Source organism: Ruegeria lacuscaerulensis, from assembly GCF_013033355.1.
Lineage (GTDB): Bacteria > Pseudomonadota > Alphaproteobacteria > Rhodobacterales > Rhodobacteraceae > Ruegeria > Ruegeria lacuscaerulensis_A.
The window spans coordinates 54551-158761 of record NZ_WQDY01000012.1; the positions used below are offsets into that span (position 1 = coordinate 54551).

Here is a 104211-nt window from a genome sequence, read left to right on the forward strand (position 1 = left end):
TGGTTCTGCCCAGACAACCACCTCCTGACAGTTCGGATATTTTTTCCAGTCCAGTCTTCAATAAGAGACTGCGTGAGTTTTCTGCTCTTTAGTGTTTCTTTTAGCAGCTTGTGGTCGAGTGCCATACATTGTCCTTTGCTTACTATTGGGCACATATTGCAGGGCATGTTTTGGTGTATCAAGATGGCACTATTTTGCCCTGTTTTACCAGTAAGACCGCTTTATTCGCATTATGTTAGAGAAAATAGGACGCAAAATAGGGCAAGAATTGATTGCGCGGTGCTGCCAGCATTCTTAAGCAGAGAATCGATACCAAGCTTGCATCCGATGATCCGCTTTGCATAAAGTTTTGCTGGCAGATAGTTTCAATAGCTCATGTTCTGAGCCGATTGCTCTTCCTCATACTGCTTCCAAAGCCCCAGGTGTCCGTTTTGTCGCGCGTTTGCGAGCCAGAGCTGTTTTCGAGCATCAGGCAATTCCATTGATCGATGTTTCCCGCCAGAGAGCTTCGGCCAATCTATAGCGAGGCCATGATCAGCCCCACCTGAACGGACCAATCTGATTTTTGATGCATAACTGGCCTCTGGTCGATCTGGACACTGTTTTTCAGAGGCGATGGTTACCATGCTGCCGAGTTTGCACGCCAGTAGGCGGCGTGCAAAAAGGCTCGGAATCCCTGAATTTTTGGCAACCCTTCAATCTCCACCTGCCATACGATCCACCCAGGATTTTTTTGCAGTTCCACGGTGGTCCGCGCGGCGATGAAACGCAAGCTCCGAGGTGAGTGTCATTTCTTTGTGCATTCTCGGAGAAATATCACGGTCTACGTGCCGCGCGAGTACTTTTAGGCCACGCACCAGTTCCCGGCTTCCCGGCAATTCGCGAACATATGCCTCAAAATACCGTAACTCTCTTTCAACGTAGTTGGCCGCGTCTCGAAACGCTCGGTCTCGGTTCATTTGCCCCGCGCGGTTCAATACGTGGGCCTGCCAATGTGTTGCTACTATCGACGCAAGTTCCGATGATTTTGGACACCTTGCGTTTTCTCCTCTTTCGGCAGCCGTAAGTAGGGCAGTACTGTATTGCGGTTGAAATGGCTCGCCGCCTTCCACTGAGCTGGCAGAAACGCTCGCTGTGAATTCAAATCGCTGTTTATGAGCGGACGTCGGACAAGTGACCTTTGCTACCACCGCGCGTTCCACTTCGTTTTGAATGGGCCCCAAATCGACATTTAAGCGTCCCGCGTGTCCAAGAGATGGGGATTTGCCGAGGATTTCTACGTGAAACCCAGCTGGATACTGAATTGAAACTTCGACGTTGTCGGCCACGGTAGAGAAGATGTCTTCTAGCTCACCGAGCAAAACCGATGAAATTTCGGTGTCAAATTCGGCATCATGCAGTCTTCCACCTCCATCTTCAGAGATGCCCCGCAGCAGTTGTTCATCATATCCATTTCCAATACCGAGTGCTGAAGTTGTTACGCCTCTTTTGCGCAATTCGCTCGCATGCCGGCGGAGTTCAAGAGGATCCGTAACGCCTTCGTTGGCGTGCCCATCGCTTAGGATAATGACCCGTGGCGGCAGTCTGGAGTCCGCCTCGTAAACGGCGGCGGCACGGTCAACAGCTTGGAACCACCCACCGCTCAAGTTTGTACATCCACGCGTCCGCAAGCGCGAAATCTCAAACTGGATTTCTGGCAAGTTTTTGTCGTCGACCGAAACAGCATCCAGGTGAGTAACAACGTCCGAACCAAAAGAAACAAGCGTCAAACGATCTTGGCTTGATAGCTTCGGCACGAGGCCCAACGCTGCCTGCTTTGCTGCCTCAAGCTTTCCACCTGACATCGAGCCACTGACGTCAATTGCCAAAGCAATGTTCAATGGTTCCCGGTCGCGTCTAGAAGACGAGTTGCAATCCGAGGCTCTTACCTTGGCCACCAAGTAGCGAACGGAGTCGCCGCGCTCCCAAAACAGCTCACGGTCAAATTGGCACTTCAGTTCAATGTTAATATCAGTCACGTTTCTTGCCTCCTATTAGTATTGCGCGGAGCTGGTCCGCGAGTTGTTCGAATAATGCGCGCTCCCGTGGTTCAAGTTTGCCTCTGATGGAAAGCTCCAGGTCTGGAGTGATGGAGATCCGGTTCCAGATCATGCCTCGTGCACGCCGAGGTGCTGGGCCCTCAAAAAGCTCTTCCAAACTGACGATCAGCTGCTCGATACTGGCAAGGCTCTCTTCTCTCTCAAGGCGCTTTGCTTCCCGTCGTTCAACAAAACGCGGTTTCTTGTCACCGAGCAATTCGCGCCTTTCTTCGCTGTGTCGGCCTTCAGATCTGGCACGCGGCATCGGAGCCATTTTGTATGCGAGCGGCACCTCTCTTTGTGTGTCAATGTTTCTGAGATATTCCCGCGCCGAACCTCGCGATCTGGGTGTGGTTAGTAGCTCCTCAGCCCATTCTTCTATCTGTTCTTCCGTTGCAGTCATGAACCGGCGTCCAATGTCTGCCAGCGTCATGCCGTATGCATTTTTTAACGTCAGAACCGCCTTGGCCCGCCCTACATTTGTTTTAGGGTAGGTTGCTCCTCTCCCCGATTTGCTTGGCGGGGAAAGTAGTCCTTCGCTAATCCATGAGCGCAATGTTCGAGGTTCCACCCCGGTTCTTTCGCTCAGCTCTTCAAGTGTGATTCCATCCTTCATAGCGAATCGAATAATATCGACATCTCGACATGTCAAGTTGTCGATATCATGGCTTGTAGTAAGTTCAGTACTTACGTCGCCTCTCATTTATTGATTGGCGAGCTAAAATGATGGCATGCGAAGAGGCGGCTGCTGTGAGTATTTTCTTAGGTACTATATGATAAGAAATGACGATTATTTGTCGGGCGATAGGTACGTCGACCACACTGCGCAGGTTATGCCGCAGGTTTGAGAAAGAATTGTTGTCATCCCCACATTAGTTTTGGCGAAACTTCCAAAATTTTTGGCGGCTGCACGCAAGTAAAACCTTCCCGGTGACGTTACGTGCGCTTCGATGTAAATCCTGCAAATAGATGATTATTTATTGTTGCATTGCGATAATGAGTTCGGAGCACGAGTTAGACATGACGGAGAATAGGGATCGACTGACGGCCGAAGAAGCAAAAGGTCTGCGGACGGCCAAGGAACTCGAAAGTCATTTAGCCTGGCTGGACACGTTTACACCCGCGGCTTTAGGCGTTCTCGCAATAGCTTCCGGGATTTACACTTATCTTGGTGTTTCCTCTCTTTTGGAAGATAACGGTGCAGTCTCTTTCTTTGCCGCCGTCGCATACTCAATCGCCGTTTCTGTCGGGATCTTTGTTTTTTGGAGCTACATGCTTCGGTTGCTGCCTTCAATGCGAACGGCGAGTGGATTCATTGGTCTAACGATCTCCACAATTGTAGGGTCTGTCGCAATAATTGCTATGTCCAGCTGGCTAAATGCAGCGGCTCTCGCTGGCTCCGCAGCAGTCGAACAACACCTGGAAAACACTGTCCGAGACTACCAAGCCGCTCTTGAGCAAGCCCATGACATAGCCCTAAGTGGCCAAGCGTTGGGCCGCGAAGTGGAGCGCGCTCGCCAGAGTTTTGAAGAAAACGCTGAACTCGAGCAGTCCGGAGTCCTCTCAGGCACCGCCGGTCGAGGTGCTGTCTTTCGTGTCCTGAAACAAAAGGCCGAGGAGTTGCGAAACCTAGAGGAACAGATTGCGGCACAGCAAGAACCTATCGAGGAAGCCTTCCAGAAGGGCAACGAAATCCTTGCAAAAATGCGCGAGCTTACTGTTGCGCCCGGTCCAGTAGATCGCCGCTCGGTTCAGTTCTCCGAGGAAAGCGTGAAGCTGGCGGGTGTTATCTCGCGCCTCAACCAGTACAGCGTGGCACCACTTGTTGCTCGTGCTGCTGAGGACTTGCCATCCTCGGTCGTACTGCCAGAGCTTGATGGGCGCAGCTCCGACGTACGAGACGCCCAATCGTCCACAATCAACTCTGTTTTGAACGCCTTGGACCAACGCAGCAAGACACTCAAGAACGCTGCTGACGAGGTATTGGACATGGAACCGCCCATCGAGACGGCATATAACCCGATTTCCAGCGCCGATGCGGTGATCAAGTACGCCCACAACTTCGTCCCTTCCTGGGCCGGAGCTATAGCCATCGACTTGTTGCCCGCCGTGTTGGTGTTTGTGCTGGCTATCACACAAGCCGCAATCCGCAGTGGTAAAGACGGCATGAGCATTGAGGATACTCTGACGCTTTCTGACCTTAGAGCCGCAATGAATGCCATGAAGGACGTAGAGGCGACTATGGGCGTCGCAGACGCAGCTATCCTGAACCGCGCCACTCCACAAAAAGATGAAACGTGATGAGCCTGTTAAGCCGTCTCGATCCTCGTTCAGGGCTACGCTACGTACTGATCCTTCAGCTCGCGATTGCCGGCGTTCTAATAGCGTCGGACGTTCTTGGTGTAATGCCAAGTCCGTTCAAGGAGCGTGTTCAACTCCCGACTGGTCCGATATCCCCCGGCGATCAACGTCGAGAGTATCGCACTGATCGTAGCGATCCGTCGCTTTTGCTGAAGGATGGACCTTTGGACGTACCCGTGCCAGAGGCTTTTCCAAACCGATTGGACTTCTCAGTTCAGGAAGTCGAAGGACTGGGGAGAATACTTCTTCTTAGCGGCCAGATAGAGGTGGACGACTCGGCCCGCTTCGCTTCGTACCTGTCTGACATGCAGGAGAAGCCCGACCTTGTAGCTCTCCACAGCCCGGGAGGAGTGGTTTCCGAGGCACTGTCCATTGGTAAGCAGGTGAGAGGTGCTGAGCTTCCTACAGCCGTTCTTGCTGGCTCGATGTGCGTATCGTCATGTCCTTACGTCCTTGCAGGCGGTTTGGAACGCATCGTCTCTCTTCGCAGCATTGTAGGTATGCATCAGCACTACTACGACCAGCCTCGCTTAATACCTGTCGTCTTCGCGGTAGAGGGCATCCAGAAGGGGCAAGGAGAGACGATGCAGCACCTGATTGACCTGGGTGTGGACCCGTCATTGATGCTGTTTTCACTGAACACCCCACCCGAAGAAATTTATGCGCTTATCGAGGAAGAACTCGTGGATACCCGCATAGCAACCCAAATTATCGATTGACACGAGACATCGAGGACTTCGCCTTGTTCAAGAAGCTAACAATTGCCTTGGCATTTTTTGCCACTACTGCTGCCGCTGGTGGCCTCCAGGTGCGCGACGCGGACACGATCGTTGTCGATGGCACTCCGGTCCGTTTGAACGGCGTGGATGCGCCGGAGCTTGGTACTCGTTCTGGTCAGGATGCCAAGCGCTGGATGGTGAACTTCCTACGAGGCAAGAACATAGAGTGCAAACTGAACGGTGAGCGCACCCATGATCGTTGGGTTGGCGTTTGTTATGCCGACGGACAAGACATAGGCGCCGCTGTTATTGCCGCCGGCTTCGCTCTGGACTGTGCGCGATACAGTGGAGGTCGTTATCGAAAATTCGAGACGCCTTCCGCCAAATCGCGACTGCGACGTGCTTCCTATTGTTGAGCGCGTGATCAAACTAAGTGCTGATTTCATCGCTAAATTCACCAGAGCCTGACATACTATGGTTGCGTTAGTGAGATCACTGTTTGAATTGTCGCGTGTTGGGCGATTCTACATAATTTGACAATGCACGCCTCGCGTGTCTTGTTTTGGCTCGAGTCAGAACCAAACGAACGACGTCCCAGCGCAGAACTTCTAAAGAGAAAATATGAGTATTAATAGCGAACAGTCGCAAAAAGTGGTGCAAGTCTTTGGTACAAAAGAGTTCACGCATTCACATGAAAATCTTTACAAGCTGGGCGGAAACCGCAGAAATATTTTCAAAAAACTCAACGACATAATAGCAGTGGTGGGTATCGAGGGAGCAAACGCCTTCAAGTCATTCAAAACGACAAAGCACGGGGAAAGCAGAATAAGAGGCTGCGTAAAGTACGATTTAGGGGACGCGTTTCGATTGATAACTGTCCAGTCTAATCGGATAATCTGGTTGTTGTTCTGCGGGTCTCATGACGAATGCGACAAATGGCTGAATAAGAACTCAGGGTTGACCCCCGCACTACTTGAAGGAGAAGTTAAATTTACCCGAGAAAACAGTGCAGGGTCTAAGCCAGAGCTAAGACGGGATGCGGTTCCATCTGGTAGCCTTCTTATCGATAGACTGGATGAGAACCACTTGGACGAATTCTTGGATGAATTTTCCGGTTCCGTGAGTCGAAAAATTAGTATTCTTAAGTGTGTGGCGGACCCTAGTGAGATCTATGACGTTTCCGGGAGGGTTGAGGATCCAAGCCTTGCTAGCCTCGCCCAAGATGTTCTCTTGGCTTTATTGGAAGACGACAGAGAAGGGGCGGCGATGCGGCTCGATCTGCATTTTGGCCGTGCAAAGACTGAAAATGCTTGGAGTGATGCGGAAATTGTAACAATAAAAGTGGGCTCCAACGTTTACGACGTCGCCTTTGGGAGTGACGACTATCTGCAAAAAATCAATGAATTTGCACGGAATGGTAAATCACTTGATTGGCTGCTGTTTATGCATCCCGAGCAGAAGACCATCGTTGATCGCGACTACACTGGAGCAGCACAGCTCTCTGGCGTTTCAGGCGCCGGAAAAACCTGTATTGCTTTGAGAAGGGCCATTCGACTTGCTGGGAACGCAGATAAGCCAGAAGTTTTGATCGTGACGTTGAACCAAAGTTTGGCCGGATTGATCAAGCATCTGGCCAGACTGTCCTGCGATGAACCTGATGTCCTGAGGCGAATTACAGTTGTTTCGATGTTCGAGTTGTGTCAGCGATTGCTTGAGGAGCTCGAGCCTGATCGCGTTCGCTATTACGGTGAAGTCTCTGACAAGCTCGGCGACAATATCGATGAAGTATTTCGGGAATACTACCGCCAGTGGCAAAACAATAAGGATGCATCGGTACTTTCGCGCTTACATCGCAATCTGACAGCCCAGGGAATTGATGCTGAAGCGTATCTGCGGGAGGAATTCGACTGGATCCGTAGTGCGCTCCCCACTCCGGACAGGACCAACTACTTAGAAATCGAACGGAGTGGTCGCCGCCATCCGCTAAGCGAAGGCGCAAGAAAAGCAGTCTTAGAAGGATTACTCGGCTGGGAGACGAAAATGGAGGCAGTGGGTATCACTGACTACCTTGGTTTAACCAAAGCTGTGAGCAAACATCTTGCTGATCTATCGGTCCACTATGACCATATCATTGTTGACGAAGCTCAGGATTTTGGGACAACGGAATTGGCAATATTGCGGCACCTGGTCGCTGAGGGAGCGAACGATATTTTCCTTTGTGGAGATATTGCACAGCACGTCCTGCCTAAACACCGGGTCCTTAAAAATGCCGGAATATCAGTAAGTGGTCGTTCTGAAAAAATCACCCGGAACTATCGAAATACGCGCCAGATCCTGGAAGTTGCTTACGCTGTGCTATTGAACAACCTAGCAGAGGAAATGCTGGATACCGCAAAAGATGACTTGGAAATTCTTGATCCCAAATACGCCAACAGATCTTTGAATGCCCCAGTTCTTTTGAAAGCCAGCAGTCTTGAAGAGGAACTGACCTACGCGGTAACTCATTTGAGAGAATTTATTCAAAAAAGTCCTGACAGCACTGCGTGTATTGTCATATCCGGTTACAAACACACCGAAGTTCAAGCGTATGCTGACTATTTGGGGTTACCTGCATTAGACGGCACATTGGATCCCTTCAATGAGCCTTTGGTGATATCTGATCTCGAGCAGACCAAAGGTTACGAATTTGATACGGTTGTGATCTTGAATTGTGAGGACGGCATACTCCCCCCTGCGGGCGTCCCTAAAGACGAGCTTTATCGGTTCAGTTGCCAATTATATGTAGCGATGACACGCGCGAAGAACGATTTATACCTTTCATATCATTCACAGAAAAGCCGTTGGCTGTCGGATATCGGTGACCAGCTCACAGAATTTGAGTGGAGTGATATCGAAAGTCTTCCTGCTGAACAGCTGCTCTCGAAACCAGAGAGGCTGCCAGATGTTGAATGGTCAGAAACAAATGAGAACGACCTGTTTGGACTAAGTGGCCACCAATTTTGCTTTACGAAACATGCTATGGGGCTCTCCAACGAGACGATAGATAAGCTGATTGAATTGGTCGACGGTAAAGGATTGAGGGCCGCAGGTGGCCGTGGAAGCTTAAAGTGGCGATCCGTCAGGAATGCGATTATGGCGGTTGAAAGCGAAGCAAATGCGAGGAGGGTGTTTGGTCCTCAGGTTTCCAAGGAGTTGCGCGAGAAATTCAGCCAGGAACTGGGGTTGGTATCGACGACTGGAACGACACCAAGTGGAGCGAGGCCAGGTCGGCGAATTTTAACTCTCAACAGTAAGTTATTATAAGTGAGTTGGCAGCTTGGATTTTGACGCTGGTATGAGGACGTTCAGGCAATGTCGCCGAGGGTCAGTTTGTTGCCGGCAAGCGACGCAGAAGCACCAGATCTCGCCTGAACAGGACGCCTGACGTAGAGTCGCGCCTGCGACGGTCCTGATCAACTTATTTGTTAGGTAGCGCCCGTATCTTTGTTGGGATAATCCTTCTGTCGTGACACCAGTTTCACAGACCAGAACAAGATTCTAAATCTTCAGTCGGTCGCTCCGAACCACGGCGACTCGCTCGGACTTATGATCCTAAGGCTTTTTCCAGTCGAACGACTGTTTCTTCAAGTTTCCTTACACGCTCTGAAAGCGTTGGCCTGGTCTGAGCCATTGGTGCGTCATCTTGAGCCACTTGCGCTTCATTTGATGCAGGCACCCAGAACCCAGTTTCTTTTAAGTATGATTCGACGGCGCCTGCGATCACACCGTTTCTGGTCTCGTCAGGGTTCTCCGAAAGGTAGTGCTCCAGCGCTTGCAATCTTCGAGCTCCGAGGCGTATCGATATTGGTTTGTCTTCCATTTCAACCCTTTAGCGTGATTATTACACTTTTGTGTACACGTATTACATTTTTACTTGCAATACGTATTACGTAATACTATATGTTTTTCATCCAGGCAATGATGCTAAAGCGTCTGGCGGTGCAATGTGGTGCAACGGCCTGGTGATCCAAATGAACAGCTTTGCGGGATCTCTCGTGATCTAATTGCGCGTTAGCAATCAAGATTAGATTGGGGTGATCGCTAAAGACGAATTGGAACCCGGACGCGGGTTCTTAGGCCGTGCGCCGAACAACCGTTTGCATGGGACGGTAAGGCGGATGCAGAGCTATAGTGGCTCGTTGGGGGTCGTGTAAGGCGGTTTCCAAGTGTCGGGGTAACTCTAACCCGGCTGCAGGTTCCCTCGCTGGCACGAGGGTTGTGGGTAATCCTTAATCCCACCGGTCGCAAGTATTGGGCGAGGATAGCAAAATGAGACTTGAAAGCCTGGAGCAATTCAAAAAACGGCGTAGTCGCGTCGCGAAACCTAACCGGTCAATGATGTCAACGGCATACTTTAACAGACGAAGGAAACGGTTGGGGAGAATTCGGGCTCGCAATTCAATGTGTCGACTAAATGCATTCTGCAATGGTCGACTGGGATACCGTCCGCTGCGACAACGCAAGTTGGAACGTGATGCGGAATATCTTCTTTTGAAATTGCTTATGCAGGTCGAGAAAGAAGGAGCAAAGAACAAACCGAGGGACTGATCCTCTCCCGGTTGCGGTGCATCGAACGATGGCATGCCAGTGCCATAAGATGGCTGTGGGTCGTCGTGACCCTGTCGACGTAGTTAATCACTATGGCGACAAGCCCGTGGGTAACTCCATGGAACAGGCTCCGGGTACGCGAGGCAAAGGACCAGCGCCCGGTTGAGGGTAACCACCCCCTCCCGCATTCAATCAAACGAAATAGAGTAATTTAAGGAGTGAAAACATGTCGATCGATAGCCCAAAAGGACTGGCGGCGATTATTATCATGGGTGATGGAAAAAGAGCCGAGGCCGTCGAAGCAATCATTCAAGCGTTTCCCAACCTTTCGGAGGACGAAGCTCATAATGCAGTGTCCATGGCCCAGAGAGATTTTCTGGGTCAGTTGAGAATAACTGAAGTCTCTGGCTACACCGTTTTCAATGGGGCTAAATCAGGAGACTGCCCATTTGAATAAACCGGTGCAAAATACGCAGCACTCGGCATTTCGTCTTCGTGTTCTAACGGTCGCGGATGCGAACTTCGAAGTGACAAAAACAACTCGAATTCAAGAATTTCGCCTAGATTGCGCCCTCTCGCCAACCAGACTGCAAACCTCAAAAGGCAAATTGCGTTCTATGGCGAACAGGAAAAACAAACTGTCAGTTTTTCGAAAACATGCGGCCGAAATTCTGCCCACTTTTTCTTCAACGGTAACCGGAAATTACTGCATATTCCAATGCTTGGGGGTCAACAGCAATGAGCATCTCTATGAATGAAAGTGACAAGACACGGCTGGAACGCGAAATAGGCGGTTTCAGTATCCGACCGGCTGGCCAGCGTGTACTGGAAGGGCAGGACGTTTCGGGAACAAAAGGGCAAGCAATCTGCGACGTTTTTGACGTCGCATACAAGTCGACCAAAATCGAAGTGCTCGACTGCAAATGGCCCTCAGGCGCACGCGATTTTCGTCCAGCCGCGGTATTTTCCGGCCCCCGATCAATCCAGCATCTGCAGCGTGGTCGTCTCAGAATGGGCATTTCGGATGCGGAGAACCCGGTAGGTGCCTCATGGTGTGAACTTCGGCTTGCTAAAATTAAACCCGAAAGTGACGGATGGTCTAACTTGTGTTCGGCTGGACCCGAACAGCTGAAAGCCGCCTCAGGTATCGATTTGTTTGAAGTCTTAAGAACAGAGACCGGTGTATTTGCGATCGGAACCAAAGAAGACGTACTGAACCGGACAGACAAAACCCGCGGGCGTCTTTGCATGACCTTTCCAAAAGGTGATCAGCTATCGCCGCTAGTTGCTTTTGTAGCGACGCGCATCATGCCCCTCGAAAATGCGGAAACGAAATCCCCGGTCGTAATTCAGACCGCTGACTGAACAGAAAAAACCGTCCGTGGTTTGACGGAATGCCGATACAGGAGACAGATTTATGAGCCAGACTGCCTTGAAATTCATTCCAAACGTCGCCGGCGAAGTTGAAGGGCTCGGCCACGCTGGAATCGAGACATTCCGCGACACTCCTTACACCAGCTGTGCTAGAGAAGCTGGCCAGAACTCGCTTGATGCTGCGGAAGGGAAGCCGGTGCAGCTCAGGTTTCGAAAAAAGCTGATTGAAGCAAAAAAAATTCCCGACCTGAAAAAACTTCAGTCAACAATCGACCAGTGTTACGCCGCCGCGAACAGCCAAGGTGACGACAAAGATAAGGATTTTTTCAAGCAAGCCAAAAAAGTCGCGGCTCAAAGCCAGATCCCGGTACTTGAAATAGCTGATTTCAGTACGACCGGCCTGGAAGGACCTCCTAATGATGTAGGTTCAAAATTTCACGCTCTGGTCAAAAGCAGTGGAAAAAGCAACAAGAGTTCTGAGACTTCTGGTGGTTCTTTCGGTATCGGAAAGAATGCGACTTTTGCCGTCTCCGACCTTCGTACTGTCTTTTATTCGACCCTCTACGGACCGGAAACTGATCTGAAAACCGCAGTGCAGGGGAAAGTCCAACTCGTTTCTCACAAAGATGAAAACCTGAACGATATGACTGCCAAAGGCTATTGGGGTCTCAAAGATGACTTTGCGGCAGTTGAGGATCCCTATCTGGTTGAAGACTGGCTGCGCCGGGAGAAGAAGGGTGCATCCGTACTTTCCATTGGGTTCCGATCCCAGAAGGACTGGGTAGACCGCATGGTTGTGGCACTGGTTTCGAACTTCTTCTGCGCGATCGCCGACAGCGAAATAGTCTTTAACGTTGGTGATGACGAAACGGGCGAAGAAAGAGAAGTAAACGCTTCCACTCTTCCGAATCTTCTTGAAGACGACGCAGTCAAAGCGGCAGCCGAAGAGGCCTCGCACAGCGATGATCTCGACATTGCAAGGCATCTGTACGATTGCCGCACTTCCGGCGAGTCAGTTGAAACCAATTTTGAAATTCAGGGGTTGGGGAAATTTGCGGCACGTATCCTCGTTCGGGAGGGAATGCCAAGACGTGTCGGATTTGTCAGAAACGGAATGCTCATCACACAGTCTCTTGAGCACTTCGGGGATAAGTTTTTAAGATTCCCAGGAAAAAAAGACTTCGTAATGCTTGTTGAGCCTGCTGATAACGCTGCAGGTCGGGTTCTCAAGTCAATCGAAAACCCACAGCACAATGCCTTTTCTGCCGGTCGTCTTGATGACCCGGTAAAAGAGCGGCGCGTTAAACTGGCCATGCAGCAACTCATTGGAAAGATCCGTGAAACCATCGCGCTGAATGCCGAAGCTATGATCGGAGACACTGTTAAGCTTGATGAGCTCGGCGAGTTTTTTGCCGATGCTGGTGATGAAGATACGAAAATCAGCTCTGATGAAAAGGACCCGCAGACTCTAGTTTATTCTGCAGTAAAAAAGCGCAGGCCAAAAACTCCAAAACAACCAGCACCGGGCTCAATAGGTGATCTGGGTGGTGCTGGAAATCTGGGAGGCGCCGGCGGCGCAGGCACTAGTGGTAAAGGAACCGGCAAAGGTACAGGGAGCGGGGGTAGTGGAACTACAGGGAACATCATTCCTGTTGCACTACAGGAGATCCGCAACGTCGATCGCGGCCCAAGAGAGAGAGCTGTATTCTTCACACCAGATGCCTCAGGTCGACTGGAGCTGATACTTCGCGCGACGGGAGTTTACGATAGCTCTGAGCTGAATGTCGCTCAGGTTTCCGGACCTGACGAGGCTGAGGTTCGGAATGGAAGACTGCTTCTCACTGCTGCTGAAGGTGAACGTATCTCCCTACATGTGGCTTTTGACCAGGATTACACGGGACCAATTGAGATGCTCGCAACAAAAGGAGATGAAAAATGAAAATTGATGCATCTTCTCATTTCCCTCACCCAGTTCTGTGCGACGGAAACGGAGACTTCAGAAATGGTGAATTCGAAATTGAGATCCAAGTTCACGAAACCATCGGGGCCGAGATTGAGCTAGAATATGAAATCAAGCTCACCGAGAAGGATCTCAATAGTCTTAGGGAGCAGGGCATAGTAAAGGCTGGAGCTTTTATTCGCTGCCGTGACACTTTTTACTCAGAGCTAAAAGAGGCGGAGAACCTCAAGGGGACCTGGCATTTAGATAACTCCCTTCTGTTTGGCGAAGTCGAAATTAAACCTCTGATTTGGCTTGAGAAAGATCTCCGCGACTGGTCGAGTTCCGGCTTCAATGAGGAGTTCGGAGAAACAATCAGCGTAGCAAGATCTGAAGTCATAGGAATTGGTGCGGATGCTTCTTTCAATATCGGTAAGGACAAGCTCAAACGGTTTGAAAGCATCTTTGAACTGGTTGAAGCTCAGGACGTCGAAAAGGGCACTGTAAAAATTGATCTGAGCACCGACGCAATCCAGATCAGAGTTGCGCCAGAACTGTTCAGAACCGTTCACCAGATGCGGAACAGAAAAATGTTTGAACCCGTTCTTCTGAACGGAATATATCTGCCTGTCATTATGGAAGTTCTCGATAATCTAAACGACTCATCGAGTTTTGAGGATAAGTCCTGGCATCGGGTGTTCATCGCCAAGTGTCAGCACCTTGGCATCAATACCGAAGACCCAGTTCTGCTTGAAAATGCGCAGAAACTCCTCGCTTCACCAATTGGAAAGCTTGAGCAGTCATTTGAGGAAATGAATCGTCATGCCTAAACTAGTTTATTTTTCAGAATCTGTTCTTGCAGAACTAAAGCTAAACGCAAGAAAGAACCTCGACAGGTATTTTGATACCGGGTTTCAGGATCTGGCTGGTCACAACGGTTGGTCGATTGCTCTGGACGCCATCGAATACGATCCGATGCTGCCAGAAAGTCTCGACGGTACCCCCGGACAGGGATCAGAAATCCAGAATTCGCTCACAGTTTTTAATCTGATCTCTGGGATGACGCCGGCAGTTGCCACGGAGGAACGCGTGTGGGCACGGTTGACCCATGTTGAGTGTTTTGGGTACGCGAGCAAACGCTGGCCTCTCAAAGAGCAGAAGCAGATTTCCGCCATAGGTAAACTGATTTCTGGTCGCCAAAAGGTGGCCGAGGCAGCCAAAGATATCGAAGGGTTCAACCTCCGTCAGGTAAATAAGCATTATTTTGCAAAGGGCCGGACGGGTGTCCGTGACGACAATGCACTGTCTCGACTCTGGTGGAACGCCTACATTGCGAGTCGAGTTGAACCGGAACAGCCAGAAGAGGCATTAAAAGTCATTCTGAAGACTGCGGATATACGACAGGCTCTGATTGAACGCCCAATGCTAAGCAACCGCATGCAGCTAATGAGAGGTATCGTTCGCACCATGCGAAACCACCCAGAACTGACCGCGTCCGAAGCAGTCTTCCGGCGGTTCATGGTATCGCTGAATGTTCGTGGAGGAGGTGTACTTTTTGAAGCGATGGACGATGGGAGCGTCGAAGAAGTTCTGAAGTATTGTTTCGATGATGCCATCGAAGGTGGAAAATCTGGCACACAGGCTGCTTAAGCGCTTACGTAGCTATTTCACCGTCTGCGAGGTCACTCAGTTGTATCACGGGAGTCAGTTTGCGGGCTCCCGCGATGCAAAGTCAGTTCGTATGGTTGGGGCAGTTTCAGCTGTTCGAAAAATCGTCTGAAATAGGTAAAGGGAACCGTCCTGCACAAGCCCGCCTATTAAGTGGCAATTGGTCCATTTGCATAGCTGGTGAAATGACCGTCTGGCTGGAAGATCAGCACAGGCCATCTTTCAAACTGTCGTCGGATACAATTTCGTTGTTCGCAAACAGATCCATGTGTTGAGCGTGAATAAAGTTGGTCTCAGAGATCTGATGGTTCTGCACGATGCTCAAATCCGCCCCTCTGGGGAGAAAGCGGGGATTGGCGAAGATGACTATGCCTCGCTCGAATTGACTGGCAAAGTGTTTGCAGACCCAAAATGTCTATGACCTACGCGCTCATTTACCTGTCCGAAGTTAGCCAGTGTAAACTAAAAGGGTCCGGAGCTGGGCTCGAACTCACGCACCAGCTTGGATTTGATAAGCCGACGGGATGTCTTTTTGGTCGTTCGCTCGGAACTCCATGCTCTCTGGGTCGACTTCGCCGAGCGCAATTCGGGCGTTCAGAGTTTGAGCACCAACTCCGGCGTTCAGCCACGCCTCAGCTTCATGCATGTCGAAACGAGCCTTCCGACGACCCGTAGTTACAATTGTCACGATAGCCTGAGCAACTTCGGTGATGCGATAATAACCAGCTACGGCCGGCGGAGGCATTTCACGGCGCTTCTGAAGAGCCTGACGCTTTACATCCAGCTTCTTTGCTACGTCGGCGAGACTTACAAGGTCCGGCCGAACCTCACGGAGAGCGCTCCCTTTCGGCAGTTGCTGCAGAATTTCACGCGCAGCGCTCACGATGACACTCTCAGCGTCCTCACCTTCCATTTCGAGTGCTACAGCAAGAAGGCCCGACGTACCGGTGCCAACGACTGCTTCTTCGAAGCCAGCCTCGAATACGGCGTTCGACAGGTCAAGCGCATCGTGCTCACCATCAGGGATGGCGAAGATGATGTCGAATTCGAATTTAGTCATCGTTTGAACCCTCTTGATTCAGTTTGATGCAATTCAGAGCTTTATTGCGTAAGTTCTTCGCCCAATTTCCGGGGTTCTTGGGAGTTGACCAGATTGACATCTGGCAAAATTCTCCACACCGGCACTCTTTGTCGTTGTGCTCACACAACAACAAGCCCCATGCGTGACCTTTTTTACGCACCTTTACAGTCCATCCGAGCTCCTCAAGCTCAGACAGCACTACTTCGATTTCCTTCTTAGAATGCCTCTCACGTGCCAAAAAACTTAGTCTCCGCCTCCAAAGTTGTCAACAGACAACATAATAGATTTTTACGCAATGCCGTTTCCGCTGAGGACAAATAGCTTATTCGATATCACTTTGAATCCTGAGATTAAGCCTTTGCTAGTAATAGAAGAAAATATATTTCTTATATGTGTTACTTAATGATGCCAGCACCTAATTGGCACCTCGCAGTAGCTCCGGATTTGAGCACAAATGTCACAATTCAAGGTGAGAAAATTACTGTCAAACCGCTCTCTCTGATAACTAGTCCACGACTAGTGTCCTAGAATTCACCGCAGATTTTCACCAGTGACGGACGCACTCATTCGACCATAGAAGCGTAAAGCCTTAAAGGAATCCGTCTCGTGGTGCCGGTTTGAAAAAACTGTCAGAGTAGTCGACCTTGTTGCCCTCTGAAGCCTCGCACCAGGTCAAGAAAGTTTCTGACGTTCAATAGCCAGTCTCTTTGCTCAGGCAGATAGGTATCGTGAAGAGAATCCGGCAGAACCAGCTGTAGTTTTTGAGATCGCATCTCTGACGTCTGAGCGGTTGAAATAGCGGGTTCGAGCGTTAGAAGGTGCTTAACCGAAATCCGGTCAGCCTCTGCAAGTACCTGCCGCCATCGATCTTTACAGCTGGTTTTGATTGCGAGAAAAGCGAGCCTGTCGACAGGGTACTTCGTGTCAGCGTATTCGTCTTCACCGGGGAACAAAAAATCAGCAGCGGCTCGCTTTTCTGTGGTCGCTTCTCTGGTGTAGTGAATGTTGTTTAGCTCAAGGAGCTTTTCGACGTGGTGTCCGAATGCAAGTCCTGCCCGAGACTTTCTTCGGTTTTGAACGCTCAGTGAAAAACTCAGAAATCCGTCGACGTCGGCACCGCTATTCGCGAGGAAACCCTGCTGCAGTCGTTCAGACACAATTTCGCGTTCAAGATGCCGGAACAGCGCCTCCTCGTGTTCCATCCAGGTCAAAAGCGCAGAATCCGGGTCATCGAGAGGATCAGGTGCCGCGGCAGTCTCACGGGCAAACGCTGATAGCTCCCTAGTTCCAGGAAAAACGCGACCAAACCTGCCAATTAGTCTGTCAAAAGCGTCGGGCTCTGGCTCTAGAACCTCAACACCGATGTCAGACAGCACGGACCTGGCCGCCAAACCGAGCTCGACCGGATTACCGTGTTTGAATGACGTCGAAACAGAACGACCTGAGATGATATCAAGCCCAAAAAGCCACAACAGTTGCTGACCAATCGTGGAGCCGGCTGGTGAAAGGATAGCAATGAGTTCGCCGTCACTTTTTCGTGCCAGTACGAGCTGGTCGCCGGCTCGGGCTTTGTTAACAACAGTTTCAGAAGCTGCCGCGTAATAGAGGTGATACTCGGGGCTCCGACCTGCCTTGGAGCGTCGCACATCACTCCAGGTGCAAAAAGACTTTACTTTAACGGGCTCTAAGTTGGGTTCGTCTGTCAGCCAGTAAAAAGTAGTTGTGTACTCCTTCTTTTCCTCGGGCGTTCCGAGAAACCTCCTGAAACTGCTGACACCCTGGAACTCGTGTTGGTTTGAACTGTTTCGGTTTACCTCGACCTCTGACAGCACTTTCGCTCCCGCGCCCTCAAAAAAATCCGAAAGCACACCAAACTTCAAACTTCTGACCCCTCTATTTCTTGGAGATGCAATCCCGAGAGTTCCAGCGAAGTCTGACCACCACCCAACCACTGTGCGACGGTTTCAATGACACTTCTTTCGTTCAATTTGTACTTACCTCTTAATACACACTCCCACACAATGCCGACCCGCCATCCAGCACTGCGAAGCGCTTCTGTACGTATGGCATCCCTCTGGCGATTTTCTCTGATCTTTTTTTTCCAGAACTCTTCACGTGTTCTGGGCCATTTGAACAGGTGGCAATTGTGCCCATGCCAGAAGCACCCGTGAACGAATAGTACTGCGCGATGTTTCGGGAACACCAGGTCAGGTTTTCCCGGGAGGCATTTTTCGTGCAACCGATAGCGGAAACCGAGCCGGTGTAATCCGCGCCGAACAATCATTTCCGGCTTCGTGTCGCTGCTGCGAATTGCAGCCATATTTCTACTGCGGGTTTCTTTGTCGTGGACATCAGCCAAGGTTAGCAAACAACTCTTTGTTTTTCCCAGACAGTTCAAGAATATGTGGACGCATGATACGAGCCACCTCCGCAAAAACAGGTACAGCCACAGAATTCCCAAATTGTTTATAAGCCTGTGTGTCGGATACAGGAATGCGAAAACTGTCATCATAACCCATCAGACGTGCACATTCGCGTGGCGTCAGGCGGCGTGGATTACGACCTGCGCCGCGATCGACGAGTATCTCTGATCCATCTTTGTAGTAACGAGCCGACAACGTTCGCGCGACACTATCTTTGTTCACAAGCCCGAAACCAAATCCGTTTCCTTTTGCCCTGTGTTTAGCAGCATAATTCTGAAGGTAGTTCCAAAGCTTGTCTGAAAGCGTGTATTTTGGGCTAACTTCAGCCTCGTCGCCGGTCGTATAGTGCCCCTCTGCCTGCTCAGTCCCGTCCTCGGGATGAAGTATATCACGCATAACTCTTTGACCGCGTTCCGGTATTTCCATCTCGTCAAACGAAAACGCTACCTCTTCGCGAAAACCAACGATAACTATCCGCTCACGATGCTGAGGGACGAAATGCGCTGCATCGATGACCCTAGTGTGAAGCGTGTAGCCGAGCTCTTCCTCCAGTTTGCGCCGAATGACTTCGAACGTTCGTCCTCCGTCATGGCTTTTCAGGTTCTTCACGTTTTCGAGTAGGAAAGCAGCTGGCCTGTGGGCCTGGAGAATGCGAAGAACGTCAAAAAACAGTGTTCCCTGAGTTTCGTCGTCAAAGCCGTGGAGGCGCCCAAGAGCATTTTTCTTGGAAACGCCCGCAATGGAAAATGGCTGGCATGGGAAACCTGCTACCAGCACATCGTGATCCGGAATTGAGTACTCATCCACCTCCCGAATGTCGCCTGCAATAGGCCGGTTGTCAGGGAAGTTGGCAAGATAAGTCTGTTGGGCGAACTTATCCCATTCTGACGTCATAACACATCGCCCACCTGCTTCTTCCATTGCTTTTCTGAGGCCTCCGATGCCTGCAAAAAGGTCAATAAAAGTGAAGCTCTCGTCAGATTGATAGAGGGGTCGAATCCGATCAATTTCCAGTTTCAGCAGTCTTAGAATTGCTTCGCGCGGTTTTTCTTCACCTCTTATCCAGCGATAGATGTGACCTTCAGAGTAGTCGAGGTGCTGCGCAGCCTGAGGTACGGTGTAGCCTGCCTTCCGAAGAAGAATTTCAAAGTCATTCACTGCTGCTCTTCCCTGGGTATTTTTCTGACACTATGAATGTCTTAAACCCTGTGGGCAAGAACAATTTGTGTACATCTGGTAGTCCTTTTATGGACTATCGCATGATCCAGGCTCAATTTTGCAAGACGGAAGCTGCCGGTCCGCAGGTTTTTCTGTGACAAACTTGCTGGAGTATTTGCTCTGCTCAGGTTTCGGCTACACCAATCTGACACGAACACCAAACAAATTGGCGACAATTCCAAACAACTCGATGAGTAGACTGCCCATATGTTTGAGGGGTGCACGATACGGGTCCAAATTCAGTCTGGTTTCGGGCCGTCCAAGGCCGCCATGTAGTAGTGCAAGGCGCAGTCTTGAAGTCGCTCAAGAAGCAGATCTACCGAGAAGGAGAATTTCAATTGGGTGCGTTACAGTCTGAAAACAGAAAGGCATTAGAACTCGCCAGAAAAATTCTGACGCTAAAAGTTGGTGACAACGAAAAAGAGCATATCCTTGCCTTCATCAAGTCGTTGAACAACCCCACGCAACCGAGGTTGCACCCTGAATGTAACGGCTCAACTGACCCGTTGTTTGAGATACCCGGATACCCAAGCTACGCTGTGAGCAGGCAGGGTGGCGTCTGGAGTGTGAAGAGTAAAAAATTTCTGAAACCATGGCGGGAAACGAGCGGTTTGCGAGTTGAGCTGCAGACCAGCAGATCTGATAAAAACGATAGGCCGCGCCGCCCTTATGTTCATCAATTGGTGTTGTGGGCTTTCGTCGGGCCCACGCCCTTCGGACTGCAACCGATTCATGTGAACGGAGATGATTCAGACAATCGTCTGCAGAATTTGAAGTACGGGCTTCAGAGCGAAAAACGGTCCAAACAGAGAGTTTTGAAGACAGTCGATATTGAGGCGATCAAGGCCCTTCATTCTGCCGGTGTGACGTTAAGTGAGCTCGCCGCTGACTATGGTGTTTCTCAGAAGACTATAAGCAAAGCTATTCACGGATTTTACGAATAAACACTGTAGTTACAGATTAAGGCGTTCCTGGGCGTGTTTCCGAGAAGGTCGACATCTTCTCTGAGGTTCACTGACGTCACCGGGTCTTACACTGTCGCGCGTTCTTTAGCTTGAAACCCTGACTTCTTTTCTTAGAGAACTTGGGGGTTCACCCGTCCATCTTTTGAATGCTGTGGAGAAGCTGCTTAAGTTAGCATAGCCTAGGAGATACGCAATTTCAGACTGGGGAATATCGCTGTCCTTCAAATACCTTAGCGCGAGCGATTTTCTTAGTTCGTCCATGATTTCATGGAACGAAGTGCCCATATCTGCCAGTCTTCTGGAGAGTGTTCTGCTACTCAAGCCCAGAGCGGCCGCAATAGCGTCCTGCTGAGCGTTACTGGATGCGAGACGGTCCACGATCTCTCTCTCAACTTGTGTCACAAGGTTCGGTTTTGTTGATTTGTGTGAAGCAAGCACAATCTCGCAGTGCCTTATGAGAACCTTCAGCAGATGATCGTCAGAAGTGTGCAGTGGCAAAGAGAGATGCGCCGGTTTGAACTGCACCATGTTGTTTCTGGCTGCGAACTTTATGGGACAGCCGAAAAATCTTTCAAGGTCCCTTGTGTTGGCATTTCGCGGATGTCTGAATTCAAGCCGAAGGGGTGTTATATCCCGATTTGTCATTCTCCGCAGATCTTTGATAGTGGCTGCAGCACCGAATTCGTTGTATTGGCGACGGTTTACAGTTTCTGGAACACTGTATCTCCAGTACATTTTTCCTTCCGCATCAAGTTCCGTAACATCAATTTCCGCGGCAAAACTGAAGACCCGGCGGAACCGCGCAATGTTCTTTATGTAGTCAGCAACCGTTGGCGAAGATAATCCAACATAGGCCAGAAGGCCGGCCCGCTTTGCCTCTCTGCACTGTCCCCGTTTGAATCCAATAAGATCATCGGATTTAAGTTCAGCCGCATTTTCGAAAAGCCTTGCGATTTTGTCAAAGGCCAGCACCCGGTCTTCGCCCAAAAAGGATTGCCTGTTCAATCCGGTGTCTCTCAGAATTTCGTTTTCGCGAAATCCTTCAGCTTTGAGATCTTCAAAAAGGCGTGCCGCCCAGATCGCGCCATGTCCAGGAATTTCAGTCTTCATCGTCGTTCCGAATTTTCCCATTTGGCCTAAACTCGAAAGCAGCTGGCGGCTTCAGTCAAGTTGATGAACAAGATTTATCGTATTTGAGGCTGTGTAGTCACAAAGGCGAATTGGAGCAGATATGAAAGACCAAGCGCCTGAGGAAACGCATTTCATTTCCATGCCGGGCGCTGCGAATAATTTCATCTGTGGACGAAACGGGGAATACAGAGCAACGGTTCGGGTGGAGAAAGTAGACTGTAAAGACTGTCTCTGTGCGATTTCGGAAATTCTTGCGGGTCAGCGAACCAGGCAATTGAAAGAGCAGGTGCGAGGTGCAAAAAAAGACGGGTAGGCTGAGGGTAGAACGATAGAGGTATTGGACGAATTTGGTGGTGAGATTGCATGCTATTAGGAGGGATAACCATTTTCGGGACATCCAGTTTCGGAGGAGATGATCCCGGGTCTGCAATTCCTGGTTGTCTTATCTTGGTCGCTGAGGCATCACTTTGATACCAGTGTTCAGCTCATTGAGAGCGCGTTAAATTTGGTGGAGCACTAACGGCGCCGCTGCCGGCCAAAAAAACAAAAAGAAGAACCGTATGAGGCTTGAAGAAATAAAATCCGGGTGTCGGATTGAAGGCATCTCTTCCGCACAATCCGCGGAGGTCTTGTCTGTCGATTGGATTGGCGATCAGGCAGTCAATGTTGTGTTCCGAACAAATGACGGTAAGGTCGCAGAGAGCACGGTGTTTCGTGACGATGAGCACAGACTCTCGTTGGTAAAGCAAGGGCGGAACTGGTCTTTCAACGCCGATGGAGCAATGCTCCGGCTAGTCACTGAGGCAAACCGAATTCGACTAGCGCATTTCTTTGATCCATATCTCGCTATTCATACCAGTCTGGTGGATCCGCTGCCTCATCAGATCTCTGCTGTCTACGGGGAAATGCTTCCACGGCAGCCACTGAGATTTTTGCTCGCCGATGACCCCGGGGCTGGGAAGACAATTATGGCTGGCTTGTTGATAAAGGAGCTGATTGCACGGAGTGACCTCGAACGCTGTCTTATTGTTGCGCCGGGCAGTCTTGTCGAACAATGGCAGGATGAACTTGGAGAAAAGTTTGGCCTCGAATTTGACATTCTGACACGCGACATGATCGAAAGCTCGCGATCTGGCAACCCGTTCAATGACTACAACAGGCTGATTGCACGTCTGGATGTTCTAGCCCGTAACGAGGACCTGCAGGAAAAGCTACAGTCTTCGACCGAATGGGATCTGGTCATTTCTGACGAAGCTCACAGAATGTCAGCGACATTTTTCGGAAATGAGGCCAGGTACACAAAGCGATATCAGCTCGGTCAGAAGCTTGGACACATCTGCCGACACTTTCTCCTGATGTCAGCAACGCCGCACAACGGAAAAGAAAAAGATTTCCAGTTGTTTATGGCATTGCTTGACGGTGATCGATTTGAAGGAAAGTTCCGCGACGGGGTTCATGTCGCGGATGTTGAAGACATGATGAGGCGTCTCACCAAAGAGGAACTCCTGCGGTTTGATGGTAGACCTCTCTTTCCTGAACGGCGCGCTTATACAGCGAAATATGATCTCTCTCCACCGGAGGCAGAATTATATGCTGCGGTCACTGAATATGTTCGCAACGAAATGAATCGTGTTCAGCGATTTGCAGAGGAAGACGGAAAGAAGCGAAACAATGTAGGGTTTGCACTTCAGATCCTGCAGCGCCGGCTCGCTTCCAGCCCTGCAGCAATTTACCAGTCACTCAAGCGTCGCCGAGATCGTCTGGAGAGCGAGCTGGCAGAATCCCGTCTGGTTGCAAAGGGAAAGTCTTTTTCCTTTAGCCAACCGGATTTGGAAGACGAAAAGCTGCGTAACCTTGAGGAGTACGAGCAGGAAGAAATCGACCAACTCGAAGAGCTCGTTACAACAAGCGCCACGACGGCTGAGACGATTGAACAGCTTGAGCTTGAAGTCGGGACGCTGAAGGGCCTTGAGCATATGGCGTTAAAGGTGCTCGGGACGGGTGAAGATACGAAATGGAAGCAGCTGGACCGCATCCTCGACGATGACCTTATGGTTGACCCGGAAGGTCACCGGCGAAAACTGATTATTTTCACCGAACCAAAAGACACACTGGAATATCTGCGGCAGAAAGTTTCAGCACGACTGGGGCGTCCTGAAGCCGTCGAGGTAATTCATGGCGGCGTACCACGTGAAGAACGTCGCAAGGTCGTTGAGCGATTTATGCAGGATCGCGACCTCCTTGTTCTGATCGCAAACGACGCTGCTGGCGAAGGTGTCAACCTGCAGCGCGGGCATCTCATGGTGAACTACGATCTTCCGTGGAACCCCAACAAAATCGAACAGCGTTTTGGCAGAATACACCGAATTGGACAGACAGAGGTATGCCATCTCTGGAATCTGGTTGCCAACGATACTCGGGAAGGGGAGGTCTATGCCCGGCTTCTGGATAAACTGGAAGCGGCCCGTCAGGCACTCGGCGGCCGAGTTTACGACGTTCTCGGAGAGCTTTTCGAAGATCGTGCCCTGAAAGATCTCCTGTTCGAAGCGATTCAGTACGGCGAGAAGGACGAAGTAAAGGCCAGGCTTTTTGAAACCGTGGATGGTGCGGTTGATCAGGGCCACTTACTTCAGCTGCTGCAGAAACGCCAGCTCACGAATGACACCATGCCAGAAGCGCGTGTACAGGAACTTCGTCTGGAGATGGAACGTGCTGACGCACAGCGGTTACAGCCACATCACATTCAGAGCTTCTTCGTCGAGGCGTTTCGGCAGCTTGGGGGTAAGATAAAAGCCAGGGAAGAGGGGCGCTGGGAAATTACTTATGTTCCGTTTTCCGTAAGAGAACGTGATCGTCAGAAAGGGACGGGCGCGCCACTCCAGAAAAAATACGAACGCATATGCTTTGAAAAAGACAAAATCAATCAGCAGCCCGTTGCAGCATTTGTATTTCCGGGCCACCCACTACTGGAAGCTGTAATCAGCCTTATAAGAGAGCAGCACGAACATCTCATGAAACAAGGCGCTGTACTTGTTGACGACAGTGATGACGGCAATGAGCTTTCAGCTCTCTTCCTTCTGGAGCACAGTGTCCGGGACGGTCGGCCAGTGAGCTCAGGCAACTCCAACATCCTCTCACAAAATCTTCAGTTTGCATCAGTCGGAGAGAAGGGAATTGTGACCAGTGCCGGTATCGCGCCTCACCTGAACCTGAGACCTGCTACGTCGCAGGAAATTAGCGAGCTTTCCGACTGTCTTGACGCTGAATGGCTGGCTAGCGACCTTGAAAAGCGAGTTGTCCAGTTCGCCACAATCCAGCTGGCTCAGGCACACCTGGCAGAGGTCAGAAGGCGGCGCGAACCGGAAATCGATAAAGTTGAGCGCGAAGTAAAAGCGCGCCTGAAAAGAGAAATCAACTATTGGGATTCCCGAGCCTTTGAGCTCAGAGAAGAGGAAAGAGCCGGCAAAAAGACTCGTGTGAACTGGCAGAATGCGCAGCGCAGGGCCGAGGATCTCGCTGAGCGGTTGAAGCGCCGGCTCCATTTGCTTGAGCAGGAGCGCTTTATCTCGTCACTGCCTCCGCGCATTCGAGGTGGGATGATCGTCGTCCCGAAAGGTCTGCTTGAGAAGGAGAGCAATGGTACTGCGGCCGACGGAGTAAATGGATTTTCGGAAGATCCGCTTGCAAGGCGAGAGATTGAACTCAAAGCAATGGAAGCAGTAATTTCGACCGAAAAAGCACTGGGTAACACGCCCGAGGATGTGTCTTCTCAGAAGATCGGCTACGATATTGCCTCTTATGATCCGAAAGCAGGCAGCATGCGCTTCATTGAGGTCAAAGGCAGAATCGATAGCGCCGACAGCATAATGATAACGCGTCAGGAACTGGTTACTTCACTGAACAAACCAGACCAGTTCATTTTGGCGATTGTTCAGGTTGGAGAAGGGTTTGTCAGTGAACCGCGGTACATCCCCGGCGCCCTTGATACGCGTGAACCGCCCTTCGAACAGAGTGCAATTCAGTTCAGTATCAAAAGACTGCTGGAAAAGGCAGTTACGCCGCAATGACGATCGGATCAGGAGTAGAATTGGCAAATCTTCATCGCACTGCGCCAGGCCGGGCAATTGGTGTAGTGGAGTTTTGGCGGGACTTCTTATCGAATTGGCGGGAATTAAAAAGTAGCGTTAGGGGTAGAATTCTTACCTGTAACCTGAGACGAGATGCTCAGCGAGACCGATGCCGGTCGCACAAAAACGGTGACTGTCAAATCAACCTCACTCAGTGTTAAAACGAGCGAATAACAAATGAACCAGACCTACAGAAAAAAGCTGATTGAGGTTGCAATACCACTGGCAGCAATAAACGAAGCTTCCGCGCGCGAGAAATCGATCCGGCATGGTCACCCCTCGACATTGCATCTCTGGTGGGCGCGCCGGCCACTGGCGGCCTGCAGGGCAGTTTTGTTTGCCCAGTTGGTGGATGATCCTTCTGAATATGTTGATGAACTTCTGGCCGATCCGGAAACACGTGAAATAGCTGAAAAACAGTTAGAAACCGATCTCGCGAAACACCAAAAGACACTCGAAAATCTTCCTGAGAACGCGTCGGAGCCTGAGGAACCAACGCTTGAGCACAGTGCTGCTGAAGTCGAACGACAGCGGCTTTTCCGCATTATCGAAGACCTCGTGAAATGGGAAAACTCGACAAACGAGGAGGTGCTGGAGCGCGCCCGCGCTGAAATCCGACGCTGCTGCGGGGATGAACTGCCTCCCGTATATGATCCATTTTCGGGCGGTGGATCTATTCCACTCGAGGCGCAGAGGCTTGGGCTGCCCGCCTACGGCTCCGACCTGAACCCAGTGGCGGTCATGATCGGCAAGGCGATGATCGAGATCCCGCCGAAGTTCAAGGATATGGAACCGATCCATCTGGGCATCAAAGATCGGTCATTCTATCGCAATGCGGAAGGCCTGGCCGAGGATGTGAAATACTACGGCGAATGGATACGCGAAAAGGCGTATGAACGCATCGGGCATCTTTACCCTAAGGTGGACTTGCCGCAAGAGCAGGGTGGTGGTCAGGCGACCGTTATTGCATGGATCTGGGCTCGCACAGTCCCCAGCCCCGACCCCGCCTTTGAGGATGTGCAAGTGCCAATCGCCTCAAGTTTCTTGTTGAGCTCGAGAAAAGGAAAAGAAGCGTGGATCGAACCGATTGTCGATCGCGCTTCGAAAACCATCGCCTATGAAATCCGCACTGGGGGCAGCCAAGAAAATTGGGCAAAGGCGAAGGAAGGAACCAAGCAAGGCCGTGGTGCTCATTTTCGTTGCCTAATGTCGGACACAGCGATCACTCCTGACTATGTTAAAGCTATTGGAAAAGCCGGGGGCATGAAACAGACATTGATGGCGGTCGTAGCCGAAAGCAACCGAGGGCGAATTTACGTCGCTCCGACCTCGGCACATTCCGAGATTGCTCTTTCGGAACAACCTGATTGGAAACCTGAAACGAGCCTTCCCAATGACCCACGAAACTTTTGGACAGTTGACTATGGGCTGACCACCTTTGGCGATCTGTTCACAGATCGTCAATTGATTTCACTCAATACGTTCAGCAGTCTAGTGCATGAGGCGCGTGCCCAAATCGAAACTGACGCTGCGGCGGGCGGCATGCCTTCCGATCCGACGCCTCTTCGTGAGGGTGGTAAAGGTGCGAGAGCGTACGCGGAGGCTGTGGGGGTATATCTTGGCTTTGCTGTAGACAGGTCAGCCAATACGCTCTGCCAAATTGCGCGCTGGACACCCGGAAGGGAGCAAACGGTGACAGCCTTCGCACGTCAAGCTCTGCCAATGAGTTGGGATTTTCCTGAGGTAAACCCGTTCAGTGGAGCCGCAGGAGACTACGGTGTCTCGATTGGCGGAGTTGTAAAGGGGATATTTGGCCTTGGGCTAGAGCCAGAAGGCCGACTAAATCAGGTGGATGCACAAACAGTTGTTTATCCATCAAAAGCTGTGATTTCATCAGATCCGCCTTACTACGACAATATTGGGTATGCTGATCTATCAGATTTTTTCTTCTGCTGGATGAGGCCCGCAATCAAGCCAGTGTATCCAGAATTATTTGGTGTTTTGGCAACGCCAAAATCTGAGGAATTGATCGCTGCGCCCTATCGCCACGGTGGGAAGGATGCTGCGGAAACCCACTTTTTAGAGGGTATGAGCCGGGCTATTGCCAATATGGCTCAGCAGTCTTCTGACGAAGTTCCAGCGACCATCTACTATGCGTTCAAACAAAGCGAGATCAAAGACGAAGGGATCAGCTCAACAGGCTGGGCGACGTTCTTACAGGCTGTTGTTGAAGCAGGCTATTCTGTCGTCGGCACATGGCCTTTGCGAACAGAGATGGCCAACCGCATGATTGCCGCTGGCACAAATGCATTGGCAAATTCGGTGGTCCTCGTTTGCCGCAAAAAGGAAAACACGGCGAAAACAGTTACACGAGCAGAGTTTATTCGTGCCCTGAAACGCGAGTTGCCACCAGCTATTGCCGAACTGCAGGCCGCCAACGTCTCCCCAGCCGATATTCCTCAGTCGGCAATTGGACCCGGTATGGGTATTTTCTCTCGGTATCAGGCTGTGCTTGAAGCCGATGACAACCCGATGACAGTCAAGAAGGCGTTGCAGCTAATTAACGCGGAACTTGACGAGTTTCTTGGAGGTCTCCAAGGCGAGTTCGACATTGAAACAAGGTTCTCTGTCAGCTGGTTTGAACTCTCTGGTATGAGTAAAGGAGATTTCGGTGTTGCAGATAATATTGCCAGGGCTCGAGGCACGTCTGTAGACAGTGTTAAGCATGCCGGGATTGTCGAAAGTGCGGACGGACAGGTTCGACTGCTGAAACGTGGAGAAATGGATCCGGATTGGGATCCGGAAACCGACGATCGTCTAACAGTATGGGAATGCTGCCAGTACATAGTAAACGCCTATGAAAGTAGCGAATACGCTGCCGCAGAAATGATCCGTCGGATAGGCTTCGATATGTCCGAAAAAGCCAAAGACCTCGCCTATGTTCTTTATGAGATAGCAGCCAACAAGCGCAATGAGGCAGCCGAAGCCCGCGCCTACAACGCTCTGGTTACCGTCTGGCCTGACCTGTTGCAGCAGGCCGCATCCATCAACCTGGCTGACCGAGATCGCCAGTCATCATTCAACATCTAAGGTAGTTCAAGATGGCAAAGACCACACGCCAGTATGTATTCGACGGCATGGAACACATGCAGGCAGGCCTGCAGCCATACATCCTCCGCACGCTCTCAGCAGAGATGGGAGAAGACTGGCCGAAACAGGTTGTCGACAGGTTTTCGAACTGGCACCACGAGAAGAACGGTAAGATCAACCTGGACACTCAGAAACTTCTCCAGATAATGGAGCGGTTTTGGAATGATGCTTTCCGAAATACGCTGGATAAAACGCACCGGTCAATCGTCAACGAGTTGGTTGAAGTGCGCAACAAGCTCGCCCATGATCGCAAGTTCTCCTACGATGACGCCGAACGGGCCCTGGACAGTATGCGACGCCTGCTGGAAGCTGTGAGCGCCTCTGAGGCCGCTGAAAAGATTTCTAAATCACGCGATCAGATCCTGCGAACTAAGTTCGATGAAATGCGCCGCAACGAGGAACGTAAACAAACAACCGGACCGGCACTATCCACTGAAATTGGTGCTGGTTTGAAGTCGTGGCGACAGGTGGTCGAACCTCATCCTGACGTTGCTACTGGCGATTTCCAACAGGCTGAGTTTGCGGCAGATCTTGCCAAAGTTCACAATGGCAGTGCTCCTCCGGAATACAGCGACCCAAAAGAATTCTTTGGACGAACCTACCTAACACAGGGTTTGAGTGATCTTTTGGTTCGGACGGCGAAACGTCTTGGAGACCACGGTGGTGATCCCGTCGTCGAACTGCAGACTAATTTTGGTGGCGGCAAGACCCATTCTATGCTTGCCCTCTACCATATGGCAGGGGGAACACCTTCTGCGGACTTGCCCGGCCTCGATCAGCTCTTTAGCGATGCGGGGCTGGCAGTGCCGGGTGGTGTAAAACGCGCAGTACTTGTCGGCACATCGCGCGGACCGCAGGACCCCGATCCGGTAGCTCTGGCGGCTGGCAGAGAAATTTACACCACCTGGGGCGAACTTGCCTGGCAGCTGGGGGGCGAAGAGGCGTTCAAGCTGGTTGAAGAGAACGAAAAGTCAAAAACTGCGCCGGGCTCTGCGCTGTTGGAAAAGCTCTTCAGAATGTGCTCACCTTCGCTGATTTTGATCGATGAGTGGGTGGCTTACCTTCGTCAGATTTATCGCGTCGACGGACTTCCGGCCGGTACCTTCGATGCCAACCTGACGTTCGTACAGGCGCTCACCGAAGCTGTAAAAGCAAGCCCGGGTACTTTGCTTGTCGCCTCGCTACCGCAATCGCAGATCGAAGTTGGCGGCGACGGAGGTCAGGAAGCGCTTAAAATTCTTAAACAGACCTTTTCAAGGGTTGAGACCGGTTGGAGGCCTGCCACGCAGGAAGAAAGCTACGAAATCGTAAGGAGGCGCCTCTTTAAGGAGATCCCCGCGGACAATGCTCATCATCGTGACAACACGCTGAAGCAATTCGCAAAGCTGTATCGCGAAAATCCGGACTATTTTCCACAGGGATGCTCGGAAGAAGAATACCGTCGAAAACTCGAGAAGGCTTATCCAATCCATCCGGAACTCTTTGATCAGCTCTACCAGTCGTGGGGGGCGCTTGAAAAGTTTCAGAGGACGAGGGGTGTGCTGCGCCTGATGGCGCAGGTCATCCACGAACTCTGGATGGGTCAGGATCCTTCCGTGGTGATTATGCCCGGAAGTGTGACAGTCAATTCAGCGCGGGTTCAGCCCGAATTGCTGCACTATTTGGATGTCGTCTGGCAGGGCATCATTGCAAACGACATTGACGGAACGAACTCAACACCATTCAAAATTGACCAGAATGTTCCGAACCTGAACAGAGTCTCCGCGACACGCCGTGTAGCTCGAACGATATTTTTGGCAACAGCGCCAATGCAGTCGGTTCAGAACAAGGGACTGGACGACAAGCAGATCAACCTTGGTATTGTGCAGCCGGGAGAGAAACCAACTGTCTTCGGAGACGCATTGCGCAGGCTTTCCAACAGCGCGCAATTCATGCACAGCGACATGGGGCGTCACTGGTATTCTGTTTCTCCAAGCATGAACAGAATGGCAGCCGATCGGGCAGAACAGATCGAAGAACCTGCAGTTCTGCTTGAGATTGACAAGGCGCTATCAACCTACATGAGTGGTTTGACAGACCGGGGCCACTTTGAAGCAGTTCAGGTTGCGCCGGACGGTTCTGCAGAAGTTCCTGATGAGCCAGGCGGCGTCAGGGCCGTCGTGCTGGGAGTAAAATACACTCATAGCGCTGGAAAAGGATCAGAGAGCCTTAAGGAATGTAAAGATATACTTTTGCATAGGGGAAACGCACCAAGGGTATATCGGAACGTGCTGGTTTTCATCGCTCCTGAAGGCCGCCAGATTGATCAGTTGAAGCTGTCAGTTCGTCGCGCTCTGGGGTGGGAGGGGATCGTCCGTGAGGCGGATCGTCTGAATCTGACCCAGAGGGATCTGAAGCTGGCTGAAGCTCAGGCCAAAGAGTCGCGCGCATCGATGAAGGCGGCGCTGATATCTGCATGGAACCATGTGATCTATCCGCACCAGAATTCGCCTCAGGAGGAGGTGGAGTGGTCTGCTTCGAAAATCGCGCCTCAAGACGGTGTGCTGGCGAGCGCGAGCAAGAAACTGGTTAGTGAAGAAGGCTTGATGCCCGAGTTCGGTCCGAACCGGTTGGAGCGGTCGCTGCGAAATCACATCTGGCATGAAAAACCACATCTAAGTTTGCGTGACATTTGGGAGTACACAAACCGATTTGTTTATTTACCGCGTCTCAAAAACCGTTCAGTTCTCTCAAACACAGTTCAGTCAGCAATAGGAGGAATGCTGCCAGGTGCATTCGCATACGCAGAGGCTTTCGATGAAAATGATGATGTTTATCGCGGCCTCGCAATCTGTAAGTCAGGATCAGTTCACGTAGTAGTCGACAATGACAGCCTGATTGTAGATGCCGATGTTGCGGAGCGTTACAGGCAGAAACAGGAGCCTGTGCCAGAACCCGTGATCAGTCCAGAAGATGCAGGAGAAGGAGCTGAAGGGGTACCAAAAGGCCCATCCCCGGAAAGTGAGCCCAAGCCACCTGAGCAACTTTTGCCGACGAGATTTCGCGGTACGGTAATAATAGACGCTGACCGTCCAGCAAAGAGCATGAGCCACATCGTCGAGGCGATAATAGAACAGCTGACGATGTCGCCGGATAGTGAGGTTAAGCTCCTTCTTGAGATTGACGCAGAAGTACCGTCCGGTCTGGATAAGTCAAGGGTCCGAACCCTTCTTGAAAACTCAAATACGCTCGGGTTCACCGACAGAAAAATAGAGTAAAATTATATATTTGTGTTGTAAATTGCGCCGTTAGTCCGGCGCAATTGAAACGAGATGTTACGAGGTAAATATGCCGACTCTTGGCTGGCGCTTAGAAGACGATACCGATGCAGTGCTACATGCGCTTGATGTCACACCTGACCCGTCGTCGCATGGACGCGCGACAGCGGTATGCCCATTCTGCGCAGCCTCGTTTGATGGGCAGCGCGAGCTTCTAGACCATGTACACGAGGCACATCGCGTTGAACGCCCCAGTTTGCTTATTCGCGGAGGAGAGGCTCCTTCGAAAATTTCAATTCGGAGCGAGCAAACCCCCTCGAAATTTGTTTTTCTGAACACTGATCAAGTCAGGTTTCATAGGGACGGAACTTCATTGGGGGTAATGGGGCCTGCTGAGGCGGCAGACGTCATTTCTTCTGCAAAAAATGCTGAACTCGAGTTAGAACTCTTAAACATCTCGGAACCCAATGCAGCTGCCGTAACTACACGGATCAGGATTTCAGCCAGAGTTGCTGACGAACAAAGTCTGCAATCTGTCGAGCAGGCCTTTACTGAAAATCTGCTGTCACTTGATCTATCGCGCGCGCAGATAAGGCTGTTTCTGGCAGACAGGCGGACAAAGGGCCAGGGAGAAGAGTATGCGTCTGCGCTCGCTGCCTACTGCCTCGGAATTCTGCTTAAGGAGCGTCCCGAAACCGAAAGCCTTACGACAGCAATCGAGAGATACAGAGAACAGTTTGGCGCAGCACTAAATGTCCTAAAGGACTTTGATCGTCCTCTGGCGAAAGTTGTATCTGGTATTATCCGATTTTCGTTGAACGACTTTGAAAGCGGCCCAATATCAACTGGCTTTGGCGAACTTGACTATACGAGACATCTGATTGCAGATCCGAGGACTGCCAGGTTCGAATTGAAGTTGTCTTCAGCAAAAAGAGTACCCGCCTGTCTACTTGATCATGGAACTGGGAGAATCCTCGAACTCGCGGTTTTTCTTTCGCAGCAGGACCGCTGGAGCCCGATTCTTGAGGAAGAATGTCGAATGGTTGCGAAGTCAGAAAAGCTTGATGCCGCTGATCGCGAAAAAGCTCTGGCTGTCTGGGCCGCGTTGGCATTGAGACTGGGAACAGAAAAAAAGGCTGTTGAACCGCTACAGCAGATCGCGGGCGTTTATCCTTTCAGCAGGTGGGCAGGCTCGTTTCTTGAAGAGGTATCACTATGACCGACGAAAAATCCGACCGTCGCACGCAAGTCGATGAAAAGAACTCTGGTCCGTCAAAAAGGTCGCCTAAGGCAACAGTGAGCAAGAAAAAGGGAGCAGATGATGACGTTCTGACGCTCAGAGAATTTTTCGAAAAGTCTGATGTCAGGGTGTCAGCATTTGTGAAAGCTCTGAACAGAAATAAAATTGAAAGGTTCAAAAGCGAAGACGTCTCTAGTGCGACCGAAATAGCGGATCGTCTGGACCCCGATGCCGCGAGGTTATTGAGTCTGGTCGTGCAACCTGTCCAATCGCCTGCAGTTAAAAAATGGATCAACGACGAAGTTGCCCGCAGGCTGAAGGCACAGTTTCCGGATTGTTTCGAGCTTTCTGATCCACGTGCGTACAGAACATTTAAGGCAGTGGTTTCGAAGCTGGATCCCCAAAAAAAGTCAGACGAGAACTGGTTGGGATTAGTGGTTAACTGGGCTGTGAACGGTAAGGGACTCACCGAAGAGGAAGTCCTCAAAGCATGTCACAAGTACCTGTTCCCGGAGGCGAATGATGAAAGTTCTCAGAAAAAGAAACCCGCACAGTATGTGAGAAGTCAAATTCTCAGTGGCCGGGTCAATGTTCTGAAACTTGCTGCGGCAACTGCCGATCTCTTAGATCACCGGATTGAGAAAGCGAGGGATGAACAGTTCCACGCTCAGCGCAAGTCAGTTGAACTTCAGGAAAAGCTGGAGAATGCAAACCGCAGAATCGCCGAATTGGAAGCGCAGTTCAAAACAGCTCAGTCCGAAGCTGAACGAGCCGCGGACGAAATTGGGGCACTGAACCAAAAAATGGAAGAAGAAAGATTGCACACAGGGCACAACCTGTCCGAGGTCCAGGCAGTGCAGCAAACGCTGATTGGGGAACGTCTCCGACCGCTGATTGAAGATGCTGTTGACGCTCTGGAGATGACGCCACCTGTGCCGGGTACAGCCCTGCGGCGCATCAAGTCTTCGCTAAAACTGATCAACGAGGTTCTGAAATGAGTGAAGTAATTTTCGGTATCGATTTTGGAACGACTAACAGCCTCGCATCTGTAGCAATTGGAGGCAAAGTTCTACCGCTTGTTGATCAGAAAAACGGTCGCCCTCACCCATCTGTGATCTGGTACAGAGGTGCGGAGGTAGTGGTAGGTCGTGACGCTCGTGAAAACATGAACGTAACTGAAGGTGGTGCTCCGCCCGGCTTTGTTAGGTCACCAAAAATGGCATTGAGGCGCGAGGGTCCGCTCTTTGTTGACGGCAGACCTGTAGAGGCTACCGATGCAGTCGCTGAAGTTTTGGGTCACCTCAGGTCGGACGCGGAAAATGCGCGCGGCGGTGCATCGGGTATGCATCTTGAACGCGCAGTATTCACTATTCCTGTCGACTTCGGTGGGCCTGAAAGACGCGCTTTGAGGGACGCTGCCCGTAAAGCTGGCATTGGTGTTGTACAATTCGTGCACGAACCTGCAGCAGCTCTGTACGCGTATCTGCGTTCTCAGCCAGATCTTGGTTTTGAGCTTGCGCGTCTCGAGGGAAGATCTGTTCTGGTGTTTGACTGGGGTGGGGGCACTCTCGACGTAACGCTATGCAGAATTCAGGGCGGTTCCATCCTTCAGATCCGAAACCTCGGCGACAACGAAATTGGTGGCGACAAATTTGATGAACGACTTCGAAATTTTATCCGTGAAAAGCACGCCGCTGCACATGGAATCGAAAACCTGACTGCACTTGAGCAGCCCGGCATGGCAGCAAAGCTGCTTCACCAGTGCGAAATTCTGAAGATTCAGCTTTCCGACACGGAAGTAGAAGACGAGGACGTCATTGTAAGAAACTACCTCAGAACGGATGGGCCGGGCGGAAACCTGGTTGCCACTGTCTCTCGTGAAGAGCTCAACTCTCTTAGTTCCGGGATAGTTGCCCGCGGTCTTTCACGCATCGATGAAATTCTTGAGCAGGCCGGTCTTACTTATCAGGATATTGACCTTTGTCTGGCAACCGGTGGTATGGTCAATATGCCTGCAATCCGGGATGGTCTGACAGAACGGTTTGTTGGCCGTGTTCCAGATATTTCAAATGGGGACCGGATCATTTCTGAAGGCGCAGCTTGGATTGCAAACGACGGCCTCAGGCTAAAGCTTTCTAAGCCAATTGAGGTACTGGTGGCTGATACTTCGGGGCGAGGAACTTATCATCCCCTGGTTGACGCCGGATGGTCGCTGCCTCTGGAAAATGAAACGCAAAACGTTGCAAATACCCGGCTCTTCTGTGTTGATCCTCGGGAAGGCGTTGCGGTCGTTGAGATTGCTAAACCGGTCAAGTTGGGTCGCGCAATGCCATCGGATCCACGTCGGCCACTCTGCGTCGCGCAGGTCAATGTCGACCCAAATGCACAGCCCCTGATCGAACGCATCGAATGCCAAATGCAAATTGATCACGACTACGTCGCCCGCGTCATTCTTCGGTCTACGGGAAGAGGCGCCGTTTCAGAGCAAGAGTTTCACGATCTCGAATTTGGTCTGTCACTGTCCGACGTTTTCTCGCCTGACAGAGAATCTAAGGATATTGACGAAATGGTCAGTTCCGAACCGGCAGGCGAGATCCGGTCGCTTGCTAGCAGCAGCCTGTTCTTGCGATCAAATGTTGCCCGATCAGACGACGAGCGTTTCCGCACAAAAGATGAGATGTGGAAACTTGTTCCCGGCGATCTGGTTGAGAAGTGGAAGCCGACTTATTTTGATACCAGAAATCGTATGGCAACCCCACGTCAGTTGGAAGAACGAATCTTTTATGTGCCCTGCTCGAGATGCAGGCGCACCGCCTCTCAGATTGCTGCAGAGGGGCCGGTTTCGGTCTGCAGGGCGACCTGCGGTTTTGACCTGGTAGCAAAAGGGGCACCGCAAGGCCTCGATTCACCGACTGCCTGATGCGAAGTCGTTCAGAGGACCGACATCGCATCAGCTCAAGAGCCAGTACCTTTCAGGCGACCCCAACTGGGGATCAGAGAAGCTCCTGCAGCCGGTGGTGCAGTTTCTCGCATTTCCAGTCTCTTTAAATCACGCCGCAGAGCGTCCAGTAAGTCAACAGCTCTGAGTTCCGCATGGCCCGATAGCAGGTCGGAAAATGCCTTCGCATCCTCCAGGCAGACATCACCTGCCGCCGCCGCCTGCACGATGTGTTCTGAAGTCGCCAAAATCCCCGCTCCAGAGTTCAGGTCTGGTTTGCTTTCAGATGTTATATAGCCTGAACGGGCAGGTGGTCGCACACGATCAATCAGCCAGCGCGCCACTTGCTGGTTTCCAGAGATGAGTTCTTTTTCGATCACATCGGTCGCGCGGCCAACCAGCGCTTCAAGGCGTTCGCCTGCCAGTTTTGCTGCACGAGCGTTGATACCGTTGGGTCCCTTCGGGCGACCGGGTGATTTTGGAGGAACATGTCCCGGAAGGAAACGACCGTCGGAACCGCGCAGCTCAGGATCTGGCTGTCCAGTCGTTTCGCTCCTCTTTTTCGTCATTTTCGCCACTTTCCTGCGCGGAAGTTTCAAAGGGCTTGCCGTATTCACGACATTCTCCCGTGGGACAATTTAGTGCGCTGCGGAGCCGTGTGAGCGCCATTGTCCTTGTGAGAAAATATATTGAAATCAATATTCTGTCCAGATTTCTATTTCAGGTGGTCCGAGCCTCTGGGCCCGAGTTTTGGGTTCTCAGGAACGTAGAGAACGTCGTCTGTTTCTGTTCCTCACATGCTATGCTTCGGACCGGAGTGCTACACACATACCTTTTAGTATGTGTGTGTGCCACTACCGGGGCTCACCGGATTTCAGAAACAGACCATGCACGAAACCACCCGAGCCAGATCGCTTTTTCGGACGCCCTTCTTTTCCATCAAGGTAGCGTTTCTCAACCTTCCCAGATTTAATAAGCTCTGCCAGCGCGAGATCGATTTCGTTCTGTGAATAGCGAGCCGCCCGACGGTAGATGCCGTCGTCCGCGCGCGGCTGCGTTGTACAGGGTCTCTCACTGCCCTGATATGTCCGAATGACACCACAGATCTGGTTCATCGTCTCAGCCATTCTCATGGCCTGCATCGCCTGCATATCTTCTTCCATTGCTTCCGTTGGGTAGCCGCCCTCCCATGTAAGGACGATGTCCTCTGCAGTCTCCGCATACTGCGACTTGGCATGTTCGATCATCAGGAAGCCGTCAGTGTGAGACATCCAGAGACGGGAACGCGTCTTACTGTCCCACGCGGTCGAACCTGAGTACTGGCTTTCAGTTGCCTTTGATGGGTGAGCCACCAATACAATTGCGCAGTCCTGCCTGTTTGCAGTCCCGGTGAGCTCAGTCATAAACCGGGCCACTTTGGCGCGGTTGTTTTCATCTTCCTGATAGATATCAGAAAGCGGATCGAGAATCACCAGGTCAGGCGCGGCCTGCTGGATTGCGTTTTCAACTTTTCTGCCGAACTGGGAAAGAACCATGTGCCCGTCGGGTGTAAACGAAGTCATTCCCATGTTTTCGGTCATAAGATCTGGCATCAGCAGGTTTTCCTCGAGAATTCCCATGTCTTCCTCATCAGCGCCGATGCCTCTCAGAATTGTACGCAACCTGTGAACAACTTCCCGCATCGGATCTTCTCCGGTTAGAAAAAGAACCTTTATTGGCTCTTTCGGCAGGTGGCCCATTGCGGGCCTGCCGAGCGCGAGGCGTGTGGCTACGGAGAGTAGATAGTAAGACTTTCCGGTTCCACCTCGGGCGTAAAAGCTGCTGATCACGCCTCGCGGAAAGAAAGGGAAAACGACAAAGTCAGTCGGCGTTTCGTATTGCTTCATCCGGTTGACCCAGTCAGGTGTAAGATCCAGACCGAATGCACGGTCTGATGCGATCTCCGTTGGTCGCTGAGCCTGTTCTTCAACCTCCTTAAGGTCGGTCCAGCGACCGTTCAGTTTTCGAAATGGAAATTCGATCCCACTGTGCATCACGTAGGCCTCTCCGCCGGCAACAACCACATCCGGGTCGTTGCTTCCAAGGCAGTGGTCTCTCAGCTTGGTATCAGCAGCACGCCACAATTCATTTGATGCATTTCGCCATGTCAGTTCATTGTCGTCTTCTTTGGAATTAGCGTCGGTCATTTCGGATTACCCCTTGAAAGGTTTTGCCAGTCGCGGTGGGAAAACTCGCGCTTCTGCTGGGCGAACAGACCGCTATTTGTGTTTTTGGACACCGTTTTGCGTTTCAAAACCCCGCCTCTTCGGACGGCCTTGAGTGCGGCGTCCACTGGCCATGTGTTCTGGCCTGCAATGCGTGTAGGACGTACATCGAGCTGCTCCGCGAAGCGCGGACCTACGGTCACACCAAGCTCATGTCTCAGGATTGCAGCGAGGGTTATACGGTTTGCGCGCCTTGGAAGTGGTGATCCGGGGGACCAGGTGACTTCGAGAGGGGCCGTCATCACGTATCTCTTTCAGCCGGGGTCATGGAGACGAAACCTCCGTGAGGCGGGCGGGATTTCAGCCATCTGTCAATCGAAGACAGATAGAAGCCCGGGAGCCCCGGATATCTCTCGATCGGGGGATCGAAAACCCCGTCCTGTACAAGCAGCCAGAGTTGCCGTTCATCCAGTCCGGTAAGACGCGCAGTATCTCCAGGGGTGAAAATAGGATCGAGGGTTGAGCAGGAAATTTCCGACCACGGCCAGTCGGAAACTCGGGTTGCCGTGCTATGTCTGGTTTTCGGCATTTTACACTCCTTTTCAGGTGTGCCTATTCATGTAGCGGTGCGCGCTCGGGGACAGGAACCCATCGTATGGATTCCGTCCCCTGATTTTTTTGTGTGATCGCCGAATACGAACTTTGGTGAACCAGAAAAAATCCAGCCTGCACGGTGTGTTTTGGCAGAAACAAAAAGCTACTTGGCGGCGATTGGTAAATCTCTAGCCAAGCCCATTCCCAAATCATTCCCGAAAGGTGATGGAGGCAAATTATGAACAAACAACTTTTTTCAATTGTATCCGTAGTCCTGTTGTCTGTTTCTTCAGTAGCGGCAAAAGACACCACTGACTGGAAACGCGTCGGCAACTGGGATGTGGCAATTGATCATACACTTGGCAATGGCTGCTTTATGGTAGGATCGTATGAAGGCGGTACGCACCTTCGTATTGGAGTTGATCGCAGAGAAAATAGTGCGTACCTGATGTTTGGAAACGAGGAATGGCGGTCTCTGGAAGCCGGCAAAGAGTATCCGATAGAGATCCATTTTGGAAACAGATCCAGCTGGGATGCTGACGCGAGAGTGTTGCAGTTTCCTGATGGTTCCAAAGTGCTATCTACATATGTAGATGCGGAATTCATCGAAACATTCATGCGGCAGACAAGCATGTCCGTGCACTACCGTGGCAGACAGATTGACAGTCTGAAACTTCCCGGGACTTTTGCGGCGTTTATTGAGGTCATGGAATGTCAGGATGAGGTTGATCAGTACCTGAACAAAAATGGTTCTGATCCTTTCGTCGGAAACGTATCTTCGCAGACTGACCCGTTTCTATGACTGAAGGGATAGTAAACTGATGCGCGGTCGGTCTTCTGTCCGCAGAGAACTTTTTCTCACTTGATGCTTGCCAGAGCAATCCTGCGCGGAAGATCCGCGAGCAACTGGATGTTGCTCTGGCAAATTCTGGATTTGTCAGTTGCCAGTTTCACGAAGCCGCTTTTCAGCTCGTTTGAAGGCCTTCTTCAGTGTATCGTCCGGGGACGCCCCCCATTCAGCGCAAAGGGCTGCGTCGGTGGCAACGGCTCTCCGCAGTGCCTCCATTTTTGATATTCCTGTCAGCATCAGTTGCGTAGCGATAAAAAAGAGCCGTTCTGTTACTTCTTTTGGTCTCGCTCCGGCTCTGCCTGGCATGCGGGAAAGACGTATCATTTTGCGGGGGTCCGTGTTCGCCGACAGCGCGCTGATCCAGTGACCCTGCGCCTGACGTAAATGGAAGCCAGCCTTATCCGTGTCTTCGGCGTCCAAAGCGGCTTTCGCCATCAGGGCGTGATGGCGAGCGGCCATTGCAGGCATGCGTCCGGACGCCTTGTCACAGTTCATACGTGCATTAAGATTCTTTTCGGACAAGGGACCGAGAGCGGAAAAGCTCCGTTCGGTCACCACACCTTCAGTTAAGTCAATCAGGGATTTAATGTCGTTTCTCACCATCTCAATCCTATTACATTGTCGTCGTAGTCAGAATTTTCCCGCGGCCAGCGCCCGGTGGTAACTGCGTGATCCACGAGCCTTGCCCATGCCTCCATAACTTCGATTTTCTTTCTGCGCCGCCGCGCCTGAAGATACGCAGCACGGACACCGCTGCGGGTTTCCGACTGTCGGTGGTTCAATAGGGAATCCGCCAGATCAGGATCACCAATGTCATGTTCCGCAAGCTCAGAGAGGAAGAGTTTCCGCAGCGAGTGAAAATGAAAGCGTTCCACCCCACTCAGCTTTCTGAAACGGCCGACAACGGATTTTCTGGCATTGAAATCTCCTTTGACCGCCAGCTGAAACACGCGCGTTTCGTTATCTGGCTCAAACAGGCTCAAATAACCGGATGGAACTGGGATAGAGAAGTCGTCTCCATTCTTAGTACGCTTGCCGTGCAGAACAATATGACCATTTTCCACCTCGCGGGGCGACAACTGCGCCATCTCATTTAAGCGCAGCGGCACAAGCGTCATGGCTTTGAAAAATCTCTCCCGACTTCCCCCGATTTCGCCCGCTGCCTGCCACAGTTCACAGAGTTCACTGGCCGTAGGCTTCCAGGTGCGAGGCGGAGGCGGAGGAGGGAGCGTATCGATTGAGCTGCAGGGGTTTACGGATACGAGGTCCCGGGCCAGAAGCCATTTATACAAACGGTTCATGGCCCCGTACCGCTGCCTTGCTGTCGCGGGTCGGAAGCGATGACGCTCTATCAGGTCCAGCACGTGATGCTTGGTGATATCGTCAATTCGCGGATCCTGAATCCCAGTCTCCGCGGTGCCGAGTTTCAGCTGACGTCTCTCGGTGTCGACATGAACCGAAGTCTGTCTCTTCTGATCTATATACCTTTCAATCGCCTCGCCTAACGCCATGTTTCTGGCCGCTTCAGCCTCCTGCATTTTTCTTTCAGCACGTTCCGCTCTGCGCCTTTCTTCTAGAGGATCGCCACCTTCGGCGACACGTTCTTTTATGCGTCGCACGATACCGCGTGCCTCTTCAATATCCATTGAGTGAACACCACCGACTCTGACCCATTTCTGGGGATGCCTGCGGCCGTCGCTTCGACGACCCCGCGGACGATAGGCGTAGCTCCAACGCCCGGCTCCTGTCGGGCCGATGATCAGAGTGAGACCGGGTTCTGGTGCGTCTCTCTGCCCGCTGCCGTCGACATCACGAAGAGTGACCCGAATTTTGTTCTGACGGGCCTGGTTAAGAGCGGAATCAATATCGTTTCTGGTGATACCCATTGATCAAACCTATGTGAAGGATCGGGAGTTCAGCTGGCTGAACACTTTCTTGCGGAAGAGACGCAGGCGAGACAAATTTGCCCGAAATTGTGACATTAAGCAACAGGCTGCTGCAGAGTTTTGCGCCGTGATGCAGTGAGTAAGTAAATAATAATAATAGACTTTATTGATAGCTCAGGGAAATTTCAGCGATTTCAATGGAGTGAAAAAGACGGCCAGTTGAAACTACGAATCAAGGGGTCGGGGGTTCGAATCCTCCTCGGTCCGCCATTGGTATCATTGTAAGGCGACACATAGTTCTGCCACCAGCGACAGAACCTTTCCATTTTCGCCTCACTTCCTTCGTCCAGCACCCAGACCGATTTCAATGATCCTGACTTCCCTTTTTGGAAAATCAGGGCTGATTTGCAGATCAGACGCCGAAGGCGCCTGTTCCTGCTGATCTGCCGTGTGGCGAACGCGGATGGGGGCGAGGCAATGCTATTCGACAATAGTGGTGCGGCCCGCAGGCGCAGCCGAGGACACGGTTTTGTCTAATAGCATTGCCCGAGGGGGAAGGCAGCGCCTTACCCCTGATGGCCAGAGGCGTCCGGTTTGTCCAATTCCCGCTGGCTCACGAAACAGAATCGGCGGGGCGTCAGTCCTGCCACCTGAAACTTGATAGTTTTTTTGGTCTTTCCCTCCTTACAATTTTTTTCAGGGATGGATGCCGGATAGCCGTGACCATTACGGGAGGCTCGCCTCTACCGGGACCTGACAACTCTGCTGCGGCATGTTGAAGCTGGCAACCTGAAATAGATCAAAAAGCTCGCTATTCCCTTTTTCAGAGTCTCTCATGATGATACTATGGCCTCAAGAAAAAATGAGGTTTTGCATGCGCTTACACAGCATTTCTGTAAGAAACTTTCGCCGTCTCAAGAGCATTGATCTAGATTTCGAAGAAAAGGAGACGGTGTTTGTTGGTCCAAACAACAGTGGAAAAACTTCGGCAACCGCAGTCATGCGGAGTTTCCTTGGAAATCGTGATTTTAAGATACACGACTTCTCGGTAAGCAGTATTTCGGCGATTGATGCTTACTTAAATGGCGAAGGGGAAAACTTGCCACCGATCGAGCTCGATCTGTGGTTCAAAGTTGATCCAGAGGCAGTATCGTTCGGGCGGGTATTCGCTCTTGCCACAACTCTATCGACTGATTTTACTGAAATCGGAATTCGGTGCGCCCTGGCAGTTGATGATGCCAACGAACTCTGGAGGCACTATAATATTGCTTTTCCGGTGGATCAGAACGGTGAACGCAAACGCTCGCTAAGCCATTTTCTGGATTTAGAGGGCAATTTGAAAAAGCACTATAGTGTTCAGTTTTCATCGCTGGAACGTACGCAAAACGACTCCAGCGCAACGCCACTAGACCCGAAAGATGGAAAGAAAATTCTTAGCTCTCTAATACGCGTCGATTTTGTGGATGCGCAGCGAAACATCGACGACGAGAATGCTGCGAGAAGTAACAGGCTTTCCGAAGCCTTTGCGACCTACTACAGGCGCAATCTTGAGCAAGCGGAACTTGCAGATGAAGCCATAGCTGTCATCGAGCAAAACAATGAAAACCTGACCAGCCATTACCGTCAACGCTTTGAACCCTTGATGACGATGATTGGAGGGCTTGGGCTTCCCTCTGACAATGATCGCGCAATGAAAGTTGTTTCGACGCTGAGTTCAGAAGATGCATTGCGCGGAAACACAGAGCTATTCTACGTAGACGCCAACACGAGCCATGAGCTTCCTGAAGCTTACAACGGGTTAGGGTTCAAGAACCTTGTCTTCATGGCAATTCAAATTGATCATTTCTACAGGCAATGGCTTGCGACCGAGGAAGACCGCCCCTTATGTCAGGTCATCTTTGTTGAAGAACCTGAAGTTCACCTTCACGCTCAAGTTCAGCAGACGTTTATTCGGCAAATGTGGGACGTGTTGACAGAAGGCAGACCAGACGGCGAAAGCACCCCTCAGCTCGCAATCACAACACACTCTTCACACATTCTGGATACTGTCGATTTTTCCAAAATTCGGTACTTCCGCCGCAAGCCTGTTAATGATGCTCAAAATGGAGAAGCATTCCATGGAACCACTGTGCACAGCCTCGGTCAGTTTCAACCGGAGCCAATCGATTTGGGTGGCGAAATTGTTTCACCAGAAGCAGCTCTTTCCTTTTTGAAGAAGTATCTACGCCTCACCCATTGCGACCTATTCTTTTCAGACGCAGCCATTCTTGTAGAAGGGTCAGTTGAAAAGCTCTTGTTGCCTCGAATGATTGATTTCGCAGCCGAGAACCTAAACAAAAAATATTTGACCGTTCTCGAAGTGGGCGGTGCATACGGAATGCGTTTTGCCGGACTACTGGAGTTTCTGGAGATACCCTACCTTGTCATCACAGACATCGATTCTGTTGATCCTGCAAATAATCGCAAAAACTGCATTGCGACCGCTGAAAACGCGGTGTCTTCGAATGCGACACTTGGATACTTCTTCGGGGAAAACAGCGTGAAAGCACTCGCCGCCAAAACGGAAACCGAACGTGAACAAGCGGACGGAATGCGTTTCATCAGCTATCAAGTGCCTGTCTCGCTAAACGTAGAAGAACAAGCACACAATTTCCACGGGAGGACACTTGAAGAGGCCTTTGTCTATGAGAACCTCGACCTCTTTCGCAACGGTGCATTGAGTATCGGAATTGATCTGCCGGATGATCCTATCGAACTACACCAAGATGTCTGGAAGCGTATCAAAAGCTCCACATTCAAAAAAACCGAATTTGCGATGAATGTACTGGCATACGAGCCGCCTCAGCAACAGGATGAAGAGGAAACTGACAACGACGGCAACGCGTTGCTTCCTTGGCGCGTACCGCAATACATCGCTGAGGGTCTGGTCTGGCTGGATGGACAACTCTCCCAGAACATAGTGGAGGAGTGAATGGAAATCGCATTGAAGCCAACAGAGGCAGACAAAAAAATTGTGGAGTGCATCACTGAAGAAAGATCGTTTTCAGTAATTGCCGGCGCAGGTTCTGGAAAAACCACATCACTTGTCGAAGCTCTCAAAAACATCCGTGAAGAACACGGAAAAGAGCTCCGTAAAAATGGACAACGCGTCGTGTGCATAACTTATACGAACCGAGCCGTTGATGTGATTTCTTCCAAACTCGGGTTTGACGACCTTTTTCTTGTGACCACACTTCATGGGTTCTTGTGGGGCGAGATTTTTCGATTTCAAGATGCGATGCGGGAAGCACTTTGCGATGATGTAATTCCCAGACATATCGAAAAAGCGCTGAACGATGACAACGGTGGTAACTCCCAAAAAGCCAGAAATGCACGGGAAAAGGTTCAACGACTTTCCCAAGAGTTGGATGCTCTCAAGGCGGAACCTCCGGTCAGATACGAGGAAACGACAATAAGTGACTACGCCAAGTGCGTTCTGAACCACGACGACGTTATCGATGTTGCTTCCTTCCTGATCTCCAACAAACCGATCCTGCGAAAAGGTCTTGGGTTTAAATTCCCTTACTTCTTTGTCGATGAAGCGCAGGACACTTTCCCCCAAGTAATGACCGCGTTGAACGCAATCTGCGCAAAGGAAGGTCTTCCGATAATTGGGTACTTTGGCGACCCGATGCAGCAAATCTACGACAAACGTGCGGGAAGTTTCGCGGGACCCGAGGGCTCACAAGTCATACCCAAGGAAGAAAATTTTAGGTGCTCGACATCGGTAATCGATCTGCTCAACAACTTCAGATCGGACCTGCAGCAGGTAGCGGGCGGGCAGAACGCGGATATCGAAGGCAGTGTTCAAATTACGGTTGTTCAAGCCCCTGACCCCGCAGGACCAAGAAACACATATACAGCTGAACAGCTTGATATTGTTACTTCCAAGTACAGCGACGCCGTCGCGCAATGGGGCTGGAAAGATCTGCCGTCAGTGAAGAACCTGTTTTTAGCCAGGCGGATGATTGCACGTAGATTGAGTTTTGTAGAAATACACTCTCTATTTACCGGCACTTATTCGTCTTCGCGTTCGCAATCGGACTACGAGGATGGCACCCACTATCTTTTCAAGCCTTTTGTGGATGGTGTTTTTGAACTCGTTGAGGCCTCGCGAACGGGCGATGCAAAGAGGATCATAGAAACGCTGCGTAGGATCAGCCCCGCATTTTCCAACGATGGAAGTAACAAGACCAAATCGCTTAAGGCGATGCTAGATCACGCTGTGCAGCACACACAAAAACTGAATGAGCTATGGGACACTCGGACTGTGAAGGAGGTTCTTCAATACTGCCGAGACAATGATCTGTGCTCAATATCCGAGCGGCTTGCGTATCAAATGGACCGTAAATCTCGGGAAGAATTTGATCGGGAAAACGAAGATCATCAACGTGAAAAGGGGGACTGGCTGGCTGATCAGTTTTTTACGCTAGAGACCGAAGAGCTAGAGCGCTACTTCAAGTTTCTTGATGAGAGTTCTCCATTTAGTACGCAGCATGGTGCAAAAGGAGAAGAGTACGAGAACGTCCTTGTTATGATTGATGATATAGAAGCGAACTGGAACACGTATAGCTTCTCGAAATTCCTCACGCCGAAGGTCGCTGGTGACCCAACGGATCGGCAACGAGAGCTAACAGAAAAACTCGCCTACGTTTGCTTCTCTCGCGCTGAAGTGAATTTGAGAGTTTTGTTTTTCTCCAAAGATGCCAAGGCGGCGGGAGCGGAGCTGATCGATGCAGGCTTATTTGAAGTAGAACAGGTTTCGTATTTGTAGCTGTTGTGTCGTCCGCTCGCATTCTCCGGGTTAATTGACGACACGCTCAATTCCAAAGGCAAACTCGATATCTTCTTCGCTTGTGACGCACTCTCGCTTCAATAATTCGACCTGATTCAACTGCGGCGATCTCTTGTTTTCTCTTGTGTTGCTTTAACCGCGAACTCGCGCAACTGTTCGGAAAGGCCACTGTATGAAAACAATGACTTACTCGACCGGTACATGGTGTGCTCGCTTAGCCGCTGCATTGCAGTGTTTGGAAAAAGTTCAACGCCCGTTCCTCGAAAAGTACTGGCAAACGAACTCTTATCCCGAACAGATTTCGTTCAATGGAAAAGATGAAACACCGTTTCCCAAGGATGACTTATGCGAAGTGTATGATCTTGCGCGTAGAGCAATACAGTCAAGTGAGATCAAGTTTTACGAACCCCTCCGTTCTGCATTAGACCCAGTTCGGGGGATATTAAGATCCCATCCTGCTCTTGGACGAGCTTTGGGTCCAGTGATCGGCAACGACGAATTTCGCACCACAATCTTGAACGGTTCTTCTCTGACTTGGTTGTCCCGTTTGATTTGTGGCTTGATGGAACGAGCAAATGAAGAACACATAAGTGGCTTTGAAACCGCTTCAGCAGAACTTGGTGCGCTCCTTGATCTGAGCACGCACACTTTAAAAACAAATATTCCCAATAATTTAAATATTGGGTTTGATCTACTCCTCTTTCACGGTCCAAGAATCGACGCTGAAATCGATCTACAAGATGGCCTTTTCATCAAGCCCGCCGCAGATCTCCGTAATTTTCTCGAGGTTGAGTGGCTAAGGGACTTCGTTCCTGAAAATATCGATCACCGAGATTGGCGTCAGATAGGGGCTGTAGTCCGGCCTTTTCGTTGGCGTCCAGCATTCGAACGAAAAACCGACTTCTACGACAGGCCTCCAATTTGGCCGGTTGAATTTGAGGCTGACGCTTTTGAGTTTATTGATCTGTTAGCGGTGGCCAATCAAACGCCAATAATCCCGTTTGTACTATTACGCGGTTGTATACATCGCACAGCATGCAATTTGCTTGGCGTGCGGCAAAGTCATGGTGGAATCCATCCTTGTCGTTTAGTTGGGAAGCGGTACGACCCGTTCAGAAGCCCACCTAAGCTTCATAAGTCAGCAGTTCACCAAGCTATGAAAGTTTACAAAAGTCGGGAAAATGTTGATCAGATTAGGCTTTCTGCAGTAGTTCGCAGGCTCTCTGAAGCTCTTGCAAGGGACGGGCGGTTTGGCGCTGATGATCGGATATTGGATGTGTCTCAATCCATAGAGCTAATGTTTGAGATAAAGGGAACTGGTATAGGGAAGAAGCTGCAGAAAGCGATGGTGGACTTGCTTGCTCTCGATGAGGAACACGCCGAAGAAGTCCGCAACGCGGTAAAACACTTCTATGATGTAAGATCCGCAATTGTGCATGGAGCAAGCGATGCGTATCGGAAGCGATTGCTGGAAGGCCGGCAGCGCGCTTTCAGAAGTGGTTTTAATCTAGCGAAACAAGCCTATTTCAAATTGGTACTTGAGGGCGTGACGAAAGAGTGAGCGCGTCGAACTTTCAGCTTCCAATCTACTTGAAGAGCTCTGGCCTTATCCTGACTAGAATTTGATGCCACCTAAGCTGTTGGAGCCTCGTCTGAACAGTGAAGTCTGTCTAACTTGAACCGAACCAAGATGTGCATTTATTGAAGTTCTGATAATTTTGAGTATCCCAGTTTGCTACGCTCGCGCACTCTTTGAGTAGGACTCAAGGTGGTCAGGACCCAACCAAATAATTTCTTGGTTTGACTTTGTATCCCACGATTAGCTTTTCGTCCTCAAGCAGATGCAGCGCCGTTTTCCAATGGATTTTGAATTCTCGCGCCACCCTGTTGATTATCTGGGTTTCTATCCAGATGCGGCGCAGCTTTTGTTTTGGCACTTTGGGTTTACGAACCCCGCGCTGCACTTCGAAGCCGCGTTCCCTAAAGAGCCTGGAAAGCGTTGCTGGCTTAATTCCGTTTGCGTTGGCAATATCTGAACAGTTCTTTCCTCTTTCATATTGCCTGTAGAGGCGTTGAACATAGTCGACGCCAAGCAAATCCAAGAGCCGTCGCACAACCAACGGGCTAACTCCTAGCCGCTGAGCAAAGTCCCTATGGGTTTTACTTTGTTTCAGCAAAGCGAGGATGTTGCGACGCAGGTACGGCTGCCACGCATTTGGCGTTTCTCTCAAGAAAATAGTCGGAACTCTCCCGCACCTTATTTCGACTACTGTTTTCAAGCTTTGCCCAGTTCCTTCAACGTCAGATACCTCAATTTGCGTGACTTGACGCAAAGCCGTCGGCGTTTCAGCAGCTTAGCTGATTGTCTTCCGACATGGCATTGATACTTTGAGGCATGAATGTGTAACTTATTGCTATTAAACAATATAAATGACATCAGCAAGGTCATTTGCTAGGTTTCGTTAACTGGAATCAGTCGGAATCTTTGACATGACAGCGAATTTGATTGTCGATCTCGCCAAACATGAGCAGATCAAGTGTGATCTTCGGCTCAAGGGTAGTTCACTGGCTAAGCTGAGCCGAGATATCGGCCGTTCCATCAGCTCAGTGTCTACTGTGTCACAAGGATATAGGCGCTCTGACTACGTCCAGAAAGCCATAGCAGAGAAGCTTGGGACCACTCCCGAGGCTCTGTGGCCGGAACGTTATGGATAACGGAGGTACCCAAATATGAGCTAGTAAAAATTTCATAGGAAGAAAGGAAAAAGGCCTCGCAAGCCACTACACCGCGAGACCCTTTATTCCGTATCGATTGAGAACCGATACACCTTCTTCCCCCGCCAACATCGCAAAGTCAACTGTTTCGTCGTCTGTGTTGGCGATGAGATGGCTTGGCATTGCCCGAGGAACACCAAAAGAGGGTGGAGTGGCACGATCGGCCCAAGCTGGTCGGCGCTCCAAATCGCAGACATGAATGATGAAGAGTTCACGTTGACGGGCGAGATGTCGCCTGAGCCTAGCCGTGCGACACGGGGTATTTCGCGACGATCCAAGCACAGCTCCAGGGGCGGGATAGTCGTTGACTTGCCGGGCAATAAGCGCCCGAGGGTCGTGCAGTTTGAGAGCAAGCTGGAACAGCGCGTCCTGTTTCTTTACTTGGCCAATCATGATGTCGTCGACATTTGGGAACAGCCGCCGTTCATCAGATATCGTGATGAAGCTGGAAAGCGAAAGCACCACTTTTTCGATTTCTTGGTAGTACTTAAAGATGGTCGTCGCCTGGCGCTTGCCGTAAAGCCATGGAAAATTGTACAGAAAAGCGACTTCCCCCGCGAGTTGAGGCGAATTCGTGCAGCAACACCCAAGGAATTTGCCCACGAAGTTGTACTTGTGACCGATAGGCACTTTACCCGTGCCGAAGCACTCAACGCGCAGCGTTTTGTTGAATTTTCGAGATCACGAAATCCCGACCATCAGAAACGACTTGAAGCCCTTGTCAGAGATAACGAATTTCCGAGGACAGTTGGTGAGCTGTCGCAGTTGCTAAATTTAGGTGGTCACGGTTTCCGTGCCGTTGTGATCGCTATCTATGAGGGTTTGCTCAAAACCGACAAGAGACACTTGATCGATCTCGATACTTTGGTGTGCAGCGGAGGTTTGAAATGAAACTTCCTCTCAGAGTGACTGTGAATGACCGATTGTCCGTTGATGGCCGCGAGCACCGTCTCACCGAAAAAACCGAACTGGGATGTCATTTTGAAGCCGTTGATGAGACCGCTCATGTTCTTTCTCTCACCTTCGATGAGCTGCATGACTTGTTAAAAAAGCCGAATGTAGAGTTCGAGCCTGGATATTTCCTTTTGGAAAGTAAGAAAGCTCGGATGAGTGCTGGTTTGGACACCCTTGCGAGTATGCCTGAGCACTTATGTGAAATTGTTGGTTGGCGAAGCGCTTGGGTTGATGCCTTTTTGCAGTTCCAGTCATCTGGCGAATTGAAGCGCACAGACGAATCCATAGCGCGTGCGATGCCCTCGCTTGAGGTGCATGTGAACAGGCAAATGCGCGCAGCTCAGAGAAAGTGGCGCAAGCCACGGGCTGGGAACGAAAGCAAACTCAAAGATCCACCGAGTCCCAGAACACTCCGTGAATGGGTCAAGAGATTTGAGAATGCTGGGTATTCGCCATTTGGATTGGTTCCTCAGACCCATAGGTGCGGCAATCGGAGCCCAAGATTCTGCTTAGAAGCCACTCGACTGATGGGTGAGTGTATTGAGGGCTATTTGACTCGAGATCAAGCAAAAAGGGGCAACGTAGTAGAGGACTGCATCAGGCGTTTCACCGAAGTAAATGCTGAAAGGTTAGTTGAGGGAAAACATGAGCTTAGAACTCCTAGCAGCCGGAAAGTTGAGCGAGACATCGCAAAACTGGATCCCTATTTTACATGCGTCCAAAGAGAAGGTGTTGATGCCGCGAACCGGGCATTTGCGCTTTATGAAGAAGGGATTGACGCAAGCTATCCGATGGAGCGGATTGAGATCGACGAATGGTGCGTTGATCTGATCACGATTCTGGCCGAACGTGGCGCGCTGGATCATCTGAGCCCGGAGGCACTCGCTAAGCTGGATCGTGGGCGCCGCTGGCTCTATCTCGCAATCGATTGCGCCACTCGCTGCGTCGTCGGAATGCGCCTCTCAGCAAAACCTAACCTGACCGATGCGGTATTATTGTTGTCTGATGTCACGCGCGACAAAACAGATATGGCAATTGCTGCAGGCTGCAAATCGACTTGGCATCATTATGGCGGACTAAGCTCTGTCGTCACAGACTTGGGTGTTGCGTTTGTAGACTCTGGTTTTCGCCAGGCCGTCTTCGAAGCTCATGGAATTGTTGAGACTCCACGTGGCGGCCTACCTCACCTGCGCGCGCGGGTGGAACGTATTTTTCGAACTTTCGGGACGTTGTTAATGCCGCGTCTAGCTGGACGAACGTTTTCCAACACCAGGGAACGTGGCGACTATCCTTCGGAAGAAATGGCGTCTCTCACTGACGATGTCTTAATGGAATTGCTCATTAGGTTTGTTGTGGATAGGTATCACAACCTGCCGCATCGTGGCTTGAACGGCGAGACACCGAACAATTGCTGGAAACGTCTCGCTGACAAGGTAGGCATTGTTCCGATCCTCGCAGAAACGACCCGACGCAGGGCATTCGGTGTGAAACAGAACCGGAGTGTTAACGGCAAAGGTGTCCGCGTGTTCGGTATCGACTATACTTGTGCTGAATTGCGCAACTTCCACCTGCATAGCCGCGAAACGCACGTGGATATCAAAGTTGATCTCAATGACCTTGGTTGGATCATGGTCCAGGTCGGTGACAATTGGGTTGTCGCACAAGCTCTGCAAAAACGGTTTGAAGGCGTGTCCTACGAACAATGGGAAGCGGCGGCGCGTGAATTGCGCCAAAAACACAAAGCTGAGGCCGCTTTACATGCGCAGACAGTGTCCGATGCCTTGGATGCCATTATCCAACGAGATGCTGAAGAGCGGCGTAGATTTGGCGCAGTATTAAAGCGTCAGACGCCTGCGGGATTAAAACGAGCGCGAGAAGACTTGTTCGTGGGATTGAGCATCAAGTCAGGTGATCCCGAAGGCTTTGAATTACCACCAGAGCCGGACCTATTTGGGTACTTGATCCCGTTTTCAGACGAGCACCGAGAAGTTTCAGAAACTGCGGTAGATGACATCCAAAACTCTTCTGAGGAGCAACCCAGAACTTCTACTTGGAGGTTCGAAGATGACTGATCAACACAAAACTAACTGCGACGATATTGACCTTCAAATTGCTGAGTTGCGTAGCGCTTTTGTGTCTCACCAAGCGTTTCAAAATCTCGAAATGATCTTCGACCGTCATCTCCGTCGACGGAGGGCGGCCATCCGATTGGGAAACCGCAGTGAAGCTCGGGGCATTGCGCTTATTGGGGCCTCTGGTAGTGGGAAATCCACGGCTGCGGAGCGTTTGTTCGACAACCACCCAAGCCTGATCCTGCCGACTGAAGGGCAAGATGTGGCAGAAGTGATCCGGCTTCAGGTGCCATCGCCAGCCACTCTAAAGAATGTTGGCGCAACGATTCTGTCTGGTCTGGGTTATCCGCTCGCTCGGGACAAATCTGCTGCAATCATCTGGACGCAAGTCCGCCAGTTTCTCCAGTTACGTCGTACAATGTTTGTGCATCTGGACGAGGCACAGGATCTTTACATCAGCAAGGGGATCAAAGCCCGCAATGACGTAGTGAACACCCTGAAGTCGCTGATGAACGATAAGGATTGGCCGGTTGGTCTTGTTCTGTCTGGCACGCCTGATCTGATCAAGATGATCAATTCGGATGTTCAGCTTAAAAGGCGCATAGATGTTGTGCATCTGGGTGCAGTGAGCTGGATTTCGCATGAAGCGGATGTCAAAGGTCTTTTTGCGGGGTTTGTTTCAAAGTCTGGTTTAGGGAATGACGTTGAACTGGGCGAGGATGCGTTTTTGAAACGTTTAGTTCACGCCGGTGGAAACGAGTTCGGTCTGATCATCGATATGATCCTCTGTGGTATTGAAGAAGCGCTCTACGTGGAGTCCGATCAACTCAAGCTGGCGCACTTTGCCGAGGCATTCCGGCGAAAGTCAGGCTGTATCCCGGCGTTCAATCCGTTTCTTGCCGAAGACTACCGCACTATCGACGTCAAAGCCGTGATGGGGTGGTTGGAATTGAATGATCCCTCGAGTAGCGGAGCGAGAATATGAAAGCACAGCTTGCTCTGACTCTGCCTCATCATCACATGGAGACGCCCGCTTCCTATGTCGCCCGGCTGTCACGTCGCAATCTTAGTGTTACGAGGGAGTTCTGTTCAGATCTGGGTCTGAGATGGCCCCATATCTGCTCGGCCCATCCGGATCAGCTTGAGCGGCTGTCACAACTGGCTGGAGTGTCATTTGAAGCGTTGGAGTTGGCGGCGGCCAGATTGGTTGGCCCCTGTCGGTACCGCGTCGGGCATTCCTTTGCCACCTCCGGTTCGTTCCGCCGGGCTACCACCCGTATTTGTCCGAGATGTATTGTGGAGGCCAAGGAGGCTTCTGGTCCTGAGAACGCGTTCCAACCTCTTGAATGGTTGGTGCTGCCGATCAAGACCTGTGCCAAACATGGCGTACCGTTGCTCCAGCTTCCCAATGCGTCGCATGCGCATCTCACCTACGACGTGGTTGAGCAAGTGACGCGTCACCAGGATCTGATCTTTGAGGCCGCTCAAGACGCAACAAATCTTGGGCGATCTTCGTTTGAAACCTACCTGAGCCGCCGAATTGAGTTTGGGGTCGCTGATGACTGGTTAGACTCGCTGGAACTGACGCATCTTCATCAGGCCGCTCTGACATTAGGTATGGCGATTGCTATGGACCGGGGCGTCTACCGTTCGGACTTGGACTTCGAACAAGAGCGTGCTTGCATGTCGGCTGGTTTCGAGGTTTTGAAGAGTGGGCCGGAAGCCCTGAAATCTGAGTTGGAGCGTGCCAGGCGCCAGTCTCCCTCCAAGCGGTCATATTTCACAACAGATATGGGCGAGTTCTATACCTGGCTGAAAGACACTGAAGAAGACCCGGCGACAGCAGTCCTCAGGGCTTGTGTGCAGGGTTTTGTTCGGGAGAATTATCCGCTGCAGACCGGCGCAAGAGTCCTCGGCACGAAGATCACAGCACCCAAACTTATCACGCTTGAACGCGCGCGGGAGCTACATGGGGTCGGCGAGGTTCGGGTGCGAGGCATTCTCGCCCATCTTCGAAGTCAAAACGCGAGCGACCTTTCAAATATGAAAGATGTCAGCCATGAAGATCTGGTCGCCGTGCTCGACTTTTGGTCTGGATTGCAGAATATCAAAGCCACCGCGACTCAGTTGAATATCCATCCGGTCCAGGTGAAGGCGCTGATCCGGCATAACGTTCTGGAATCCTATCGTTTTGGAACGTCTCTGCGCTATGTGCCATCGTCCTCGGTACAGACCCTGCTGACTAGGCTTGAAGGTCTACGCATTGCCGCTCGGGCACGTCATAGGTTGCGTCTCTCGGAGTACAGCCGACAGAGCAAGGTGGCCCTGGCTCGCGTTGTCGCTGATTGGGTAGCAGGCCGACTGACCGGCGTATGGAGAGATCCGGACGTGGAAGGGTTAGCTGGAATTCTTATCGACTGCGCTGAGATCTTGGAGAAATCGGAGCGCGTGTTTTCCGGCGATCTGTCTCTGATGGATGCGGCGGCGCGCTTGAGAATTAGTGTCGGGTCGATCCGGCGGTTGCGGGATGGTGGATACCTAAAGCAGAAAAAAATGCGAAACCCGGACACGCAGCACTACCGTTGCTACATCACTGAAGAGAGTATTCAGGCTTTTGAAGAACATTATGTGACGTTGGGCCAAATGGCGCGGCAGTTTGAGATAGCAGCGGTCCATTTGGGTCCGGCATTGGATCGTAGAGAAGTTGAAACAATCCCCTGCGAGGCTGGGTTTGTTCGTGCCTACCCGAACGAGACAAGAGATGTGGTTCGGGAACTGACGATTGGGGGGTAAATCGTCAGTCTAAACTGACTGTTTGAGTCAACAAAAGCTGGTGGCGGAGCTAAGTTGATACTCCGCCGCTCATGCTCATCAGTTTTAGTGGCGGTCTCTCGATTGGGCCAACTACGTTGAATTGCTGAACTGCGAGGTGAAGAAACATGACTAGCAGTCGAAGAAATCTTACTGAACAGCTTCAACCAATATGGGAGGCTGTAGGCAAGCTGGGCGCGAACAGTCCCGAGCTAAATCTAAAGGCCTATCTCGATGAGATGTGGAGCGAAGACGAAACAACTACTGCCTCTTTGGGGGCTGGAAAGGGTCTCGATCGACAAGACGAAAAAATTGCGGAAGATCTTGAGGTCCAATTCAAGATGATTGCAGTCGCCTATGCCACTGGAGAATTGGATGAGATCGACCGCGTAGTTAACTACCTAGCGTTCATACGTCGCATGAAAAAGCAAGGCGTCTATGAGATTGGACACTGGAGTGATGAGGACAAAGATGGGTGACGACATAACCAGTCAGTGGTTCACTTAACACCCGTTTAGCAATGTCCAAGGGCTTCTATCTAAGGCCTTGGGAAAAGTCGCTGAAGCGCGTTGCGAAAAATGCCAGTAGTTAGTCCATTTTGCCCGATGCCGCGGCGGGCATCGAATTCCGCATTGGACATTCTTTGAACTAATTCGCTTCGACTACCTTCAGCACAGAGACGCGGAGTGCATCGAGCAGTTGTACCAAGTGCTTTCTGTTTTTCGCCGTGTATTTTGCCGCCGTCGCAGTGCGTTGAATAAAATCTGCATACTGGTCCACAGACAGATCCGCAGCCCTAAGGTCATCCGAGAATGGCTCTAGAACTCGGGCAATAATCTCAGTGTTCCGTTGAGCACCTGCTTCAAGCTCCTTCTGTGAAGAAGCGGTTACGCCAGCAATGATGTCTTCGGCATTCGGCGAGGATTGAAGTACATCGTAGTGCTCAATCACGGTGTGCTGGAAGATTACATCCAATTGCGCACTGAGTCCCGTCGTCTTCATCAGCCCGGCCTCAATGTCCACCACAACCTTGTCCGCCATGGATCGGATCGTGGCCTGTAACACTTCATCTTTATTGGCGAATGCTTTGTAGAGCGTCTGTCGCGATAACCCTGCTTCTTCCGCAATGTCGTTCATGCTTGTCCGTTTAACCCCGAACCGAAGAAAGAGACGGACTGCTGCTTCTAGGATGTGGGCGTCGCGATTTTTCATAAAGGGCATATTGACATTACGTGGGTGACTGTCAATATTTACAATCAGTCATCAAATGTAAACTTTGTGGAGCCTTTCATGACCGCCACTTCCCAAAAAATTGCCATCGTCACTGGTGCCAACAACGGCATTGGGTTTGAAACCACAATCGGCATCGCCGAAGCTGGGTTCCACGTAGTGATGGCCTGCCGCAATCTCGAAAAGGCAAAAACCGCTCGGGACGACGTGCTGGCACGCGTGCCGTCAGCCTCGCTTGATGTGATGCCGCTAGACCTGGGCGATTTTGCCTCCGTCAGAAGCTTTGCCGAGGCGTTCCGCGCGCGCTATTCGAAGCTCGACGTGCTGATCAACAATGCAGGCATACTGCTTTACACCGCTGAGACGAATGGCGATGGGATCGAACTGCAATTCGCGACCAATCACCTCGGTCATTTTCTTTTGACGGCGTTGCTGATTGACCTCGTGCCAGACGATCCGGCATCCCGGATCGTGGCGCTTTCAAGCCTCGGGCACAAGGGTGCCACCATCCAGTTTGATGATCTGACCTGTGGCCAGGATGGCGGCATTGCTTATGGTCAGTCGAAACTCGCGAACCTTTTGTTTGGGGACGAGCTAAACCGTCGCCTACGGGCTTCTGGGCGTAGGCTAAAAGCACTGTCCGTCCATCCCGGCGGTTCTGAGTCCGGTCTGTTCCATAACGTTGCCCCGGATCAGCTCGCGCAGATGAAAGCGCAAGTTGAACAATTCCTTCATTCTCCAGAAGAAGCCGCGAAACCCACCCTGTACGCCGCCCTGTCCACGGATGTCCAAGGAGGCGATTACTACGGCCCCACCGGCCCGCAGGAAATGAGCGGGGAAGTCGGCGTGGCCACCCGCGATCCGATAACCGCGAATATCGAGATTGCTACCCGGTTATGGACCCTGTCCGAAGTGCTTACCGGCCAATCCTTCAAAATCTGATCCCGCCATTCATTCCAGAAGCGACAGTGCTGACCTCCTAAAAGGAAAGATCATGCAAGATTTTGAAAGCAAGACCGTTGTCATCACCGGCTCCGCGACGGGGATCGGTAAAGAACTCGCCCTCCAGATGGGGCTGGAAGGCGCAAAGGTTGTCATCTGCGGTCGCCGTTTGGACCGCGTTCAGGAGGCAGTGTCAGAACTGAAAGCCGAAGGGATCAAGGCGGCGGGAACTGCCTGCGATGTCGCGGATCGCGAACAAGTAGAAGCGCTGGCAGACTTTGCCGAGGCTGAGTTTGGTCCGGTTGATGTGCTCATCAACAATGCTGGTATCGGCCAGGACCCCAAGCCGCTGATCGACATGGATCTGGATGTGTTCCGGCGTGTCTATGAGATCAACATATTCGGAACGCTCAACGGAATTCAGGTCTTTGGGCGCAAAATGCTCGACCGCGGAACACCATGCGCGATCTACAACATTGGCTCCGAAAACAGTGTCTTCACCGCCGTACCATCGTCACATGCCTATGTCTCGTCCAAGCATGCCCTTTTAGCCATCACCGAACTTCTGGCCGAAGAGACGCCGGACTTTATGGACGTGGCCTTGATCATGCCTGGCTTGGTAGTTTCCGAGATGAGCCAGGGCCTGGGCATGCCGACGGATCAGTTTGTGAAGCGGGTGCTTAATCAGCTGAAAGCCGGTGAATTTTTCGCGGTCAGTCATGCCTACAACAAGGTTCGGATTGATGACCGCTATGGAAAACTCGCGCGCGCTTATGACACCTACGCCCCGCGATACGACGGCGACATCGAATACGACATCCGCAATTTTCTAGAGATGTCGGCGGCGGGGCTTAGGCCCTGCTAGGTAGCCTTCCAAACCACATCGATCATTTGGGAGCCGTATCTCCAAAGGCGGTAGATCATGCAAAAGTTACTTTCACATATCTTCAGTTTATTCTTGATCCTCGCCGCACTGATCATGCTCAGCTGGGGACTTCTAGGCTTTCTGGAATACTTCTGGGGACTTGCCCCGCTGATGCCGCTACAAAACGAGACATTTCCAATTGGCATGCAGACCCTCCATTGGATTTTGATCACTGTGTCGGGGGCCACGTTCCTTGCCGGTTACGCCGTGCGCTGGCGCTACACGCCCATCGCAATGCTTGTGATGTTCACTGCACTTGCCACGATGTGCGCGGTCCAAACCTTCGACATGCTGCAAAACCCAGATCGCTACCGCAACTTCCTGGTTGAGTGCATCAACTACACCCTTATTTCCGTCTACCTCTTCCGGGCGCAGCGCATGCGCGAGCGGTTCGGGCGGATCACCGTTGAGATGGCGCACCGCGCCTCTAAAGGCTTGAACCGATCAAAAAGGGAAGATCATGGAAACTGGTAGAACTGAGAAGGTCAGCTTCTCTCATCATAAAATCCACACCGACATCATCATCAACACGGCGCCCGAAGCCGTTTGGGCGGTTCTGACCGATACTGCCAACTACAGCTCCTGGGCTGCGTTCCTTGTGGGAATCGAGGGCCAGATCGCGGACGGTGAAAGCATCAATGTTGCCTTCCAGCTGGACCCCAACAAGGACAAGCTCACACGGATTGATCACACGATCACTGTGGTAGACGGCCACGAGTTCTACCGGGCTGAAAGAGGACCCGGCGGCATCCGCGATAACCACCATTTCAAGGTCGAGGCCGCCGCAGATGGAAAGACCCGGTTCGTACAATCGGACGAGATCATCGGTGGCATGACTCTCCTGATGGGTGGACGGTTGGCGAAATTGTATCTGGAGGGCTACCAGGTTTTCAATCGCAGCCTGAAGGCGGAAGCGGAGCGACGCGGTAATGTCGGATGAACCCACCGCACGAGCTCTCGGGCGCGTTCTGCTTACTGGGGCAACCGGCATGGTCGGGTCATCTGTTCTGGCTGCATTGCTGGAGGAGGAGAGCGTAACAGAGGTTGTTTCCCTTGGGCGGAGGTCTTCGGGTCGAACTCACGCCAAGCTGACCGACATCAGCTTTACGGATTTCGGGAACTCAGCCTCATATACCCAGTATCTGATCGGTATCGACACGGTGTTTCATTGTCTTGCGACCTACTCAGCCCGCGTCAGTAGGGAGACTTATTCAGAGGTCACCGTCAATTGGTTGATCAACCTTGTACGGGCTTGTGAGGAAACAGTGCCGGAAGCAACATTCTGCCTCTTCTCGGCCCAAGGTGCGCGAACAGACGGGGGTGGCATGTCATTTGCTTTGAAAGTCAAAGGTGAAGCCGAGACTGTTCTTTTCGCCTCCCATATCAAACGCAAGTTTGCCTTTCGCCCCGGCTATATCGCCCCATCTGAACGAAGCAGGTGGAAACCATTAGACTATCTGTTCGCGCCGCTTCATACGCTAGTACCTTCTATAGGTGTGGCATCCGATGAACTAGCACAGGCTATGATCAGAACGGTGATCAACAACGAAAGTTCGTCTGCCGTTTTGGAAAACACTGAAATGCGGGCATTACTGCTGTGAGCGTAGATTGCCCCCGAGCTTCGACGTTTTCTGCTGACAATACGTCCTAAATTATCCATTTCAAAACCCGCCTGCGTCCTACGTTAGCGGAGGTTTGGAGGAAAGTAGAATGGCGACGCGCGGGTATTGTCTTTGTAAAAAAACAAGCTGGGCCTACCAAGGAGATCAAACATGGGCATGTTATTGCCACTGCGATGACTGCCGTCGGAATTGTGCCGCGCCGATGGTTGCGTGGCTCGGTGCGCCAATAGAAAACTTTGAGTGGACCGGTGATAAACCCCGCACTTATGAAAGTTCCAAAGGCGTTTTCAGGCATTTTTGCGGTACGTGCGGATCACCCATTGGATTTGAAGCCGATCACTATCCGGGTGGTATGCACCTCTATGCTGCATCGCTCGAAAACCCGGAAGATTTCAAACCGACTTTTCACGTCAACAAGCAAAGCAAGTTACCTTGGCTGCAAATGACTGATGATCTCGACGCGTTTGAAGGTATCCTATTACAAACTCCTAACGACCCAGACGGATATAAGTAGATTGGGAAGCCTCCTGATTTTTCATACGGCAGCTTTGCCTACGAGGCAGCCTTTCGTGCTTGTTCCATTGAACGGCCACCACTCAGCCAGAGATCGCTTCACATAACACCGCTTCAGTGAGATGTGCGGTTTATTACGACGCTGTCAATCATCCGTTGGTTGCGAAAATCTGCCTTTCGAGGTCCGGATCGACAAAGACTGCAACGCGGACAAAGCAGACATTGGAAGATTGCTCTCGCGACCCACAAGTCAACTATTGTCGGAGTTCATCTTGCGATAGTCAGAGGGCGTCAGTCCCGTCACCTTCCTAAATGCGCGGCTGAAATTATTTGCGGTTTCATATCCTAGCATGGAGGAGATACTGGAGACTGTCTCGCGCGTATCTGTGAGGAGTTCCTCGGCCCTTGCTACCCTGACATCGTTGACGATTTCGCGAAAACGAACCCCTTCGGTTGCTAACTTCCGTTGTAGTGTGCGAACGCCAAGATCGAGCGAACGCGCGGTGGCATCAATCGACATTTCCTCCCGATGAAGTTGTTGCCAAACCACTTCCTCGACTTGTCCTCTAAGTGTTTGAGGTGGGCCGCCCAATCGTTCGCGAGAAATATCTCCGACGGTTGTCGAGCCGCCGGTAAGTTTTTTGGGCGTGGTTTCGGCTCGCAAAGCCGATGCATCAAAATCAACCCCAAGCCGGGAGGCGTTCCAGATTACAGGACAAGCGTAGGTGTCTTCTGCCTCGACAAATCCAGGAACCTTCGGGAAGTCCAAGAGCACGGCAGATGGCTTCCAGTCGCTTCCTAAATACGCGCGGAATATGCTCAAAAAAACCCCAACGGCCGAGAAGCCGATGTCCGGATACGCGAAATGCGAGCGAAGTCCAAAACGATAACAGTAGCGCGCGCTTGTGCCCGAAGTTTCAAGCCACGCGCGATCCGTAGACGAATGAAATGGCATGACGGCAGAAGCTCGTATTAGCGCTGCCCCCAGCGTTGGAGCAGAAAGAACGTAACTCCCCCAGGCGCCGTAGTCAGCGACAGTGAGATACGGTGACCACAACAATCCGATGTTTTGTTGTCCCGTGGATCGTGCGGCTTCGTGCACAAAGGTCGCCAAGGCATGCTCCGAGATGTAACCGCCTCTTTCCTCAATGAAGTGAACAGGAAGATCGGCAGAGTCAAAAGCACGCAACAAGCGTCTTTCCCCAGCGGCCTCAAGCACAAACTGGGGCATCGCGCCCAAGGCCTTAGCCGAAATCATCGGTGGTAGGTTCAATCCGTCAACCCGCTTGTTCGCCCGCGTGTCGTGAAATGATACGCATCGGCTGAACGGATGTGCAAGCTTTCCCTAAACAGCAGGGAGCATTGCAATATGAAAATACTTCGGCCATTACACGGCGGTTTTTCGATGCATTTTTTGGGAATGGTGCTCGGCGCAGGTATTTCTGCTTCACCAGTTTTCTCCCAGTCCTTCAACGACACGGGCGACATCCTTGCACGATCAGCCGAGGTCGAGGACATCGAGTACAAGATTATGGTGCAGCGTGCCACCCAGACGGCCATCTGGGGAATGCCTGCCGCCGGTATGATCGATTTCCTCAAGGGCATTCGCCGCGACCTCGGTGGCGACTACAATGACATCATTTATCTCAACAAGCCGTTCGACTCCAAACATGGGTTTCTTACGGCCAACGATGTTACGGCCTATGCTTGGGCTTCAATGACCTCCGAACCCGGTCCCCTTGTCATTGAAGTGCCCGCTGCCACCGACAAGGTGAACTACTTCGGTACAATCGTGAATGCTTGGGATGTTCCTATTGTGGACGTAGGTCCCGATGGTTTCGATGAAGGTGCCGGCGGCAAGTACCTCATGCTACCCCCAGGCTACGAAGGGGAAATGTCGCTGGAGGAATTAACTGAAGCGGGATACCTTCCCTTTGAAACAGATACCTACGAATATGGTTTTTCGTTCCGGCCAAAACTGACGAATGGCGGAACGGACACCGATGCGGCCGAGTACGCTCAGACGATCAAAGTGTACTACCTGTCTGAGGCTGACAATCCACCACCCAACAACTATCTCGAAGCGTCAGAAGTGCCGTACGACTCGCTTCCATACTACAACGAGACCTTCTTTCAGGACTTGAATGATTACGTTCAAAACAACCCCGTCAGACAACAAGACAAGGTCATGGTAAATTTCCTGAAGGATCTCGGGATCGAAAAGGGAAAACCTTTCGAACCATCGGAAATTCAGTTGAAAGCAATGAATGAGGGTTTGTTGTTGGCGTATGCCTCTATGCAGAACTACTTTGTTACGCCCGGCAAAGCCATGATACCGCTCTGGGTCGACGATAGCGGCGAGATGAAAAGCCAGTGGCTGATATGGGACTTTGCCGAAGGTCAACCCGAGGCAGGCTTCCCGTATGAGACTGAGACAGAGGTACTTGTGGATGCGCGTGCGGGCGGCAGCTACTTCTGGATCACGTACCTGCCGAAACAACTCGGTGGCGGTACCTTTTATCTGACGGGCCTTCGCGACAGCGACGGCGACATGTACGACCACAATCAGACTTACAGACTTAACGTGCCAGCAGACACACCTGCCGACGATTTCTGGTCCGTGATTGTTTATTCGATGGAGACCAAGAGCTTCATCCGGAACGTTGATCCAGTGGGTCTGTCCGAGCGCGACACAGACTCTATGCAAGCCGATGAAGACGGTTCTTACGACATCTTTTTTGGACCGGAGGCACCGGAAGGCAAGGAAAGCAACTGGATACCAACCACAGAGCCGTACTTCCTTTTGTTCCGTCTATATGGGCCGCAAGACGGATGGTTGGAAAGTGGCTGGATGCTGGGCGATCTAGAAAAAGTAAACTGATCAAAACAAACAAAAATTCCCAATGGAGTGAACAATGAAAACAAAGTCGTTAGCCGCGCTGACCGCCCTGGTACTCGCATCGCAATCTCCAGCCCAAGAGTACAAGGCTGAAGTTCCGGATAGCATAATCGTACCGGATCAGGTGGAGACACGATTTGGAACGTTGGAATATTTTGACGGCTTGCCGACGCCGGATACAGCTAAGCTGTCGTATAACGCATTAAATTTCATGCGTGGCATGCAGGTATTCATGGATGGAATGCCTGCAGCCTCAACATATGCAATGTGTCACGGGCTCGAAGAGGGCGCTGGCGTTGATCCGATGAAGATCGGGATCTTTGAAGACCTGTATAACGCCCGTTCGCTTCTTCTCACGCCGAACACCACGACAATCTACATTCTTAACTGTACGGACCTGTCCGAAGGGCCAGTGGTTTACGACGTGCCGCCGGGCATGCTGGGGTTCGTGAACGATGCCTATATGCGTTATGTCACTGACATCGGGAACGCTGGGCCTGACGCTGGCGAGGGTGGGAAGTTCTTGATCGTTCCGCCCGACTATGAAGGTGAGTTGCCGGACGACGGTTACTATATTGTGAAGCCGCCAAGCTATCGGAACTGGTTTCTGTTGCGTGCGTTTTATGGGGAAGACGGCGTTGGAGCCGCAGTGGATCGTGTGAAGGAAACTCTTCGTGTTTACCGGTGGGAAGACCGCGACGCGCCGCCCGATCAGGAATTTGTGAACCTGACTGATCTTCAGTTCAACACGATACACGCCAATGACTTTTCCTTCTTTGAAGAGATGAAGGCCGTTGTAGACAACGAAGCGGAAGGAGCACTTCCCGATGAATTGATGGGAGCAATGTTCTCGCTGGGTATCCGAAAAGGTGAACCATTTGAACCCGATGACGAACTGAGGCTGCTGCTCACAGAGGCAGTCGCATTGGGCACGGCGGCGGCTAAGTCGTTGAATTTTGCTCCTCGCTCGCGTGCGCCATTCTACTATGACGAAGGGTATTGGAAGACGGCGTTCGTCGGTGGCAATCATGAGTTCCAGGCGGGGGACGTGAAAATCCTCGATGCGCGGACCCTGTTCCACTACTACGCGACTGGCATTACGCCTGCCATGGTTGCACAAAAGGTTGGTGTCGGGTCGCAATATGCGCTGGCAAACCGGGACAGTGACGGGAACTACTTCGATGGGAGCAACACCTATTCCGTCACCATCCCGCCAAATCCGCCCGCGCAGGATTACTGGTCTTTCGTCGTTTACGACACCCAAACCCGTTCACTGCTCGAAACTGATCAGAAACTCGCAGGGGTCGACAGCAACCAAGCTACATTGGAAGCGAATGAAGACGGAAGTTACACTGTCTGGTTCGCGCCTGAAGCGCCTGAAGGCAAAGAGGGCAACTGGATACAGACGATGCCGGGCAAATCTTGGTCGACCGTACTGCGATTGTATGGCCCTCTCGAGCCTTGGTTCGACGGATCGTGGCGCCCGGGCGAGATCGAACTTATGGAGTGATAGACTGTCAATTTAGCGCCCTAACAGTTCGCTATCGAGAACGAGATGTCGTGCCATGTGAGTGCGCATCCCGAACAACGCGACAACAACCAGGGGAGGGCGGCAACTACCTCGTAGTGCCGCCCTTCTGTTTGTCTGCTATCGCGCTAAATTGTAGCGTGTCATCGACATTGTGGTTGCATCGATCATGCTCATGAATCGTTCAGCAGCGGGTGCTGATGCAAAGCTATCCATGGACGCTTGGGCGTCTTCGGCACTTTCCCAGTTAACTACCACTGCCCATTTGCCATCTGTGAATGCAGCTTGGCGCGAGACAAAGCCTGGTTGTTTGCTGACATGCTCATCTTCGATGACTTTATCAACAGGTTCGAACTCTTGCGGTGTAACGCCTTCAGCAAGGTCCATCGTCACAATTTCAATGACGCCGACGTCTTGTGCCATTGCGTTACCTCCTACGAGCATTATCAGGGTGATCAAGAACGCTTTCATGATGGCACCCGATCAAAACTTTCCATTGTCGTGGGCCATCTCGGACGGGATGTCCGCGATTACGTCCCAATGCTCAACGATCTTGCCGTCTTCGACGCGGAACAGGTCATAGAAGGCAGTCGGCTTGTCGGCAAACGTGCCCTCGGAGGCGGTGAAGACAAAGTTGCCCTCGGCCACAACAATGTGGACGTCCGTGTAGATCATCTGGATGCCTTGCTCGGCCATGCCTGCAAGAGCCGCACCCAAACCGTCCAGACCGTCGGCAATGTTGCTGTTGTGCTGTATGTAGGTCTCCGTCGACAGAAATTCGGTTATCCGGTCAACGTCGCCATCCTTCAGGATGGTGTGCACAAAGTCTGTGACCAGCGCCTTGTTCTCAGCGGTCTTATCCAGATCGGTTATCTCAGTTGGACCATCGGTCTGAGTATGACCCGACGGGTTCGGCGGTGTGATTGGTGTCAGGTTGTCCCAGTGTTCTGCAACCTTTCCGTCCTCGACGCGGAAGACATCAAAGCCAACCAAGGTGTCTGCACCAAACGCCTGGGCGTTGTTGTAGGTGGTATGCAGGACGACGATATCGCCCTCCGTGATGACCCGGTGGATGTCCACCTCGATCCCGCTTTCCTTAAGACCGGGGATAAACCCCAGGATTGGAGCGGCACCTGTGGGTACAGCAGGGTTGTGCTGAATGTAGTCATTTGCCAGCAGTTGTTCGGCTGCGGTTGCGTCGAAGTTGACGAAAATGGCGGCTACAGCCTCCAATACGAGCTCTTTAGGTGTCATTGTTGTTGTCCTCTCTTGGTTTGATTTGACGATATTCACGCGGCGCAGGCTTGCGCCGAGTTGATCGTGAATTCAGTGCCCCACGGGTCGACCTTGCGGCCGGGCGTGAGAGTTTTGGGGTCTGCCAACAGCTCAACACTTGTGAGACCAGTGGCCCCAGCAGAGCGCGAGCCTGCTCCCTTGGATTGCCAAGCGTTTGTAGCTAGGTGGTGATGGTAGCCACCGGACCCGAACCAGCGGGCTGAGGGCAGCTCAAAGGTCTGAACCATACTCAGTTCGTCAGTAACGAATTTCGCTGCTTTGCTGACATCACCGACACGTAAATGAACGTGTCCGATGACTGTGCCTTGTGGTGCGCCTTGCCACTGTGTGGCATCTTCTGTGAGTGATTTCAGATCGAGCGGGTGCGTTGTCATGTGGACGGTGTCGCCCTCGCGTTTCCACATTTTGCGAGGCAGGTCACGATAGATTTCGATGCCGTTTCCTTCGGGATCGTTCAGATAAAGCGCCTCGCTGACACCGTGGTGGGATGCCCCGTCCAGGCGAACACCGCGCTCATCCGCGTAGATCAGCCATGCGCCGAGGTCTTGTTTGGAAGGCAACAGAAATGCCGTGTGAAACAGCCCCGCCTCTTTAGGAAAGGGTTTGGCGTTTCGGTCCTGGCGCAGCTCGATCAGCGTTCCAGCCTCGGTGCCGAGGTAGGCGCTTTCACCGTCGCGTTCGATCAGGCCGAGGCCAATCACGTCTTCATAGAAGGTGGCGGTCTTATCCAGATCGCGCACCGTCAGGGCGACCTGACCTATTGAGATGGGGGCGTCTGACGCTGCCATGTTCTTTTCTCCTGCGATTAAGCTTGAGAGGAACTTAGCGATGGTCTTTTCTCCATAAAATGGCGATAAGAGCGAGTGTGTATCGCGCAAATGGAGACAATTCTATGGACCGGATCGACGGGATGCAGAGCTTCGTGGCTGTTGTGGAATCCGGTTCTTTTGCCGCCGCCGGACAACGGCTTGGCATTTCAAACAAGCTGGTCAGCAAGCGTGTCGCACAGCTCGAAAACATGGTTGGGCTGAATCTTCTCCATCGCACCACCAGGTCTATGTCGCTGACCCACGAGGGGGAGCGATATCTGGAAGGAGCGCGACGAGTGCTGGCTGAGATGGAGCAGTTGGAGACTGAGTTTGACGCTTCAGAGGGCTTGAAGGGCATCGTTCGTGTGGCCGCGCCCCTTACCTATGGCGACACGGCGGTGGCTAAAGCAGCAAGCCGCTTCGTAGAGCAACACCCGAACGTCACGGTCGAATTGGACTTGTCGGATCATTATGCCGATCTGGCCAAGGGCGGTTTCGATATCGCAATACGGATCGGCGCGCTCAGTGACTCCAGTTTGGTCGTTCGCAAGCTTGGTGAAACGCATATGAAAGTCGTCGCGACCCCTTCCTACCTTGAAGAACATGGCGCACCTTCACATCCTGCGGAACTCTCGGACCACATTTGCATTCGAGATGCGAACAACCCGGATCCAAACCGCTGGCCCTTCCAGATCGAAGGGCAAACCGTGCAGGTGCCTGTCTCTGGCCCATTTCTCGCAAACAGTCCTCCCGCCTGCCTCGTTCCGACGCGCGCAGGGAGCGGCATCTTCATATGCCCAGATGTGTTTTTGGGGGACGACCTTGAAACCGGACGTCTTGTGCAACTCTTTCCGGAGTTCCATTCCCGCACTTTGCCGATCCAAAGCGTGCAGTTGCCTTCGGCCTTTCGAAAGCCGCGTGTTAAGTCCTTTGTCGAGTTTATGCGTGAAGAGATTCGAGCGTAGGAAGTCCAAAGCAGTCACTCGCGCTATGCGCAGCATTTGGTAGGTATGGGCTCAGTGTTGCCGTTCTCCGCAGCAAGCATGATTGGCTGGTCCCAGCCTGAAGCAGGCATTCACAATCACGCTTTTCAGTTTTGCACCAAGCCATTGACTAGGACATGCGCGACGTTCAGGAAATCATGTTGTCTGCTGTAAACGACTGAATTGGGCTCGGTGCCATCGTTGTCTGCTGTTAGCATGATTGGCCGCACGCAGCCCGAAGCGGACCTTCGCAACCAAGCTTTGCTAACTCCGAAATACACAACGAAACGGCCAGTTGCAGAGGTTGTATCGGCGGTGGCAACCAACCATTCATGTCGTCGACTAACCTGTTCAACGTCGCACTACAACTTCTCCGAACTGATCCCACGAGGACCTAATCTTCGAAGCGTTCATTTGGCTCGACCACATTTACTTGCTTCGGAACTTGGTCGGTGTCATTCCGGTCTGACCTCGGAAAAAGCGAGTGAAATGGGACTTGTCAGAATAGCCGAGCATCAGTCCGATCTCTGCAATTGTCATCTGGTTTTGTTTGAGGTGCTCCTTGGCGACATCGATACGCAGCCGTTTGATTTCGCGCGGTAACGTTGTGCCTTGTTGATGAAGCGCTTTCAGGAACCGTTCCGGCTGTATTCCCAGCAACTCGGCCACCATCTCCGGCCCCAAATCGGGTTCATCCAGTTTGCCGCGCAACACAGAGCGCAAAGCAGCCACCACAGTTACTTCTTCATCTTGTCGCGGTGAGGCCATCGGCTTGGCAGAGCCGTCAGAGACATGGTGCAAAAACAACCATTCCACAGGAAAACTAATTTGCATTCCGGGATCGGTTCCAAGGCCAACCTCGATCCCTTTGTAGTCGATAGGCAGCCCATTGATGTATCTGCTTTCCCATCGCACACGGGAAGAGTCCCAGGACTCTCCGACGACGGTCTGCAATAGGCGTACATAGATTGCGGCACCAAAACCGGTCACCTGAATGGGTGGGACGGTTGGTTCCTGTTGCCTCTCGATACGATAAGTCGCTTTGTCTGCTTCAATGACAAGGCTGTGCCGCACAGAATTGGACTCCTGCGGCACGAGCTCAACAAAGCGGGTAAAAAACTCGAACAGCGTTTTTGTAGATTGCAAGGCTTGAGCGAAGGGCGGCCACTCTTGCAGGTCAAACGCTTCCCCTACATTCAGTCCTAGGTATCGATCCCCTGATACTTCTGAGAAAGCATTTACCAAGCCGTAAACCAACTCGGAGTGAACGAACACGGATGGGTTAGTCATCAGTTCAGCTTTCAAGCCGACCTGATCCAATGCTGGTTGCGGATTGATCTTACGTTCGGTGAGATATTGCAGAAAGGGAGCGGCTAAAGAGAGGCGAACAAAGCCCTCGCTATGCTCTCGGGAGGTGGAGTTGAAAGGCAAGCTCATAACCCTTGTTGGATTAGCTTTAAGAAGTGGCCATTTTTGCAGTCACATTCGTACATCTTAATTCAAAAGGGGCAACCGAGCCAATGAATTCCAGACTATAGTTGGCAAAACATGAATATGAAGGGAGTACTTATGTCCGGCTTACGAATGTCTCTTTGCTCGACGGCAATTGTCGCGGCAGTTCTTTCTTTTTCGGCGACCGCGCAGGCTCAGGATCAAGAAGAACCCCAAACGCTGTTTACCAACGTGCATGTCTTCGACGGTGTGAATGAGCAACGCATTGAAAATGCCAGTGTTCTGGTCGAGGGCAATCTGATCAAGTCCGTCTCAACCGATGCCATTGATGCGCCGAGCGCGACGGTTATCGACGGCGGTGGGCGCACTCTGACACCGGGCTTTATAGAGAATCACGCGCACCTGATGCTCATGGGGCCATCGATTGCCGAGATGGAAACCAACTCGACCTGGGAGGATTTCGCCATCCACGGGACCCGGATGGCCGAAATGTACCTGATGCAGGGCTTCACGACCGTTCGCGATGCCGGGGGCGCTGGGGGCGGGCTGCGGCGCGCAATTGACGCCGGCCAGATCGTCGGCCCCCGCTTTTATCCTTCCGGGGCATTTCTCGGAACACGTGGTGGTCACGCCGATTTCGCATCCTTCACATCTCCGCCGGGTGGGGTGACCAACTTTGGGACTCTGAATATGGCCCAACAGGTCAACGGTGTTGACGAAATTTACATGTATGGCCGCAACAACCTGCGCATGGGTGCCACGCAATTGAAGTTCATGCAATCAGGTGGGGTGATTTCGGCATTCGATCCATGGCAGTTGCTCGCCGGTTCGAAAGAAGAGATCGAGGCCGCTGTTCAGGTTGCCAACGAGTACGGCACCTATGTCATGGCACATTCCTACCGCAAAGAAGCGATCATCAATGCCCTGAATGCAGGGGTCAGAACCATTGAACACGGATTTCACTTTGACTGCGAGATTTCTGCTTTGATGAAAGAAAAAGGAGCGTACATCACGACGAACATCACAGCATTTGATCCAGGCCTACTTGATGTTCCTTCCGTGAAAAACAACCCCAACAGTTTGAGGAAGGCCAAATCGGCCTCGGCGACCTTCGAAGCCTACATTCCAAGTATGAAGGAATGCCCGGCGCCGCGCGGTTTCCAAACCGATTGCGTCGGCTCGGTCGAAGCGTGCAACATCCAGATCGCCTACGAGAAACATCTGAATAACCATTTCTTCGGCCCCTATGCGTCGATGGTAACCCTAACTTCGGTAGGTGGCGAGATCGCGGCACTTAGCGGTGATTTCATGAACCCCTATCCGGAAGGCAAACTGGGTGTGATCGAAGAAGGCGCCTATGCCGACATCCTGCTGATAGACGGCAACCCCCTCGAAGACTTCTCTGTCGTTGGAACAGGCGATCAGTGGTTCGGTGCGGACCCGAGGCCGGACAGCCCGGAAACAATCCGCCTGATCATGAAGGACGGTGTGATCTACAAAAACACACTGGATTGACCAGATAAAGCAGCCGGAGAGCATTCATGCGAAATTGGTTTTGCTCCGCAGTATTCGCAGGGTTGGTTTTGTGCGGTTATGATGCTGCGGCGACGCCTGGAACCGCGTTGGACTGGTCAGACCTGCCTGACCCGTCTGCGCAGGTCTTTGAAGACCCCTATCGCGAACTTAGCGCCGAACAATTCGACGATGTCCTTTACGTCGTACGGCTGCGCGGCAGGCTACAGCAGGATAGTGGCAGCGAAGAAGAGAGACAAAAATGGCAGGAGCTTCTGACCGAGACTGAGGATGCCTTGGCGGCTGATGGGATTGATGTCGACTGGCTACTCGATCAGCGAGAGGTCGTGACGGAACGGCGAAGAAAGGCTGGAACAAACGGAAATCTGCAATTCGATGGTCAAACAATCACACTCGCGGGCTTTGCCATTCCTGCTCCGAGTGATCCGGATGGACGGCCTGTGGCGTATTTGGTGCCAGAAAGAGGGATGTGCAGTCACATGCCTCCACCTCCGCCCAACCAAATGATCCGTGTACGGCTGAATGGCGACTGGACGCCCAGCTATTTCCACGAACCCGTTCGGCTGACGGGCACGCTGACTATTGACCCTTCTGTTCAGAATATGATGGTTGTGGACGGCCTCATGCCTATGAATGCGACATTCCAGTTGGAGACGGAACGTGTCGAAACTCTGGAAACCGAGGCAGACAGGTTGGAATGGAAGCAGCGGGCCGCTGATCGGATCCGGGCGGCGGGAGATCGCAAGACCGGCGGGGCAAAGGCGTCTGAATGATAAGACTTCTGGTTGTCGCATCGAGTATTGCCTTTGCTGGCGCAGCGTCGGCTCAGGGACTATCCGGGCCATCTTCGGTTGAAGCTGATCTAGAGCCCGGCGATGGGCTAACCGACCCACAGTATCGTTCCGATTTTCCACGCAACATCGCACCGGGTTGGTTTCAGTGGAAAGACCGACTGGCTGAGGGTGGTTTTCGGTTCAACATTGACTACCTGGCATTGGGCCAAACCACGGATGCTGATCTGGGAACCGGCGAAGCAGCCAGCGGAATTGCGCGGTTCTACGGCAGTTGGCAGGCAACTGAACGGGGGTCTCTGACATTCAAGATCGAAGACAGGCACAGTTATACTGACGTTGCTCCGCAATTTCTCGGGCTGGATGGCGGAGCCCTTTCAATCACGGGAACAGCCTTCAATGACAACGGTTTGCTTCTGACCAATTTGTTCTGGACCCAAAGGGCTGAGAATGGGTCGTGGGCGCTGCAAGTCGGCCAGATTGATGTAACGGACTTTGTGGATATCTACGGGTTGGTAAGCCCCTACAGTGGTTTTCAAAACCTGTCTTTCAATACCAACCCGACAATCAACACGCCCAACCAAGGCCTTGGTATTGCCGGTGGGGTAAAGCTGAGCGAGAACCTCTACGCCGTTGCCAGCGTATCAGACGCAAACGCCGACCCGTCCGATCCAAACTTTGATGTGTTTAGCGACGGCAATCTCTTCAAGTCGCTCGAACTTGGGTACACGTCCGGCTTTGATCTCATCTACTTCGACAATATCCATCTGACCCTCTGGCATGCGGATGCGGCTGACGATGGCAGTCGAGCAGAAGATTACGGCGCAGCGTTTTCCGCCGCATGGTTTGTTGACAATAAATGGATGCCGTTCTTCCGTGCAGGGGCCTCGAAGGGAACCGCAGCGCTTTATGAACGGTCGATTTCTGCCGGTCTCGGTTACTATGGTCGCAACACCGATTTGGCCGGTCTGGGCCTAAACTGGGCCGAAGCAAGAGGCATAGATGGCGATCAGTTCACGCTTGAAGCTTTCTACCGCTTTTCAATCTCACCCGGACTGCAGATCACGCCATCGGTACAATTCATTTCCGACCCGCTTCTAAATCCCGATCAGGACCGGATTACCCTGTTCGGTCTAAGAACCCGGATCGTTTTCTAATGCGGGGTGAAGGCAGTCACTAAGGGGTGTGCCAAAGGGCAACTAAGAGAGATCAAGCGCGTGCCGGAATTTTCAACGCCGGTCGAATGAAGTTGGGAAGCAAAGGAACAATCTATGAAGATTGCATACGGAATTCTTGCAGCCTTAGCAGTTGTGTTTTTCATCCTTGGAGGCAGCGATGCCCATGCCAAAGACAACAAGGGTAAAAAGCCGAACAAGGGGGGCAAGAACGGTGATGTCAGCATTCAGATAGAAGACAAACCCGGCAAAGGCCCAAAAGCTGTACCACCTGGACAGATCAAGCGCTACACGCGCGGTGCCAAGCTCCCATCTGACCTGGAGTTCGAGGATATTGGGGACCTTTCCAAATGGAAGCTTGGGGAGCCGGGCAAAGGAAACCGCTACATTCTGGTCGATGACGAAGTCCTCGAAGTTACGAATGACCTGTCTACCGTGGTCGATGCCGTCGGCATCGTCGGTGATCTTCTAAATTAGGCGAAAGTACGATGTTTCAGGGCAAGAACTACCTCGTTTGCCCTGACGCTGGCCGGGGCGATCATTTGTGAACCCCGGCCCAAGTTCAAAACCCGGATCCGAGGCGCTACGATGATAAAGGCCCTTCTTGTTCTTTTTGCGCTTGCTACCTTTTCGTCAGCACGCGCCCTACTCGCTCAGGAAAACGGTGCAACTGAAGTCCCGCAAACAATACGCTTTGAGGGCTATGTATAGCCCAGTCGCGAAGCAGAACTGTCGCCTTTGGTGGACAATGTGGTCAACCGGACTTTGCAAAGTCTGCTTTCTGCGCATCGCTGACCTTAAAGCGCGTTGAAGCATTTTGTATTTTGGGCTCGAGACGGCCGATCTCTGCAATTGGGATCAACGTCTGCTGCTAGACAGATCTAAGTAAAGGTGCGTTGGGTCCGCTGGGGCGATGATCACTCAACCAATGATCGCTTCACATAAAACCGCTTCAACGACGTTCGCGGTTTGTTGTGGTGGTGCAAAGCAACCCTTGGCTGCAGAAGCTTGGCGTTCTCATCTTCGTTTATTCGGCTGCCTGATGCAGCGGGGTTGGGATGTTGAATAATAAACTTACGAAATTCATCTGGTAAGCACAGAAATTAAGCTTGCCTATCAGGCCCCGTGTCGCTGATCCAGGTGATGGTGATAGGCAGAAACAACAGCGAGCTACATAGCTTCAAGCGTATGTGAGAGACCGTTTCGGATGTGATCTTCCAACAGTTTCTTGGCCGTGTCGGCGTCTCTGGCCAGCGCGGCATCGAACATGCCCTTGTGCTCCTTGACGGCCTCTTCACCGCGATAAGTCAACACTAGCATCTGATACCGCAGGTACTTGTCGTAGATGATCGAGTGCAGAGACAGAAGGTTCTTGGAGTTGCAGGCTGCGATCATCGCCTGGTGAAACTCCCAATCATATCGTTTCCAGGTTTCTTTCTCGGATTCGTCGCCCTTCAGAAGCTGCTGTTCCATCAGGTGCAGCTTGTGGTGTGCGGCAACGAGGTTGCCTTCCCAGTCCGTGTCGCCATTCGCAATGGACAACTCCAATGCGTGGCATTCCAACAGGACGCGCAGCTCAGAAATCTCGGTCAGGTCTTCTCGTGAAACCGGCGTAACCAGGAAACCCCGTTGCTCGGGAGCTTCGACAAATCCATCGCTGGCGAGCCTGTTCAGCGTTTCACGAAGTGTCGAAAGGCTTGCCGAGTAGCGTTCCTTCAAGGCGTCCAGCTTCAGTTTGGAGCCGGGCTGCAGCTCCCCGAAGATGATGTCCCGCTTGATGCGCTGATAGGTGCTTGCACCTACCGTAGACGGCTGTTTCGCCATGCGTTTCACCCGATATTATCAGTTTCCTCGTTCAATTAGCATTTTTCAGAGACATCAGCAATCCAAACTGATGTATGGTAAAAATAAAAATATCATACATTATTGCGGAATCGCGAAAACCCCAATACGGTCGTGGCCAAGTTGGGCAAAGCAGCCCGATCGCAATCATCGGTTTCGGGATTTTCCGGACCCTCCGGAAGGAAGCAAAGTGTCTAAGAACTTTCGCATTGCCATTGTCGGCATTGGCCTTGTTGGACGCCGCCACGCAGACGCTATCCGAGCGTTGCGCCATGTTGATCTCGTCGCGGTGGTCGACCCCAGCGATGAAGGCCGTGCTTACGCCGTTGAGCATGGGGTCGCATGTTACGAAACCCTCGAGGAAATGTTAGCAAACAAGACGCCAGACGGAGCTGTTCTGGCGACTCCGACTACGCTTCATGTCGAGCAAGGCCTCACGTGTGTTCGACATGGTTGTCCCGTTCTTGTCGAAAAGCCGATCGCCGTGGAAGCCACCGCTGCACTCGAGCTTGTTCAAGCAGCGGAGAAGGCCAATGTGCCACTGATGGTCGGACATCATCGTCGACACAATCCTCTGATCCGGTCGGCTAAGGAAGCCATTGTCGATGGGAAGATTGGAAATGTGCGCGCTGTCCATGCGAATTGCTGGTTCTATAAGCCAAACGAGTATTTTGATGCTGCGCCTTGGAGAAAGAAACCCGGTGCAGGGCCCATCTCGGTCAATCTTGTCCACGATGTTGATCTGCTTCGGTACCTGGCCGGAGAAGTCATGACCGTACAGGCGCAGTCGGCTTCATCGCAGCGGGGTTACGACAACGAAGATGTCGCCGGCGCGCTGTTGACGTTTGAAAGCGGGGCGATCGGGACCATAAGTGTGTCCGACAGCATCGTCGCTCCGTGGAGCTGGGAGATGACGTCTCAGGAATATCCAATCTATCCGTCGACCACTGAGAGTAGTTACATGATCGGTGGCTCTCATGGTTCGTTGTCCGTTCCCGATCTTCGATTGTGGAGTTACCAGAGTGAGCAAAGGGACTGGTGGACACCTATTTCATCGACCGCGCTGAAGAAGGGTGCGTCTGACCCTCTGGTCAATCAGCTCAGGCACTTTGTTGAAGTAGCTCGGCACGAAGCAGTGCCGATTGTGTCTGGATGGGAAGGGTTCAGAACGCTTCAAGTTATTGAAGCTATTCAGAATTCTTGCAGAACTGGCGAGACTGTCAGGATAAGAAACCTTCAGGAAACGCAGCATCAGAGATTGCAGGTAATGAAAAATATCTGATATTTTGTAAAACATCTTGCAAAAAGTCCAAAATAGGTCAAAACTCTGAATCGCAAAAAAGAAGCATCATGATGTCTCAGGGAGGAGCAAAGTGATTACCAAACTTACCCGCCGGGCTGCTGTATCAGCCCTGGTTGCAACCGGTGTTCTGTTTAGCGCAACAAGTGGTGCGCTGGCGGAAGACAAAGTTCAACTTCGCCTCGCAACATCAGGATCGGAGACCGATCAGCGCTCGGTCGCAATGGCCGAGGTTTTCGCACCCATGGTCGCTGAATTTGCGGCGTATGAGCCCAGCTATAACGGCACAATCTTCGCCCAAGGTACGGAGTTGGACGCCATCAGCCGGGGCAACCTGGAAATGTCGATCACCTCGGCGCAGGAGCTGGCACAGTTCTTCCCCGAGTTTTCGATCTTTACAGCAGGCTATGTCCACCAGGACGCCGCGCATCAGGTGGCTGTCTTCAACGATCCCTTGATGGATGCCTTCAAACAAAAGGCCGAAGAAGAACTGGGCGTCAAACTGCTGTCGGTCATGTATCTGGGCCGTCGTCAGGTGAACCTGCGCCAACCCAAGGATGAACTGACCGTCAGCACTCCGGCTGATCTGGAGGGTGTGAACCTGCGGATGCCGGGCACAGATGCGTGGCAGTTCCTTGGAAAAGCACTGGGTGCCGCCCCGACACCAATGGCGTTCTCAGAGGTTTACACAGCTCTGTCGACCGGTGCCGTTGACGGCCAGGACAACCCATTACCGACCGTGGTTGATGCCAAATTCTACGAAGTGACCAATCAGATCATCCTGACATCGCACTTGGTTGACTTGAACTATATCGCGATCGGCAAAGAAGTTTGGGATGGATTGACACCCGAGCAACAGGCCAAGGTTCAGGAGGCTGCAGACGCAGCGGCTGAAGCTGGTCGCCAGAAGCAGCTTCAGAAAGAAGAGGACCTTGTCAGCTTCCTGAAAGAGCAGGGCATGGAGGTCTATGAGCCCGATCTCGCGGCGTTCCGCGATCAGGTACAGTCGATGTATCTGGAAAGCGAGTTCGCCGGATCATGGCCGGACGGTGTTCTGGAGCAGATCAACGCTCTGGGCAACTAAGCTCATCTGAATAAGGGAGGGAGAACCACAATGAAAGGCTTCATAAAGGGGTTCTCCCGACTGACCGAAGCGATTGCCGGCGGGATGCTGGCGGCAATCTTCCTGATCTTCCTTCTCCAAATTCTTTTGCGGTACTTCTTCACCCCCGCTGGATGGACGCTTGAACTCATCGGCATTCTTTGGGTCTGGGTGATCTTCTTCAGCTGCGCGTTTATCGTGCGCGAGAGAGATCACGTGAAGTTCGACATCATCTACCTGTCGGTACCCCGACGTGTCCGTCAGGTCTTTGCGATGCTCGCAGCCGCCGCCATCGTCATTGGGATGCTCTACAGCTTCCTGCCGACATGGGACTACATCGACTGGATGAAAATCCGAAAGACCGCGACCGTGCGCAACCCGTTCTCGGGCGAGAAGGTACCGCTGCGCACCGTGTTTTCGATCTACGCCGTGTTCATGCTGGTCGTGGCCGCGCGCTATGGCTGGCTGTTCTTCGACATCATGCGCAACGGTCCACCTAAAACCGAACTTGAAATGGTCGTGGGATTTAACGTGGTCGACGATCATCCCCGCGTTGATGTTGAAGACGACGAGGACGCAAGCAAATGAGTTTTGAACTTCTTTCCTGCCTGCTCGCTCTCTTTCTTCTGGCAGGCATCGGGACACCTATCGGCTATTCCATCCTCTTGGCCTCATTAGTGTACTTGGGCACAGCCGGACTGGACGTCGCCCTCGCGGGTGAGAAGATCCTGCAAGGCTTTTACAAAAGCACGATCCTGCTTGCCGTGCCTTTGTTCATCGTCGCCGCGAATATCATGAACGCTGGGTCGATCACGGACCGTCTGTTGAACTTCTGTGTCGCTGCGGTCGGGCGGTTCAAGGGCGGCCTAGGGCACGTCAACGTGGTAGCGTCGTTGATTTTCTCCGGCATGTCCGGCTCGGCAGTCGCGGATGCCGCGGGGATCGGCAAGATCATCATTGAGATGATGACCAAGGATGGCCGCTACAGCCGAGGTTATGCTGCCGCAATCACCGCAGCGTCGGCGACGATCGGCCCGATCATTCCGCCCTCGATCCCAATGGTTCTGTATGCGCTGGTCTCAAAGGCGTCTATCGGGTCGCTGTTCCTTGCTGGCATTCTGCCGGGTCTGATCATGGGCATCGTCCTGATGGCGATGAACTACTATCTGGCCGGCAAGCGGAACTTTGCATTGGAAGAACCTGTTCCGCTGCGCGAGTTGCCGGCTAAAACCGCTAACGCGTTCCCGGCACTGCTGATGCCCGCAATTCTGCTCTACGGCATATATGGCGGCGTCACCACTCCGACCGAGGCTGCAGCCGTGGCTGCATTCTACGCTCTGCTACTGGCAGCGTTGTTCTACCGCGCGCTGACCTTCCGTGGCCTTTATCAAGTGTTCGTCGACAGCGCGCGCTCCTCCGCCGCCGTCGGGGTGGTCATTGGTGGCGCGTTCATTCTGAACTTCATCGTCATTCAGGAACAGATTCCACAGTCGATCTCGGCACTGCTGGAGGGTTCGGATGTTAGCCCGATTGTATTCCTGATCCTCGTAAACCTGCTGATCCTCGCGCTGGGTTGCGTGTTGGACGCGACAACGATCATTCTTGTGATTGTGCCCCTGTTCATTCCAACTTGCGAAGCGCTTGGGATTGATCTGGTGCATTTCGGAGTGCTTGTCGTCGTGAACTCGATGATTGGTCTGATTACGCCGCCCTATGGAATTCTGCTCTTTGTGATCAACGCCGTGACGGACATTCCGCTGCGTGAAATCATCTCGGAGATTTGGGCCTTCCTGGCGGTGCTCATCTTCGCCCTCGTGATCATGATGCTGATGCCTGATCTGGTCCTGTGGTTGCCGCGTATGTTTGGATATCAGGGATAATGTGCCTCTCGGTTTCGACAACGTCGATCCCCGGTGATCTGGCCGAAAAACTGAGTGCTATCGCCGACGCGGGGTTCGGAGGTGTCGAATTACACGAACCGGATTTGACCGCTTTTGACGGGCCGCCATCGCAAATTCGGAACATTGCATCAGATTTCGGCCTGAAGATTTGCCTGCTACAACCTTTCCATAACCTTGAAGGCCAGGCCGACGCCGGACGGGAGCGCGCCTTTGATCGACTGAAGCGCAAACTCGATCTGATGAGCGAGTTGGGAACGGACTTACTGCTTATCGGGTCCGCATTCGAGGTCGATGCCGCTGCGACCGAAGAACAGGTCATCGCAGATCTTGGCGAGGCGGCCAAGATCGCGAAAGAGATGGGGTTGCGTCTGGCCTATATGGGCTTGCCATGGTCGGATCTTGTTCACTCAGATGAGCAGGCTTTACGCGTCGTTGAAGCAATCGACAGCCCTCATTTGGGGCTGGCCTTGAATTCCTTCTTCTCGCTTGCCGACGGGTCCAAACCCGCCCGCCTTCGGGACATTCCCGGCGATCGGTTGTTCCATGTGCAACTGTCCGATGCACCCCGGCTTGAGATGGATATCCGCAGGCTCAAGCGGCATTTCGGGCTTTTGCCGGGGCTTGGGTCGCTGAACCTCGCGGGCTTCGTGCGGGTGTTGTCGCGCGCCGGTTACAAGGGGCCTTGGTCCATTGCGCGCGTCAACGAAGCAGCTCCTCAACCCGGTGGCCGAACACTGGCCCGAGACAGCTACAGGTCGCTGGTGAACCTGTTAGATGAGGTATCCCGGACCGAGCCGGGAACCGATTTCGGCATCCCGGACCTGCCGGAGCGCGTCTATGCGTCAGGCTTTGAGTTCGTCGAATTTACAGCCGATGAAACAAGCGGCGCGCAGCTGGCAGATATGCTGTCGGCAATGTGTTTTCGAATGGAGCGAAAGCACGTCACCAAGTCCGTCGAGCTGTGGCGGCAGGGTGCCATAAACATCGTTGTGAATACCGAAAAGGAAGGGTTTGCCCATTCGGCGTTCCTGGGTCACGGCCCCTCCGTTTGTGATATGGGGTTGCGTGTCAAAGATGCGGATCAAACGGTTCAGCGGGCGACCGCGTTGGGCGCTCCGAATTTCTCGCAGCCAGTGGGAACGGGAGAGCTGGATATCCCGGCCATTCGTGGTGTTGGCGGCAATGTTGTTCATTTCATCGATGAGAGATCCGATCTGCATCGGGTGTGGGACATCGAGTTCGAGCCGGTCGCGAAAACCAAAGCGACCCAGCCTGCCGGTCTGCGCCGTATCGACCATCTGGCCCAGACCATGCGCCACGATGAGATGCAAAGCTGGCTGCTCTACTACATTTCGACCTTTGAGATGGCAAAGTCTCCTATCGTGAACGTCGCCGACCCTTCTGGTGTCGTGCAAAGCCAGGCTATCGAAAGTCCCGAAGGCGAAGTGCGCCTGAACCTGAATGGGGTTGTTGGGCGTAGAACACTGGCAGCGTCATTCCTTGAAGATGGGTTTGGGGCCGGTGTTCAGCACATCGCCTTCCAGTCGGACGATATTTTTGAAACGTCGGATCAGTTGCGCAAAACAGGCTTTCCCAGTTTGACGATCCCAAAGAACTACTACGCCGATCTGCAGGCGACCTTCGGATTGGATGACGATCTGATCACCCAAATGCGCCGGGGCAACATCCTTTACGATCGGGCAGCGGGTTCCGAGTATTTTCAGATATACAGCCGCCCCATCTTTAACGGCTTTTTCTTCGAAATTGTTGAACGCCGCATGGGCTATGCCGGTTACGGTGCGCGTAATGCGCCCATTCGCCTTGCCGCACAAAGCAAAACCCAAGCGGTGAAAGAGGTACACACTCAATGACCGCGCAGATGACCAGCGATGAGAAAGCCGTGCGCCAATGGTGGCGCACCTCGATCATCGACATGAAGCCCGGCCAGATCGTGTTTCGCGGCAACGCCATAGAGGACCTGATCGGGAACGTCTCTTTCCCGCAGATGATCTGGTTGATGGTGCGGGGCGATCTGCCCAGCGACGCGCAAGCGCGCCTGTTTGAGGCCGCTTTGGTCGCGGGCGTGGATCATGGCCCGCAGGCCCCCTCGATCGCGGCCGCGCGTATGGCTGCCACCTGCGGGGTAGGTCTCAACAATGCGATGGCAACCGCGGTGAACATGCTGGGCGACGTGCATGGTGGGGCAGGAGAGCAGTGCGCAGAGCTGTACTATGATATCGCAGTCCGCATGGATGCAGGAGCTTCGCTGACTGACGCTGTTCGGGATGGCTTGGACAGTTGGCGCGAGACCTACGGCAAGATCGTATCGGGCTTTGGTCACAGGTTTCACAAACCTGTCGATCCACGCGCACCCCGATTGATGCAACTTGTTAGAGATGCGGCGGCAGAAGGCACAGTTTCTGGCCGGTTTGCCGATATCGGAGAAGAGGTTCAAGCCGAACTCGGTCGTCAACGAGGCGGTCTGCCAATTGCCATGAATATTGACGGCGCGACAGCTGTGATCTTCTGCGAACTTGGCTTTCCTGCGCCCTTGTCGCGAGGGCTGTTCTGCCTGTCCCGCTCGGTCGGAATACTTGCCCACGCTTGGGAACAGATGAACCAGGGTGGCCGCAACAAAGGGCCGATGCCCGCTAATTACTTACCCCTCTACGAAGACAGGAATGATGACACGTGAGACATCGAAATCCTTCCGGGTCGGCCTTATCGGCTGTGGTCGTATCAGCGATATTTATCTAAAAACACTATCCAAATTCTCAAACGTTGAGGTCGTGGCTTGCGCAAGCCTTGACCCTTCGGAAAGCCGCACCAAGGCAGATCAATACGGTATCGCCAAGGCCTGTGCGCCAGATGGGGTGTTTGACGATCCGACGATTGACTGCGTTCTGAATCTGACAATTCCGGCGGCGCATGCCGAAATCAGCCTGCGTGCGTTGGAGGCGGGCAAGCACGTCTATTCCGAGAAGCCGCTGGTTATGGATCGAACGGATGGTAAGACGATTCTGCACATGGCCTCTGAAAAGGGGCTACTGGTCGGTTGCGCACCCGACACATTTCTGGGCGGCCGTTGGCAAACCGTTCGGCGCTTGATCGATGAGGGTGCCATTGGCAAACCGACAGGGGTTTTTGCCCATGTCGGTACCCACGGGACGGAACGCCACCATCCCAACCCGGATTTCTACTATAAGGCGGGTGGTGGGCCATTGCTGGACCTTGGGCCGTACTACCTGACCGCCATGATCTTCTGCCTTGGTCCCGTTGACCGGGTCGCCGGAATGGCTCGGCGCACTTTCGACAATAGGATGATCGAAAACGGCCCTCGCAACGGCGATTGGATAGATGTCGAGGTCGACACGCATTCCCTAAGCCTGCTTCAGTTCTCATCCGGAGCTATAGGGTCGATGACCATGAGCTTCGACGTCTGGGACAGCGAAACTCCGCGGTTCGAGATCTACGGTGAAAACGGCACCATCAGCATTCCTGATCCTGACCCGGTTCATGGTGCCAATATCTTTCAAGGGGATGTCTGGCTGAAAACGCGGGAGACCTCGCGCTGGTCTCATCAGCCTCGTCCAACCGGTCGTGAAGACTGGCAGGTGGTCGAAAACAAACACGGGTTCAATGAGGACAGCCGCGGGCTCGGCCTTTTGGATCTGGCACTGGCGGCACAAGAAGGACGCCAACCCCGTGCAAGTGGAGCGCTTGCCTACCACGTCTTCGAGGTCATGAACGCGATCGAACGGGCACCGAAATTTGGCGCCTATCAGACGATAGAAAGCCGTTGCGCGGCTCCGGAGCCTTTGCCGGTCGATTTCCTTAACGATGAGAGGAAGGAGTTGGCGCATGCCGATTGAGACACTCGACTTTGCCCAGCCATTCTTTCGCGTCCAGCACATCACCGATGAAGACAGAGTATCTGTTGAGGGTCGTGCAATTGTTCTGAACCTTGGGGGACGCGACCTTTCGGTCGAGGATCAGACCGTTGCACCACTCTCCTCCGTTATCTTGCAAGATAGCTCTCTCAAAGGCGTGGAACGCGCAGTAATTGTCCATGGATTCGACGCCCATGCCGACGAGAACGAGTTGTTCGCATGGGTGAAAGATACATGGCCATCTGCTTTTGATGTTCGCCAAGAAGAACGCCTGCGCGGTGTCAGCCACTACATGTCGCCAAAGGTCTTCGTGGGTGACGTTGGACTGACCATGTACCATTCCGGTTCGGTCCCTTTGAATGTCGGATTGCACAAGGATCATCCGTTCTGCCCGGTACCAGGGTTTCGCGAAGTGCATACGCAAATCGTAGGCTTTGGCAAAATGCAGCAATGCCGTGAGCGGGATGTTGAAACCCTTTACCTCGAAGAATTCATGGCCCCCGGCACGACGCACAAACCGATGTATGACGCTGAAGGCAACTATCCCTGGCATCAGTACGAGACGATTACCCCCAGCATTTTCATGGCGGTGGAAATGCTGCCGGAAGGCGTACGGGTCCCGGAAATGGAGATGCAAAATGGCTGAGAGACTTTTACCCGAAGACCTGAACTTTGACGGACCTTTCCCCCGGTTGTCTCGCCGTTTGCGGCTGGGCGTTGTTGGCGGCGGACGGATCTCTGTCACGCAGGCAACGGCCGCGCGGATGACTGACCGGTGGGAGGTCACCGCAGGCGCGCTCAGTTCTGACGCCGCGCGAAGCAAGGCGCGCGGGGCCGAGTGGTTCCTGCCGGCAGACAGGTGCTATGCGTCGTTCGACGAGATGGCGCAGGCCGAGGCGGCGCGCCCGGATGGCGTAGATGCCGTCATGATCACGACCCCGAACCACGTTCATTTCGAAGCTGCCAAAGCGTTTCTTGAGGCGGGCATTGACGTGCTGTGCGACAAGCCCCTGACCAACGAAGTTGCCGAGGCCGAGGGGCTTGAGGAGATCGCCGCGCGCACGGGAAACATCTTTGCTGTCGGATATGCGATGTCATGTTTTCCAGTAATCCGTCAGGCCAAACAAATCGTGGCGGAAGGCGGCATCGGTAAAATCAACCAAATCCACGTCGAGTTCATGCAAGACTGGATGACGCCCGATGATGTGGCTGATGCGCCCCACGTCAAATGGCGGCTGGACCCAAAGATTTCTGGTCCGACCAGCTGTGTCGGCGATATCGGCACCCATGCCGCGCATCTCGCCAGTTTTGTCTCGGGCCTGCCCTTGACCGACCTGAGGGCCGAGTTCCATGTCTGCGGCGCGCCAAAGCCTTTGGAAGACACAGCATTCATGTTCACCCGCTATCAAAACGAGGTTCCGGGCACCCTGATGGCGACGCGCCTTGCCCCTGGAAATCGAGGCGGTTTGCGCTTACGGATATTCGGGAGCGAAGGAGGCCTCGAGTGGGACTTGGAGAATTCGGAACAGCTGAAGTTCAATCGGTTCGGTGAGCCGGATCGTACCATCAGCCGAGGTCACGGGCATGGTATCGGACCCGGCGCAGAACGTCTGATCCGTACCGCGCGGGGCTTCCCTGAGGGGATTATCGAAGCCTGGGCTAATCTTTATACTGAGTTCGCAATGGCAGTGGCCGCGCGCCGGGATGGCGTCGCGATTCCGGCCCATTGGCTGACCTATCCCAGTGTCAATCAAGGAGCAGATGGTGTCCGATTCATTGATGCCTCCGTGCGCTCTCACCAGTCCGGAGGTGATTGGGTCACTCTCTAAGGCTTTGCCAACACAAATGTAAAACACGCCCGGGCAGTTGCCCGGGCGCTTTCATTTCCTGCTTAGCATTAAAAGTTGATATTTTAAAAAATATCAGATATTTTTTACTACGTGTGATGAATTTAAGATTCGCAGACACGTGGAGCTGTCGTTCATGGTGAAACCCGAAGAGGCTGGCGCAAGCCCCTCTCTCTATTCCTTGGCGCATCTGACGCTGATTGGCTGTACGCCGCCCGAGTTGGTCTATATCGCCGCGCGGGCCGGTTACGATGCCGTCAGTCCCCGGTTCATTCCGATGCATGTGCCCGGAGAGTTCACTCAATCCCCGATCGACAAGGCGCAGGTGCTGGCCACCAAAACTGCTCTCTCTACCACCGGCTTGAAAGTCCTTGATGTCGAACTTGCGCGCATCACGGAAGATATCGATCCGCGCAGCTTTGAGCCCTCGTTAGAGATTGGAGGGGAACTCGGCGCCAAACGCATGATCATGAGCGCGTGGACCAACACCCGCGATGATCGTGACTTTCTGATCGACGTCTATTCCGAGACTTGCGAACTGGCAGCGCCCTATGGGCTGACGGTGGATCTGGAGTTCCCAAGCTTTTCCCGCCTTCGTACTCTGGATGAGGCGCTGGACATTGTCCGCGCCTCTGATCAGCCGAATGGCGGTATTCTGGTCGACACGCTCTACCTGCATCTCAGCCGTGTCGATCTGGGAGAGCTTTTGCACGTCCCCTCGGACCTGTTTCACTTCCTGCATATCTCTGATTGTCTGCCCGGCATCGCTGATACGCGCGAGGGCATGATCCAACTGGCCCGCGATGCGCGGCTCTATCCCGGCGAAGGCTGGATTGATTTCACGGGCATCATCGAACGGATGCCGCCAGTCGACTACTCCATCGAACTGCCCAACCAAAGCCGTGTTGCCGAGTTGGGATATGAAGAACACGCGCGTCGCTGTCTCAGCCACGCCAAGCAAACATTCGGCGAGGCGCGGTCACAGCGCCGTATGCCCGATGCTACAATTCTAAAACACCAAGAGGATCATCATGGGCAAAGAGCTCACTGAAAACGACCGCAACATGGCGGCCGATATGCTGGCACGCGCCCGTGCTGCCATGGCCGAGATCGAGGATTGGGATCAGGGCAGGCTGGACCGCCTGTCTCAAGCCATCGCGTGGTATGCTGGGAACGAGAAAACCTTCACGCGTCTAGCCCAGCAAGGCGTGGACGAAAGCGGTATCGGAGATCGCGAAGGGCGTCCTGCGAAGCGGTTCAAGATTCACATGGTTTTGCGCGATGTCTTGCGCACGCCTTCGACCGGGATCGTCGAGGTGGATGAGGAAAAGGGCTTGGTGAAATACGCCAAACCTGCCGGTGTGATCGCCTCCCTGATCCCGATGACTAACCCGGCAATGACACCGCCGGTGACCGGTGTTTCCGCCGCCAACGCCCGGAATGCGGTCATATTCAGTCCGCATCCCCGGAGCGCACATACAACATTCGAGATGGTCGAGGTTATGCGCGCAGCGTGTCGAGCAGCGGGTGCGCCCGAAGATCTGTTTCAATCAATTCGCAAACCGTCGATCCCGCTCACCCAGCATCTCATGGAAATCTGTGATCTGACGCTGGCGACGGGTGGCAAGCCCATGGTCAAAGCGGCCTACAGTTCGGGTCGTCCGGCTTACGGCGTTGGCGCGGGTAATTCTTCCATCGTCATTGATGAGACCGCAGATCTGGACATCGCCGCTCAGAACACACGCATTTCCAAAACCTCTGACTTTGGGTCTGGGTGTTCAGCTGATGGAAATATCATCATCCAGCGCTCGGTTTACAACGACATGGTCAAGGCTCTGGAAGCCGAAGGCGGATACCTTTGTTCGGACGAAGAAAAGGCGATGCTCGAAGCGGCCATGTGGGACGAAAAGGGCAACCGCACCTTCCCGACCATTGCCTGTCCGCCGCAGCAAACGGCCAAGGTCGCCGGATTTAGCATCCCCGAAGATCGCAAGTTTCTGATGGTTGAAAACCAGGGACAAATCGGGCCGCAGCACAAGTTCTCCAAGGAGAAACTGACCACGCTGATGGCGCTTTATCACTTCGACACGTTCGATGACGCGCTGGAAACGGTCAGCCAGATCTACAACACCGGGGGCAAGGGCCATTCCTGCGGGATTTATAGCCACAATGACGATCATATCGATCGGCTGGCGCGACTGGCTCCGGTCAGCCGTATGATGGTGCGGCAGCCGCAGTCCAAGGCCAATGCGGGTGCCTGGACCAATGGTATGCCCATGACCAGCAGCTTGGGCTGCGGCATCTGGGGCGGCAACATCACCAACGACAACGTCACTATGAAACATATGATGAACTACACCTGGGTCAGCCGTCCGATCCCCGAGGATCGCCCCTCGGAGCCGGACCTGTTCGGTGAGTTCTACGGGCAGGAGGTCGCGTGATGGACGGGGCAAAACTGGACGGCAAAACAGTCGCCGAACATATCGTCGACTTTCTCGAACGCCGTGACGTTAAGCATGTGTTCGGGCTTTGTGGCCATACAAACATCGCAGTTCTGGCCGCGTTGGCCGAAAGCCCAATTGATTTCGTCACGGTGCGGCACGAACAAATCGCCAGCCACGCGGCAGACGCTTACGCCCGCGTGACAGGCAAGGCCTCGGTGGTGTTGTCCCATCTCTCCCCGGGGCTGACCAATTGTGCCACCGGGGTCGCCAACGCCGCACTGGACTGTATCCCGATGGTCGTGATCGCGGGCGATATTCCTACACACTACTACGGCAAACATCCACATCAGGAAGTGAACCTCCATGCCGACGCCGCCCAGTGGGAGATCTATCGACCCTTCGTAAAACGCGCCTGGCGGGTCGACCGCGCAGATTTAATGGCCGAGATTCTTGAAAAGGCGTTCCATCTGGCTGAAAGCGGCCAGCCCGGGCCGGTACTGGTCAATGTTCCCATGGACATCTTTTCAGAGGTGATCCCCTCGGACAGTTTCGACCGTATTCGCGACAACACGCGCGCTCTCAAGAAACCGTCGATTGACGACGAGACAGCGGGCGAGATTGTCGAAGCGTTGGCTAAAGCCGAAAGCCCAGTCGCTTATGTCGGAGGCGGTATTCTTCTGGCACAGGCCAGCGAGGAGCTGCGCGCGTTCGTTGAACATATGGGCCTGCCCGTCGCGCATTCCCTGATGGGTAAAGGTGCCCTGCGGGATGACCATCCGCTCGTGCTGGGAATGACCGGGTTTTGGGGCACAGAACTGGTCAATCAGTCCTGCCTGAATGCGGACTACATCTTTGCGGTGGGCACCCGGTTCAAAGAGGCTGATTGTTCAAGTTGGTATCCCGGCTACACGTTCAACATTCCCGGCTCGAAGGTCATTCATATCGACATCGAACCGCAGGAGATCGGTCGGAACTATCCCACCGAGATCGGAGTCGTTGCTGACGCCAAGGCCGCATTGCGCGTCCTCAACCGGGTCGCCCGCGAGATGTATCCGGGCGGCTTCAAGCGCCTTGCGCTGGAGCAGAAGATCGCTGGCTTCCGGACGGACTTCAAAGCGCGCAACGTGGAAATGGCGACCTCATCGGCCTTTCCAATGATGCCCGAACGTATTCTGGCAGATACCCGCAAGGCACTGCCCGAGGATGCCATCATCACCACGGACGTTGGGTGGAACAAGAACGGTGTCGGGCAACAGTTCGACATTTTGACGCCGGGTTCAATCCTGACCCCGGGCGGGTTCGCGACGATGGGTTTCGGTCCTCCGGGCGCGATCGGCGCAAAACTGGCGGCACCTGATCGAGTCGTACTAAGTTTGGTTGGTGATGGTGGATTCGGTCAAAATCCGTCGATGCTGGCAACAGCAGTCGAACTTGATCTGGGTATCATCTGGCTGGTCATGAATAACAACGCCTTCGGAACGATCGCCGGCCTTCAAAAAGCGCATTACGGTCTGACTTATGGAACCACGTTCCCGGGATCAGCCGCCGCACCCGCAAACGGACCGGGCTATGCGGACATTGCGCGAGCTTATGGTGCGGAAGGGCACAGGCTCAGCGCCGCTGACGAGTTGTTGCCTGCATTGGACGCGGCAATTGCCAGCGGCAAACCAACTGTTCTTGATGTCCCAATGATCAACAATCCAACACCAACAACCGGGCATTGGAATATTCTCGACATCTATTCGCCAGACAGGGATGTTTCGCACGTTGCAACCTAAAGCAATTTAGAGTGTGCGATCCGCCTATGCATACGGCTTTTGCCCGTATCTGTTAAACAGAAGGGCAATTTCCGCTATGCGATGGTTTCAGCTTGATGGAAAATCTTTGAGTCGCAAATGGCAAAACCCGTGCGCCCATCAAAAATCGAATGACTCAAAATCAATGGCTTAGCTGTCGATGAATGGCAATACTATGTGTCGCCCGACAATCATCTCTAGCCCCGATTTCGGAGGTGCAGTTTTGACCTATCCTGGATTGACCCAGACACTTTGCGTTTTCTCCGCGATGCTAACGGTATTGCGAAATCGCTCGCAATTCTAATCTGCTTGGGATTGCCATCCGTTTAAAGCGGTCAAAGTGATTCATTGAATTTGAGACTGCTGCCTTGGGGCTCAAATCAAATGATCTTTGCACCCAAGCCTTTTAGCCAAGCGTTCCTGTCGATCTATCTGATCATGAGAAGTAAAATACTGGGGCTTCAAATGACTTGGCCCCGGTAAACTGTGGGTTGCGACGAAGCGACGAAAACACAATGCTCGCTTCGCCGTACACTGTAGTTACTTTAGGTAGGTGTTGAACCAATCAATAGTGCGGTCCCAGGCTAGGTTTGCCATTTCCTCGTCATAACGAGGCGTGCTGTCGTTATGGAAACCGTGGTTGGCATTTTCGTAGATGTAGGCTTCGTATACCTTTCCGTTGGATTGCAGAGCGGCTTCAAAATCCGGCCAACCTGCGTTGATGCGCTCATCAAGCTCTCCCATCTGAATCAGCAACGGTGCCTGAATTTTGGCTACATCCTCAACTGCTGGCTGGCGACCATAGAATGGCACGCCCGCGGCCAATTCGGGGTAGGCCACGGCAATTGCGCTGACCACACCGCCGCCGTAGCAGAAACCCACAGCACCGACCTTTCCAGTACAATCATCTCGGTTCAATAGGTATTCAAATCCGTTGAAGAAATCGTTCATCAATTCGACCCGGTCCACTGTCTTTTGCAGCTCGCGCCCATCCGCGTCGTTGCCTGGGTATCCTCCCACTGACGTCAGACCGTCGGGGGCCAGTGCCATAAACCCGGCTTTTGCCAACCTGCGTGCCACATCCTCGATGTAAGGATTCAGGCCGCGGTTTTCGTGGATCACCAGCACCCCGGGCAGGGGCTCTTCAACGCCGGCAGGTCGGACAAGGTATCCGCGAACATCACCGGTTCCATTCGGTGAAGGATAGGTGATGTAGTCCGCGTGGATATCGGGATCGTTGAACGACACTTGCTGAGCCATCGCGTAGTTCGGGCTGAGCATGTTCAGCAGCGCGACCGCTGTCACGCCGCCGACCGCGAACTTGCCTGCGCGGTCCAGGAATTGGCGCTTGGTGATCTTGCCGTGCGCGTAAAAGTCATACAGATCCAGAAGTTCCTGGTCGAAGTCTTTTGCCGTCATGCGAGTCATTGTGGATCTCCTGATGAGTTTGGCAGTTTGAAATGTGGGTAGTATACGATCTGAAGGTCTTGATTTGATTGAGCCTCTGGATGGGCTTCCTAAGATAACGCCGATGACAGTTCCTTGTTCGCATACCGTTCGCGCATCGCGTTCTTTTGAACTTTTCCCATAGTGTTTCGCGGCAACTCCTGGACGAGTTCGTAGCGGCGAGGATGTTTGAATCGCGACAGTTTGTTTCTGATGATCGAGTCGATCTGTTCCACCTGAAGCTGTGCTCCGGGCTCTGCAACCAGAGCGGCAATGATTGCTTCACCGAAGTCTTTGTCGGGGACGCCGAAAACCGCCGATTCCTGAACACCATCGACATCGTTCAAAACGTCTTCAATTTCTTTAGGGTAGACGTTGTAGCCACCCGTGATGATCAGGTCTTTTGACCGACCTACAATCGACAGATAGCCATCCTCGCTGTATTGGCCCAGATCTCCGGTGACGAAAAAACCATTTTCTCGAAGCTCTTCAGCCGTTTTTTCGGGCATTTGCCAATAGCCCCGAAAAACATTGGGGCCACGTACTTCGATCATTCCGATCTCGCCCTGGGGCAGCGGTTCTCCAGTTTCAGGGTTGGTTACGATCACCTCAGTGCCGGGTATGGCCATACCAACAGTTCCCGCGCGACGCTCACCGCCATAAGGGTTAGAGGTGTTCATGTTCGTTTCGGTCATACCGTAGCGCTCAAGGATACGGTGGCCGGTGCGTGTTTCGAACGCCACATGGGTCTCTGCCAGCAACGGGGCTGAGCCGGAAACAAACAGACGCATGTTCTCTGTGATCTCATCGGTGAAACCGTCATCCGCCAGCAATCGGGTATAAAAAGTGGGGACTCCCATTAGAAGGGTCGAGTGGGGCAATTCCTCCAAGATCATACCAGTGTCGAATTTTTTCATCAGCCGCACTTTGGAACCGGCGAGTAGTGATGTGTTCATCGCCACGAAAAGCCCGTGCGTGTGAAAGATGGGCAACGCGTGAATCAAACGATCAGCGTTGGTGATAGCCCACAAATCCACAAGGGCTTGGGCATTGGACAGCAGGTTTCGGTGGCTGAGCATCGCGCCCTTGGACCGGCCCGTGGTACCTGATGTGTAAAGAAGCGCCGCGAGGTCGTCCGGCGCGCGATCCACAGTTTCGAATACACAAGGCTGTGCGTCCGCTTCGCGGCTCAAGCTTGGATTTTCGCCACCCAAGGTCAGCAGCTTTGCACCAGACCGGGTCGCCAATCGTTCGAATTCAACTTTGTCGTGGCTGTCGCAAACGATTAACGCAGGTTGCGCATCAGAGATGAAATAGTCCAACTCTGCCATGGTATAGGCAGTGTTTAGGGGCAGGTAGACAGCACCTGCCTGAACCGAAGCGGCATAGAGCGCAATCGTGTCGGCCTGCTTGGGCGCTTGCACAACGATGCGACTGCCAGGGGAAACTCCGCTGTTCTGCAAGACATGCGCGATTTGCGCGGTGCGCTGCAGAAACTCATCATAAGTGACCACCTGGCCATTATCGAGTTGCAGGAATGGAGCCGTGTTGCCCTCGTGGCGGGCAAACAAACTGTCGTAAAGTGTATTAGTCACGCTGTATTTTCCCTAGGCTTTACCGCAAGCGTCGCAGTTGAAGCCGCGCGAATTGAACGCGAGGCTTGGATCGTGGCACGTGTCGCGAATTCTTCGTGGTAACGTTCTGTTTTGTTCAAATCGTAAAGGTAATTGACCATCGCACCTCCGGACTGGGCGCGTCCGTTTGGCGACTGATCTGCCTGGGCATGCAGTTCATGAAGCTCGGCACCATTTCCCAAGTGAAAGCGCGCCACAGGGTCAAGCGGCATTCCATCTTCGCGCTTGGCGAACATCAAGTACCGGGCGGCCATCGCGCGTACGTCCTGCGGTGTTGCTGTTCCTGCAAGCACGGCCTCGGCGGCATGCCCGTGTTCCGGGCTGTCTGTTTCACCAGCCAGCCACCGGTTTAGCCCCGGTATCGGCGATAATGTCACAAAGGTATCAAGCCCGCGAAGCTCTCGCGAAAGCTCGGTCACAACCTGCTTTATCAATAGATTCCCAAAGCTGATGCCCGCCAAACCCTTTTGGCAGTTTGAAATGGAATAGAACGCCGCGACCTTTGCCTGCTCGGCTTCGATCGGTTCTGGTGCTTCGGATAGAAGCGTATCTATTGCATCCGGGATTTCGGCGGTCAGAGCGACCTCAACAAAAATCAGTGGCTCATCTGGCATCGAAGGATGGAAGAACGCAAAACAACGACGGTCTGGCGGGTAGAGCCTTCGCCGTAAATCGTCCAGATCGTTGATTTGGTGCACCGCTTCATAGGCGACGATCTTATCCAGAACGCGGGCAGGGGTGTCCCAGCTGATTTGCTTGAGGACAAGAAAGCCCCGGTTGAACCAGCTGCGCAATAAATGGACGAAATCGATATCTGTTCGCTTGAGTTCCGGTTTGGATTTGAGGAAGCGCAGCAGATCAACGCGCATGGCTACAAGTTCCTGCGTCGCACCAGACGGCTGGTTCAGCCGTCGCAATAACTCTTGCCGCCGTGGCTCTGAAACTTCACTAAGTCTTTCATAAAGGTTGACACTTTGGTCACTGGCGTAGAAGCGGGCTGCTTCAGAAAGCTGATTTGCGTCCAACTCCAGCTTGTCATTCAAATAGACAAAAAAGTCTAGTTTCTCCGCATCTTTCAGGGTGTGGTAGCGCTCAAGGATCGTAGACGCGAGCGTGAGTCCTGAAACTTCACCTTCCGCAGACAAAAGTGCCTCACATAGTTCGGCAATGGACCGTTTGTCATCCTTGCCACGCCTTTTGTCGGGACGGTCCAGCAATTGGTTTAGTAGATCACCCAGAAACCAATTCCGTTGCATTTCAGGGCTCCATCTGGCTGCTAAGGTACTCACCTGTTCGGCGGTAGTGATCGATTAGGTGCCGAGTTGCGCTGTCTGCGTCGTGATTTAATGCGGCGTCCAGGATTTGCTGATGTTCGGCGGCGATGTCTCGCTTTTTGTAGCTCGACCCGCCAGCCGCCAGATAGCGGTAGCGAATGTTCAGGTCATAAAGCTGCGAGCAATACCGCAGCAGCAACGGCAGTTTCGAATTATCCAACAAGGCCATATGAAACGCCTTGTGAGCGTCCTCAAAGTCCCGCGCCCCGTTCTGGCTGGCCTTTTTCATATGATGGTGACGTAAGACAAGCCGATCTTCCCAGGGCGCATCCGCATTGGTGATGGAAGCGCGCAACGCGGTTTCCTCAAGGTTGCAGCGCAACAGAAGTATTTCCTCAAAGTTACACTTGCTGACTGGCGCTGCCCGAAATCCGCGTTGATCAATCCGCTCGACCAACATGTCCGAAGTCAAAAGGCTTAGCGCTTCACGAACCGGACTAGCGCCAGTGTCCAAAATCCCGCGAAGCTGTTCGATCTTGAGTTTTTGACCCGGAGGTAATTCTCCGGTCAGGATCATTTCGCGCAGCCTTCGATACGCTCCATGAGTGGCTGATGTCTCTTTGCCCTCAGTGTCAAGCATGGCGTCCATATCCGACTGTTCCTATTTCGCGGCTAATACTCTTGAGTGCACTTAACTGAAGGCACTTGTTCCAGTGGATAGACCAACTGAAAGGTTCAGCGAGCCTTCGTTGATCAACCAGCGCCGAAGTACAAAACTACGTGCCCCACTTTTGTGCATAGGGTCGTCTTCGGCCAGCTTCCGGGCGGATTCAAGGCTGTCGGCGCGATAGATGATCAGGCCCATTCCTTGCATATGCTCGCCGGTTTCATCCGACATGGGGCCCGCAAAAGCCAGCTGCCCCGAACGTTCCAACTGCGCCTGATACGCCAAGTGATCTGGCAGTGACGCCTTTACATCTTCGGCCGCTTTGGCTGGCGTGCTCAGCGCGACGTAAAGCTCCAAAGCAAGCGCACCGCGGCTTTTTGCTTCCGATTTGTAGTCTGCCCAAGCAACCATTTGCTGTCTCCAAAAATATCGATATTATTTGACATATGGCAAAATAGTCGGCAAAAATCAAGCGAACTGACATGGATGGTGAAAATGAAATACCTGGTGGGAGAGACTTCGGAAGGCACAGCGGTTTTTGCTGTAGACGGCGAAAACGCAGTGAATCTAACGGCTTTGTACCCTGCTGTCGGTTCGGATTTGATGGGTTTGATAGCCAAGCCTGAACTGGCCGACTCACTTGCCAGCAAAATTGACGCGGCAGACAGTGTGCCCGTGTCTTCCATCACTCCGGCGTTGCCCGTTACCGCTCCAGGAACGATCATTTGCATGGGGTTGAACTACACGGACCACATCAAGGAAGGCGGGTATGATATTCCGGAGTATCCGACGCTGTTCATGCGCGGGAAGAACTCGATCATGGCGGCGGGGCAACCCATGGTGCGGCCTGCCTGTTCCGAGAAGCTCGATTACGAAGCCGAACTTATGCTGATCGTTGGAAAACGCGGACGCCATATCTCGGAACAGGACGCACTGGATTATGTCTTTGGCTACACTGTATTCAACGATGGTTCGCTGCGGGATTATCAGCGCAAAACCGTTCAGTGGACACCCGGCAAAAACTTTGATGATACGGGCGCGATTGGTCCATTCACCGTTACGCCGGACGAACTGCCCGAAGGGGCATCCGGTCTGAAGATCGAAAGCCGTGTGGGTGATGAAATCCTTCAAAGCTCGAATACCGCCAACATGATTTGGGGGGTTCGTCAGGTCATTGCGACGATTTCGGAATATACTACTCTGGAGCCGGGCGACCTGATTGCGCTGGGAACGCCGCCTGGTGTCGGACACGCCAAAAAGCCCAATCCCCGTTGGCTGAAGCCCGGCGAAACCGTTGAGGTCGAGATTGAAGGCATCGGAATCTGCGCAAGCCCAATCATTGACGAAAAGGACGCCAAGTCCAAGGTGGCTGCAGCATGAGCGCACCAACCGGAGCAGAGCTGGAGGCACTTCGCGCCAAGGCGCAGCAAGATCACCGCGATCTGCGCGAGCGCATTCCACGCTTGTCGGATGACGCGATCGCCTTGATCTTGCGCGAATCCAGATCGCATTACGCGTGGACCAACAAGCCTGTTTCTGACGACATACTTGAAGAGATCTACGACATCACGATCAACGGTGCGACCAGCATGAATACGTTGCCCGCGCGCTTCGTTTTCGTGAAAAGTCCTGAAGGTAAAGAGCGGCTTGCAAAGTCTTTAAAGCCGAAGAATGTGCCAAAGATGATGGATGCTCCGGTCACGGCGATCATTGCCTATGACATGGACTTCTGGAAGGAACTGCCCTTTCTTTTCCCGCACGAAGACCGTCGGCCATTGTTCGAAAACAAGCCCGACTACGTGGCAGAAACGGCCTTTCGAAATGGCACGCTTCAGGGCGCTTACTTCATGATTGCGGCCCGGGCGGTCGGGTTGGATGTTGGCGCCATGTCAGGTTTTTCGAACAAGATCGTCGATGAGGAGTTCTTCGCGGGCACGACGCGCAAGTCCAATTTTCTTTGCAATCTGGGCTACGCGGACGAGACCGGATTGTTCCAGAAGCTTCCACGTTTTCCATTCGAAAAAGTTTGCTCTTATGCATGAGGAGGTGACGCTGTGGCTATGAAAGTGAAACCCGTCGTGACTTACCGCACGACAGCTCAGTGCCCGACTCACGCGCGGACCGAAATACCAATTCGCGATCTTGATGTTGTTGTCGATGAACCCGTCGAACGCGGCGGGACAAATCTTGGTCCGTCTCCGACCGAGACCGCAATGGCAGCCCTGATCGCCTGTACGAATGTCATCGGGCACAAGAACGCACATCGGTTGGGAGTTGACCTCGGCACTGTGACAATCGACGCGAAATGCAGGTTGGACCGGCGTGGGGTGCTGATGGAGGAGGAGATCGATGTTCCGTTTCCGGAAATCGAACTCACCGTGAATTGTAAGACGCCCGCCAGTCAGGAGGAACTGACGCGCGTGGGCGAGGAGACAGCCAAGTATTGCGCCATCGCAAAACTGTTTGAAGCGGCAGGCACGGACCTGACCGTAAACTGGGTCAAAACAAACAAATAATGAAATGACCTGTCTTTCTGGGAGGAGAGAAATGAAAAACTGGACCAAACGCAGCCTAGTGGGCGCTGCTCTGGCAGGCGTCATGGCGATGCCCCTCGCGGCAGAAGAGACCATTTCAGCTGTTGTGATTGATGGGTACCCAGATCGGGCCTTATGGGTGAAGGAATTCACCAACTTCTTTATTCCAGAAGTGGACAAGCGGCTGGCTGAGTCCGGTAACTACAAGATGAACTGGCAAGAGAATTACGGCGGTTCGATCGTTAAGCCGAAGGGCGTTTTGGAAGGTGTCCAACTTGGTCTTGGCGATATTGGGATCGTCACGACAATCTTCCATTCTTCTAAGCTGCCCAGCCAGGGTATTTCGGGATCGACACCCTTCGTGGCATCGGACTCCCGTGCCGTGGCTAAGGCAGTTGATGAAATCGCGCGCGAATACCCTGCGATGCAGAACGAGTTTGCTGCGCAGAACCAAGTTTACCTGGCAACTGGAGTCGTACTCGATACCTACCAGGTGTTCTGTACAGAGCCGGTTACGGCTGTTTCTGACCTGGAAGGCCGAAAAGTGGCCGGAGCTGGACTTAACCTTCGATACCTTGAAGGTATCAAAGACGCGGCCGGGGTACGTGGTGGTCTGACCGATTTCTACAATATGCTTCAAACCGGCTTGGTTGATTGTGCAATGCTTTGGCCCGAGGCTGCCAAAACCTTCAAGATCGCCGAAGTGGCTCCTTACATGCTCAAAGCTGACTTGGGTGCGGTGAATTCCAAGACGATCACTGTGAATTCTGACTACTGGGCAAAGTTGCCAGACGAAGTCAAAGACGTTCTTAAGGCCGTCGCCATTGACTACCGTGATCATGTGGCCGGTATCGCTATGGACCGCGCCGCGGCCTCACGGGATGCCTATACCGAAGCCGGCGGAACGATTGTCGAAGTTTCGGACGAAGAACGAGCGGCTTGGGCCAACGCAATGCCCAATGTTGCACAGGAATGGGCTGCCACATTGAATGAAAACGGCGAACAAGGCGATGCGATCTTAGCCGCCTATCTTGGTAAACTGCAGGACGCCGGTTTCACCGGAGTACGCGACTGGACGGCCGAATAACTGGCTGGCGATCCACGAAAGGGGCCTTTCATGCTGAAGACCGCAGTTTCTGGCTTGTCGCGGGTCGCCAATTCGCTTGCTATCGCCGCCAACGCATTGGGTACGCTTGTCGTCCTAGCGTTGGTGGTCATTCTGAATGTTGACGTCATTGCACGGGGCCTGTTTTCGGCCCCACTGCGCGGAACCTACGAGATGGTGCAATTCTCGGTCGTGATGATCGTGTTCCTGCAGCTGGCCGACGTTGTCAGAGTGGATCGTTTGACGCGCTCAGATGGGTTTCTGAACCTGCTACACCATCGTCGCCCCGGTCTGACAGCTAGCCTGAGGCGCATCATCAACGCCATTTCGGCAATCTTCATGGCCTTGATCGCCTATGTAACCTTCCCAGAATTTCTTCACATGTGGGAAACACAGGACTACTTCGGAGTGCCCGGTCTTTTCACATTGCCTTGGTGGCCGGTCAAACTGGTCATCGCGTGCGGTACTGCGCTTGCCTGCGTGATCTTCCTGCTCAAGGTCGTCACGGCGCAGGACCGCCCGCAACTTATTCGCACCCCAGAGCATGACGAGGCCGCAGAATGACGCCGATTGAGATTGGCCTGATCTCGGTCGTTGCCATAGTCTTTCTTATTTACGCGGGCGTCTACATTCCGATTGCTTTGGGCGTGGTCTCCTTCGTGTCGATCTGGCTGATGCGGGACAGCTTCACGCTTGCGCTCAATCTGCTGAAGGTTGCGGTGGGCGACAGCGCGATGGAATACAGTTTCGCGACAATCCCTCTGTTTACCTTTATGGGCCTCATCGTTTCAAAAGCGGGACTAGGCAGGGATATTTACGAGGTCATGACCATGCGATTTCGCAAGGTCAAAGGCGGTATCGGAATGGCGACCGTCGGAGCGAATGCCGTGTTTGCGGCCGTTACCGGGTCGTCCATTGCGTCCGCATCAGTGTTCACCAAGGTCTCGGTCCCGCAGATGATGGCACAGGCATATAACCCACGTTTTGCGGTTGGCGTTGTGGCCGGGTCGTCGGTTTTGGGGATGATTATTCCACCCTCGGCGATGCTGATCATCTATTCCTTTGTCGCCGAACAGTCCGTAGGGGACATGTTTCTGGCGGGAGTAATACCCGGTATCATGCTGGCAATAGCCTATGTGGGCGCGATCTGGTTGATGGGCCGTTTTTCACCTGCATTTGTGGGCGGCCGGGTCGTCGAAGACACCGAATGGATGTCCGGGCGCGAGATCGCATCCAAGACCCTGCCCACATTGTTCATTATCACGGTAGTGCTCGGTGGCATTTACACAGGATGGCTAACCGCTGTCGAGGCGGGTGCCGCTGGGGCACTGGTTGCGCTTGTGATCGCAGTCGTACGCAAGTCCATGACACCAAGAGCGTTTTGGGACGCGTTGCTGGAAACCGGTCACATTACAGCGGCGATCTTGTTCCTGATTACGGCGGCTTCGATCTATAGTCGCATGCTGGGGCTGGCCGGGCTGCCCAATCAGTTGCAGGACTTGCTCGCGGGAAATTCCGCGTCCTTTTGGTCGATCATGCTACTGTACGTTCTCTTGATGCTTTTTCTGGGAACTTTGCTCGATACGGCGTCCATCATTCTGATCGTCGTCCCGCTGTTCCTGCCCATGGCCGAAGCCCTGGACATGTCGTTGATCTGGTTTGGCATTATCACTGTGGTCGGCGCCGAAATCGGGCTTTTGACCCCGCCTTTGGGCATATCTTGCTTCGTCATCAAATCGACGATCAACGATGACCGAATATCGCTCAAGGATGTGTTTATGGGCGCACTTCCCTTTGCGTTCGTAATGCTGATCGTTCTGTTTATTCTGATCGAGTTCCCGATCCTCAGCCTTGCCCTGATTTAAGGAGGCGCAGATGCGCTCTGTCACCAAAGACAATATCACCGACGTGTTCATGGGATACCTTTCCAAGGACACTGATCCGCGGATGAGAGAAATCATGGGGTCTCTGGTCAAACACCTCCATGACTTCGCGCGCGAAACCAACCTGACACATGACGAATGGCGCGCAGGAATAGCGTTTCTTGAGGGGTGCGCCGCAGTAGAGACAGAAGACAGGCACGAGTTTGTTCTGGCCTCGGATGTGCTGGGCCTGTCGTCTTTAGTGGATATGCTGCATTCCAGCCCTGACGCGACCAGTTCCTCCGTGCTGGGGCCATTCCATGTCTCTGGCGCACCCCAGTTGCCGATCGGCGGCGATATGAAGCGCCACTACGGTGGGCCGGTTCTGCTTGCTGAAGGCGTGATCCGGGACACCGATGGTAATCCGATTTCCGGTGCAGAACTGGATATCTGGCAAACCGCGCCGAATGGAATGTATGCAAGCCAGGACGAAGAACAGGACACCTATTCATTCCACGCTCTGATGACGGTTGGGGAGGATGGAAAATATGCGTTCACCACGGTCAAACCGGTGGAATACACGGTTCCGTCGGATGGACCCGTCGGAGACATCCTACGGGCGTGTGGGCGCCATCCTTGGCGGCCTTCGCACCTACACTACATTGTCAAGGCTCCTGGCTACCGTTCTTTGGTGACCGAGATTTTCCCCGATGACGATCCTTATCTAGATCAGGACACGGTGTTTGGAGTTCGGGACGATCTGGTGATGACCTATGTCGAACGGCCGGCTTCAGAATTTCCGGACGGGATGGAACTTTCTGGTAAGATCACTGAACCATTCTTGCACGTGAAATTCGACGTGACGCTCGCCAGATTCTGAATGATGTCGAGGAGGCATGTGGTGCTGAAACAAATCTGCATTTTGAGTGCCGCGCTGTTTTGCAGCAGTGCCATCGCACAAGAGCGCCCGATCTTTGACGCGCATATTCATTACAGCCACGACGCCGTCAAACTGGTGCCACCAGAACAGGTGGCTAAAATCCTTCGGGATGCGGGCGTGCGGAAAGCATTGGTTTCCAGCTCGGATGACAATGGCACGCAGCTTTTGTTGGCCGCGGCACCGGACATCGTCGTTCCAGCCCTGCGCCCGTACCGTCGTCGCGGTGAAATCAACACCTGGATGCACGATGAATCTGTAATCGACTATTTGGAAGAAAACCTGGCTAAGAATGACTACGAAGCCATCGGCGAGTTTCACGCTTACGGGGACGACATTAAGACGCCGGTTATTCAGCGCATGATTGCACTGGCGAAAGAGCGGAACCTCATTCTACACCACCACGGCGATCGAGAGGCAGTGGACCTGATCTTCGAAACCTGGCCTGAAGCTCGGGTATTGTGGGCGCACTCTGGCTTTGATGATCCAGCGAGAGTTGTTGACGCGCTGAACACGTATCCCAGGCTTTGGGCCGACTTGGCGTTTCGTTCAGACATGGCTTCACGAGGCAGAATTGACCCCGATTGGAAGGAGGCTTTCGAAGCCCATCCGGATCGCTTCATGGTCGGTACGGATACATTTGCGCCGGAACGCTGGTACTATGTCGGCCCCCACGCAGATTTTTCGCGTGAATGGCTGGATTTGCTGCCGGACCAGATTGCGGACAACATCGCCTATGCCAACGCAGAACGTTTGCTGGCATCAGAATGATCCGCAGCGCTGTCTGGTTTATGATTTGGTCCAGCACGGCTTTTGCTTGTGACGAAATTGGGCAACGTATGACTTCGGAAGTTCAAAACGCACCCGAGGTTTATCTGTCTGTCGATGAAATTCCGTTGGCTGAGCCGTTTTCCGTACTAGTTTCTATTTGTAGTGAAACTACCGTGGGCCAAATGCGTGTGGATGCAATCATGCCCGCTCATCGACACGGTATGAACTATACCCCCAAAGTTAGCGCATTGGGCGGCGGAGCGTTCCGTGTTGATGATATGCTGTTTCACATGCCGGGTTTGTGGGAGTTGCAGGTCGATGTCGACATCAATGGCCAATCAGTTTTCTACTCGTCAAAAATTACGCTGAAATGAAGCTGTGGTTTACAGCTGCGCTAATAGCCCTGACAGGTGCAGTGCGTGCAGAGGTCTTGTTGTCTGCAGACGAAATTGAACAAACGCTTTCCTTTGGGCCTTGGTCACCATCCTTCCATTCGGACCCAAGCAATAGAGTTTCGAACAATGCCAGAGCGATCGCGCTTGGAGAGGCCTTATTCAACGATCCGGTGTTGTCCTCCGACGGTGCATTTTCTTGCGCAAGTTGTCATGATCCGGAACAGGCATTTACAACTCCAGAGGCGCGGGCGCTCGGCCGTGTACTGTTAGATCGAAACACTCCATCACTGCGGAACCTGGCCGGACTCCGCTGGTATGGGTGGGGTGGCAAAAGCGATAACCTTTGGGCAGCCAGCCTGCATCCGATCATCGAAGAACAAGAGATGGCGCACAGCCCCGAAAGCCTAAAAACAGCAATCTCTGAAAGTGCCTACATTGATGACTTTGAAGCTATTTTTGGCGTCATCCAAAATCAGGACCCAGAGCTTGTTCTGGTGAATACTGCAAAAGCTCTTTCGGCTTACTTGGAGACTTTGGTTGCCGACCGGACGCAGTTTGATGATTTCCGCGATGCCTTAGAGCGTCGAGATTTTCCAGCTGCCGCCTACTACCCCGAGGCAGCCCAGCGCGGTCTTCAGCTGTTTTTAGGGCGCGGGAATTGCGTATTTTGCCACAACGGCCCGAGGTTTTCCAATAATGAGTTCCACGATGCCGGTGTACCATATTTTCTGAATGAAACCGAGGTCGACGAAGGTCGTTTTGGTGGATTGAACTTTTTACTCTCAAGCCCCTATACACTGGACGGCGACTGGAATGACGATCCGGATAAGCATGGTGCTTGGGCGGTTCGAAATGTACGCCGGAGCCACGCTGATTTTGGAACCTTCCGCACGCCCAGCCTGCGCGGGGTGGCTGAAACCGCACCCTACATGCATGACGGCAGCCTAAGGGATCTGAACGGTGTGATCCGGCATTACAGCAAAATCAACACGGACAGGCTGCACACTGATGGTGAAGCCATTCTATTGCAATTGAATTTGTCTGAGCAAGAGATTGCAGACTTAGTTGCGTTTTTGATGACGCTGTCCAAGGCGTCTTACTAAAGCGTTTGTATTTAAAGCCCGGGTATGGGCTATTTGGCAAGCTGGTTCGGCGACTATCGTTAGCAGTGCCGATGAGGGGGTGCTGCTCGCTCTGGGTCAGCATTGCTTGACGTTTGGGTCAGAAATGGATGACGTGATCGGCCGATTTGTTGAGGTTTTGAAGTCGATTGAGTCCAATATCAGTAACGTTCCACAATCCTGTTGAACGTCGCGCGAACCTGACCCAACCGTCATAGTTGGACCAAAAAAGTGGTGAACGCTCGACATCAGATGGCATCCCAAGTCAAACAGTCTTTCCACTATTAAAATCAGATGCCACGCTACGACTAGTTGCTGTTAAACATCAGATCGCTTTGATTGCGCACTACAACTGACCCAAAATCGTGGAAAAGAGCCATGGTAGAAATTGTTCAATGTGTTCGGCTACCTCACGTTTTGCGAAAGTGACAAGTCGCCGCGTTAGTACTAAGTTGAGACTTAAATATTCAAATATTTGACTGCCCAGCTTCTCAGCTTCACCCAGCGCGAGTTTCATATGTCCAAGTTCAAATTTCCTACCGCCTTTACCATTCTGTTCATTCTGATTGCCGTCGTGGCGGCCCTCACATGGGTTATTCCGGCCGGTGAGTATGACCGTCAGATGAACGAAGCTCTGGGCAGCGAAGCGCCTGTCCCGGGCACCTACCACGAAGTCGAGCCGAACCCTCAGGGGCTTACGGCGGTCATCCTTGCCCCGATTGCAGGTATGTACGACCCTGGTCTTCTGGGGAGTTCATCCAGCGCCGCAATTGATGTCGCTTTGTTTGTTCTGGTCATTGGTGGTTTCCTGATGGTTGTTACCAAGACAGGAGCTATCGACGCCGGTATCGGTTGGTTGCTGCACAGGTTGGCTGGGCGGGAAATCCTGATGATCCCAATCCTGATGATCGCCTTTGCATTTGGCGGGACAAGCTATGGCATGGCGGAAGAATCCCTCGCGTTCTACGCTCTGATTATTCCGGTCTTCATTCGGGCGGGGTACGACTCCTTGACCGGGGTCGCGGTGATCATGCTTGGCGCAGGCATTGGGACCCTGGGCTCAACCTTCAACGCATTTGCGACAGTTGTTGCCTCGCAAGGTGCGGGTATTCCGTTCACGAACGGGATAGTCCTGAGGTTCATTATCCTTGTCCTTTGTCTTGCTGCAGGCATCGCATTCGTCATGCGATACGCATCACGCGTGAAAGCCGACCCGTCATTGTCCGTGGTGGCCGATCAGGCCGAGGAAAACCGGGCGCATTTCCTAAAGGGTTCGGAAGGCGATGATACGTTCCCCGAGATGACCAAGACGCGTTCGATCATTCTGATTCTTTTCGGGATTACCTTCGCCATTATGATCTATGGTGTTGTGGTACTGGGGTGGTGGATGGCCGAAATGTCCGGTCTCT

General features: G+C 52.7%; 87 protein-coding genes and 1 pseudogene (1 of these 88 running past the window's edge). 62 read left to right on the forward strand and 26 right to left on the reverse strand.

Annotated elements, in window-relative coordinates; genetic code table 11:
- From GOW48_RS18480 to GOW48_RS18495, 3 genes are all read right to left on the reverse strand, one after another.
- On the reverse strand, positions 1-125 hold the start of the coding sequence (locus GOW48_RS18480) for a helix-turn-helix domain-containing protein (RefSeq protein WP_170755602.1). Its footprint begins 754 nt before the window's first position; the window shows 125 of its 879 coding nt (coding positions 1-125); its start codon is at positions 123-125; the stop codon falls past the left edge of the window.
- A 570-nt stretch (positions 126-695) separates the two neighbouring features.
- The gene (locus tag GOW48_RS18490; RefSeq protein WP_170755603.1) at positions 696-2018 is read right to left on the reverse strand and encodes a vWA domain-containing protein; all 1323 of its coding nucleotides are present in this window, start codon (positions 2016-2018) and stop codon (positions 696-698) included.
- The gene (locus tag GOW48_RS18495) at positions 2011-2781 is read right to left on the reverse strand and encodes a helix-turn-helix domain-containing protein (protein ID WP_214648677.1); all 771 of its coding nucleotides are present in this window, start codon (positions 2779-2781) and stop codon (positions 2011-2013) included. Before GOW48_RS18495 ends, GOW48_RS18490 begins: the two co-directional genes overlap by 8 nt.
- Positions 2782-3098: 317 nt before the next feature.
- On the opposite strand from GOW48_RS18495, the gene GOW48_RS18500 reads away from it, so the two are divergent.
- The 4 genes from GOW48_RS18500 (at position 3099) to GOW48_RS18515 (ending at position 8461) form a co-directional block, all read left to right on the forward strand.
- A complete protein-coding gene (locus tag GOW48_RS18500; RefSeq protein WP_170755673.1) occupies positions 3099-4379 on the forward strand; it encodes a hypothetical protein in 1281 nt (426 codons plus the stop codon).
- On the forward strand, positions 4379-5158 hold the full coding sequence (locus GOW48_RS18505; protein WP_170755605.1) for a COG3904 family protein: 780 nt from the start codon (positions 4379-4381) through the stop codon (positions 5156-5158). The genes GOW48_RS18500 and GOW48_RS18505 overlap by 1 nt, the downstream gene beginning before the upstream one ends.
- Before the next feature lie 23 nt (positions 5159-5181).
- Positions 5182-5574, forward strand: coding sequence for a thermonuclease family protein (locus GOW48_RS18510; protein WP_170755606.1), 393 nt, complete (start codon positions 5182-5184; stop codon positions 5572-5574).
- Between the two features lie 205 nt (positions 5575-5779).
- Entirely contained in the window at positions 5780-8461 is a 2682-nt protein-coding gene (locus GOW48_RS18515; protein WP_170755607.1) for a 3'-5' exonuclease, read from the forward strand.
- Between the two features lie 280 nt (positions 8462-8741).
- Here GOW48_RS18515 and GOW48_RS18520 read toward each other — a convergent pair whose 3' ends face one another.
- Positions 8742-9017 carry a hypothetical protein gene (locus GOW48_RS18520; protein ID WP_170755608.1) on the reverse strand — a complete coding sequence of 92 codons (276 nt, stop codon included), beginning with the start codon at positions 9015-9017 and terminating at the stop codon, positions 8742-8744.
- Between the two features lie 954 nt (positions 9018-9971).
- Between GOW48_RS18520 and GOW48_RS18525 the strand changes: the two genes are divergently transcribed.
- The 5 genes from GOW48_RS18525 (at position 9972) to GOW48_RS18545 (ending at position 14708) form a co-directional block, all read left to right on the forward strand.
- Positions 9972-10202: a hypothetical protein gene (locus tag GOW48_RS18525; RefSeq protein WP_170755609.1), complete on the forward strand. Its 231-nt coding sequence runs from the start codon at positions 9972-9974 to the stop codon at positions 10200-10202.
- 554 nt (positions 10203-10756) lie between these two features.
- The gene (locus tag GOW48_RS18530) at positions 10757-11110 is read left to right on the forward strand and encodes a hypothetical protein (RefSeq protein ID WP_170755610.1); all 354 of its coding nucleotides are present in this window, start codon (positions 10757-10759) and stop codon (positions 11108-11110) included.
- A 52-nt stretch (positions 11111-11162) separates the two neighbouring features.
- On the forward strand, positions 11163-13058 hold the full coding sequence (locus tag GOW48_RS18535) for a hypothetical protein (RefSeq protein WP_170755611.1): 1896 nt from the start codon (positions 11163-11165) through the stop codon (positions 13056-13058).
- The gene (locus GOW48_RS18540) at positions 13055-13888 is read left to right on the forward strand and encodes a hypothetical protein (protein ID WP_170755612.1); all 834 of its coding nucleotides are present in this window, start codon (positions 13055-13057) and stop codon (positions 13886-13888) included. The genes GOW48_RS18535 and GOW48_RS18540 overlap by 4 nt, the downstream gene beginning before the upstream one ends.
- The gene (locus GOW48_RS18545; protein WP_170755613.1) at positions 13881-14708 is read left to right on the forward strand and encodes a DUF6339 family protein; all 828 of its coding nucleotides are present in this window, start codon (positions 13881-13883) and stop codon (positions 14706-14708) included. Before GOW48_RS18540 ends, GOW48_RS18545 begins: the two co-directional genes overlap by 8 nt.
- A 508-nt stretch (positions 14709-15216) precedes the next feature.
- On the opposite strand, the gene GOW48_RS18550 is transcribed toward GOW48_RS18545, so the two are convergent.
- The 4 genes from GOW48_RS18550 to dcm form a co-directional block, all read right to left on the reverse strand.
- Complete coding sequence (locus GOW48_RS18550; protein WP_170755614.1) at positions 15217-15786, reverse strand: hypothetical protein; 570 nt, start codon at positions 15784-15786, stop codon at positions 15217-15219.
- Between the two features lie 650 nt (positions 15787-16436).
- Positions 16437-17687 carry a type II restriction endonuclease gene (locus tag GOW48_RS18555; RefSeq protein ID WP_170755615.1) on the reverse strand — a complete coding sequence of 417 codons (1251 nt, stop codon included), beginning with the start codon at positions 17685-17687 and terminating at the stop codon, positions 16437-16439.
- A complete protein-coding gene (locus tag GOW48_RS18560; protein WP_234900850.1) occupies positions 17684-18127 on the reverse strand; it encodes a very short patch repair endonuclease in 444 nt (147 codons plus the stop codon). The genes GOW48_RS18555 and GOW48_RS18560 overlap by 4 nt, the downstream gene beginning before the upstream one ends.
- Before the next feature lie 31 nt (positions 18128-18158).
- Complete coding sequence (gene dcm, locus GOW48_RS18565; protein WP_170755617.1) at positions 18159-19388, reverse strand: DNA (cytosine-5-)-methyltransferase; 1230 nt, start codon at positions 19386-19388, stop codon at positions 18159-18161.
- Positions 19389-19741: 353 nt separating this feature from the next.
- Here dcm and GOW48_RS18570 point away from each other — a divergent pair, with 353 nt between their 5' ends.
- Positions 19742-20392, forward strand: coding sequence for an HNH endonuclease (locus GOW48_RS18570; protein ID WP_170755618.1), 651 nt, complete (start codon positions 19742-19744; stop codon positions 20390-20392).
- A gap of 105 nt (positions 20393-20497) precedes the next feature.
- On the opposite strand, the gene GOW48_RS18575 is transcribed toward GOW48_RS18570, so the two are convergent.
- Positions 20498-21523 carry an AraC family transcriptional regulator gene (locus GOW48_RS18575; protein ID WP_170755619.1) on the reverse strand — a complete coding sequence of 342 codons (1026 nt, stop codon included), beginning with the start codon at positions 21521-21523 and terminating at the stop codon, positions 20498-20500.
- A gap of 581 nt (positions 21524-22104) precedes the next feature.
- On the opposite strand from GOW48_RS18575, the gene GOW48_RS18580 reads away from it, so the two are divergent.
- The 6 genes from GOW48_RS18580 to GOW48_RS18605 all read left to right on the forward strand — a co-directional run bounded on the left by GOW48_RS18580 (position 22105) and on the right by GOW48_RS18605 (position 36238).
- Positions 22105-25611, forward strand: a complete 3507-nt coding sequence (locus GOW48_RS18580) for a helicase-related protein (RefSeq protein ID WP_170755620.1) — start codon at positions 22105-22107, stop codon at positions 25609-25611.
- A gap of 237 nt (positions 25612-25848) precedes the next feature.
- On the forward strand, positions 25849-28761 hold the full coding sequence (locus GOW48_RS18585; RefSeq protein ID WP_170755621.1) for a DUF1156 domain-containing protein: 2913 nt from the start codon (positions 25849-25851) through the stop codon (positions 28759-28761).
- Between the two features lie 11 nt (positions 28762-28772).
- Positions 28773-32078 (forward strand): DUF499 domain-containing protein, encoded by a 3306-nt coding sequence (locus GOW48_RS18590; protein WP_170755622.1) that lies wholly within the window; start codon positions 28773-28775, stop codon positions 32076-32078.
- Positions 32079-32148: 70 nt separating this feature from the next.
- Positions 32149-33297, forward strand: coding sequence for a hypothetical protein (locus GOW48_RS18595; RefSeq protein WP_170755623.1), 1149 nt, complete (start codon positions 32149-32151; stop codon positions 33295-33297).
- Positions 33294-34316, forward strand: a complete 1023-nt coding sequence (locus GOW48_RS22495; RefSeq protein WP_234900805.1) for a coiled-coil domain-containing protein — start codon at positions 33294-33296, stop codon at positions 34314-34316. The genes GOW48_RS18595 and GOW48_RS22495 overlap by 4 nt, the downstream gene beginning before the upstream one ends.
- Positions 34313-36238 (forward strand): Hsp70 family protein, encoded by a 1926-nt coding sequence (locus GOW48_RS18605; RefSeq protein WP_170755624.1) that lies wholly within the window; start codon positions 34313-34315, stop codon positions 36236-36238. The genes GOW48_RS22495 and GOW48_RS18605 overlap by 4 nt, the downstream gene beginning before the upstream one ends.
- Positions 36239-36273: 35 nt before the next feature.
- Here the strand turns inward: GOW48_RS18605 and GOW48_RS18610 are convergent, their stop codons facing one another.
- Together GOW48_RS18610 and GOW48_RS18615 are read right to left on the reverse strand one after the other, a co-directional pair.
- The gene (locus tag GOW48_RS18610; protein ID WP_170755625.1) at positions 36274-36873 is read right to left on the reverse strand and encodes a hypothetical protein; all 600 of its coding nucleotides are present in this window, start codon (positions 36871-36873) and stop codon (positions 36274-36276) included.
- Between the two features lie 237 nt (positions 36874-37110).
- A complete protein-coding gene (locus tag GOW48_RS18615) occupies positions 37111-38442 on the reverse strand; it encodes an AAA family ATPase (protein WP_170755626.1) in 1332 nt (443 codons plus the stop codon).
- Between the two features lie 850 nt (positions 38443-39292).
- On the opposite strand from GOW48_RS18615, the gene GOW48_RS18620 reads away from it, so the two are divergent.
- The gene (locus GOW48_RS18620; RefSeq protein WP_170755627.1) at positions 39293-39856 is read left to right on the forward strand and encodes a hypothetical protein; all 564 of its coding nucleotides are present in this window, start codon (positions 39293-39295) and stop codon (positions 39854-39856) included.
- Positions 39857-39991: 135 nt separating this feature from the next.
- Here the strand turns inward: GOW48_RS18620 and GOW48_RS18625 are convergent, their stop codons facing one another.
- Positions 39992-40504 carry a hypothetical protein gene (locus GOW48_RS18625; RefSeq protein ID WP_170755628.1) on the reverse strand — a complete coding sequence of 171 codons (513 nt, stop codon included), beginning with the start codon at positions 40502-40504 and terminating at the stop codon, positions 39992-39994.
- A complete protein-coding gene (locus GOW48_RS18630) occupies positions 40501-41790 on the reverse strand; it encodes a tyrosine-type recombinase/integrase (RefSeq protein ID WP_170755629.1) in 1290 nt (429 codons plus the stop codon). The genes GOW48_RS18625 and GOW48_RS18630 overlap by 4 nt, the downstream gene beginning before the upstream one ends.
- 874 nt (positions 41791-42664) lie before the next feature.
- On the opposite strand from GOW48_RS18630, the gene GOW48_RS18635 reads away from it, so the two are divergent.
- The 3 genes from GOW48_RS18635 (at position 42665) to GOW48_RS18645 (ending at position 48185) form a co-directional block, all read left to right on the forward strand.
- Entirely contained in the window at positions 42665-44761 is a 2097-nt protein-coding gene (locus GOW48_RS18635) for an ATP-dependent nuclease (RefSeq protein WP_170755630.1), read from the forward strand.
- Positions 44762-46603 carry a UvrD-helicase domain-containing protein gene (locus GOW48_RS18640; protein WP_170755631.1) on the forward strand — a complete coding sequence of 614 codons (1842 nt, stop codon included), beginning with the start codon at positions 44762-44764 and terminating at the stop codon, positions 46601-46603.
- A 193-nt stretch (positions 46604-46796) separates the two neighbouring features.
- Positions 46797-48185 carry a HEPN domain-containing protein gene (locus GOW48_RS18645; protein ID WP_170755632.1) on the forward strand — a complete coding sequence of 463 codons (1389 nt, stop codon included), beginning with the start codon at positions 46797-46799 and terminating at the stop codon, positions 48183-48185.
- A 211-nt stretch (positions 48186-48396) separates the two neighbouring features.
- Here GOW48_RS18645 and GOW48_RS18650 read toward each other — a convergent pair whose 3' ends face one another.
- Positions 48397-48903, reverse strand: a complete 507-nt coding sequence (locus GOW48_RS18650; RefSeq protein WP_170755633.1) for a hypothetical protein — start codon at positions 48901-48903, stop codon at positions 48397-48399.
- 211 nt (positions 48904-49114) lie between these two features.
- On the opposite strand from GOW48_RS18650, the gene GOW48_RS22805 reads away from it, so the two are divergent.
- The 6 genes from GOW48_RS22805 to GOW48_RS18680 all read left to right on the forward strand — a co-directional run bounded on the left by GOW48_RS22805 (position 49115) and on the right by GOW48_RS18680 (position 55715).
- Positions 49115-49339, forward strand: a complete 225-nt coding sequence (locus GOW48_RS22805) for a helix-turn-helix domain-containing protein (RefSeq protein ID WP_170755634.1) — start codon at positions 49115-49117, stop codon at positions 49337-49339.
- A gap of 255 nt (positions 49340-49594) precedes the next feature.
- On the forward strand, positions 49595-50290 hold the full coding sequence (locus GOW48_RS18660; protein ID WP_170755635.1) for a TnsA endonuclease N-terminal domain-containing protein: 696 nt from the start codon (positions 49595-49597) through the stop codon (positions 50288-50290).
- Complete coding sequence (locus GOW48_RS18665) at positions 50287-52425, forward strand: Mu transposase C-terminal domain-containing protein (RefSeq protein WP_170755636.1); 2139 nt, start codon at positions 50287-50289, stop codon at positions 52423-52425. The genes GOW48_RS18660 and GOW48_RS18665 overlap by 4 nt, the downstream gene beginning before the upstream one ends.
- Positions 52418-53410 (forward strand): ATP-binding protein, encoded by a 993-nt coding sequence (locus GOW48_RS18670; protein WP_170755637.1) that lies wholly within the window; start codon positions 52418-52420, stop codon positions 53408-53410. Before GOW48_RS18665 ends, GOW48_RS18670 begins: the two co-directional genes overlap by 8 nt.
- Entirely contained in the window at positions 53407-55218 is a 1812-nt protein-coding gene (locus GOW48_RS18675; protein WP_170755638.1) for a TniQ family protein, read from the forward strand. The genes GOW48_RS18670 and GOW48_RS18675 overlap by 4 nt, the downstream gene beginning before the upstream one ends.
- A 146-nt stretch (positions 55219-55364) precedes the next feature.
- Positions 55365-55715 (forward strand): hypothetical protein, encoded by a 351-nt coding sequence (locus GOW48_RS18680; RefSeq protein WP_170424603.1) that lies wholly within the window; start codon positions 55365-55367, stop codon positions 55713-55715.
- Positions 55716-55884: 169 nt separating this feature from the next.
- Here the strand turns inward: GOW48_RS18680 and GOW48_RS18685 are convergent, their stop codons facing one another.
- Complete coding sequence (locus GOW48_RS18685; protein ID WP_331251875.1) at positions 55885-56457, reverse strand: TetR/AcrR family transcriptional regulator; 573 nt, start codon at positions 56455-56457, stop codon at positions 55885-55887.
- A gap of 69 nt (positions 56458-56526) precedes the next feature.
- On the opposite strand from GOW48_RS18685, the gene GOW48_RS18690 reads away from it, so the two are divergent.
- From GOW48_RS18690 to GOW48_RS18715, 6 genes are all read left to right on the forward strand, one after another.
- A complete protein-coding gene (locus GOW48_RS18690; protein ID WP_170755639.1) occupies positions 56527-57408 on the forward strand; it encodes an oxidoreductase in 882 nt (293 codons plus the stop codon).
- A 52-nt stretch (positions 57409-57460) separates the two neighbouring features.
- A complete protein-coding gene (locus tag GOW48_RS18695; protein ID WP_170755675.1) occupies positions 57461-58273 on the forward strand; it encodes an SDR family NAD(P)-dependent oxidoreductase in 813 nt (270 codons plus the stop codon).
- A gap of 57 nt (positions 58274-58330) precedes the next feature.
- Positions 58331-58807, forward strand: coding sequence for a hypothetical protein (locus GOW48_RS18700; protein ID WP_170755640.1), 477 nt, complete (start codon positions 58331-58333; stop codon positions 58805-58807).
- On the forward strand, positions 58794-59273 hold the full coding sequence (locus tag GOW48_RS18705) for an SRPBCC domain-containing protein (RefSeq protein WP_170755641.1): 480 nt from the start codon (positions 58794-58796) through the stop codon (positions 59271-59273). Before GOW48_RS18700 ends, GOW48_RS18705 begins: the two co-directional genes overlap by 14 nt.
- Entirely contained in the window at positions 59263-59934 is a 672-nt protein-coding gene (locus GOW48_RS18710; RefSeq protein WP_170755642.1) for an NAD-dependent epimerase/dehydratase family protein, read from the forward strand. Before GOW48_RS18705 ends, GOW48_RS18710 begins: the two co-directional genes overlap by 11 nt.
- Before the next feature lie 109 nt (positions 59935-60043).
- Positions 60044-60469, forward strand: coding sequence for a GFA family protein (locus GOW48_RS18715; protein ID WP_174821687.1), 426 nt, complete (start codon positions 60044-60046; stop codon positions 60467-60469).
- 249 nt (positions 60470-60718) lie between these two features.
- On the opposite strand, the gene GOW48_RS18720 is transcribed toward GOW48_RS18715, so the two are convergent.
- Positions 60719-61726, reverse strand: coding sequence for a helix-turn-helix domain-containing protein (locus GOW48_RS18720; protein WP_170685169.1), 1008 nt, complete (start codon positions 61724-61726; stop codon positions 60719-60721).
- Between the two features lie 111 nt (positions 61727-61837).
- On the opposite strand from GOW48_RS18720, the gene GOW48_RS18725 reads away from it, so the two are divergent.
- Positions 61838-63349, forward strand: a complete 1512-nt coding sequence (locus GOW48_RS18725; protein WP_214648678.1) for a DUF1214 domain-containing protein — start codon at positions 61838-61840, stop codon at positions 63347-63349.
- A 34-nt stretch (positions 63350-63383) separates the two neighbouring features.
- On the forward strand, positions 63384-64877 hold the full coding sequence (locus tag GOW48_RS18730; protein WP_170755643.1) for a DUF1254 domain-containing protein: 1494 nt from the start codon (positions 63384-63386) through the stop codon (positions 64875-64877).
- Between the two features lie 138 nt (positions 64878-65015).
- Here the strand turns inward: GOW48_RS18730 and GOW48_RS18735 are convergent, their stop codons facing one another.
- From GOW48_RS18735 to GOW48_RS18745, 3 genes are read right to left on the reverse strand one after another with little or no spacing between them, the layout of a single operon-like run.
- Positions 65016-65318, reverse strand: a complete 303-nt coding sequence (locus GOW48_RS18735) for a hypothetical protein (RefSeq protein WP_214648679.1) — start codon at positions 65316-65318, stop codon at positions 65016-65018.
- 60 nt (positions 65319-65378) lie between these two features.
- Positions 65379-66149 carry a nuclear transport factor 2 family protein gene (locus GOW48_RS18740; protein ID WP_170380001.1) on the reverse strand — a complete coding sequence of 257 codons (771 nt, stop codon included), beginning with the start codon at positions 66147-66149 and terminating at the stop codon, positions 65379-65381.
- A gap of 35 nt (positions 66150-66184) precedes the next feature.
- Entirely contained in the window at positions 66185-66979 is a 795-nt protein-coding gene (locus tag GOW48_RS18745) for a VOC family protein (RefSeq protein ID WP_170380000.1), read from the reverse strand.
- 104 nt (positions 66980-67083) lie between these two features.
- Between GOW48_RS18745 and GOW48_RS18750 the strand changes: the two genes are divergently transcribed.
- Positions 67084-67965, forward strand: coding sequence for a LysR family transcriptional regulator (locus GOW48_RS18750; RefSeq protein ID WP_170379999.1), 882 nt, complete (start codon positions 67084-67086; stop codon positions 67963-67965).
- Positions 67966-68412: 447 nt separating this feature from the next.
- Here GOW48_RS18750 and GOW48_RS18755 read toward each other — a convergent pair whose 3' ends face one another.
- Complete coding sequence (locus GOW48_RS18755; protein WP_170755644.1) at positions 68413-69420, reverse strand: AraC family transcriptional regulator; 1008 nt, start codon at positions 69418-69420, stop codon at positions 68413-68415.
- A gap of 132 nt (positions 69421-69552) precedes the next feature.
- Here GOW48_RS18755 and GOW48_RS18760 point away from each other — a divergent pair, with 132 nt between their 5' ends.
- The 4 genes from GOW48_RS18760 (at position 69553) to GOW48_RS18775 (ending at position 73411) form a co-directional block, all read left to right on the forward strand.
- Complete coding sequence (locus GOW48_RS18760) at positions 69553-70950, forward strand: amidohydrolase family protein (RefSeq protein WP_170337131.1); 1398 nt, start codon at positions 69553-69555, stop codon at positions 70948-70950.
- 26 nt (positions 70951-70976) lie between these two features.
- Positions 70977-71741, forward strand: coding sequence for a DUF3299 domain-containing protein (locus tag GOW48_RS18765; protein WP_170755645.1), 765 nt, complete (start codon positions 70977-70979; stop codon positions 71739-71741).
- Positions 71738-72916, forward strand: coding sequence for a carbohydrate porin (locus GOW48_RS18770; protein ID WP_170755646.1), 1179 nt, complete (start codon positions 71738-71740; stop codon positions 72914-72916). The genes GOW48_RS18765 and GOW48_RS18770 overlap by 4 nt, the downstream gene beginning before the upstream one ends.
- Positions 72917-73030: 114 nt before the next feature.
- Positions 73031-73411 carry a hypothetical protein gene (locus tag GOW48_RS18775; protein WP_170337130.1) on the forward strand — a complete coding sequence of 127 codons (381 nt, stop codon included), beginning with the start codon at positions 73031-73033 and terminating at the stop codon, positions 73409-73411.
- A 693-nt stretch (positions 73412-74104) separates the two neighbouring features.
- Here the strand turns inward: GOW48_RS18775 and GOW48_RS18780 are convergent.
- Positions 74105-74758, reverse strand: coding sequence for a GntR family transcriptional regulator (locus GOW48_RS18780; protein WP_170755647.1), 654 nt, complete (start codon positions 74756-74758; stop codon positions 74105-74107).
- Between GOW48_RS18780 and GOW48_RS18785 the strand changes: the two genes are divergently transcribed.
- From GOW48_RS18785 to GOW48_RS18840, 12 genes are all read left to right on the forward strand, one after another.
- On the forward strand, positions 74757-76058 hold the full coding sequence (locus GOW48_RS18785; protein WP_234899543.1) for a Gfo/Idh/MocA family protein: 1302 nt from the start codon (positions 74757-74759) through the stop codon (positions 76056-76058). The two genes, GOW48_RS18780 and GOW48_RS18785, sit on opposite strands and share 2 nt — an antisense overlap.
- 91 nt (positions 76059-76149) lie before the next feature.
- Positions 76150-77160, forward strand: coding sequence for a TRAP transporter substrate-binding protein DctP (gene dctP / locus GOW48_RS18790; protein WP_170755648.1), 1011 nt, complete (start codon positions 76150-76152; stop codon positions 77158-77160).
- 30 nt (positions 77161-77190) lie between these two features.
- Positions 77191-77766, forward strand: coding sequence for a TRAP transporter small permease (locus tag GOW48_RS18795; protein ID WP_170755649.1), 576 nt, complete (start codon positions 77191-77193; stop codon positions 77764-77766).
- Positions 77763-79058 (forward strand): TRAP transporter large permease, encoded by a 1296-nt coding sequence (locus tag GOW48_RS18800; protein WP_170518689.1) that lies wholly within the window; start codon positions 77763-77765, stop codon positions 79056-79058. Before GOW48_RS18795 ends, GOW48_RS18800 begins: the two co-directional genes overlap by 4 nt.
- The gene (locus tag GOW48_RS18805; RefSeq protein ID WP_170755650.1) at positions 79058-80950 is read left to right on the forward strand and encodes a bifunctional sugar phosphate isomerase/epimerase/4-hydroxyphenylpyruvate dioxygenase family protein; all 1893 of its coding nucleotides are present in this window, start codon (positions 79058-79060) and stop codon (positions 80948-80950) included. The genes GOW48_RS18800 and GOW48_RS18805 overlap by 1 nt, the downstream gene beginning before the upstream one ends.
- The gene (locus GOW48_RS18810) at positions 80947-81774 is read left to right on the forward strand and encodes a citryl-CoA lyase (RefSeq protein ID WP_234899544.1); all 828 of its coding nucleotides are present in this window, start codon (positions 80947-80949) and stop codon (positions 81772-81774) included. Before GOW48_RS18805 ends, GOW48_RS18810 begins: the two co-directional genes overlap by 4 nt.
- Positions 81761-82951: a Gfo/Idh/MocA family protein gene (locus GOW48_RS18815; RefSeq protein ID WP_170755651.1), complete on the forward strand. Its 1191-nt coding sequence runs from the start codon at positions 81761-81763 to the stop codon at positions 82949-82951. Before GOW48_RS18810 ends, GOW48_RS18815 begins: the two co-directional genes overlap by 14 nt.
- Positions 82941-83615, forward strand: a complete 675-nt coding sequence (locus GOW48_RS18820) for a hypothetical protein (protein ID WP_170755652.1) — start codon at positions 82941-82943, stop codon at positions 83613-83615. The genes GOW48_RS18815 and GOW48_RS18820 overlap by 11 nt, the downstream gene beginning before the upstream one ends.
- A complete protein-coding gene (locus GOW48_RS18825; RefSeq protein WP_170755653.1) occupies positions 83608-84798 on the forward strand; it encodes a Gfo/Idh/MocA family protein in 1191 nt (396 codons plus the stop codon). Before GOW48_RS18820 ends, GOW48_RS18825 begins: the two co-directional genes overlap by 8 nt.
- 154 nt (positions 84799-84952) lie before the next feature.
- Positions 84953-85867 (forward strand): sugar phosphate isomerase/epimerase family protein, encoded by a 915-nt coding sequence (locus GOW48_RS18830; protein WP_170755679.1) that lies wholly within the window; start codon positions 84953-84955, stop codon positions 85865-85867.
- Positions 85848-87257: an aldehyde dehydrogenase family protein gene (locus GOW48_RS18835; RefSeq protein ID WP_170755654.1), complete on the forward strand. Its 1410-nt coding sequence runs from the start codon at positions 85848-85850 to the stop codon at positions 87255-87257. The genes GOW48_RS18830 and GOW48_RS18835 overlap by 20 nt, the downstream gene beginning before the upstream one ends.
- On the forward strand, positions 87257-89038 hold the full coding sequence (locus tag GOW48_RS18840) for a thiamine pyrophosphate-binding protein (RefSeq protein WP_170755655.1): 1782 nt from the start codon (positions 87257-87259) through the stop codon (positions 89036-89038). Before GOW48_RS18835 ends, GOW48_RS18840 begins: the two co-directional genes overlap by 1 nt.
- Positions 89039-89596: 558 nt before the next feature.
- Here the strand turns inward: GOW48_RS18840 and yghX are convergent.
- The 5 genes from yghX to GOW48_RS18865 form a co-directional block, all read right to left on the reverse strand.
- Positions 89597-90484, reverse strand: coding sequence for a YghX family hydrolase (yghX, locus tag GOW48_RS18845; RefSeq protein ID WP_170755656.1), 888 nt, complete (start codon positions 90482-90484; stop codon positions 89597-89599).
- An 89-nt stretch (positions 90485-90573) separates the two neighbouring features.
- Complete coding sequence (locus tag GOW48_RS18850; protein WP_170755657.1) at positions 90574-92097, reverse strand: malonate--CoA ligase; 1524 nt, start codon at positions 92095-92097, stop codon at positions 90574-90576.
- Positions 92094-93392: a malonyl-CoA decarboxylase gene (locus tag GOW48_RS18855; protein ID WP_170755658.1), complete on the reverse strand. Its 1299-nt coding sequence runs from the start codon at positions 93390-93392 to the stop codon at positions 92094-92096. The genes GOW48_RS18850 and GOW48_RS18855 overlap by 4 nt, the downstream gene beginning before the upstream one ends.
- Before the next feature lies 1 nt (position 93393).
- Positions 93394-94059 (reverse strand): GntR family transcriptional regulator, encoded by a 666-nt coding sequence (locus GOW48_RS18860; RefSeq protein ID WP_170755659.1) that lies wholly within the window; start codon positions 94057-94059, stop codon positions 93394-93396.
- Between the two features lie 42 nt (positions 94060-94101).
- Positions 94102-94488, reverse strand: a complete 387-nt coding sequence (locus tag GOW48_RS18865; protein ID WP_170755660.1) for a YciI family protein — start codon at positions 94486-94488, stop codon at positions 94102-94104.
- A gap of 84 nt (positions 94489-94572) precedes the next feature.
- On the opposite strand from GOW48_RS18865, the gene GOW48_RS18870 reads away from it, so the two are divergent.
- The 11 genes and pseudogenes from GOW48_RS18870 to GOW48_RS18920 all read left to right on the forward strand — a co-directional run.
- Entirely contained in the window at positions 94573-95457 is an 885-nt protein-coding gene (locus tag GOW48_RS18870; protein ID WP_170755661.1) for a fumarylacetoacetate hydrolase family protein, read from the forward strand.
- Entirely contained in the window at positions 95454-96119 is a 666-nt protein-coding gene (locus GOW48_RS18875) for a malonic semialdehyde reductase (protein WP_170755662.1), read from the forward strand. Before GOW48_RS18870 ends, GOW48_RS18875 begins: the two co-directional genes overlap by 4 nt.
- A gap of 18 nt (positions 96120-96137) precedes the next feature.
- Positions 96138-96593, forward strand: a complete 456-nt coding sequence (locus GOW48_RS18880; protein WP_170755663.1) for an OsmC family protein — start codon at positions 96138-96140, stop codon at positions 96591-96593.
- 31 nt (positions 96594-96624) lie between these two features.
- Positions 96625-97698, forward strand: coding sequence for a C4-dicarboxylate TRAP transporter substrate-binding protein (locus tag GOW48_RS18885; RefSeq protein ID WP_170755664.1), 1074 nt, complete (start codon positions 96625-96627; stop codon positions 97696-97698).
- Positions 97699-97728: 30 nt separating this feature from the next.
- Positions 97729-98280: a TRAP transporter small permease subunit gene (locus tag GOW48_RS18890; protein ID WP_170755665.1), complete on the forward strand. Its 552-nt coding sequence runs from the start codon at positions 97729-97731 to the stop codon at positions 98278-98280.
- Positions 98277-99581, forward strand: coding sequence for a TRAP transporter large permease (locus GOW48_RS18895; RefSeq protein ID WP_170755666.1), 1305 nt, complete (start codon positions 98277-98279; stop codon positions 99579-99581). Before GOW48_RS18890 ends, GOW48_RS18895 begins: the two co-directional genes overlap by 4 nt.
- Positions 99582-99591: 10 nt before the next feature.
- Positions 99592-100458 (forward strand): dioxygenase family protein, encoded by an 867-nt coding sequence (locus GOW48_RS18900; protein ID WP_170755667.1) that lies wholly within the window; start codon positions 99592-99594, stop codon positions 100456-100458.
- A gap of 21 nt (positions 100459-100479) precedes the next feature.
- Positions 100480-101286, forward strand: a complete 807-nt coding sequence (locus GOW48_RS18905) for an amidohydrolase family protein (RefSeq protein WP_170755668.1) — start codon at positions 100480-100482, stop codon at positions 101284-101286.
- Positions 101283-101660, forward strand: a complete 378-nt coding sequence (locus GOW48_RS18910; RefSeq protein ID WP_170755669.1) for a hypothetical protein — start codon at positions 101283-101285, stop codon at positions 101658-101660. Before GOW48_RS18905 ends, GOW48_RS18910 begins: the two co-directional genes overlap by 4 nt.
- A gap of 59 nt (positions 101661-101719) precedes the next feature.
- Positions 101720-102784: a cytochrome-c peroxidase gene (locus GOW48_RS18915; protein WP_170756552.1), complete on the forward strand. Its 1065-nt coding sequence runs from the start codon at positions 101720-101722 to the stop codon at positions 102782-102784.
- A 535-nt stretch (positions 102785-103319) separates the two neighbouring features.
- Positions 103320-104211, forward strand: a pseudogene (locus tag GOW48_RS18920) (YfcC family protein); the annotation flags it as partial.

Excerpts from the sequence above, each read along its gene's own strand:
- GOW48_RS18495 (WP_214648677.1), bottom strand. The coding sequence starts at position 2,781 with ATGAGAGGCGACGTAAGTACTGAACTTACTACAAGCCATGATATCGAC.
- GOW48_RS18500 (WP_170755673.1), top strand. The coding sequence starts at position 3,099 with ATGACGGAGAATAGGGATCGACTGACGGCCGAAGAAGCAAAAGGTCTG.
- GOW48_RS18505 (WP_170755605.1), top strand. The coding sequence starts at position 4,379 with ATGAGCCTGTTAAGCCGTCTCGATCCTCGTTCAGGGCTACGCTACGTA.
- GOW48_RS18515 (WP_170755607.1), top strand. The coding sequence starts at position 5,780 with ATGAGTATTAATAGCGAACAGTCGCAAAAAGTGGTGCAAGTCTTTGGT.
- GOW48_RS18520 (WP_170755608.1), bottom strand. The coding sequence starts at position 9,017 with ATGGAAGACAAACCAATATCGATACGCCTCGGAGCTCGAAGATTGCAA.
- GOW48_RS18525 (WP_170755609.1), top strand. The coding sequence starts at position 9,972 with ATGTCGATCGATAGCCCAAAAGGACTGGCGGCGATTATTATCATGGGT.
- GOW48_RS18530 (WP_170755610.1), top strand. The coding sequence starts at position 10,757 with ATGGGCATTTCGGATGCGGAGAACCCGGTAGGTGCCTCATGGTGTGAA.
- GOW48_RS18535 (WP_170755611.1), top strand. The coding sequence starts at position 11,163 with ATGAGCCAGACTGCCTTGAAATTCATTCCAAACGTCGCCGGCGAAGTT.
- GOW48_RS18540 (WP_170755612.1), top strand. The coding sequence starts at position 13,055 with ATGAAAATTGATGCATCTTCTCATTTCCCTCACCCAGTTCTGTGCGAC.
- GOW48_RS18545 (WP_170755613.1), top strand. The coding sequence starts at position 13,881 with ATGCCTAAACTAGTTTATTTTTCAGAATCTGTTCTTGCAGAACTAAAG.
- GOW48_RS18550 (WP_170755614.1), bottom strand. The coding sequence starts at position 15,786 with ATGACTAAATTCGAATTCGACATCATCTTCGCCATCCCTGATGGTGAG.
- GOW48_RS18560 (WP_234900850.1), bottom strand. The coding sequence starts at position 18,127 with ATGGCTGCAATTCGCAGCAGCGACACGAAGCCGGAAATGATTGTTCGG.
- GOW48_RS18575 (WP_170755619.1), bottom strand. The coding sequence starts at position 21,523 with ATGAAGACTGAAATTCCTGGACATGGCGCGATCTGGGCGGCACGCCTT.
- GOW48_RS18580 (WP_170755620.1), top strand. The coding sequence starts at position 22,105 with ATGAGGCTTGAAGAAATAAAATCCGGGTGTCGGATTGAAGGCATCTCT.
- GOW48_RS18585 (WP_170755621.1), top strand. The coding sequence starts at position 25,849 with ATGAACCAGACCTACAGAAAAAAGCTGATTGAGGTTGCAATACCACTG.
- GOW48_RS18590 (WP_170755622.1), top strand. The coding sequence starts at position 28,773 with ATGGCAAAGACCACACGCCAGTATGTATTCGACGGCATGGAACACATG.
- GOW48_RS18595 (WP_170755623.1), top strand. The coding sequence starts at position 32,149 with ATGCCGACTCTTGGCTGGCGCTTAGAAGACGATACCGATGCAGTGCTA.
- GOW48_RS22495 (WP_234900805.1), top strand. The coding sequence starts at position 33,294 with ATGACCGACGAAAAATCCGACCGTCGCACGCAAGTCGATGAAAAGAAC.
- GOW48_RS18605 (WP_170755624.1), top strand. The coding sequence starts at position 34,313 with ATGAGTGAAGTAATTTTCGGTATCGATTTTGGAACGACTAACAGCCTC.
- GOW48_RS18615 (WP_170755626.1), bottom strand. The coding sequence starts at position 38,442 with ATGACCGACGCTAATTCCAAAGAAGACGACAATGAACTGACATGGCGA.
- GOW48_RS18620 (WP_170755627.1), top strand. The coding sequence starts at position 39,293 with ATGAACAAACAACTTTTTTCAATTGTATCCGTAGTCCTGTTGTCTGTT.
- GOW48_RS18630 (WP_170755629.1), bottom strand. The coding sequence starts at position 41,790 with ATGGGTATCACCAGAAACGATATTGATTCCGCTCTTAACCAGGCCCGT.
- GOW48_RS18635 (WP_170755630.1), top strand. The coding sequence starts at position 42,665 with ATGCGCTTACACAGCATTTCTGTAAGAAACTTTCGCCGTCTCAAGAGC.
- GOW48_RS18640 (WP_170755631.1), top strand. The coding sequence starts at position 44,762 with ATGGAAATCGCATTGAAGCCAACAGAGGCAGACAAAAAAATTGTGGAG.
- GOW48_RS18645 (WP_170755632.1), top strand. The coding sequence starts at position 46,797 with ATGAAAACAATGACTTACTCGACCGGTACATGGTGTGCTCGCTTAGCC.
- GOW48_RS22805 (WP_170755634.1), top strand. The coding sequence starts at position 49,115 with ATGACAGCGAATTTGATTGTCGATCTCGCCAAACATGAGCAGATCAAG.
- GOW48_RS18660 (WP_170755635.1), top strand. The coding sequence starts at position 49,595 with ATGAATGATGAAGAGTTCACGTTGACGGGCGAGATGTCGCCTGAGCCT.
- GOW48_RS18665 (WP_170755636.1), top strand. The coding sequence starts at position 50,287 with ATGAAACTTCCTCTCAGAGTGACTGTGAATGACCGATTGTCCGTTGAT.
- GOW48_RS18670 (WP_170755637.1), top strand. The coding sequence starts at position 52,418 with ATGACTGATCAACACAAAACTAACTGCGACGATATTGACCTTCAAATT.
- GOW48_RS18675 (WP_170755638.1), top strand. The coding sequence starts at position 53,407 with ATGAAAGCACAGCTTGCTCTGACTCTGCCTCATCATCACATGGAGACG.
- GOW48_RS18680 (WP_170424603.1), top strand. The coding sequence starts at position 55,365 with ATGACTAGCAGTCGAAGAAATCTTACTGAACAGCTTCAACCAATATGG.
- GOW48_RS18685 (WP_331251875.1), bottom strand. The coding sequence starts at position 56,457 with ATGCCCTTTATGAAAAATCGCGACGCCCACATCCTAGAAGCAGCAGTC.
- GOW48_RS18690 (WP_170755639.1), top strand. The coding sequence starts at position 56,527 with ATGACCGCCACTTCCCAAAAAATTGCCATCGTCACTGGTGCCAACAAC.
- GOW48_RS18695 (WP_170755675.1), top strand. The coding sequence starts at position 57,461 with ATGCAAGATTTTGAAAGCAAGACCGTTGTCATCACCGGCTCCGCGACG.
- GOW48_RS18700 (WP_170755640.1), top strand. The coding sequence starts at position 58,331 with ATGCAAAAGTTACTTTCACATATCTTCAGTTTATTCTTGATCCTCGCC.
- GOW48_RS18705 (WP_170755641.1), top strand. The coding sequence starts at position 58,794 with ATGGAAACTGGTAGAACTGAGAAGGTCAGCTTCTCTCATCATAAAATC.
- GOW48_RS18710 (WP_170755642.1), top strand. The coding sequence starts at position 59,263 with ATGTCGGATGAACCCACCGCACGAGCTCTCGGGCGCGTTCTGCTTACT.
- GOW48_RS18715 (WP_174821687.1), top strand. The coding sequence starts at position 60,044 with ATGGCGACGCGCGGGTATTGTCTTTGTAAAAAAACAAGCTGGGCCTAC.
- GOW48_RS18720 (WP_170685169.1), bottom strand. The coding sequence starts at position 61,726 with ATGATTTCGGCTAAGGCCTTGGGCGCGATGCCCCAGTTTGTGCTTGAG.
- GOW48_RS18725 (WP_214648678.1), top strand. The coding sequence starts at position 61,838 with ATGAAAATACTTCGGCCATTACACGGCGGTTTTTCGATGCATTTTTTG.
- GOW48_RS18730 (WP_170755643.1), top strand. The coding sequence starts at position 63,384 with ATGAAAACAAAGTCGTTAGCCGCGCTGACCGCCCTGGTACTCGCATCG.
- GOW48_RS18735 (WP_214648679.1), bottom strand. The coding sequence starts at position 65,318 with ATGGCACAAGACGTCGGCGTCATTGAAATTGTGACGATGGACCTTGCT.
- GOW48_RS18740 (WP_170380001.1), bottom strand. The coding sequence starts at position 66,149 with ATGACACCTAAAGAGCTCGTATTGGAGGCTGTAGCCGCCATTTTCGTC.
- GOW48_RS18745 (WP_170380000.1), bottom strand. The coding sequence starts at position 66,979 with ATGGCAGCGTCAGACGCCCCCATCTCAATAGGTCAGGTCGCCCTGACG.
- GOW48_RS18750 (WP_170379999.1), top strand. The coding sequence starts at position 67,084 with ATGGACCGGATCGACGGGATGCAGAGCTTCGTGGCTGTTGTGGAATCC.
- GOW48_RS18755 (WP_170755644.1), bottom strand. The coding sequence starts at position 69,420 with ATGAGCTTGCCTTTCAACTCCACCTCCCGAGAGCATAGCGAGGGCTTT.
- GOW48_RS18760 (WP_170337131.1), top strand. The coding sequence starts at position 69,553 with ATGTCCGGCTTACGAATGTCTCTTTGCTCGACGGCAATTGTCGCGGCA.
- GOW48_RS18765 (WP_170755645.1), top strand. The coding sequence starts at position 70,977 with ATGCGAAATTGGTTTTGCTCCGCAGTATTCGCAGGGTTGGTTTTGTGC.
- GOW48_RS18770 (WP_170755646.1), top strand. The coding sequence starts at position 71,738 with ATGATAAGACTTCTGGTTGTCGCATCGAGTATTGCCTTTGCTGGCGCA.
- GOW48_RS18775 (WP_170337130.1), top strand. The coding sequence starts at position 73,031 with ATGAAGATTGCATACGGAATTCTTGCAGCCTTAGCAGTTGTGTTTTTC.
- GOW48_RS18785 (WP_234899543.1), top strand. The coding sequence starts at position 74,757 with ATGCGTTTCACCCGATATTATCAGTTTCCTCGTTCAATTAGCATTTTT.
- GOW48_RS18780 (WP_170755647.1), bottom strand. The coding sequence starts at position 74,758 with ATGGCGAAACAGCCGTCTACGGTAGGTGCAAGCACCTATCAGCGCATC.
- GOW48_RS18795 (WP_170755649.1), top strand. The coding sequence starts at position 77,191 with ATGAAAGGCTTCATAAAGGGGTTCTCCCGACTGACCGAAGCGATTGCC.
- GOW48_RS18800 (WP_170518689.1), top strand. The coding sequence starts at position 77,763 with ATGAGTTTTGAACTTCTTTCCTGCCTGCTCGCTCTCTTTCTTCTGGCA.
- GOW48_RS18805 (WP_170755650.1), top strand. The coding sequence starts at position 79,058 with ATGTGCCTCTCGGTTTCGACAACGTCGATCCCCGGTGATCTGGCCGAA.
- GOW48_RS18810 (WP_234899544.1), top strand. The coding sequence starts at position 80,947 with ATGACCGCGCAGATGACCAGCGATGAGAAAGCCGTGCGCCAATGGTGG.
- GOW48_RS18815 (WP_170755651.1), top strand. The coding sequence starts at position 81,761 with ATGATGACACGTGAGACATCGAAATCCTTCCGGGTCGGCCTTATCGGC.
- GOW48_RS18820 (WP_170755652.1), top strand. The coding sequence starts at position 82,941 with ATGCCGATTGAGACACTCGACTTTGCCCAGCCATTCTTTCGCGTCCAG.
- GOW48_RS18825 (WP_170755653.1), top strand. The coding sequence starts at position 83,608 with ATGGCTGAGAGACTTTTACCCGAAGACCTGAACTTTGACGGACCTTTC.
- GOW48_RS18830 (WP_170755679.1), top strand. The coding sequence starts at position 84,953 with ATGGTGAAACCCGAAGAGGCTGGCGCAAGCCCCTCTCTCTATTCCTTG.
- GOW48_RS18835 (WP_170755654.1), top strand. The coding sequence starts at position 85,848 with ATGGGCAAAGAGCTCACTGAAAACGACCGCAACATGGCGGCCGATATG.
- GOW48_RS18840 (WP_170755655.1), top strand. The coding sequence starts at position 87,257 with ATGGACGGGGCAAAACTGGACGGCAAAACAGTCGCCGAACATATCGTC.
- yghX (WP_170755656.1), bottom strand. The coding sequence starts at position 90,484 with ATGACTCGCATGACGGCAAAAGACTTCGACCAGGAACTTCTGGATCTG.
- GOW48_RS18855 (WP_170755658.1), bottom strand. The coding sequence starts at position 93,392 with ATGCAACGGAATTGGTTTCTGGGTGATCTACTAAACCAATTGCTGGAC.
- GOW48_RS18860 (WP_170755659.1), bottom strand. The coding sequence starts at position 94,059 with ATGGACGCCATGCTTGACACTGAGGGCAAAGAGACATCAGCCACTCAT.
- GOW48_RS18865 (WP_170755660.1), bottom strand. The coding sequence starts at position 94,488 with ATGGTTGCTTGGGCAGACTACAAATCGGAAGCAAAAAGCCGCGGTGCG.
- GOW48_RS18870 (WP_170755661.1), top strand. The coding sequence starts at position 94,573 with ATGAAATACCTGGTGGGAGAGACTTCGGAAGGCACAGCGGTTTTTGCT.
- GOW48_RS18875 (WP_170755662.1), top strand. The coding sequence starts at position 95,454 with ATGAGCGCACCAACCGGAGCAGAGCTGGAGGCACTTCGCGCCAAGGCG.
- GOW48_RS18880 (WP_170755663.1), top strand. The coding sequence starts at position 96,138 with ATGAAAGTGAAACCCGTCGTGACTTACCGCACGACAGCTCAGTGCCCG.
- GOW48_RS18885 (WP_170755664.1), top strand. The coding sequence starts at position 96,625 with ATGAAAAACTGGACCAAACGCAGCCTAGTGGGCGCTGCTCTGGCAGGC.
- GOW48_RS18890 (WP_170755665.1), top strand. The coding sequence starts at position 97,729 with ATGCTGAAGACCGCAGTTTCTGGCTTGTCGCGGGTCGCCAATTCGCTT.
- GOW48_RS18895 (WP_170755666.1), top strand. The coding sequence starts at position 98,277 with ATGACGCCGATTGAGATTGGCCTGATCTCGGTCGTTGCCATAGTCTTT.
- GOW48_RS18900 (WP_170755667.1), top strand. The coding sequence starts at position 99,592 with ATGCGCTCTGTCACCAAAGACAATATCACCGACGTGTTCATGGGATAC.
- GOW48_RS18910 (WP_170755669.1), top strand. The coding sequence starts at position 101,283 with ATGATCCGCAGCGCTGTCTGGTTTATGATTTGGTCCAGCACGGCTTTT.